At 65.1% G+C, this 84,868-nt stretch carries 84 protein-coding genes and 1 tRNA gene (1 of these 85 running past the window's edge); 21 read left to right on the forward strand and 64 right to left on the reverse strand.

The annotated features are described in order from the left end of the window. The 3 genes in view from FDN03_RS01115 to FDN03_RS01125 are tightly spaced (each overlapping or abutting the next) and all read left to right on the forward strand, a layout consistent with a single transcriptional unit that may run on beyond the window. Positions 1 to 677 carry the 3' portion of an ABC transporter permease gene (locus FDN03_RS01115; RefSeq protein ID WP_138173282.1) on the forward strand. Its footprint begins 232 nt before the window's first position, so the window shows 677 of its 909 coding nt (coding positions 233-909); the start codon falls outside the window, past its left edge; the stop codon is at positions 675 to 677. Continuing rightward, entirely contained in the window at positions 674 to 2,434 is a 1,761-nt protein-coding gene (locus FDN03_RS01120) for an ABC transporter ATP-binding protein (protein WP_171021083.1), read from the forward strand. Before FDN03_RS01115 ends, FDN03_RS01120 begins: the two co-directional genes overlap by 4 nt. Next, complete coding sequence (locus FDN03_RS01125) at positions 2,435 to 3,346, forward strand: ROK family protein (protein ID WP_212743848.1); 912 nt, start codon at positions 2,435 to 2,437, stop codon at positions 3,344 to 3,346. An 81-nt stretch (positions 3,347 to 3,427) separates the two neighbouring features. Here the strand turns inward: FDN03_RS01125 and FDN03_RS01130 are convergent, their stop codons facing one another. The 13 genes from FDN03_RS01130 to FDN03_RS01190 all read right to left on the reverse strand — a co-directional run bounded on the left by FDN03_RS01130 (position 3,428) and on the right by FDN03_RS01190 (position 11,992). Beyond that, complete coding sequence (locus FDN03_RS01130; RefSeq protein ID WP_138173284.1) at positions 3,428 to 4,216, reverse strand: VOC family protein; 789 nt, start codon at positions 4,214 to 4,216, stop codon at positions 3,428 to 3,430. 47 nt (positions 4,217 to 4,263) lie between these two features. Continuing rightward, positions 4,264 to 4,671, reverse strand: coding sequence for a VOC family protein (locus tag FDN03_RS01135; protein WP_138173286.1), 408 nt, complete (start codon positions 4,669 to 4,671; stop codon positions 4,264 to 4,266). A gap of 18 nt (positions 4,672 to 4,689) precedes the next feature. After that, a complete protein-coding gene (locus FDN03_RS01140; protein WP_138173288.1) occupies positions 4,690 to 5,124 on the reverse strand; it encodes a helix-turn-helix transcriptional regulator in 435 nt (144 codons plus the stop codon). 51 nt (positions 5,125 to 5,175) lie between these two features. Beyond that, entirely contained in the window at positions 5,176 to 5,472 is a 297-nt protein-coding gene (locus FDN03_RS01145; RefSeq protein WP_138173290.1) for a hypothetical protein, read from the reverse strand. A gap of 220 nt (positions 5,473 to 5,692) precedes the next feature. Beyond that, entirely contained in the window at positions 5,693 to 6,055 is a 363-nt protein-coding gene (locus tag FDN03_RS01150; RefSeq protein ID WP_249354162.1) for a hypothetical protein, read from the reverse strand. Between the two features lie 183 nt (positions 6,056 to 6,238). After that, positions 6,239 to 7,171 carry a restriction endonuclease gene (locus tag FDN03_RS01155; RefSeq protein ID WP_138173292.1) on the reverse strand — a complete coding sequence of 311 codons (933 nt, stop codon included), beginning with the start codon at positions 7,169 to 7,171 and terminating at the stop codon, positions 6,239 to 6,241. A 225-nt stretch (positions 7,172 to 7,396) separates the two neighbouring features. Next, the gene (gene rpsO / locus FDN03_RS01160) at positions 7,397 to 7,666 is read right to left on the reverse strand and encodes a 30S ribosomal protein S15 (protein ID WP_054820746.1); all 270 of its coding nucleotides are present in this window, start codon (positions 7,664 to 7,666) and stop codon (positions 7,397 to 7,399) included. A 108-nt stretch (positions 7,667 to 7,774) separates the two neighbouring features. Then, entirely contained in the window at positions 7,775 to 8,560 is a 786-nt protein-coding gene (locus FDN03_RS01165; protein WP_138173294.1) for a class I SAM-dependent methyltransferase, read from the reverse strand. A gap of 24 nt (positions 8,561 to 8,584) precedes the next feature. Further along, positions 8,585 to 9,535 (reverse strand): bifunctional riboflavin kinase/FAD synthetase, encoded by a 951-nt coding sequence (locus FDN03_RS01170; RefSeq protein ID WP_138173296.1) that lies wholly within the window; start codon positions 9,533 to 9,535, stop codon positions 8,585 to 8,587. A 59-nt stretch (positions 9,536 to 9,594) separates the two neighbouring features. Continuing rightward, complete coding sequence (locus FDN03_RS01175; RefSeq protein ID WP_171021084.1) at positions 9,595 to 10,068, reverse strand: hypothetical protein; 474 nt, start codon at positions 10,066 to 10,068, stop codon at positions 9,595 to 9,597. Then, a complete protein-coding gene (locus FDN03_RS01180; RefSeq protein ID WP_246049763.1) occupies positions 10,065 to 10,442 on the reverse strand; it encodes a hypothetical protein in 378 nt (125 codons plus the stop codon). Before FDN03_RS01180 ends, FDN03_RS01175 begins: the two co-directional genes overlap by 4 nt. A 76-nt stretch (positions 10,443 to 10,518) precedes the next feature. Beyond that, on the reverse strand, positions 10,519 to 11,442 hold the full coding sequence (gene truB / locus FDN03_RS01185; RefSeq protein WP_138173298.1) for a tRNA pseudouridine(55) synthase TruB: 924 nt from the start codon (positions 11,440 to 11,442) through the stop codon (positions 10,519 to 10,521). A 22-nt stretch (positions 11,443 to 11,464) separates the two neighbouring features. Next, positions 11,465 to 11,992: a GNAT family N-acetyltransferase gene (locus FDN03_RS01190; protein ID WP_138173300.1), complete on the reverse strand. Its 528-nt coding sequence runs from the start codon at positions 11,990 to 11,992 to the stop codon at positions 11,465 to 11,467. Positions 11,993 to 12,371: 379 nt separating this feature from the next. Between FDN03_RS01190 and FDN03_RS01195 the strand changes: the two genes are divergently transcribed. After that, a complete protein-coding gene (locus FDN03_RS01195; RefSeq protein WP_138173302.1) occupies positions 12,372 to 13,475 on the forward strand; it encodes a ScyD/ScyE family protein in 1,104 nt (367 codons plus the stop codon). Positions 13,476 to 13,613: 138 nt separating this feature from the next. Here the strand turns inward: FDN03_RS01195 and rbfA are convergent, their stop codons facing one another. The 5 genes from rbfA to rimP all read right to left on the reverse strand — a co-directional run bounded on the left by rbfA (position 13,614) and on the right by rimP (position 19,280). Beyond that, positions 13,614 to 14,048, reverse strand: a complete 435-nt coding sequence (rbfA, locus tag FDN03_RS01200; RefSeq protein WP_138173304.1) for a 30S ribosome-binding factor RbfA — start codon at positions 14,046 to 14,048, stop codon at positions 13,614 to 13,616. 236 nt (positions 14,049 to 14,284) lie between these two features. Further along, a complete protein-coding gene (infB, locus tag FDN03_RS01205) occupies positions 14,285 to 17,119 on the reverse strand; it encodes a translation initiation factor IF-2 (RefSeq protein WP_138173306.1) in 2,835 nt (944 codons plus the stop codon). 165 nt (positions 17,120 to 17,284) lie between these two features. Continuing rightward, positions 17,285 to 17,605: a YlxR family protein gene (locus tag FDN03_RS01210; RefSeq protein ID WP_138173308.1), complete on the reverse strand. Its 321-nt coding sequence runs from the start codon at positions 17,603 to 17,605 to the stop codon at positions 17,285 to 17,287. A gap of 122 nt (positions 17,606 to 17,727) precedes the next feature. Beyond that, positions 17,728 to 18,711, reverse strand: coding sequence for a transcription termination factor NusA (gene nusA / locus FDN03_RS01215; protein ID WP_138173310.1), 984 nt, complete (start codon positions 18,709 to 18,711; stop codon positions 17,728 to 17,730). A 2-nt stretch (positions 18,712 to 18,713) separates the two neighbouring features. Further along, on the reverse strand, positions 18,714 to 19,280 hold the full coding sequence (gene rimP / locus FDN03_RS01220) for a ribosome maturation factor RimP (RefSeq protein WP_138173312.1): 567 nt from the start codon (positions 19,278 to 19,280) through the stop codon (positions 18,714 to 18,716). A 164-nt stretch (positions 19,281 to 19,444) separates the two neighbouring features. On the opposite strand from rimP, the gene FDN03_RS01225 reads away from it, so the two are divergent. Next, entirely contained in the window at positions 19,445 to 20,512 is a 1,068-nt protein-coding gene (locus FDN03_RS01225; RefSeq protein WP_138173314.1) for a hypothetical protein, read from the forward strand. A 595-nt stretch (positions 20,513 to 21,107) separates the two neighbouring features. Beyond that, positions 21,108 to 21,608, forward strand: a complete 501-nt coding sequence (locus tag FDN03_RS01230; protein WP_138173317.1) for a hypothetical protein — start codon at positions 21,108 to 21,110, stop codon at positions 21,606 to 21,608. 324 nt (positions 21,609 to 21,932) lie between these two features. Here the strand turns inward: FDN03_RS01230 and FDN03_RS01235 are convergent, their stop codons facing one another. From FDN03_RS01235 to FDN03_RS01255, 5 genes are all read right to left on the reverse strand, one after another. Further along, a complete protein-coding gene (locus tag FDN03_RS01235; protein WP_138173319.1) occupies positions 21,933 to 22,517 on the reverse strand; it encodes a DUF3618 domain-containing protein in 585 nt (194 codons plus the stop codon). Continuing rightward, a complete protein-coding gene (locus FDN03_RS01240) occupies positions 22,514 to 22,975 on the reverse strand; it encodes a phage holin family protein (protein WP_138173321.1) in 462 nt (153 codons plus the stop codon). Before FDN03_RS01240 ends, FDN03_RS01235 begins: the two co-directional genes overlap by 4 nt. 9 nt (positions 22,976 to 22,984) lie before the next feature. Beyond that, entirely contained in the window at positions 22,985 to 23,920 is a 936-nt protein-coding gene (locus tag FDN03_RS01245; protein WP_138173323.1) for an ATP synthase F0 subunit B, read from the reverse strand. A 159-nt stretch (positions 23,921 to 24,079) separates the two neighbouring features. Continuing rightward, positions 24,080 to 25,213, reverse strand: coding sequence for a YihY/virulence factor BrkB family protein (locus FDN03_RS01250; protein WP_138173325.1), 1,134 nt, complete (start codon positions 25,211 to 25,213; stop codon positions 24,080 to 24,082). 349 nt (positions 25,214 to 25,562) lie between these two features. Beyond that, on the reverse strand, positions 25,563 to 26,702 hold the full coding sequence (locus FDN03_RS01255) for a YihY/virulence factor BrkB family protein (RefSeq protein WP_138173327.1): 1,140 nt from the start codon (positions 26,700 to 26,702) through the stop codon (positions 25,563 to 25,565). Positions 26,703 to 27,114: 412 nt separating this feature from the next. Between FDN03_RS01255 and FDN03_RS01260 the strand changes: the two genes are divergently transcribed. From FDN03_RS01260 to FDN03_RS01270, 3 genes are read left to right on the forward strand one after another with little or no spacing between them, the layout of a single operon-like run. After that, complete coding sequence (locus FDN03_RS01260; RefSeq protein WP_138173329.1) at positions 27,115 to 27,516, forward strand: hypothetical protein; 402 nt, start codon at positions 27,115 to 27,117, stop codon at positions 27,514 to 27,516. Then, on the forward strand, positions 27,510 to 28,751 hold the full coding sequence (locus FDN03_RS01265) for a histidine kinase (protein ID WP_138173330.1): 1,242 nt from the start codon (positions 27,510 to 27,512) through the stop codon (positions 28,749 to 28,751). The genes FDN03_RS01260 and FDN03_RS01265 overlap by 7 nt, the downstream gene beginning before the upstream one ends. Before the next feature lie 2 nt (positions 28,752 to 28,753). After that, positions 28,754 to 29,428: a response regulator transcription factor gene (locus tag FDN03_RS01270; RefSeq protein ID WP_138173332.1), complete on the forward strand. Its 675-nt coding sequence runs from the start codon at positions 28,754 to 28,756 to the stop codon at positions 29,426 to 29,428. Between the two features lie 423 nt (positions 29,429 to 29,851). Here FDN03_RS01270 and FDN03_RS01275 read toward each other — a convergent pair whose 3' ends face one another. The 8 genes from FDN03_RS01275 to FDN03_RS01310 form a co-directional block, all read right to left on the reverse strand. Continuing rightward, positions 29,852 to 30,640, reverse strand: a complete 789-nt coding sequence (locus tag FDN03_RS01275) for a TSUP family transporter (protein WP_138173434.1) — start codon at positions 30,638 to 30,640, stop codon at positions 29,852 to 29,854. A 90-nt stretch (positions 30,641 to 30,730) separates the two neighbouring features. Then, on the reverse strand, positions 30,731 to 32,518 hold the full coding sequence (locus FDN03_RS01280; protein ID WP_054820847.1) for a proline--tRNA ligase: 1,788 nt from the start codon (positions 32,516 to 32,518) through the stop codon (positions 30,731 to 30,733). A gap of 562 nt (positions 32,519 to 33,080) precedes the next feature. Beyond that, positions 33,081 to 33,839, reverse strand: coding sequence for a hypothetical protein (locus tag FDN03_RS01285; protein ID WP_138173334.1), 759 nt, complete (start codon positions 33,837 to 33,839; stop codon positions 33,081 to 33,083). Positions 33,840 to 33,958: 119 nt separating this feature from the next. Then, positions 33,959 to 34,699 (reverse strand): hypothetical protein, encoded by a 741-nt coding sequence (locus FDN03_RS01290; RefSeq protein ID WP_138173336.1) that lies wholly within the window; start codon positions 34,697 to 34,699, stop codon positions 33,959 to 33,961. 180 nt (positions 34,700 to 34,879) lie between these two features. Continuing rightward, positions 34,880 to 35,518, reverse strand: a complete 639-nt coding sequence (locus tag FDN03_RS01295; RefSeq protein WP_138173338.1) for a hypothetical protein — start codon at positions 35,516 to 35,518, stop codon at positions 34,880 to 34,882. A 136-nt stretch (positions 35,519 to 35,654) separates the two neighbouring features. Continuing rightward, the gene (locus FDN03_RS01300) at positions 35,655 to 36,470 is read right to left on the reverse strand and encodes a DUF4081 domain-containing GNAT family N-acetyltransferase (protein WP_249354165.1); all 816 of its coding nucleotides are present in this window, start codon (positions 36,468 to 36,470) and stop codon (positions 35,655 to 35,657) included. Positions 36,471 to 36,495: 25 nt separating this feature from the next. Continuing rightward, positions 36,496 to 37,662, reverse strand: coding sequence for a flavodoxin-dependent (E)-4-hydroxy-3-methylbut-2-enyl-diphosphate synthase (ispG, locus tag FDN03_RS01305; RefSeq protein WP_138173340.1), 1,167 nt, complete (start codon positions 37,660 to 37,662; stop codon positions 36,496 to 36,498). Positions 37,663 to 37,902: 240 nt separating this feature from the next. Next, positions 37,903 to 38,457: an NADPH-dependent FMN reductase gene (locus tag FDN03_RS01310; protein WP_138173342.1), complete on the reverse strand. Its 555-nt coding sequence runs from the start codon at positions 38,455 to 38,457 to the stop codon at positions 37,903 to 37,905. A 301-nt stretch (positions 38,458 to 38,758) separates the two neighbouring features. Here FDN03_RS01310 and FDN03_RS01315 point away from each other — a divergent pair, with 301 nt between their 5' ends. Beyond that, on the forward strand, positions 38,759 to 39,130 hold the full coding sequence (locus FDN03_RS01315) for a DUF1622 domain-containing protein (RefSeq protein ID WP_054820842.1): 372 nt from the start codon (positions 38,759 to 38,761) through the stop codon (positions 39,128 to 39,130). A 57-nt stretch (positions 39,131 to 39,187) separates the two neighbouring features. On the opposite strand, the gene FDN03_RS01320 is transcribed toward FDN03_RS01315, so the two are convergent. Further along, the gene (locus FDN03_RS01320) at positions 39,188 to 39,700 is read right to left on the reverse strand and encodes a YetF domain-containing protein (RefSeq protein ID WP_138173344.1); all 513 of its coding nucleotides are present in this window, start codon (positions 39,698 to 39,700) and stop codon (positions 39,188 to 39,190) included. A gap of 336 nt (positions 39,701 to 40,036) precedes the next feature. Here FDN03_RS01320 and FDN03_RS01325 point away from each other — a divergent pair, with 336 nt between their 5' ends. Beyond that, positions 40,037 to 40,549 (forward strand): DUF2243 domain-containing protein, encoded by a 513-nt coding sequence (locus FDN03_RS01325; RefSeq protein ID WP_138173346.1) that lies wholly within the window; start codon positions 40,037 to 40,039, stop codon positions 40,547 to 40,549. Between the two features lie 8 nt (positions 40,550 to 40,557). Continuing rightward, entirely contained in the window at positions 40,558 to 41,379 is an 822-nt protein-coding gene (locus tag FDN03_RS01330; RefSeq protein ID WP_138173348.1) for a cytochrome c oxidase assembly protein, read from the forward strand. A gap of 44 nt (positions 41,380 to 41,423) precedes the next feature. On the opposite strand, the gene FDN03_RS01335 is transcribed toward FDN03_RS01330, so the two are convergent. The 5 genes from FDN03_RS01335 to dxr form a co-directional block, all read right to left on the reverse strand. Continuing rightward, on the reverse strand, positions 41,424 to 42,851 hold the full coding sequence (locus tag FDN03_RS01335; RefSeq protein WP_138173350.1) for an NAD(P)/FAD-dependent oxidoreductase: 1,428 nt from the start codon (positions 42,849 to 42,851) through the stop codon (positions 41,424 to 41,426). Between the two features lie 72 nt (positions 42,852 to 42,923). After that, a complete protein-coding gene (locus FDN03_RS01340) occupies positions 42,924 to 43,430 on the reverse strand; it encodes a hypothetical protein (protein ID WP_249354167.1) in 507 nt (168 codons plus the stop codon). A 266-nt stretch (positions 43,431 to 43,696) separates the two neighbouring features. Next, positions 43,697 to 43,999, reverse strand: a complete 303-nt coding sequence (locus tag FDN03_RS01345) for a YciI family protein (protein ID WP_138173352.1) — start codon at positions 43,997 to 43,999, stop codon at positions 43,697 to 43,699. A 24-nt stretch (positions 44,000 to 44,023) separates the two neighbouring features. After that, entirely contained in the window at positions 44,024 to 45,364 is a 1,341-nt protein-coding gene (locus FDN03_RS01350) for a site-2 protease family protein (RefSeq protein ID WP_138173354.1), read from the reverse strand. Then, on the reverse strand, positions 45,361 to 46,575 hold the full coding sequence (dxr, locus tag FDN03_RS01355) for a 1-deoxy-D-xylulose-5-phosphate reductoisomerase (protein WP_138173356.1): 1,215 nt from the start codon (positions 46,573 to 46,575) through the stop codon (positions 45,361 to 45,363). Before dxr ends, FDN03_RS01350 begins: the two co-directional genes overlap by 4 nt. Before the next feature lie 192 nt (positions 46,576 to 46,767). Here dxr and FDN03_RS01360 point away from each other — a divergent pair, with 192 nt between their 5' ends. Then, the gene (locus tag FDN03_RS01360) at positions 46,768 to 47,289 is read left to right on the forward strand and encodes an SgcJ/EcaC family oxidoreductase (RefSeq protein ID WP_138173358.1); all 522 of its coding nucleotides are present in this window, start codon (positions 46,768 to 46,770) and stop codon (positions 47,287 to 47,289) included. Positions 47,290 to 47,367: 78 nt separating this feature from the next. On the opposite strand, the gene FDN03_RS01365 is transcribed toward FDN03_RS01360, so the two are convergent. Next, positions 47,368 to 47,859, reverse strand: coding sequence for a MaoC family dehydratase (locus tag FDN03_RS01365; RefSeq protein ID WP_138173360.1), 492 nt, complete (start codon positions 47,857 to 47,859; stop codon positions 47,368 to 47,370). 13 nt (positions 47,860 to 47,872) lie between these two features. After that, the gene (locus FDN03_RS01370; protein WP_138173362.1) at positions 47,873 to 49,027 is read right to left on the reverse strand and encodes an acyl-CoA dehydrogenase family protein; all 1,155 of its coding nucleotides are present in this window, start codon (positions 49,025 to 49,027) and stop codon (positions 47,873 to 47,875) included. A 208-nt stretch (positions 49,028 to 49,235) separates the two neighbouring features. On the opposite strand from FDN03_RS01370, the gene FDN03_RS01375 reads away from it, so the two are divergent. Both FDN03_RS01375 and FDN03_RS01380 read left to right on the forward strand, forming a co-directional pair. Further along, entirely contained in the window at positions 49,236 to 49,853 is a 618-nt protein-coding gene (locus FDN03_RS01375; protein ID WP_054821527.1) for a TetR family transcriptional regulator, read from the forward strand. A 68-nt stretch (positions 49,854 to 49,921) separates the two neighbouring features. Continuing rightward, complete coding sequence (locus FDN03_RS01380; protein ID WP_138173364.1) at positions 49,922 to 50,386, forward strand: GNAT family N-acetyltransferase; 465 nt, start codon at positions 49,922 to 49,924, stop codon at positions 50,384 to 50,386. A 238-nt stretch (positions 50,387 to 50,624) separates the two neighbouring features. Here the strand turns inward: FDN03_RS01380 and FDN03_RS01385 are convergent, their stop codons facing one another. From FDN03_RS01385 to pdhA, 11 genes are all read right to left on the reverse strand, one after another. Further along, positions 50,625 to 52,313: an ABC transporter ATP-binding protein gene (locus tag FDN03_RS01385; protein ID WP_138173366.1), complete on the reverse strand. Its 1,689-nt coding sequence runs from the start codon at positions 52,311 to 52,313 to the stop codon at positions 50,625 to 50,627. Beyond that, positions 52,310 to 53,449, reverse strand: coding sequence for an ABC transporter permease (locus FDN03_RS01390; protein ID WP_249354169.1), 1,140 nt, complete (start codon positions 53,447 to 53,449; stop codon positions 52,310 to 52,312). The genes FDN03_RS01385 and FDN03_RS01390 overlap by 4 nt, the downstream gene beginning before the upstream one ends. A 55-nt stretch (positions 53,450 to 53,504) precedes the next feature. Then, on the reverse strand, positions 53,505 to 55,022 hold the full coding sequence (locus FDN03_RS01395; RefSeq protein ID WP_138173368.1) for an ABC transporter permease: 1,518 nt from the start codon (positions 55,020 to 55,022) through the stop codon (positions 53,505 to 53,507). A gap of 141 nt (positions 55,023 to 55,163) precedes the next feature. Continuing rightward, on the reverse strand, positions 55,164 to 56,960 hold the full coding sequence (locus tag FDN03_RS01400) for an ABC transporter family substrate-binding protein (RefSeq protein ID WP_138173370.1): 1,797 nt from the start codon (positions 56,958 to 56,960) through the stop codon (positions 55,164 to 55,166). Between the two features lie 455 nt (positions 56,961 to 57,415). Continuing rightward, the gene (locus tag FDN03_RS01405) at positions 57,416 to 59,047 is read right to left on the reverse strand and encodes an ABC transporter ATP-binding protein (protein WP_138173372.1); all 1,632 of its coding nucleotides are present in this window, start codon (positions 59,045 to 59,047) and stop codon (positions 57,416 to 57,418) included. Positions 59,048 to 59,049: 2 nt separating this feature from the next. Next, positions 59,050 to 60,024, reverse strand: a complete 975-nt coding sequence (locus tag FDN03_RS01410) for an ABC transporter permease (protein ID WP_138173442.1) — start codon at positions 60,022 to 60,024, stop codon at positions 59,050 to 59,052. A 31-nt stretch (positions 60,025 to 60,055) separates the two neighbouring features. Continuing rightward, positions 60,056 to 60,982 carry an ABC transporter permease gene (locus tag FDN03_RS01415; RefSeq protein WP_138173374.1) on the reverse strand — a complete coding sequence of 309 codons (927 nt, stop codon included), beginning with the start codon at positions 60,980 to 60,982 and terminating at the stop codon, positions 60,056 to 60,058. Positions 60,983 to 61,166: 184 nt separating this feature from the next. Next, complete coding sequence (locus FDN03_RS01420) at positions 61,167 to 62,810, reverse strand: ABC transporter substrate-binding protein (protein WP_138173376.1); 1,644 nt, start codon at positions 62,808 to 62,810, stop codon at positions 61,167 to 61,169. 198 nt (positions 62,811 to 63,008) lie between these two features. After that, positions 63,009 to 64,406 carry a dihydrolipoamide acetyltransferase family protein gene (locus tag FDN03_RS01425; protein WP_138173378.1) on the reverse strand — a complete coding sequence of 466 codons (1,398 nt, stop codon included), beginning with the start codon at positions 64,404 to 64,406 and terminating at the stop codon, positions 63,009 to 63,011. After that, on the reverse strand, positions 64,403 to 65,407 hold the full coding sequence (locus FDN03_RS01430; RefSeq protein WP_138173380.1) for an alpha-ketoacid dehydrogenase subunit beta: 1,005 nt from the start codon (positions 65,405 to 65,407) through the stop codon (positions 64,403 to 64,405). The genes FDN03_RS01425 and FDN03_RS01430 overlap by 4 nt, the downstream gene beginning before the upstream one ends. Next, on the reverse strand, positions 65,404 to 66,525 hold the full coding sequence (gene pdhA / locus FDN03_RS01435; RefSeq protein WP_138173382.1) for a pyruvate dehydrogenase (acetyl-transferring) E1 component subunit alpha: 1,122 nt from the start codon (positions 66,523 to 66,525) through the stop codon (positions 65,404 to 65,406). The genes FDN03_RS01430 and pdhA overlap by 4 nt, the downstream gene beginning before the upstream one ends. A gap of 151 nt (positions 66,526 to 66,676) precedes the next feature. Between pdhA and FDN03_RS01440 the strand changes: the two genes are divergently transcribed. Continuing rightward, a complete protein-coding gene (locus tag FDN03_RS01440) occupies positions 66,677 to 67,201 on the forward strand; it encodes an Lrp/AsnC ligand binding domain-containing protein (protein WP_138173384.1) in 525 nt (174 codons plus the stop codon). Between the two features lie 193 nt (positions 67,202 to 67,394). Here FDN03_RS01440 and FDN03_RS01445 read toward each other — a convergent pair whose 3' ends face one another. Together FDN03_RS01445 and FDN03_RS01450 are read right to left on the reverse strand one after the other, a co-directional pair. Further along, positions 67,395 to 69,017, reverse strand: coding sequence for a sodium/solute symporter (locus FDN03_RS01445; protein WP_138173386.1), 1,623 nt, complete (start codon positions 69,015 to 69,017; stop codon positions 67,395 to 67,397). Next, positions 69,018 to 69,362, reverse strand: a complete 345-nt coding sequence (locus FDN03_RS01450) for a DUF485 domain-containing protein (RefSeq protein WP_054821422.1) — start codon at positions 69,360 to 69,362, stop codon at positions 69,018 to 69,020. It lies immediately after the preceding gene. A 198-nt stretch (positions 69,363 to 69,560) separates the two neighbouring features. Between FDN03_RS01450 and FDN03_RS01455 the strand changes: the two genes are divergently transcribed. The 4 genes from FDN03_RS01455 (at position 69,561) to FDN03_RS01470 (ending at position 73,378) form a co-directional block, all read left to right on the forward strand. Beyond that, positions 69,561 to 70,742 (forward strand): histidine kinase, encoded by a 1,182-nt coding sequence (locus tag FDN03_RS01455; protein WP_138173388.1) that lies wholly within the window; start codon positions 69,561 to 69,563, stop codon positions 70,740 to 70,742. A 76-nt stretch (positions 70,743 to 70,818) separates the two neighbouring features. Then, the gene (locus FDN03_RS01460; RefSeq protein ID WP_138173390.1) at positions 70,819 to 71,535 is read left to right on the forward strand and encodes a LytTR family DNA-binding domain-containing protein; all 717 of its coding nucleotides are present in this window, start codon (positions 70,819 to 70,821) and stop codon (positions 71,533 to 71,535) included. Next, positions 71,532 to 71,906, forward strand: a complete 375-nt coding sequence (locus FDN03_RS01465; RefSeq protein ID WP_138173392.1) for a hypothetical protein — start codon at positions 71,532 to 71,534, stop codon at positions 71,904 to 71,906. The genes FDN03_RS01460 and FDN03_RS01465 overlap by 4 nt, the downstream gene beginning before the upstream one ends. Then, a complete protein-coding gene (locus tag FDN03_RS01470; protein WP_138173394.1) occupies positions 71,903 to 73,378 on the forward strand; it encodes a cation acetate symporter in 1,476 nt (491 codons plus the stop codon). The genes FDN03_RS01465 and FDN03_RS01470 overlap by 4 nt, the downstream gene beginning before the upstream one ends. 65 nt (positions 73,379 to 73,443) lie before the next feature. Here FDN03_RS01470 and FDN03_RS01475 read toward each other — a convergent pair whose 3' ends face one another. The 6 genes from FDN03_RS01475 to rpsB all read right to left on the reverse strand — a co-directional run bounded on the left by FDN03_RS01475 (position 73,444) and on the right by rpsB (position 78,549). After that, the gene (locus FDN03_RS01475; RefSeq protein WP_138173396.1) at positions 73,444 to 74,016 is read right to left on the reverse strand and encodes a DivIVA domain-containing protein; all 573 of its coding nucleotides are present in this window, start codon (positions 74,014 to 74,016) and stop codon (positions 73,444 to 73,446) included. 121 nt (positions 74,017 to 74,137) lie between these two features. Next, positions 74,138 to 75,082, reverse strand: a complete 945-nt coding sequence (locus FDN03_RS01480) for a phosphatidate cytidylyltransferase (protein ID WP_138173398.1) — start codon at positions 75,080 to 75,082, stop codon at positions 74,138 to 74,140. Next, positions 75,082 to 75,639, reverse strand: a complete 558-nt coding sequence (gene frr, locus FDN03_RS01485) for a ribosome recycling factor (protein ID WP_138173400.1) — start codon at positions 75,637 to 75,639, stop codon at positions 75,082 to 75,084. Before frr ends, FDN03_RS01480 begins: the two co-directional genes overlap by 1 nt. A gap of 102 nt (positions 75,640 to 75,741) precedes the next feature. Further along, the gene (gene pyrH, locus FDN03_RS01490) at positions 75,742 to 76,464 is read right to left on the reverse strand and encodes a UMP kinase (RefSeq protein ID WP_138173402.1); all 723 of its coding nucleotides are present in this window, start codon (positions 76,462 to 76,464) and stop codon (positions 75,742 to 75,744) included. A gap of 253 nt (positions 76,465 to 76,717) precedes the next feature. Continuing rightward, the gene (gene tsf, locus FDN03_RS01495) at positions 76,718 to 77,554 is read right to left on the reverse strand and encodes a translation elongation factor Ts (RefSeq protein WP_138173404.1); all 837 of its coding nucleotides are present in this window, start codon (positions 77,552 to 77,554) and stop codon (positions 76,718 to 76,720) included. 146 nt (positions 77,555 to 77,700) lie between these two features. After that, positions 77,701 to 78,549 (reverse strand): 30S ribosomal protein S2, encoded by an 849-nt coding sequence (gene rpsB / locus FDN03_RS01500; RefSeq protein WP_138173406.1) that lies wholly within the window; start codon positions 78,547 to 78,549, stop codon positions 77,701 to 77,703. Between the two features lie 388 nt (positions 78,550 to 78,937). Here rpsB and FDN03_RS01505 point away from each other — a divergent pair, with 388 nt between their 5' ends. After that, a complete protein-coding gene (locus FDN03_RS01505; protein WP_138173408.1) occupies positions 78,938 to 79,459 on the forward strand; it encodes a M23 family metallopeptidase in 522 nt (173 codons plus the stop codon). Positions 79,460 to 79,505: 46 nt separating this feature from the next. On the opposite strand, the gene FDN03_RS01510 is transcribed toward FDN03_RS01505, so the two are convergent. The 6 genes from FDN03_RS01510 to FDN03_RS01535 form a co-directional block, all read right to left on the reverse strand. Further along, positions 79,506 to 80,357 (reverse strand): SGNH/GDSL hydrolase family protein, encoded by an 852-nt coding sequence (locus tag FDN03_RS01510; RefSeq protein ID WP_138173410.1) that lies wholly within the window; start codon positions 80,355 to 80,357, stop codon positions 79,506 to 79,508. A gap of 174 nt (positions 80,358 to 80,531) precedes the next feature. Further along, positions 80,532 to 80,605 (reverse strand) — tRNA-Ile (locus tag FDN03_RS01515). Positions 80,606 to 80,696: 91 nt separating this feature from the next. Then, positions 80,697 to 81,890 (reverse strand): glycosyltransferase, encoded by a 1,194-nt coding sequence (locus tag FDN03_RS01520; protein ID WP_138173412.1) that lies wholly within the window; start codon positions 81,888 to 81,890, stop codon positions 80,697 to 80,699. Positions 81,891 to 81,930: 40 nt separating this feature from the next. Then, complete coding sequence (locus FDN03_RS01525; RefSeq protein ID WP_138173414.1) at positions 81,931 to 82,854, reverse strand: DMT family transporter; 924 nt, start codon at positions 82,852 to 82,854, stop codon at positions 81,931 to 81,933. 151 nt (positions 82,855 to 83,005) lie between these two features. Then, positions 83,006 to 83,848 carry a phage holin family protein gene (locus FDN03_RS01530; RefSeq protein WP_138173416.1) on the reverse strand — a complete coding sequence of 281 codons (843 nt, stop codon included), beginning with the start codon at positions 83,846 to 83,848 and terminating at the stop codon, positions 83,006 to 83,008. A 321-nt stretch (positions 83,849 to 84,169) separates the two neighbouring features. After that, a complete protein-coding gene (locus tag FDN03_RS01535) occupies positions 84,170 to 84,670 on the reverse strand; it encodes a DinB family protein (RefSeq protein ID WP_138173418.1) in 501 nt (166 codons plus the stop codon). Positions 84,671 to 84,868 lie beyond the last annotated feature (198 nt).

The following is an 84,868-nucleotide window of genomic DNA, read 5'->3' on the forward strand; positions in this document are numbered from 1 at the left end:
AGGGGCACGTGCTGGGCACCGACGGGCTGGGCTATGACGTGCTCGGCCGGCTGATGGTCGCCGGGCAGACCTCCATCCTGGTGGGGCTTGCCGCCGGCGTGCTGGCCACCGTGATCGGCACCCTGTGGGGTTCAATCGCCGGCTACGCCGGGGGCTGGGTGGACGCGGTGATGATGCGCATCGTAGATGCGGGCATCGCGGTGCCCGGCATCTTCCTGCTGCTGGTGATCTCCGCGATCGTGCGCCCCAGTGAGTCCATGATGGTGCTGATCATCGGCCTGGTCTCCTGGCTGGTGCCCGCGCGCCTGACCCGTGCCGAGGCCCTGAGCCTGAAGACCCGGGACTACGTGCTGGCGGTGAAGGCCACCGGCGGCAGCAACACCCGCGCCGTGGTGCGCCACATCATCCCGAACACCATCGGCACCGTCGTGGTCAACGCGACCTTCCAGGTGGCTGACGCGATCCTGCTGATCGCCTACATCTCCTTCCTGGGCATGGGCCTGCAGCCGCCGGCCACCGACTGGGGCGCGATGCTCAGCGAGGGCATCTCCTCGGTCTACTCCGGGGCCTGGTGGCTGATCTTCCCGGCGGGCATCGCCATTGTTCTTGTAGTTTGTGCGTTCAACTTCATCGGTGATGGGTTGCGCGACATGTTTGATGTGCGAGGTCAGCAGTGAACCAGAACCCTACCCCCGAATCCACCCGGCGGGCGCGCCGCGCGGCCGAGCCGGCCGAGGTGGCGCTGCAGGTGTCGGACCTGGAAGTGGACTTCGTGACCAAGAACCGCACCGTCAACGCGGTGCGCGGGGTCAGCTTCGAGGTCAACCGCGGCGAGGTGCTGGCGGTGGTCGGTGAATCCGGCTCCGGCAAGACCATCACCTCCCTGGCGGCGCTGGGCCTGCTGCCCAGCACCGCCCGCACCCGCGGTTCCCTGCAGGTCGCCGGGCACCAGGTGCTGGGCAGCCCGGACTCGATGATGGACACGTTGCGCGGCAACGTGGTCTCCATGGTCTTCCAGGAGCCGATGACCGCCCTGAACCCGTCCATGAAAATCGGTGCGCAGATCGCCGAGGCGATCCTGAACCACACCGAGGCCAGCAAGGCCCAGGCCCACGAGCGGGCGGTGAGCCTGCTGGAGAAGGTCGGCATCCCCGACCCGGTCGGCAAGGCCCGCAACTATCCACACCAGCTCTCCGGCGGCCAGCGCCAACGCGTGGTCATCGCCATCGCCCTGGCCTGCAACCCGGCGGTGATCATCGCCGACGAACCGACCACGGCACTGGATGTGACGGTGCAGGCCGAGATCCTGGAGCTGTTGCGCCAGCTGGTGCGCGAAACCAACACCGCCCTGGTGCTGATCACCCACAACATGGGGGTCGTGGCCGACCTGGCCGACCGGGTGGTGGTGATGAAGTCCGGGCTCGTGGTGGAAAGCGGACCGGCGTTCGAGGTGCTGCGCACCCCCACCGATCCCTACACCCAGGCGCTGCTGGCCGCGGTGCCCAAGCTGCCGCAGATGCAGCTTGAGCAGCGGGAAGTCAGCGCCCAGACCGTGCCCGACGCCCAGGAGGCACCACGCCGCGCGGCCGGGGAGGAAATCCTGGTGATGGGTGAGGTCTGCGTGGACTTCACCTCCGGCACCCGCAAGATCCGGGCGGTGGACCACGCCGAGCTGGTGATCCACCAGAACCAGATCGTCGGGCTGGTGGGCGAGTCCGGTTCGGGCAAGTCCACCCTGGGCCGGGTCCCGCTCGGGCTGGTGCCGTTGAGCTCCGGCAGGGTGGAACTGTTCGGCCAGGACATCTCCGGCCTGTCCCGCCGGGCGCTGCGCCGGCTGCGCTCCCGGCTGGGCATCATCTTCCAGGACCCGGGCGGCTCCCTGGACCCGCGCATGACCCTGGGCGATTCGATTGCCGAGCCGATGATCATGCACCGCAAGGAGCTGGCCGACCCCGGCCGCGGCTTCCGCGAGCGCCGGGTCGCCGAACTGATTGACGCGGTCCGCCTGCCCAAGGACACGGCGCTGCGCTACCCGCATGAGCTCTCCGGTGGGCAGCGCCAGCGCATCGGCCTGGCCCGGGCGCTGGCCCTGGCCCCGAAGCTGCTGATCGCCGACGAGCCGACCAGCGCCCTGGACGTCTCGGTGCAGGACGAGGTGCTCACCCTGCTGCTGGAGCTGCAGCAGGAGCACGGCTTCGGCTGCCTGTTCATCAGCCACGACCTGGCGGTGGTGCATTCGGTGTGCGACTCGGTCAGCGTGATGCGTCAGGGCCAGGTCCTGGAGTCCGGTCCGGCGGCCCGGGTGCTCACCGACCCGCAGCAGGACTACACCCGGCAGCTGCTGGCCTCGGTCCCCTCCCCGGATCCAGAAGCCCAGGCGCTGCGCCGCCAGGCCCGCCGGGAACTGCTCGCACTTGGAAGTGAAGGGAAATAGTTGAAGGCACGACTAGGAATAGACATCGGCGGCACCGGGATCTCGGCGGTGATGCTGGATCCGGCCGGCCAGGTGCTGGCCAAGTGTGCCACCCCCTCCCCGGCCTCCGAGGGCGGGGACGCCATGGTGCAGGCCGTGCGCCGGGTCAGTGTCGAGGCAATCGCCCAGTCCGGGGCCACCCCGATCAGTGCCGGGGTCGGTGCCGCCGGGGTGATTGACGCGCACGGCGTGGTCAGGGTGGCCAGCGACTCGTTTAGCGGCTGGCAGGGCTACCATCTGGGGGCCAACCTGCAGCGGGCGCTGTCCATGCCGGTGAGCATCGGCAACGACGTGGCCGCATTCGTGCTGGCCGAACAGTTCTACGGGGCCGGGTACGGGCACCCCAACTTCTTCGGCATCACGCTGGGCACCGGGGTCGGCGGCGGACTGGTGCTCGGCGGGCGGCTGTTCACCGGGGAGCACGGCGCGGCCGCGGAAATCGGGCACATTCCCGGCTTCGGCGAGCGCCTGTGCACCTGTGGCCGGCTCGGCCACCTGGAAACCCTGGCCTCGGGCCGCTCGGTGGCGGCACGCTACTACGAGATGACCGGTTCTCCGCTGACCGCCCAGCAGGTGGCCCAGGCCGCCCGGCAGGGCGATGGCGCGGCGCAGCAAATTTTCCAGGAGGCCGGCGAGGGGCTGGCCCAGGCGGCCCTGGTGGTTTCCGGGCTGCTGGATCTGTCCGCCTTCGTGATCGGTGGCGGGCTGGCCCGTTCCTGGGATCTGCTGGAACCGGTTATCGGCGCCACACTGGAGGAGATCCCGCCCATTTCCGGGCATCCGGTGCAGATCCTGCCCAGCGAGCTGGGCAGTGAGGCGGTCGCCATCGGCGCGGCCCTGTTCCCGGCGCAGGCCGAGAGCGTGGCCGCCTAGCAAGCGGCAGCATGTCAGTGGCGGCGACTCCTCCCTCATCGGGACGCAGTCGCCGCCACTTTTGTGTTCCGGCGGGTTTGCCTACACCGGGCTGGTGAGCTTCCAGCCGTACCCGGCCGGGTCGGTAAAGCCGGCATGCCATTGGCCGTCCTGCTGGTGCGGTTCCAGAACGTTCCCGGCTCCCGCGGCTCGTGCCGTATCCAGCAGTGCCTGCAGTGCGTCCCGGGACGCCGCATGATGGCAGAGGGTCAGGGCACCGTTATGGCCCTTGCCCTCGTCGTTGACCCCGACGTCCTTGGCCAGCCCCTTGCGCGGCAGCAGCCCCAGCCGGAAACCGCCCTCGGTGAGCTGGAAGTCAATGAACTTGTCCCCGTAATCGTGGCGGGTAAGCATTCCCAGCTGCTGGTAGAAGGTGGCGGTCTGCTGGGGCTGCTCAACCCCCAACAGGACCAGCAGCTCATTCGGCTTGGGCGAGGCCTGCCCGGTGGCGGAGTTCTTCTTGGTGGCCGCGGAGACTTTCCAGATCGCTCCCTGCGGGGCGTGGAAGGAGGCGGAGTAGTCCCCGAAGAACTGTTTCTTGGCCGGTTTGATCATCCGCGCCCCCTGCTGGTGCGCCGCGCCCAGCAGCTGGTCCACATCAGTGGGCTGCTGGAGAATGACACCGAGGACATACCCGTCAAAGGCCGGGCTTGCCGGGGGTGTTCCCTCCCCCGGGACAATGTGCAGCTGACCCTTACCGTGGATATTCAGCGGTGTATCGGCGGCATCAGTGGCATTGGCGTCATTGAGCGCGAAGGCTTGGCGGTAAAAGGAGTGGCTGGCCACAGGGTCGGAGGATCTGAGCCGAACCATATCCAGGCGAAGCGGCATTTTGGTTCCTTGTCGAAGTTCGGCGGCTTTCGGTGACGCTGGGGCGCCTACGCCTGGTTGATGCGGATGAGGTTGCCTGCCGGATCACGGAAGGCGCAGTCCCGCACCCCATAATCCTGATCCATGGGCTCCTGAACCACGTCGGCGCCCGCGGCCTCGAGCCGTGAAAACAGCCCATCAAGGTCATCGCTGGAAAGGGTCAGCGCCGTATAGGCGCCCTTGGCGATCAGCTGAAGGATGGTGGCGCGTTCTTCCTCGTTGATACCCGGGTCCACTGCCGGCGGATGCAGCACGATGGAGGTTTCCGGCTGGCCCACCGGACCAACCGTAATCCAGCGCATGTCCTGGTATCCGACATCCTTGCGGACCTCGAATCCCAGGGCATCGCGGTAGAACCCCAGGGCGGCTTCGCCGTCGGTGTGCGGCAGGAATGCGTAGTTGATTTTGATGTCCATGCCTAAAAGCTACCAGCGCTATTTCGCGGCGGCTTCTTGATTCCTGACCGGTCTGGTGACCTGCCGTGACTGGCAGGGAGGGATCCCCGGGCTGCTGGGCGAATGCTCATGCCGGTACACGCTGGGCGCGACTCCTACCAGCTCGGTGAAGCGGGTGCTAAATGTCCCCAATGAGGAAAAGCCCACCATGAAGCAGGCGTCGGTGACGCTGACATCTCCGCGGCGCAGCAGGGTCATCGCACGTTCGATTCGCCGGGTCATCAAATACGAGTATGGGGACTCCCCATAGATGCGCCGGAACTCCCGGCTCAGGTGGCCGCTGGAGATATGCGCGTCGCGCGCCAACGCCTCAAGGTTCAGTGGCTGGGCATACTCCCGGTCGATCCGGTCGCGTACCCGGCGGATCAGCACGATGCTTTGGAGTTTGTGCCCTTCGGCTTTCGAGGCGCCCATGCCGCTATTCTTTCACGTCCTGTTGAAGGGGTTTCGGTGACAAGGCAGCGTCTAGAGCGTGAGGCGCTGAATGATGACCGGAAGCATCATCAGGAAGGAAATCAGCGATATCGCCGCAACCGTGTACCCGATAAAAAGTGCGGAGCGGGCCAGCAGCACTCCCCTGCCCGGGGTGGTCTTCAGCTGATGCAGGGCCACGTGGCCTGCACCGACGGCGAAGATCGCCACGGTTGCCAGGTCGAAGAACCAAAGGGCGAAAACGCTTAGAAGTGCGATGACGAATGCAAAAACAGAAATCTTGTTCAACGGCTGCGACCGGATGGATTCGGTGGTTAGTGCTGCGCTCATCGCATTGACCTCCACAGTCATCGTCAACTTTGAGCGTACCCCACCCAGGAGCAGCGCCAGATTGCCGTACGCAACATAAGGTAGGAAACAGTACCCCGCCGCAGTCCAAGAAACCGGGCAGGAATTCCAAAGCCGAAGGCTCATTCCGGTTCTGCATCGCCCTGTGCGCAGGGGCCGACCGGTTTGCGCGCTTCGAGCTGTCTGCTGACGGTTGCCAGGTTTATGCGGTGGCGGTGGCCCCAGGCCTGCCCATTGTCAGGCCAAGAGAAATCCATGCGAGAACCGGAACAGCGGCGATGACAGCGGTGGCGCCAAAGGGAAGTATCGAGTTCGAGGTCAGAACAAACGCGGTGCCCATGACGGAGAAAGTACTGGCCATAATCCCTAGGACAGGGACGACAAGTTGAGCATCCCGCCCGGATTCCGACGTGGCCGCAATCCCCACGGCCAGCATCGCCGCCGCTGCCAACAGGGGGACGATGGTCAGTCCGTTCGCTCCGGTAAAGATCGAACCGGTAGCCAAGCAGACCGCAACGAAGACCTTGAGACGAGAAGACATTCCGAACATTGCAGTTTCCGGCATGGATTCAACCCTTCGTTGCTGGCTGGAGCCTGGCGTGCAGGAAAACCACCGGTCCAGCCGTGGAAGTACGTGCAAACTACGATAACCAGCTTGGCTCGCTTTAGCGAACGCTGAGCGTCGGCCCGATGCTTTCCTCTGCTGTCCCCGCGGCAGGGTGGAAGTTAGCTCTGTGCCTCAGCCCTGCTAGTCGAAGAAATCCTCGTCCACTTCAACGACGTCGTATGTCTGCTTTACTTGAACACCGACCCGGTACTTGATCATCAAGGAAACCAGTCTCTTCCCGTCGATCAGGATGACCCGCGACTGGATCCCGGATGCGTAGTCACGAGCGTGCTGGGTAAATGTGCTGGTGGTGATGAAGACTCCGCGGCTCGCGCCAAATCCGTGCAGTGCACCAATGAATGCCTGGATTGTTTCGCGCCCGACGCTGTTGCCTTCCTTGTACCGCTTTGCCTGGACGTAGATTCGTTCCAGGCCCAAGGCGTCCTGGTCAATGACGCCATCGACTCCCCCGTCACCGGTACCGCCTATACGTCGCCCACGCTGCTCGGCCCCTCCATAGCTCATGGCCAGCAACAGCTTGACGACGGCCTCTTCAAAGAAATCGGGGTGGCTGTCGCGTAAGCGCGTCAGCAGGTGTTCCCCCACATCTTTGGTGATTCTGTTAATCCCGAATTCGATCTGTTCGATGGGATCATCCACTACCTGTACCAAGACGGCTTCATCCTTGGGCAGGGCCGTTTTCTTTCCCTGGGGCCAAAATGGTTCGAAGATCTTGTTGGCTTCCGAGAGTGAGTCCAATCCATTGGGATGCTCTGCTGCCCATCTGCGGCCGGCTTCGGTAATCCGGTAGTTGCCACGCGTTGGCCGTTCTATCCATCCGGCCTTGGTCAGGTGGCTGAAGGCCCAGCCCAGTCGCTGTTCGGCACGCAAACCACCGGAGTTGAGGGTCTCTTCTCGGGCAGATTTTGAGAGGCCAGCTGCTTCAATGGATCGGTGAATCAGATCCCGGCGGTGCACGATACTTCCATCTTCGAGTACCGTCAGCACAGGCAAAATGAACTTCGGCCAGACCGGCACCTCGGATTGTCCTTGTTCTGGGACTGGTTCGCTCATTGCTTGTCCTTGGGATCCGCAGGGGTGAGGTTCTACATTCTGGTCATATCAGAGGTGGGATCACAAGAAGGCGCAGCTAACAACATACATTCCAAAACACGGTTGCCTCTACCGTGGTTTGCCAAGTCATCAAGGATACAGAAATCCCCGACACCGCAATGAGCTCATCCGACTTTCGTCGACTTGCCCACGGCAGCGCCGGGGATTTCAAATTTGCGAGGGGGACTACTTACGCAGACCCAGACGCTCAATCAGCGAGCGGTAGCGCTCGATGTTGGTGTTCTTCAGGTAGCCGAGCATACGACGACGACGACCGACCAGAGCCATCAGGCCACGGCGGGTGTGGTGATCGTGCTTGTGCTGCTTCAGGTGCTCGGTCAGGTCCGAGATCCGGCGCGACATCACAGCGATCTGCACCTCGGGCGAACCGGTGTCGCCTTCGTGGGTGGCGTAAGCCTTGATGATTTCCTGCTTGACTGCGGCATCCAGTGCCATACAAACTCCTAGAGTTGGACCGCGCTTACAAGGTAGTGCTCCGGGGTTTGACTCCCAGTGCGAAGCCTACGCAACCGCGGACTGCAGCGTAGGCCAGCGTTAATGCTATCACCGACCCCGGCGTTTTCGCGCCCTCCAGGCATGGGTGAGATATGGCACGTCGATCCGTTCGGCGGCGTTATGGCCAAGGTGCTCGCACCAGTACCAACACAGGTTGGACTCCACCTTGTTTCTGGTTGCTTCGTTCGCGCGGCGGTAGTAGCTGCGCGAACGGGTCAGCTCAATGACCTCCTGGAGCGTTAGTGCCATGGACCAGTGCCAGATCCCTGATTCAGGGGCCGCGAACTGGGGCCCGAAGGGCGGAATGAGTTCCGGTCGGTGAACGTCCCCGGCATGCATGATCCGGGTCAGCCGGTGCACCCAAGGCACCGAGACATCCAGCTGGTTCCACAGCAACACCAGCCTGCCCTCTTCGCGCAGCAGCCGGGCCGCCTCGGCGCTGGCCTGCTCGGGATCAACCCAGTGCCAGGCTTGGGCGTAGCTGACCACGTCCACGCTGGACTCGGCAAGCCCGGTCTGCTCCCCCGGCGCGAGGACGGTATGCGCACAGGGCAAACGGGAATTGAGAACATCGAGCATGTCCTGGGAAGGATCAACGGCCCACACCTCGACACCCCGCGAGGCCAGCTGTTCGGTAAAGATCCCCGAGCCGCACCCGATGTCGGCCACCTGATCGACCGGCCCCTCCAGGGTGAAGTCCAGTGCGGCCTGCGGGTACGGTGGTCGGATCCGGTCATAGCTCTTGGCGCCATGCTGGTAGGCGGCGGCCATCGCGGCCCGCTTCTGCTCCGGCAGGATGAAGGCGCGCTGCGGCAGCGAGGGAATCTCAGCCATGATCCGTCAAAAGCCCGTGCCCGGCTACGCCTGCTGGGAGAGCACCGAGCGGGCCTGCTCGACGTCTTCGTTCATCTGCTCGATCAGGGCCTCGATGCCGCGGTAGGCGACCATCGGGCGCAGGTGCTTGACGAATTCCACCACGATTTGCTGGCCGTAGAGGTCAAAGTCCCCGAAGTCCTCGGAAGGTCGGTCAATGACGTGGGCCTCGACCACTCGCGAAACGCCGTCGAAGGTCGGGTTGGAGCCCACGGAAATCGCGGCCGGCCAACGCATGTCGGCCTCATCCACGAGCCATCCGGCATAGACGCCGTCGGCCGGGATGATGCCGCTGGCGTCGCTGGAAAGGTTGGCGGTCGGGAAACCCAGTTCGCGTCCGCGCTTGGCGCCGTGAACCACCTCCCCGCGCATCCGGTGGGGGCGGCCCAGGATCTCGGCGGCGCCCTCAACGTTGCCCGCGGAAAGTTCCTCACGCACCCAGGTGGATGACAGGCGGCGCTTGTCCCCCACGTCCTGCACGCCGATGACGTCGAAACCGTACTTTTCGCCCAGCTCGCACATGTACGCGAAGTCCCCGGCATTGTCCTTGCCGAAGCGCACGTCGTGGCCCACCACCACGGCAACGGCACCGAGCTTGTCCACGAACACCTCACGCACAAAGTCCTCGGCGGAGTTCTGCGCGAACTGCAGGGTGTAGTGGATCATCAGGACCGCGTCCAATCCCACGGCATCCAGGGTGTCGATGCGGTCGGCCAGGCCCATGATCAGTTCGGGCGCCGATTCGGGACGGTGCACCAGGGCCGGATGCGGGTCGAAGGTGATCGCGACCGACTTGGCGTCCCGCTGCTTGGCCTGCTGGACCACGCGGTCCAGCACCTGGCAGTGCCCGAGGTGAACCCCGTCAAAGTTGCCAATGGTCACCACCGTGGGACCGACAGCTGCCGGAACCGCTTCAAGACCCTTCCAATAGTGCACGTTGCTCCTTAGGTGTGGTGGAGGGCAGCAAACCTGCCCAAGCAATTCTTACATGTCTGTTAGGCGCGGCGCTCATCGCGGTTGCGGTACAGCCACCACAGGCCCACGAACGGCAGAACCAGCGGGACGTAGCCGTATCCCTTGCCGAAGAAGCTCCACACCGAATCGTGGCCGAAAAGCTCGGGGTGGGTGAAGGACAGGATGCCCACCACCAGCACGCCCACCAGTTCGAAGGACACCGCGTAGAGGGCGGTGAACCAGGCCTTCGGCTTGGAGGAGGCCAGGGTCACGGTGGCCAGGATGTACACCAGCCCGGAAATCAGTGACAGGGTGTAGGCCACCGGGGCCTCGGAGAAGTCCCGGAAGAACATTTGGTACAGCGCCCGGATCGTTGCCGAGAGTGCCAGCACGCCGTACACCGCGATGATGATTCGACCCAGGCCCGTGGATCGTGCCGGCTTGGGCGCGCGCTGCTCGCCCTTGCGTGCCGCTGCGGCGTCGACGATGCGCGAGTTGCGCGCCTTTTCACTCATACCAATGCTCCTGCATCCCAAATCTGTTCCATGCGGAACAACATGACGAAAACTATTAGCCCGTTGGCGGTCAGTACCGCGTTGGCCCAGCGGCTCTTGTCGCTGACGGCCCAGAAGAAGGCAATCGGCGGAATCAGCAGGGCGGTGATCAGATAGCCCCAGAATTCCCAGACTTCCCCGGTGATCGGCTGTCCGCCCAGCTGGCGGATCGCGGCGGAGATGCCATAAACAACCAGGAAGACTTCGGTCAGTGCCGTGGCGATCAACGCGTAGTCATCCGGGTAGGTGCGGATGATGGTGGCGACCAGGCCCAGCAGCACGGCCAGGCCACAAATGATGGCGCCGGCAATAAAGAAGCCGTCAACGATGATCACAGGCCTGTGCCCTTTCGATACTTGTGCAGGTGTCGTGCTTTTCTCCACCGGTGTTCCCCCCACCGGCCGCACAGCGCTATTTGGCGGTGAAGACCAGCTGGGTGCGCGCCTTGGCTCCCTGGTCCTTGAGCAACGCCACGAGGGTGCCGTTCGGGGCGAAGGCCGCCACGATCTCGTCCTTCGTAACGTCCATGACGCTGCTGGAGGCGGCGATCGTGCGCCCGAAGGACAACTCCACGGCCTCATCCACGCTCACGGTCCGGTTCGGGAAGAGTGCTGCGGCCGCCTCGTCCAGGGGCAGCATCTCGAATTCCTCTGCCAGTTCGGCCAGCCGCTTGGTCTGGGAAATATTGTAGGGGCCGACCTCGGTGCGGCGCAGGGCAGTGAGGTGTCCCCCAACGTTCAGGGCCTCCCCCACGTCGCGGGCCAGGGCGCGGATGTAGGTGCCGGAGGAGCAGGATACGATCACGTCCACATCGATGATCTTCCCGCCGTGTTCGCGGCGCACCTGGAGGATGTCGAAGCGGCTGATCGTAACGGGACGGGCCTTCAGCTCCACCTGCTGGCCTTCGCGCACGCGAGCGTAGGAACGCTTGCCGTCCACCTTGATGGCGGAAACCTGGCTGGGCACCTGTTCGATGTCCCCACGCAGCTTGGACACCTCGCGTTCAATGTCTTCCTCCGTGACCGCCGCGGCGATGCGCTCGGAGAGGATCTCGCCTTCGGCGTCATCGGTGACGGTGGACTGCCCCAGACGAATTGTCGCCGTGTAGGTCTTGTCATGGCCCACGATGTAGGTCAGCAGACGAGTCGCCTTGTTCACGCCGACCACCAGGACTCCGGTGGCCATGGGATCCAGGGTGCCGGCGTGGCCTACTTTTCGGGTGCCGGCCAACCGCCTCACACGGGCGACGACATCATGGGAGGTCATTGCTTGGTCCTTGTCGACCAGCACCAGACCTGATGCTTGCGTTTCCTGGGGCTGTCCGGCTTTACTCACGCCCTCCAGTATAGGCGTGGTATCAACTATTTAGCCTGTCCTTATCATCAAGGGTGAGCGGTGACACAGAGTTGGCCAACCGGTGCAGCGCAAAAAGCAGGAGCTTGGACCTGCCGTCAACTGCCGATACTGAATGGAGGCTTCCGGCGGCAAACAGCTGAAAACCGAAACTCTCATGCAGCTTAATCGAGGCCGTGTTGTTCTCGTTCGTGAAGTAGTAGACGACGTCGGCGCGAGGGGCGATCCAGGCAAGGCGTGCCGCTGTCAGCGCCCGGCCCACCCCGTGTCTGCGCCACCGCGGGTCGATGACAATCCCGCCCAGGTAATGCCCTGCCGGCGCGGCACGGTCCGGCTCAGCATGCCAATGGGTCTTGGCAACGCCAATGACAGTATCGTCCTGCGTGGCCACGAGACTGACCCGTGATGCGGTCTTCCGCAGTGCTTCGCGGCCCCAGCCGGCCTGTCCGCTGCGTTGGCACAGCCTCGCCACCCCCGCCTCGTCTTCGGGCCGCGCGCGGCGGATCCGGTACCCTGCAGATGGCTCGCTCATGGTGTCCAGCCTAGGCTCCAACCGTCTGCCGGTGCGGACAGCAGTCCATCCGCTACCCGCTTTCGGCCCATGAAGTACGTGCTTTCCACGGTTGCCATTGACCCGCGCGCACAGCAGTTCATAAAGTCGTGGCTACTCGTGACGGCACATGTCGCCACCGTTGAGCACGGTGTAGCTGGGCACCGAGCGCATCCCGTGTCCACGGTGTCACTCGCAAACGTTCCCCATCGCTCACTGCCTTCAGTTCTTGCTACGAAACGCTCCCTCTCCTCCGCGATCAGCCTGCCACCTTTTCCAGCGATGCCCCGGGAACCATGCGGACCAACTGCAGCTGCTGCGGTCCTTTTTGGAGCGCGGCACCCTTTGACGAGGAATCATCATGAAGCTTCGACACATAGCGGCCGGGGCCGCCGCGTCCGCATTGGCGGTCACGCTCAGCCTTGCCCCCGCCCAGGCCCATCAGCAAGACCACCACCGGCCGCCCACCGGGATCAGCAACGTCAAGACCGTCGCCACCAATCTCGTCGGCCCATTGCGGATCGCTTTTGGAGACCATGGCTCGATTCTTGTTGCGCAGTCCATGTCCGGGCAGCTGACCTCCATCAGCGCCCACGGCAAGAAGCGGACCCTGGTCAACGCTCCGGGCCGGGAAATCGCCGGGGTCTCCTACGCCCGGCACACCGCCTACTATTTCGACAATCCGGTCGGCAGTGACCAGGCACCGCCAAGCCCCAAGGACCCGGCGTTGCTCAAGTCCATTGATCACCGGGGCAAGGTGCGCACCATCGCGGACCTGGCTGCCTTCGAGCGCAAGCACGACCCGGACGGCAAGACCGTGTACGGGGTACGCAAGGTCTCCAAGGCCTGCCTGGCCCAGGCACCGGCACTGCGTTCCAAGGGCGAGGTCTACTCCCACCCCTACTCCAGCGCGCCGATGCGCAGCGGCGTGTACGTTGGGGACGCCGGGGCCAACGCGATCCTGCACGTGGACCGCCGCGGCAAGACCCGGCTGGTCAAGGCCCTGCCAGCCGAGCCCATCAAGATCACCGAGGCCGTGCGCCAGCTGGCCTCGGAGTCCGGAATCCAGATCCCGGACTGCATGCTGGGCCTGACCTACTGGGCCCAGCCGGTACCCACCGACATCACGGTGAAGGGCAACTGGATGTACTACACGGTGCTTCCCGGCGCCCCGGGTGAGTCCCTGGCCACCGGCAAGGTCTACAAGATGAACCTGCACACCAAGAAGACCTACACGGTGGCCAGCGGCCTGAACGCACCGACCGGCGTGGCCGTGGATCACCGTGGCGGGGTGTACGTCTCCGAACTGTTCGGCGGCGGGGTGGCCAAGGTGGTGCGGGGCAAGGCGGTGACCGTGCTGCCGGCGGCAATGTCCGCGGACGTGGAGGTCTCCGGGCACCAGCTGATCGCCAGCACCGATGCACTGGGCACGAAGGGGAAGGTGGTGCGCGCCCGGGTGCGGTAACCACTGCCCCTGCCGCAACCGTGAACAGCGGTTCGGCCACAACAAGGGATCCCCAGGGCGGCAGGCTCGCATTGAGCCCCCACCCTGGGGATCCTTGTGGCATCCGCCGCGGCGGATGAGCGGTTTGATGGTCGAGGACTACTCCTCGTCCTCCTCCGACTCCTTCTTGTACGGGTCCTCGCCGCCGGCGAAGGTCTTGCCTTCACGCAGCGCGGCCAGTTCGGCGTCCTTCTCGCGGGCCTTGGCCAGCAGCTCCTCCAGGTGCGAGGCGCTTTCCGGGATCTCATCGGGCACGAACTCGACGGTCGGGGTCAACCGGATGGTCAGGTTGCGGCCCAGTTCCTTGCGCAGCGCACCGGTCTTCTGCACCAACAGCTCCGCGACCTCGGCCTTCAGTTCGGCCTCCCCGAGCACCGTGTAGTACACGGTGGCGTGCTGCAGGTCGTTGGTGACCCGGGCGTCGGTGACGGTCACGTTGTCGATCCGCTCGTCCTTGATGACATTGCGCAGCGACTGCGCCATGAGCACCTTCACGCGCTGGGCCAGGCGGGCGGCACGGGCTGAGTCAGCCATCTTCTTACTCCTTCACGGTTCAAGCCCCAGCAGCGGTCCCAGGTTGCCCTGGCAGCCCTGCTGCGGCTTCAAGCTTCAGTTTCCCAAGCGGTGGTTCCCCCAGCTTAGGACCGGGCGGCCTGGTTTTGCCAAGCGCCACGGCCCGAGTTGGCTGCGGATTCCCAGCCTGAAAGGCGCGTGGGCGCACACCGGAACGCTGCTCCGGTGCGCGCCCACGCAGATTGCCTGACGCGGTCTTAGTCGCGCGGCTTCTCTCGCATCTCGAAGGTCTCGATGAGGTCGCCTTCCTTGATGTCGTTGAACGAGCCCAGGCCGATACCGCACTCGAAGCCCTCGCGGACCTCGGTGACATCGTCCTTCTCGCGACGCAGCGAATCGATCGACAGGTTCTCGGCGATGACGTTGCCATCACGCACCAGGCGCGCCTTGCTGTTGCGCTTGATGGTGCCCGAACGGATGATCGAACCGGCGATGTTGCCGAACTTCGAGGAGCGGAACACCTGGCGGACTTCCGCGGTGCCCAGTGCGACCTCTTCGTAGATCGGCTTGAGCATGCCCTTCAGGGCGGACTCGATGTCGTCGATCGCGGCGTAGATGACCGAGTAGAAGCGCATGTCCACGCCTTCCTTGTCGGCCATCTCGGTGACGCGCTCGGCCGGGCGGACGTTGAAGCCGATGATGATCGCGTTGTCCACGGTCGCCAGGTTCACGTCGTTCTGGGTGATGGCACCCACGCCACGGTGGATGACGCGCAGCTGCACCTCGTCGCCCACGTCGATCTTCATCAGCGAGTCTTCCAGGGCCTCCACGGCACCGGAGACGTCGCCCTTGAGGATCAGGTTCAGGGTGTCGATCTTGCCCTCGGCCACGGCCTGGTCGAAGTCCTCCAGGGTGATGCGCTTGCGACGCTTGGCCAGCTGGGCGTTGCGCTCGGCAGCCTCACGCTTGTCCGCGATCTGGCGGGCGGTGCGCTCATCCTCGGTGACCAGGAAGCTGTCGCCGGCGCGCGGGACGCTGGACAGGCCCAACACCTGGACCGGACGCGACGGCAGGGCCACGTCCAGGTTCTCACCGTTCTCGTTGAACATGGCACGCACACGTCCGTGCGCGGTGCCGGCCACGATGGTGTCGCCCACGCACAGGGTGCCGGACTGCACCAGGACGGTGGCCACGGCGCCGCGACCCTTGTCCAGGTTCGCTTCGATGGCCACACCGCGGGCGGACTTGTCCGGGTTCGCCTGCAGTTCCAGGCTGGCGTCGGCGCTGAGCAGCAGGGCGTCCAGCAGGTCGTCGATGCCCAGCTTCTGCAGCGCCGAGACCTTCACGAACATGGTCTCGCCGCCGTATTCCTCGGGCACCAGGCCGTACTCGGTGAGCTGGCCCATGACCTTGTCCGGGTTCGCCTCGGGCTTGTCAACCTTGTTGACCGCCACGATGATCGGCACCCCGGCCGACTGGGCGTGGTTCAGCGCCTCCACGGTCTGCGGCATGACGCCGTCGTCCGCGGCCACCACCAGCACGGCCAGGTCGGTGACCTTGGCACCACGGGCACGCATGGCGGTGAACGCCTCGTGGCCCGGGGTGTCGATGAAGGTCATCGGACGTTCGCGGCCCTCGTGCTCGTGCACGATCTGGTACGCACCGATGTGCTGGGTGATGCCGCCGTGCTCGCCCTCGATCACGTTGGACTTGCGGATGGCATCGAGCAAACGGGTCTTACCGTGGTCGACGTGGCCCATGATGGTCACCACCGGGGCACGCTCTTCGAGCATGTCCTCGGTTTCGGCTTCCAGCTCGGCATCCAGGTCCAGCCCGAAGCCTTCGAGCAGTTCGCGGTCCTCGTCCTCCGGGGAGACCACCAGCACCTTGTAGCCCAGCTCCTCGCCGAGCACCTCGAAGGTGGCCTCATCCAGCGACTGGGTCGCGGTGGCCATTTCGCCCAGGTGGAACAGCACGGTGACCAGGGCTGCCGGGTTCGCGCCGATCTTGTCGGCGAAATCGGTGATGGTCGCACCGCGGCGCAGCCGGATCTCGGTCGAACCGTTGCCGCGCGGCACATTCACGCCGCCCAGCGACGGTGCGCTCATCTGCTCCAATTCCTGGCGCTTGGCGCGCTTGGACTTGCGCTGCTTGCCGCGTCCGCCGCCACCGCGGCCGAACGCGCCGCCTACGCCGCCGCGGCCACGCGGGGCACCGGGACGGAAACCGCCGCCACCGCTGCCGCCACCGGGACGACCACGGCCCGGACCGCCGCCACCGGGGCGGCCGCCGCCGGCCGGAGCCGGACGCTCAGTGCGGTTGGGCATGATGCCCGGGGTGGCCTTGGCACCGGTTGGGGTGCGCGGGGCCGAGGGACGCGGGCCGCCCTGGCCAGCTGCCGGGCGCGGTCCGCCCTGGCCGGCCGCCGGACGGGGACCGCCCTGACCTGCCGGACGCTGCGGACGCGGACCACCCTGGCCGCCCTGACCGGGACGCGGGGCGCCACCCGGGCGCGGACCACGGCCGCCACCGGGACGCGGGCCGCCCTCACCGCGCATGCCCTGCTGGGAGGCAAACGGGTTGTTGCCCGGGCGCGGACCACCCGGACGCGGGCCACGACCGCCACCGGGGCGCGGTGCCGGGGCGTCGGTCGAGCGCATGCCCTGCTGGGAAGCGAACGGGTTGTTGCCCGGGCGCGGACCGGCCGGCTTCGGGGCCGGCTTGGGTCCTGGCTTCGGGCCACCGGGGGTCGGGGCAGCAGCAGCCGGCTTGGCCGGTTCGCTGCTGGCCTCCGGGGCCGGCTTCTGGGCCGGCTTCGGTGCGGCACCGGGCTTGGGGGCGCTGCCGCCAGGCTTGGGTGCGTTGGACTTCGGTGCTGCCGGGGCCTTCGGGGCTGCCGGACGGGCAGCGGCGGGCTTGTTGGCAGCGGGGGCCGAACCACCAAAGGCGGCGCGCAGCTTGCGCACGACCGGGGGCTCGACGGTGGAGGAAGCGGAGCGAACGAATTCGCCCATTTCCTGTAATTTATTCAATGCGTCTTTAGAGGTGATTCCGAGCTCTTTGGCGAGCTCGTGAACGCGGAGTTTAGCCACATCTCTCCTGTATCAGTGTGATCGGCCGTCACTCCACACCACAGGGGAAATGGGTTTCGGCAGATCAGTGGATTAGTTCGTCTTGGTCTTCCGCCGCACGGTGGAATACGCGAAACTGATTTGTCATCGTTTGGCGCTCATCGTTGCGGACTCATCGGGTAGCCATCAGATTTCTGACCCGCTTTCCTTATCTCTGCCAGTTCGCTGGCGGGGTGCCAGTCGAGCTTCGTATGCAGCAAAATCCTCCAGCACCGACCCGGCATCCACCTGCGCGCGAAAGGCACGGGCAAATCCCTTGCGGTGTACGGCTTGCTGCACACACTTTGGTGTCGGGTGCGTCCAGGCGCCACGTCCGGGCGCCGGGCTCAGCACGGCCAGCCGCGCCCGCGGTTGCGGGGTGCCAGGGTGCAGTACCCAACGGATGAGCTCATCCATGTTCGTGGTGGTGCGGCATCCCAGACAGGTGCGTTGCTGATGCAGCTTCATGCCCTTGGGACTTCCCACTTCCACTTATTCTTTAAATGAGCCAACTAATAGTCTAGCGCGTTTATGCCCCGGTGCGCGTGTGAGGTAACTATCACGTACCCGACCGGGGCTTCCCGTCGCAGCTAGTAGCGCGGTTCCTTCCCGCCGGAAGCGGCCAGGATGTCAATGCGCCAGCCGGTGAGCTTGGCGGCCAGGCGGGCGTTCTGCCCTTCCTTGCCGATCGCCAGGGACAGCTGCCCGTCCGGCACGATGACGCGGGCGCGGCGTTCGGCCTCGTCTAGGATTTCCACGGAGTTGACCTTCGAGGGCGACAGGGCCGCGGCAATGAACTTGGCCGGGTCCTCGTTGTAGTCCACGATGTCGATCTTCTCGTCGTTCAGCTCGTTCATCACCGCACGCACGCGGGTGCCCATTTCACCGATGCAGGCGCCCTTGGCGTTCACGCCGGCCTCGGTGGCGCGCACCGCAATCTTGGTGCGGTGCCCGGCTTCGCGGGCCAGCGCCTCGATGACCACGACGCCGTCGGCGATTTCCGGGACTTCCATTTCAAAGAGCTGGCGCACCAGGGACGGGTGCGAGCGGGACAGGGTGATGGCCGGTCCCTTGGTGCCGCGCTCCACGGACACCACGAAGGCGCGCAGCCGCTCGCCGTGCTTGTAGCGTTCACCGGGAACCTGCTCCGGCGGGGGCAGCACCGCTTCGACGTCTCCGACGTTGACCTGCACCATGTGGGCGCTGGTGCCCTGCTGGATGGTGCCAGAGATCAGTCCGCCCACGCGCGAGCGGTATTCGCCGACCACCTGGTCATCCTCCGCCTCACGCAGACGCTGCATGATCACCTGGCGGGCGGTGGAGGCGGCGATGCGGCCGAAGCCCAGTGGGGTGTCGTCGAACTCGCCCAGCAGCACACCGTGCTCGTCATAGTCCTCAACCATGATCGCCACGTGCCCGTTGCCGCGCTCGATGACGGCGCGGGCGTTGGGCATGGCGCCCTCGGTCTTGTTGTAGGCCAGCAGCAGGGCCGACTCGATGGTGGTGATCAAGACATCCATGGGGATGTCTCGGGTCTTTTCCAAGGTGCGCAGTGCATCCATATCGATGTCCATGCTCAGGCCTCCGGGTCTTCTACGTCGATGATGTCCAGGTGCTCGTCGGTGCGGTTGAATTCCACATCAACGACGGCTTTGCGAATCTCAGCCAGGGCGAAGGGACGCGGGTCATCCACCTTCTCCTTCATGCCCTTCTTGGCCGGGGCGTGGTGCACGGCAAGCTGCACCTCATCCTCGCCCACCTCACAGATCCGGCCGTGCAGCTTGCTGCCGTCAGTCAGGGTGATGTTGACCATTCGCCCCACGGCGCGCGCCCAATGGCGGGGAACGGTCAACGGACGGGACAGACCCGGGGAGCTGACCTCAAGCTCATAGGGAGCGGCATTGGCGTACACGGAATCGGCGTCCAGTGCCTTGGAGATGGTGTCGGTGACTTCGCCCAGCTGATCGAGGTTGACCGAGTCGGTGCCCTCGGGAAGGTCTACGGTAATCTGCATCAGCTGCTGCTTGCCCGCTGGCCGAAGGGTGATGTCTTCGAGAACCAGCCCGTGGGATTCAACTTCCTTTTGCAGCACGGTCATCAACCGCTTTGCTTCCTGTTCGGTATCGGCCGGCTTGCCGGTCATGGATATCCTCCCACGTTATTCGATGTTGTACATCCAAGCGTAGCGCGAAGGGGGCACGGCTGGATACGAGTTTAGCCCTGCAGGTGAAGGAACTCACGCGGAATTCCGCCGGACCGGCACCAGGGAACCGGCTCCGGAGGAGATCATGGGATGATCAAGGGGATATGAAAGACGCTGCTTCCTCATCTTCCCGCAAAGCCCCCAGCTGGCTGGCACCCCTGCTGGCCGTGGTTTTGGTCCTGGCCCTAATGTGGGCCCTGGGCGTCACCGTGTTCCGCGGGGCACTGGAAGACCGGGGGCTGCCCGAGGAAATTCGCGGATCGAGCAATGAACAGCTGCGCGAATGGGAGTACGGCGCACAGCTGAAGCAGCTGGGCCAGCGGAGCGAAACCCTGGCCGCCCTGGCCAAGGACGCAAAGCAGGAAACGGCGCCAACGCTGCAGGCCCTGCATGACTCACTGTCTCAGGCCAGTGCACTGCTTGGCGAACTGCACTACGAGGACGAGCAGCCGGCCGAGCTGGCGACCAGTTATTCCGCAGAGGCGGCTACGAGCCTGGCCAATGAAGTGCTGCAGGCAGGTCAGAGCGTGCCGGTGAATGAAGCCGAGGATGAGGCTGGCGGCGCGCTGCTGGCCCGCATTGCCTTCGAGGTGAGCCTGGATGCACGCAGCGTGCTGCATGCCGTGCAAGAAGATGACGCACGGCAAGTCCCGGCACCGCTGGGCAGCACAGAGGATGCGGGTGACGCTCCGGCGCAGTCCGAGACCGGGGCGGTGGCATGCCTTACCGACCGGCAATTGTTGGATCAGCAGACCGCACTCCCTGCGGACACCGACCTGGTCGCCCTGCATGCGGCCCGGGCATTGGATCGCGGTTACGCACTGGACTATGTACTGCAGGTGCAGGCCGCCCGTAATGGTGCCAAGCAGGCCGCGACCATCGAGCAGCACCGCCAGCAACTGGCCGAGCACCTACAGGACCTGCGAGCAACCGTTCCCGCAGACTGTCCCGACCTTCGCCTCACGGCCTACGATTTGCCGGACGGCGGCCTGGAGAAATTGCCCTCCCTGGCCAGCTCGCTGCAACAGGAATTCACCACCGAGCTGCTGCTAGCCGTGGGCGCTGCAGAGGACCAGACGCGCCAGGTTCTGGGTGACCTCGTCTGGAACGTCACCACCGAGCAGCAGGACGCTGGGAAGCCAGCTCAGCTCCTGGCACCTGACAAGCAATAGCCCCTCGGTCCATCCCGCGGGCGGGAACGGGTCGTGTCTTGCTCTTGCCCCTTTGCTTCTGCTCGTGCGCAAGGCATGTCGGCTGCCCTGGAACCTCGGCTGCACCCCACCCGGCGGGCAACGCCACGAGGATGCCGCATTAACCCGTTCGCGCGCACCGAGCGGTTGCCCTTCGCACCAGGAACGCGCCATTACATGCATTCAAATACATTAACTTCGTATTTATGCCCCATTTATGCGGCAGTAGAATCAAATAAACTTGCGCGCCAGATACCATTATCCCTAGCAGATAACCCACGGACTGTGGAGTTGGCACAAATACTTTCAGGTAGATTTCAGGATGACTCTATTGATCCTGAGAAACATCTCAGAGATCACCCTCCAAGCTCAGCTTGAACGGACTCCCCCAGAGCCGTTCATTCCATAAAATAGCTAGTCAAGTGGCAAATTACTGACGCAAGAAGCAAGTATGGCGGATTGTTTCACACACCCAGAAGGTGCTCGAGGTTTCCTCAGAAGCGGGTTAGTGTGGAATTGCAGTTCCAGACAGAACACAATTTCAATACCGGTTAATTCGGGTAATGAAAACACCACCATGCAGAACTATGGGGAACACTCGCTCGCTAAGTTGCTTGAAAATGGAGGTAGAAAAATGCCAGGCCGCTTCGTTCGCTCCAAGATCGCCGAGCTCGTCGCTGACGTCATTGGTTCCCGTCAGGGACGAGAACTCCTCGAACAGCATGGATGGGCACAAGGAATGCCCATCGTGATGGCTCAGCCGCACGAGAAACTCGCCGAAGTCATGGCGCTGGTCTCCGTGCACCAGCCACCAGTCTTGGTTGCGACCATGGATAACGAGTCCCGTTTGTGCTTCACCTACGTCGCCCTGGGCGGCGACGCGCTGGAAGTCGTGGACCCGCGGGGTTCAACCGACACCATCAGCGATTTGTACTCCGAGGCACTGGAGACTGATTCCTTCCTGATGTTCCGGATTAATCAGCTCTCCTGCAGTGCAGTGGCACATGCGCTGCCGCCCATGCACGCACCGGACAAGAGCTTCCGCTCATTCGGTCGGTTGGGAACCCCGATGCAGTAACGACAATCGGTAATGCCGCGGAATCAGCATCAACCCGCGCCGCGGCACCGGTAATACCAGTGGCTGTGCTGTTCGCAAGAACGGCGCAGCCACTGTTGTGTGCGGCGTGTTCCCCTCATCCCCGGGAATCCTCCCAGCACCCTCGACACTATTCAGTTTTCACCGTCCGGGTTTCTGGACGAACATCCGTCGCGGAACCATAACGCTTCTGCGCTCTGCCTGAAGCAGTAGCTGCCGGGCAAGGCAACGGTGGCCGATTCCGTACCCGGTTTCGGCCACCGTGCCTGTCGTGCCCCTCGGGCCGTGAGGCGTGAGCGTCAACCGTTAGCGGTTGTCGTTATCGGAAAGGCCTTGGGCCTTGTCCTTGGCCTGCGATTGCAGGTCATCGACTTCACCGCTGGCTTCTTCCTTGACGCTTTCCACTGAGGATTGCGCGGAGTCCTTCAACTCCTCAGCAGCATTCTTGACCGGTTCCTTCATGTCCTCGGCCACCTGCTTCGCGCTCTCGGTCAACTCATGAGTCAGCGGTTCGGCCTTCTCCTTGAGCTTCTGCGCCATTTCCCCTTCTCGGTCGGTGGCGGGCAGAAGCGAGGAGGCCAATAGGCCTGCGCCGAACGCAATCAGCCCGGCGGCCAACGGGTTGCCGCGGGTCTGCTCCACGACCCGTTGTGGGGCCCGGTTCATTCCCTCCTTGGCGCTTTCCATGGCATCGTGGGCCTGGTCGCTGGCTGATTCACCGCTTCCCATCACTGCATCCTTCGCTCGGTGGAACGTTCCCTTGATCTTCTCGCTCTGCCGGTGGGCGATCTGTGACGGGCTAACCCGGTCCACGATCGCGTCCACGTCATCGCTCAGCTCCTGTCGGGTCTGGGCAATGTCCTGCCTGAGTTCTTCGGAATCCCTGCTCATCGCGTTTCCTCCTGAGGTTTGAAAGCCGACGGAATCTTCTTCACGGTTGAGGAGGTCTTGGGCAGCCCCTTGACCTGCTCCATTTTCTTCTTGGCAACCATGGCCAGAATGGCGGCGATGATGGCCCAGACACCGGCCACAATCAGGGCCGACCAGCCGTAGCCGATGAGGGTGGCCAGGCCGAACACTGCGGCCAGGGACAGGAACATCAGCACGAAGTGTGCCGCGATGCCCGCACCGGCGTACATGCCGGCGCCCTTGCCTGCCGAGGCTGCTGACTCCTTCAGCTCGGTCTTGGCCAGTTCCACTTCCTGGCGAACCAGCACCGACACGTTCTGCGTCAGGTCGCTAAACAGTCCGCCCAGGGTGGTCTGCTCCTCCTCGGCCGCGTGTGACCCGCCACCGGCTGGGACCGCGCCGGGCCCCGGCGTTCCGTAGTCATTTGTGTGCTCGCTCATCGCAGCCTCCTACTCGAAGTCCGTCCGCCGTGGGGTCGGCGGGTAGGTGCTTCCCGGTTCCGGCTCCCCCGGAAGGACTCCCGGGGTTCCGGTTTCCGGCATTCCCACGGTCCGCGGCTGGGTGGTGGGCTGCGAGGTTACCTCGGGCGGCACCTGGCCGCGGGTCATGCCCGGCGGCACGTCATCGGTGGACACATCCCGGTACTGGTCCTGGGAGCCCTGGGTGGCGTGCAGCGGCGACGCATCGCGCCGCGAGTCCCGGTCCGAGTCCTTATCCGGACCGCTGGCGTTGCGGGTCAGGCGACCTGCCAGTAGGCCGGCACCCAGTGCCAGCCCCAGGAAGGCGCCTGGGCGGCGGCGGGCAAAGCCCTTGATTTCCTCGACCAGGTCCCCCGGCTCACGCTGCTCCAGCCAATCGGCGACCTTGCCGCTGTGATGCGCGGCCTGATCCACAAGGCTGGACGCGGTGCCCGAGGCCTGCGAGTTGTCCAGCATGTTGCGGAATTCCTCGCTGATGTCACGCAGGTTCGCGGAGATCTTCTGCTGCTGCGCCGAGGCCTGCTCACGAACATCCGAACCCAGCTCATCAAGCAGGTTGCTGGCCTTGTCGCGGGCCTGCTCGGCGACCATCGAGGCCTCCTGCTTGGCACTGTCCATGACATGGGCGGCGGACTGCTTGCCCTCTTGCGCCAGGTCCTTGGCCTCGGAGGCAGCCTCCTGCGCCTTGGACTGGTCGGTGTCGTCGGTGCCGGTTCCCACACCGGTTCCGGTGCCCAAGCCGGTCAGTTCGGTGTCCACCGGCTCGGCGGGTGGAACCGGCTCGCTGAGCGGGGCCCCTTCACCCGGCGGAACGATCGGGTCGTTCACGCCGGCCAGCGGATCTGGCACCTGCGTCGGTGGAATGTTGCGGTTGGGTTCCGGAGTGGTGTAATCGTTGCTGCTCATTGTTGCCCTCCTGTTACTCCATTGCTCGATAGTTCTGTTCTCGGGCACGTATTTCGTTGCCGGTGGCTCCGGCGAGCGCCTTCTTGGTGTCGGTCAGCTCCCTGCTTGGCTGGCAGGGGCCGCGCGAATCGATGCAGCGGGTTCAGGTGCCCGCAGAAGTCAGTCCTCCCTCCTCCGCTTGGTTTCACCTGCCGGGGAGTCATCCCCGGTGTGGTCTTGCGCCGCCAGTTCGCTGTCCTGGCGCAGCTGTTCACCCTGGCGGATGTCCTTTTCAGCCTTCGCCGCCAGCTTGTCGCTGGCCTTGGTTTCCCGCGGCGGCAGCTGGATGGATTCCTCGGCCTCAATTCCGGCCTGCAGTTCCCGTCCACGTTCCATCTCGGCGTCAAAGACTGCGCCGAAAAGCAGGGCGTTGTTGGCGATCCAGATCCACAGCAAGAGCACGATCACGCCACCGATGGCGCCGTAGGTCTTGTTGTAGTTGCTGAAGTTCGATACATAGAAGAAGAAGCCGACGGTGGCGATGGCCAGCACGATCAGCGCGATGGCCGAGCCCATGCTGATCCAGTGGAACTTGGGCTGCTTCACGTTGGGGGTGCCGTAGTACAGGATCGCCACCAGGATCACGGCGAAGATCACGATGACCGGCCACTTGGCGATGTTCCAGACCATGATGCCGGTTTCACCCAGCCCCAGGGCCTGTCCAATGCCCTGCACCAGTGGCCCGGAGACCACCAGCAGCACCGCCATCACTGCTGCGGCGACCAAAAGCACCAGGGTAATCAGCAGCAGGATCGGCTTGAGCTTGTAGAACGGGCGGCCTTCTTGCACGTCATAGATGTGGTTGATGGCCCGACCGAACGCCCCCACGTAGCCGGAGGCACTCCACAGCGCACCGAGCAAACCGGCGGCGAACGCGAATCCCGCCGACGGCGCGTTGGTCAGCTGCTGAATCGGCTGTTCCAGGGTTTGCACCACCTGGTCACTGGCCACCTCACCCAGCAGCTGCAGCATGTTCTGCGTGGTCTTCTCCGCCTGGCCAACCAGGCCCAGCAGCGAAACCATGGCCAGCAGTGCCGGGAACAGCGACAGCATGGTGAAGTAGGTCAGCGCCGCTGCCTGGTCGGTGCACTTCTTGCGTGTGAACTCGCCGATCGAGCGCTTGAACACATACTTCCAGGACCGCGACTTCAGATCGGTCGGCAGGTCCGGTTTCCTGTTGTCGTCAGGGGCCGGGGCGTGCTCGGCCTTATGGGCCGTCTGCGCACTTCTCCCTGCCCGATGGCTTTCCTGCATGCTGCCCACGTTCCACCTCCGCAAGCGTTCGGCGTAGGACCCTTGGTCCACTTGCCGATATTCAAACAGCGGGACCGGGGTGGGGCAACGACGTTGATGGAACCCTCAGATTTCTCCCATCAGTGCACCAACCTTGCTTGCAACCCCAGCCGAGGCGGGTATAGTCAGGCCATTTATTGCCTGATGGTCCGGCTTCCCCGTGGAACAAACTGAACGCGTATCGCCAAAAAGGCTGCCCAGCCCGTGGGACCATAAAAGGAACCGCGAGACCGGACAGTGTTTCTCAACAGCTCTCCGGACCTCGCGGTCCTGGTGGGTCGTAGACACCCATGGTGCCAGAGAAGTGGGTCTAGGTGTCGCGCGGCTTTTCTGCTTCCCGTGCGGCGGCTTCACGCTGTTCCTCAGCTGCCAGTTCGCTGGAGTAGCGCAGCTCCTCCCCCTGGCGGATCACCTTTTCTTCCTTCTCCTCCTTCTTCTGCGCCGCCGAGGTGTCTCGTGGCGGCAGCTGGATGGATTCCTCGGCCTCAATTCCGGCCTGCAGCTCGCGCCCGCGTTCCATCTCCGCGTCAAAGACCGCACCGAAGAGCAGGGCGTTGTTGGCGATCCAGATCCATAGCAGCAGCACGATCACGCCACCGATGGCGCCGTAGGTCTTGTTGTAGTTGCCGAAGTTCGATACGTAGAAGAAGAAGCCGACGGTGGCCAGGGCCAGCACCAATAGGGCGATGCCCGAGCCGACGCTGATCCAGCGGAACTTGGGCTGCTTCACGTTGGGGGTGCCGTAGTACAGGATGGCCACGAGCATCACCGCGAAGATCACGATGACCGGCCACTTGGCGATGTTCCAGACCTGGATGCCGCTTTCCCCCAGTCCCAGTGCCTGGCCAATACCCTGGGCGATGGGTCCGGAGACGACCAGCAGGATTGCCATGAGCGAGGCTGCCACCAGCAGCACCAGGGTAATCAGCAGCAGGATCGGCTTGAGCTTGTAGAACGGGCGGCCTTCTTGCACGTCATAAATCTTGTTCACCGCTCGACCGAAGGCACCCACGTAGCCCGAGGCGCTCCACAGCGCACCGAGCAGACCGGCAACCAACGCGAATCCCGCGGACGGGGCGTTCGTCAACTGCTCGATCGGCTGCTTCAGGGTTTGCACCACCTGGTCGCTGGCCACCTCACCCAGCAGCTGCAGCAGATTCTGCGTGGTCTTCTCCGCCTGGCCCACCACACCGAGCAACGAAACCATCGCCAGCAGCGCCGGGAAGATCGACAGCATCGTGAAGTAGGTCAGGGCTGCGGCCAGGTCCGTGCACTTCTTGCCCGCGAATTCGTTGATCGAGCGTTTGAAGATGTAACGCCAGGAACGCAGCTTCAGCTCCGTGGGAAGCTTGGGCTTTGAGGCGTGATCCGCCGGCGGCGCCTCAGCCGCCTTCTGTACCGTGTCACCCACGCTTCCGGCTTCATGGTTCACTTCCTGGTCTTTGGCCATGTTCCACCCCTGCACAGTCTCGATGAGGACACTTTCCTCGTTGGGGACAGCTGTCCACGTACCGTTATTCAATCAGGCGAAATAGGTTCATTCAACGCAACGGCGGACGAATCGCCAGGGTCAAGACTTCGCGCGCGTTCACCGGCCCCGTGCTTCCGTCCTGCACGGGCCGAAGCAGCGGTGGCGTGAGCAGCCCCGTAACATCGGGGGCCGGCGTCCTTGCCGCACCCGGCTGCCCGCACCGGCCGAAGCCGCTCCACATCCCGTGCCGGGGCGAACAGGCACCCGGGGCTGAACTGGGATGATCAACGCATGTACCGTTCACGGATGATGCCCGTGGGCCACTAAATGTGTCACGATACTGTCACTCGCACCGATCAGCATCACTTGCACCCTTCATGAGGAGAACACCATGTCCCATCAGTCCGGTCCGGAACCCGGTGACCGGCCGCCAAGCAGCGCTGCCCACGGCACGCCCGGATGGCCGCGCGCGGCAACGATCCCGGTGCACTGGGGCCGGCTGCTGCTGACCGGCTGGGCCATCCGGGATGACGCCGTGCTGGTACGCGCATCGGGGCTGGATGAATCGGCCACCGTCACGGTCAACGGCCGGGACCTTGGGGTGCTCAAGGTCCATGAGAGCACCACCGGAAAGGGGAACTGGGAGCCGCTCAGCGCCCTGCAGCTGCCCGCCGGCACCCTGGAGGTGAGCGGGGACGCCTTCCCGCCCGGGCTGGAACCGCCCCGCCCGCCGGGTGACCCGGTGCGCCAGCCGGGTTGGTGCCACTACTTCCCCTGGTTGCCGCGATGCTGAAACGACCCCGCCTGATGCGCACCGTCGCCACGCTCCTGGTCTTCGGCATTGACCTGGCGATCTGGAGCACGGCGCCGCCGATGATCGGCAGCTTCCAGGTGCCGTATTGGCTGCTGTTCAGCCTCTGCGTGATCGCCTACGCCTGGCTCCTGCTGGGCCGCTCCCCCTGGTACGGCTATATCGCGATGATGCTGATGGCCAGCGTGGCCTTGGGCGTGGAGACCTTCGAATACATGGGCGGCTACCTGATGGCGCTGTTCCTGGTGGCCCGCAACGTGCCAGGGCGCAAGTCGGTGTATGCGCTGGCTGGCTCGGTCTACCCGATTGGCGTCATTTCCTTTAACGCGCTGACGTATGACGGCCCGGTATCCCTGGTGACCACGTTCATCGTGGTGGGACTGTGGACGCTGCTGAGCCTGGCCGCCTGGAGTGCCGGGCGGGCCCTGCTGAACAATGACCACCAGCTGGTCACCGAGCGCCGGTGGGCCGAAGAGGCGCTGGATGAGGCCACCGCCACCGAGCGGCTGCGCATCAGCCGGGACCTGCATGACTCGGTCGCCCACTCGATGACCGCCATTGTGCTGCAGGTCGCCGGGGTGCGCACCGTGCTCAAGAGCGGGAAGGACGGGGTGGACGTGGACAAGGTGCTGGAGGACGTGCAATCCACCGCCGAGCAAAGCATGCGCGAACTGCACCGGTTGCTGGGCATGCTGCGCAGCGCCGAGCACAACGGCTCCTCCGACCGGCCGCACAGCATCGCGGATGTGGCCGAACTGGTCGCCTCGGCCCGCGCCTCCGGACTGGAGGTGGAGGAACACGTCACCGGCAGGGAACGGCCACTGGACCCCAGCATCAGCCACGCCGCCTACCGGGTGGTGCAGGAGGGCCTGTCCAACTCGATGAAGCACGCCGGCACCGGGGCGAAGGTGGAGTTGGGCATCGACTGGAGCAGCAGCGAGCTGGTGCTCACGGTGCGTTCGATCTCAGGGCTGATCAAGAAGCCCGGGGTCTCCGGCGGGTACGGGCTGCTGAGACTGCGCGAACGCATCAGCGTCTCGGGCGGCACGCTGGACCACGGAGCGACCAGCAACGGCTACCTGCTCAAGGCCGCCCTGCCGGTCACCGGGCAGGGCGAGCTGTCCGGCTCCGGAGCGCCGCAGCAGACGGGGCTTAACGGGCCGGGCATGGCGCCGGGGCTGCAGCCGGACGGGGTGTCGGGAAGCGAGGAGGAGTGAGCATGATCGATGTGTTGATTGTCGATGATCAGCCGCTGGTGCGCGCCGGAATCAGCATGCTGTTGATGGCCGAGGATGACATTCGGGTCATCGGGGAGGCTGGTTCCGGACAGCAGGCCCTGCAGCTGGCGCGCAGCTCGTGCCCGGATGTGGTGCTCATGGACGTGCGGATGCCGGGCATGGACGGGGTGGCCGCCACCCGGGAGCTGGTGCGCGAATCGAAGGGGAACCCGGACCGGTTGGTTCGGGTGCTGATCATGACCACCTTTGACGACGAGGACGTGGTGGTCCAGGCGCTGCAGGCCGGGGCCAGCGGCTACCTGCTCAAGCACGCCTCCCCCACCGAGATCGCCGACGCGATCCGGCGGGTGGCCGCCGGGGACACCTGGCTGGATGCCACCGCGGCCACGCGCCTGGTGCAGCGGCTGCGCGCCTCCTCGGCGGTGCCCACCGACATCACCGAGGTGCTCACCCCACGGGAACAGGAAGTACTGCGCCTGGTCGCGGCCGGGCTGTCCAACCAGGAAATCCGCGACACCCTGGTGCTCAGCGAGGCCACTGTAAAAACCCATGTGGCCCGGATCCTGTTCAAGACCGGGGCCCGGGACCGGGCCGCGGTGGTGGCGCAGGCCTACCGTTCGGGGTTCGTGCACCCCGACGACCCGGTGCCTGCCTAGCAGTGGCCCGTTGACCTGGCCTGTCCCCTGCCCGGTGGCCTCTGCAACCCAGGAGGGGAAAGATACCGTCCTGGTATGACGAAAAATGCTTGTGAATCAGTCAAGCTGAAAGGGAAATGATCAAACACCGGGATCGGTATGGGGCGTTCCCGGCACCATTTCGGCGGCCAGGTCAGATCCTTCGCCTGGTTGCCCAATGAGGATCGGGTTCACTTGGCAGGTCTTCACCGCTCAGACGGGCGCCCTTCACGGGTGCATCGCAGCAGTACGCCACGAACCGGATCGGGCTTCTTTGGGGGAGGAAGCCTTGGCCCATTGTCTTCCCGCCGCTTCATGCGGGAGGACAATGGGTCCACCTCTTTAAGCGGCTGCTGCCCCCATGCTGGGTTTGCCCGCGGCCGCATGGTCTGGTGACCCGGCGCCCTATTTTCCGAGGATGAGATCCGAGCCGAGCTTGATGATCAGCGCGGCCACCACGATCACGAAGATCACCCGGATGAACTTGCTGCCCTTGGAGATGGCCATCCGCGCGCCCAGGTAGCCGCCGAGCATGTTCATCACGCCCATGGCCAGGCCCAGGCCCACCAGCACGTGCCCGCCGGGCAGGAACAGCAGCAGCGCCCCCAGGTTGGTGGCCAGGTTCACAATCTTGGCCTTCGCCGAGGCCTCCAGGAAACTGTAGCCGAGCACGGTGACCATCGCGATGATCAAAAACGAACCGGTGCCCGGGCCGATCATCCCGTCATAGGCCCCGATCACCACCCCGATCAGCACCGCCCGCAGGTAGTGGGCGCTTCCGGTGTACTTCAGCTGGGACAGCTCCCCGGCCCGCGGCTTGGCGATGGTGAAGATCAGCACCGCCACCAGCGCGGCGATGATGATCGGTTCGATCAGTTCGGTGGGCAGGATCACCGCGATCCCGGCCCCGCCGAACGCGCCGATCAGCGCGCACAGGGCCATGGGGATGGCGGTCTTCAGATCCGGGCTGGTGCGCCGGTAGTAGGTGATGGCGCTGGTGGTGGTCCCGAAGATGGAGCCGAGCTTGTTGGTGGCCAGCGCCTGGACGGGGGTGATGCCCGGAAACAGCAGCAGCGCGGGCAGCTGGATCAGTCCCCCGCCGCCGACCACCGCGTCGACCCACCCGGCGGCGAACCCTGCCAGGAGCAGCAGGGCCAGCGGCCAGGCGGCGACCGGTTCGGAGTTGACCGACAGGAAATCAAGGAGCTCTTGCACGCGCTGCTTCCTTACCGAAGTTGCTATCGAATCAACCCCGGCGGGTGCTTTCCCGCCGGGGTGGCAACGCTACTTGCTCAGTTCGGCGACGACCTCATCAAGCTTCACGTCGCGCCGTTCGCCAGTGGCCCGGTCCTTGACCTCCACCAGCCCGTCGGCCAGGCCGCGACCGACCACCACGATGGTCGGCACGCCGATCAGCTCGGCGTCGGAGAACTTCACGCCGGCCGAGAGCTTGGGACGGTCATCGAAGATGACATCCAGCCCGGCCGCCTCAAATTCCTCGGCCAGCTTCGCGCCGGCCTGCATTAGTTCGGCTCCCTTGCCGGTGACCACCAAGTGGATGTCGGCCGGGGCGATCTGCCGGGGCCAGGTCAGCCCGTTCTCGTCGTGGTAGGACTCGGCCAGGGCGGCGACCGCGCGGGTGACGCCCACACCGTAGGAGCCCATGGTGACCACCTGCAGCTTGCCATTGGAGTCCAGCACCTTCAAGTCCAGGGACTCGGCGTACTTGCGGCCCAGCTGGAAGATGTGGCCCATCTCGATGCCGCGTTCGGTGCTCAGCGGCCCGGAGCCGTCCGGAGCCGGGTCACCGTCCAGCACGTTGACGGCCTCGATGGTGCCGTCCCAGGTGAAGTCGCGCTCAGCAACCAGGTTGAACACGTGCTTGCCGTGTTCGTTGGCCCCGGTGATCCAGGCGCTGCCGGGAACCACGCGCGGGTCAACCAGGTAGGTGATCTTCCCACTGGTTTCGGCGCCCAGCAGCTGCTGGTCGCGGCCCAGGCCGGGGCCCAGGTAGCCGGTGACGATTTCCGGGTGCTTCTTCAGGTCCTCGGCGCTGGCCTGTTCGACCTGCACCTCTCCATTGATGCCCAGCGCCGCGCCGATGGTGGCTTCCACGCGCTTTTCATCGACCTGCCGGTCCCCGGGCACGCCCAGGACGACCAGGTGGCGTTCGCCCTCGGGGTCCACGATCGCCAGCACCACGTTTTTCAGGGTGTCCTTGGCTTCCCATTCGCGTTCGGCACGCGGACGCAGCTGGTTTGCTGCGGCAACCAGGGTTTCGATGGTCGGGGTGTCCGGGGTGTCCAGCACCTCGAAGGGTTCGGCGTTCGCGTAGTCGATGGACTCGGGCACCACGGTGGTCACGGCCTCCACGTTGGCGGCGTAGCCACCCGGGGAGCGCACGAAGGTGTCCTCGCCGATCTCGGTGGGGTGTAGGAATTCCTCGGACTTCGACCCGCCCATTGCTCCGGCCTGGGCATATACCGGAACGACTTCCAGGCCCAGGCGCTCGAAGATCTTCAGGTAGGCGGCGCGGTGTGCGGCGTACGCCTCGTCCAGGCCCTCGTCGTCGATGTTGAAGGAATAGGAGTCCTTCATGATGAACTCGCGCCCACGCAGCAGGCCGGCCCGCGGGCGGGCCTCATCACGGTACTTGTGCTGGATCTGGTAGAGGTACACCGGCAGGTCCTTGTACGAGGAGTACAGGTCCTTGACCAGCAGGGTGAACATTTCCTCGTGGGTCGGGGCCAGCAGATAGTCCGCGTCCTTGCGGTCCTTGAGCCGGAAGAGCGCCTCCCCGTATTCGGTCCAGCGCCCGGTCTGCTCGTAGGGTTCGCGCGGCAGCAGCGCCGGGAAGTGCACTTCCTGGCCACCGATGGCGTTCATTTCCTCGCGGATGATGTTTTCGACCTTGCCCAGCACCTTCAGGCCCAGCGGCAGCCAGGTGTAGATTCCCGGGGCGGCACGGCGGATGTAACCGGCACGCACCAGCAGCTTGTGGCTGGCAACCTCGGCGTCAACCGGATCTTCGCGCAGGGTGCGCAGGAACATGGTGGAAAGCTTCAAAACCACGCGTCGTATCCTTTTCCGTAAGTTGCACACCTCGACCGGAGTGACCGGTGGGCCATGAACTTAGCAATGCAAATCTTGTGGGTTTGGCCGATTTGACGGCCACCAACAATCTTAGCCGGTCACACCGGCCCCAAACACATTGCCTTGTTGGGCATGACGGGCCCGGTACCGCGCTTTCGGCCGCTGTTCCGAGCTGTCGAACGACGTAGCGCATTGCCGCCGGGGTTCTTTCCCTAGTGCTGCTGCCACCGGGCAACGGCGAAGGGGGAATGGTTCCAGGGTCCGTTGCGAAAGATGATCTGCAGCTGTGCCGATTCCTGGGGCGTGGGGGTTATGGTCCGTTGTTGCGGCACACGGCCAAGCAGTTGGCCCCGCCGGGTGTACCGAATCCCGGCGCCGATGCAGACCGTGCCGGACGGGGTGGTAACGCCCAGCGAACTGCCCCAGGCTGTCTCGTATTCCATATGGTCAACCACCACGAACGGACGGGCGAAGAGACCGATGAACCACCCGTCGAGCCAGTGGGTCTTGACTTGGATGTGCGCCGGAGCCGCCGCGGGTCCTAGCGCATGGACTCAAGCGCCGCGAAAGCCTTGTTGGCGTTCTTGGCCAGTGAGGAAAGCACCTGTTGAACGTCGACTTCCTCACCACCATGGGTGCTCATGACGACATCGGTGACCGAAACGTACTCGTTGCCGTGCAGCCCCTGGACGGATACCGCCACGGCGGTGGTGTTGCTGCCCTGCGGACCGGTGGTGGTGAGCTGGAAGGCGGATGCCTGGTCGGCAGCGAGGTTGGTCTGCAGCGTTTTGATCTGCCGTTCGATGTCCTGACCCTTGACGTGTTCGGTGACCTGTTCACACCCGTCGAAGCTGTCGGGTTGCAGCAGCTGCCGCACGGCGTCCAGCTTGGTGTCATCCAGGGAGATCACTTGATAGGTGCGGCTGGAGGAAGCGGTTTGGGAGGTGCCAACGACTTGGGTGGAGGCACCCAGGTCGCTAAGCGAGGAGCCGGCCAGGACCTGACGGCACTTGGCCGGCTCAATCTGCACCCCGTCGAAATGCTGCTTCATGGCCTGGGACTGGGCCCTAAGTTCCTCGGTGGTCAGGATGTGGGCGCCTTCGGCGTCCCCGAGCAACTGTTCAACGACCTTCATGGCCTGCTCATCGCTCAGAATCGAATTTTCCGATGAGACGGGCGCCGGGGACTGGGTTGTGCTGGCCGTGGGCGCGGCACCGCTGCCGTATTCCACGGTACCGCTGCAGCCTGCCAGCACGAACGCTGTGGCCAGGGGCAGGATCATCATTGAGCGCTTCTGCACTGCGAACTCCTTGTGTGGTTGATTTTCCTGCCCGGGCCGGGCACGCCGCGAACAGCGTGAAGCCGGGTGGTCAGCCGGATTTCGTGTCGTTGAACGGCTCGAAATCCGGCTGCACTAGGTTACTTGACGTTTTTGGCCTCCGCCAATCCCTTGTTGACGTCCTTGATCAGGGAGTCGATCAGGTCCTGGCTGTCCTTCACGTCGCCCGAGGCGCTGGCCGAGATGGCGGTGCGCCCGTCCAGGGCCTGGACGCTGATGCTGTTCATCGGCACGTCCACTCCGTCCATGGCGACATTGGTCTTGGTCACCACGGTCAGCTCTGCGTCCGAGGTGCCGTCGAGGATTTCTGCTGACGCCGTCAGCTTCTGACCCTGGGCCTCCATGGTGAAGCTGTCGCAGCCGTTCAGGTCCTTGGATTCGGCGCCTTTGCGGGCGGCCTCCAGCTTGGCGTCATCTTCGTAGGAGGCCACGGAGTAGCTCTTGGCGTTGGTGCCGTCCACAACGGTGGCGACCGCCATGTTGATGCCTTCTACGTCCCAGGAACTCTGCTCGGCGATCACCTCGGCGCACTTGGCCGGCTCGATCTTCATTTCATCGATCATCTTCTTGGCCTGGGGCATGTTCGCGGCGATGGTGTCCCCGTCGAGCACCTGTGCCTTCTCCTCGCCCTCCACCATCGATTCGGCCACGGTCTTGACCTGCGCGCCATCCAGGGTTGGGGCCTCGTTGGCCGGCTGGCTCTGGGCCTGGCCGGCGTCGGCGGGCGCGGAGTCGTTCGATCCGCTGTTGTCGGATCCTCCACAACCGGACAGGGCAAATGCGGCTGCCAGCGGCAGAATCATCAGCGAACGCTTCTTCATGGCTACTCCCTCAAGTTAGATGATCGTTCTCGAGCAGTCTATTAGAATAATGATTGGAAATAAAACTCGTGACGCGAACTTTTTCGGGATTTTTCTGCCGCTCGGATCGATTCATTCCATGTATTTGAATTGAAGCGGCGCGCCACCACGCCCTGCCCGCCGCGGGTCTGCGGTTCTCGGCTACTGCTGGTCGCGCACCAGCTCCAGCACCCGATCGGCATCTTCGCTCGCCTGTTCCAGCTGCTGCGCCTGGTTTTTCCTATCCAGTGGCTGGCTGATGGTGACCATCAGGTTGCCGTGGGCCGCGCGCACCACCATCTGCTGCATGGCCGCCGAGCCATCGCTGCTGGTGAGCAGGTGGGCGCGGGAATACTCGGCACCGGAGGACACCGGCTGCTTGGCCAGGTGATAGGCCACGTGCTTGTCCCCGCGCAGCACCGTGTATCGGGTGCATTTGCTGGACAATTCATCGTCCTTGGCCAGCTGGTCGTTTAGCGTCTGGGTGTCCTTGAAGGCAGCCGCGGCCACGGTGCCCTCATCGGTTTCCAGCAGTGCCATGGTGGCGCCGGCCAGCTGCTCAGCCAGGGGGATGTCCATGATCGGGCCGCATTCAGCGGGGTTGACCTTAATGTCCTTTAGCCAGCTCTGGGCGGCAGGAATGGTGCGGCGCAGCTCTTCGTCGTCGATGAGGTGAGCGTCCTTGGCCCCCTGGGAAAATTCGTTCAGTGCATCGTGCATCTGGCTCGCGGAACGTTCAATGGCCGCCGCCTGGGAACCGCCTTCGGCGGCATCGGTCGGTTCCGCGCTGCAGCCAGCCATTGTCGCGGATAATGCCACCATCAGGGGTAGCACCGTGAAGCGACGTCCACTGCGCAGTATCATTGCCCAGCCTTTCGCCTCATGATTCACGGCTCTTGAAAATATCCTTGGGCGCGCCAATTCGCCTCAATAAAGGTTAGAACAGAATGGTCGCGAATGTGCCGATTTGGCGGAAACCCGCGCGCTCGTAGCTGCGGATCGCCGCAGTGTTGTAGTCATTGACATATAGGCTCGCGACCGGCGCGAAGCTCAGCGCGTGGTTGACCACGGCAGACATGTACCCGGCGGCCAGCCCTTGCCCGCGGTAGCGGGGGTTGATCCACACGCCCTGGATTTGGGTGGCCTTGGCGGTCACGGTGCCCAGGTCCGCCTTGAAGATCACCTCTCCGTACTGGTCCACATCGAAGAAGGTGTGGCCTTGGCGCAACATGTTGCGCACCCGGCTGCGGTAGTACCCTCCCCCGCTTTCCAGCGGCGAGTAGCCCAACTCCTCTTCGAACATGGCCGCACTGGCGGGCAGCACCAAATCGAAGTCCTGCAGGGTGGCGGTGCGCAGCGTGGTGGCCGGCGGAACCGGGGAAAGGTCTTCGATGGTCATCAGCGGCTGGTTGGCGCGCACATCGAAGATGCGCTGGGGTCCGGTGGCCAGCACCGGCTCCATGGCCATTACCGCCTCGCGCGGGCCGAAGACCGAGGCGAAACGCTGCCGGGTGGCCAAGGCCCGACGCGCATAGGCCTGGGCGTAGGTGTAGTGCATGGCGGTGGGCACGATATTGGCGCCCACCCAGCACGCATTGCTCAGTTCCCCGGGATTTTTGGGCGCGAAGATCTGGGCGAAGCTGTCAGGCGCAGCCGAACGGTGTTGGTCCAGCTGCGCCCGCAGGAAAATATTGGTGACCGGATCTTCATCCAGCATCGCGAGCAGGGCCGGGGTATCGCTCCGGCCCAGCACGCGCGTTACCTGGTCGGCTTCGTCCTTAGCTGACGGTAACCACGGGAGAACCCGCGGCAGGATTTTCGCCATCGTTCACGCCCATCTCACTGGCAATTCGCTGCGCCTCTTCGATCAGGGTCTCCACGATCTCATCCTCGGGCACGGTCTTGATGACCTCGCCCTTGACGAAGATCTGGCCCTTGCCGTTGCCGGAGGCCACCCCGAGGTCGGCGTCGCGGGCCTCGCCCGGCCCGTTGACGACGCAGCCCATGACGGCCACGCGCAGCGGCGCCTCCATGCCTTCCAGCCCGGCGGTGACCTTGTCGGCCAGCGTGTAGACATCCACCTGGGCGCGTCCGCAGGACGGGCAGGAGACGATGTCAAGCTTGCGCGGGCGCAGGTTCAGCGATTCCAGGATCTGGTTGCCAACCTTGACCTCTTCCACCGGAGGGGCGGAGAGCGAGACGCGGATGGTGTCGCCGATCCCCTGCGAGAGCAGGGCGCCGAAGGCGGTCGCGGACTTGATGGTGCCTTGGAATGCCGGGCCCGCCTCGGTGACGCCCAGATGCAGCGGCCAGTCCCCGGATTCTGCCAGCAGCTGGTAGGCGCGCACCATGATCACCGGGTCGCTGTGCTTGACCGAGATCTTGAAGTCGTGGAAACCGTGTTCCTCGAACAGGGAGGCTTCCCAGATCGCCGACTCAACGAGCGCCTCCGGGGTTGCCTTGCCGTACTTCTTCAGCAGCTTGGGGTGCAGGGATCCGCCGTTGACGCCGATGCGGATCGAGGTGCCGTGGTCCTTGGCGGCCTGGGCGATTTCCTTGACCTGGTCATCGAACTTGCGGATGTTGCCCGGGTTCACGCGCACCGCACCGCAGCCGGCCTCGATGGCGGCAAAAACGTACTTGGGCTGGAAGTGGATGTCCGCGATGACCGGGATCTGCGACTTCATCGCGATGATCTTCAGCGCCTCGGCGTCCTTGTCGGTGGGGCAGGCCACCCGGACAATGTCGCAGCCGGCAGCCGTGAGCTCCGCGATCTGCTGCAGGGTCGCATTGATGTCATGCGTCTTGGTGGTGGTCATCGTCTGGACGCTGATTGGCGAGTCCGACCCGATGCCCACGCTGCCGACTTTAAACTGACGGGTCTTGCGACGGGGGGCGATGACCGGCGGGGGTGCAGCCGGCATGCCGAGTTTGACCGAAGTCAATGGAGGCCTCCGAAGGATCTGTAGGTAGTTCTCAAGTCCAAGTATGTCACTGTCTGCGCCCGAAGGGGTACGGATGCGAGCTAAACCACCCGGGCACCGGTGCACGCATCGGCCCGGGGCCCGGGATAGCCGCCCGGGTACGAACGCGTCCCCCGCCTTCAACGGATTGGCGGGGGACGCAGGGGGTGGGCCCGAAGGGGTAGGTCGGGCCCGCGGGCCGGGCAACGGCCTGGAGGGAAACTAGTTGGCTTCGGCGATGCGGCGGATGTCGCTGAGCATGCCCGAGACCTGCTCGGCCACCTCGGCGTCATCCTTCGGGTGGGTCTCGGCGAAGCGGACCACGGAGTTCGGGATGGCGATCTTGATGTCCTCGATCACCTTGGCGCCGGCGATTCCCAGGGCCTTGCGGGCCTCATCCTGGGCCCACACTCCACCGTACTGCCCGAAGGCGGTGCCGATGACTGCGGTCGGCAGGCCGGTGGCCGCCGAGGCGCCGAAGGGGCGTGAGAGCCAGTCAATGGCATTCTTCAGCACGGCCGGCATGGTTCCGTTGTACTCCGGGGAAACCACCAGCAGGGCGTCGGCCTCGGCCACTGCGGCACGCAGGGCCGCGGCGGCGGCGGGAACCTGGCCCTCGACGTCCTTGTCCTCGTTGTAGAACGGCAGGTTCTCCAGGCCGGAATACACGCTGACTTCCACGCCTTCCGGGGCGTTTTCGACAGTGGCCTCGGCCAGCTGGCGGTTGGTGGAACCATTGCGCAGGGAACCGACAAGGGTCAGGACCTTGGTCGCCATAGGGCGTCTCCTTAGATAGTGAAGCTAGAACACCGCGTCATACTGATGACGCTTCAACTACCTAAACAGTACCCTTCCGTACTGCATTCCGTTTGAGGGCTGTGACGCTGGACACGGCCAGCGTTCTGGTTTCCGCCCCGCGCCGGCTTGCGGGTGGATTGCCAGGGGACAGAGCGTTCCGTGCTCCTGCCCCTGGGAATCGTTCTGCTCCCAACTTCGGAGAACCTTTGAACCCATTTCGCCGGCATAGCCGGAGTCCTACGGTAAGGAACAAGAACCGATCCGACACCAGGAGGAAAACATGGACAGCTTTCAACACTTCATCGATTCCGCTGGGCGGGCCGTGGATGCCGTCGGCGTTGCCGCCGTTATTATCGGTACGCTGCTGGCCGCGCTCTTCGCCGCCACCCGGTTGCTACGCCGCGAGGGCGAGGTCTACCGAAAGTTCCGCCAGTTTCTGGGGCGCTCCATCCTGCTGGGCCTTGAACTGCTGGTGGCGGCCGATATCATTCGCACCGTGGCGGTCACCCCGTCCATGGAAAGCGTTGCGGTGCTCGCCGCGATTGTGCTGATCCGAACCTTCCTCAGCTGGTCGCTGGAATTGGAGATTACCGGGCGTTGGCCCTGGCAGAAGCGGCCAGAAGGCGCAGAAGCCGAACCGGACGCCGCCTGAGGCGTGAAGCGCCACATCCAGTCCGCGACGGGGATCAGTGGACGGCAGGAGCCTTGATCAGAAGGGCGGGTCGGTGGGTTCGCTTTCCCCTCCGTCACGGCGGACGATGCTGATCATCCCGTTGGGTTCCACATAGGCCCGTTCAACCTGCCCAACTTCTTCAATCCCGTGCAGACGCAGTTGTGATTCCACTTCCGCCCGGGTCATGAATTCTCGGAGCATGACCTTCCGGTTTAGCCTGCCGTTCTTGATCAGCAGCTTCGGCTTGGCCTTGAGCAGTCGAGCGACGAAGGGGAAACGATAAGCCAGCGCATCAACAATGACACTCCACACCAGCATCGTGACGATCAGGATCAGTCCGTCCCCAATCGACTCCCCCTCGCCGTTCAGTCCCGGGGCTGCCGCCTGGGCCACCAGCAACACCAAGAGCACGTCGGTGATGCCCAGGCCCCCGGATTCCCGCTGACCGACCACACGCATCAGGATGAGCAAGGCAAGGAAGATGATGGTTCCGCGCACCACCACCTCCAGCAAGGGCAGGGTCGGGGCCAAGATTGAATTCCAGTCCATGGCCCATTCATGCCATGTCCGCTGAGGACCTGCCCGCCTCCGAGGAGGGTACGGAACGTTGCCTGAAGGTCCCCGAGGAAACAGGGCGGCCCCATTGCGGTTTCCGGTTGTGGGCGCGAGGATTCTTAGGGTCTTGGATGCCGCTGTGCACGGAGCCGTCCTGGAGCAAAGTGGCTGCGGCCGGGACTTAACAGCAGCGGTGGGAAATGGAAAGGGGTGCCCATCGGTTGCCAGTCGGCGCGACAGCGCTGGGCAGGCGGCACGCAGATTCGAGGGTGGGCAGGCTCCCATAGGGGACACAATGGCATGGTCTGACACCGAAGCGGAGGTTTTCTGATGTCCAGTGCTGAGGCAAATGACCGGCGGGGTGCGCCGGCACGCTCCGGGCCGGATCGAGGCGGCATCAACCCCGCCCGGCGCACCATCCTCTCCGGGTTCCTGTTCGGTTGCGGCATCGCCGCATCGATGATCGACCTGTTCATCTTTCACCTCGGGCTGCAGTGGCATCACTTCTATGACCTGTCCACCACCGAGGTCGCGTTGACCGCCGACGGGTTCTTCCATGCCTTTGGCTGGTTCATCACCATCTGGGGGTTGTTCCTGCTGGCCGATGTGCGGCGCCGGGGCGACGTGAATTGGAAACGCTGGAGCGGTGCGTTGATCGCCGGGGTGGGCTTCTTCCAGCTCTTTGACGGGATTGTGGACCACAAGATCCTGCGAATCCATCAGATCCGCTACGACGTGGATCTGCTGCCCTACGACGCGATCTGGATTGGGTCGGCCATGGTGCTGCTGCTGGTTGGGCTGCTGATCCTGTGGCCCGCCCGGCCGCACCGCACGGACACGTAGGCGGTTTCATGGGACATACCCACCATGCCGCCCTGTTGGCAGCCCATGGCCACCAGCCCCTGGGCTGGCAGGTGTTTGAGGTTGTGGCCGTGTTGCTGTTGGCGGCAGCTGCGTTCGGTTACGCGGCGGGACTGATCACCTCCCGGAACCGCGGCCGCTGGCCGGCGCCCCGCACGCTCGCCTGGTATGCGGGGCTATTGTGTGCCGCGGCCGGGCTGGCTGGACCGGTGGCGACGGCCGCCCACACCAGTTTTACCGCCCACATGTTCGGGCACCTGCTGCTGGGCATGCTCGCCCCGCTGCTGCTGGTGCTGGCCCGCCCGATCACGCTGGCCCTGCGCGCCCTGCCGGTGAGGCAGGCGCGGGCAGTGACCCGGCTGCTGCGCTCGGCCCCGATTCGGGTGCTCACCCATCCGTTCGTTGCCGGCATCCTGAACGCCGGCGGGCTGTGGCTGCTCTACACCACGGACCTGTATCACCTCATGCATTCCTCGGTGCTGCTCCATGCGGTGGTTCACGTGCACATCTTCCTGGCCGGGTACGTGTTCACCGCCTCCGTGGTTGGCGGAGATCCGGATCCGCACCGGGCCTCGTTCCGGATGCGGGCCACGGTGCTGGTCAGCTTCATCGCGGCCCACGCAATTCTGGCGAAGTGGTTGTACGCGCATCCGCCCGTCGGAGTGGAGGCCGCGGATGGGCGGGCTGGGGCCCAGCTGATGTACTACGGCGGGGATGCGGTGGACGTTGGCCTGATCGTGCTGCTGTTTATCGGCTGGTACGCCGCGACCCGTCCCAGGACCGGGGGCCGGCCGACCGCGGACACGGTCTGAAGGCCCCTCTGCCCCTGTCTCCTGTCCCGATCAGGCCTGCCGGTTCAGACCCGGATCCCGGAATCCTTCAGCGCCTGACGCGCCGCATGCCATCCGGCCATGCCGTGCACTCCCCCGCCCGGTGGGGTGGAGGAGGAGCACATGTACAGCCCGGGCACCCCAAGCCGGTACGGGGTCAGGGACGCGGTGGGCCGCAGGAACTGCTGCAGCCCGTTCAACGCACCGCCGCCGATGTCCCCGCCCACCAGGTTCGGGTTCCAGGCCTCCAGTGCGGTCGGGTCCGTTTCCACCCGGCGCAGGACTCGATCCCGGAAGCCGGGGGCGAAGCGTTCAATCTGCTCATCAATCTTCTCCCCGGCCGGGCCCTGGTAGCCCTGCGGCACGTGGGCATAGGCCCACACCACGTGCTTTCCGGCCGGGGCCCGCGAGGCGTCGGCGGAGGACGGCTGGACCACCATGACAAACGGGCGCTCGGGCAGCCGACCACGGGCGACCTCGCGTTCGGCCGCGACCAGTTCCTCGGCATTGCCCACCACGTGCACGGTGCCGGCATTGGCGGTGCGTGGATCCCGCCACGGTACCGGGCCGTCCAGCAGGTAATCGACCTTGTGGGCGGCGGTGCCGTAGCGCCAGCGCCCCAGCTGCGTGCGGTATCGGGCCGAAAGCCGGTCCCCGGCCAGCTGCAGGACCTGGCGCGGGGTGATGTCCAGCAGGTTTAGTTCGGCCGGAGGCAGCTCATCCAGGTCCTGGATGGGCACCTGGGTGTGGATCTGCACCCCGCGCTGGCGGACCACCCGTTCCAGGGCTGCGGCAATGGATCCGGTGCCGCCGCCTGCCACCGGCCAGCCCCAGGTCTGGCCCAGCGCACCGAACAGGACTCCGAACCCGGAGGTGAACGGGTGCTCCATGGGCAGCATGGAGTGGGCGCTGGCCCCGGCGAACAGGGCCCGGGCCTGGCGGCTGCGGAACATTGCCGGGCCGAGCAGCGCGGTGGGCACCAGTGCACGCATCCCGAATCCGGCCATCAGCACCGGGTGCGGCGGGATGCGGGTCAGTGGACTGGTGGCGTTGCGCAGGATCTCGGCAGGGCGGCGCACGAACGGGGAATGCAGTACCCGCCAGGCCCGCGCATCCTGGGGGAACTGCTCCACCGTGGCCTCCATGCCCCGGTGCAGGAGCACCGAGTCGGCCCCGTCCAGCGGGTGGGCCAGCGGGTAGTCGTGGAACGCCCACTCCAGCCCCGCCTCGGTCAGTCCCAGATGCGCGAATGCCGGGCTGCCGTAGGCGAAGGGGTGCGCCGCCGCGCCCAGGTCCACGGTGACATCATCACCCAGGGTGTGGCCCGAGGCGGCGGCACCGCCAACCACAGCGTTGCGCTCGAAAAGCTGCACCTGCACCCCGTGCTCGGCCAGCACCGCCGCAGCGGTCAGGCCATTGGGTCCAGAACCCACCACGTTCGCACGCAACACCATTGCTCGTTCTCCCCTGTTCCTGTTCTTTACCGTCCCTGGCCGGGACGGTCGGCTTCCTGCTCGGCTGTGCGCCTAGCCCTTGTCGATGAAGCGGTCCTTCCAAGAGTCGTTGCTGATATCGCACAGTTGACTGATCTGGTCCTCGGCCCGCCGGGCCAGGTCCGCCAGCAGTTCCGGATCCAGCCGCGGCTCCTCGGGGACCATCAGCTCCAGGGTTCGCCACATGCGCAGCTTGGCGTTCAGCAGGCCGGTCAGCACATCCAGCTGCACCTGGGCCAGCGAGAGCCGTCGCATGCGGGAGGGGTTGAACGGGTTAAAGCGCCCCACGATCCAGGCGAGAGGGGCAAAGAGTTTCAAGGCCTTGTGCTCTTCGAAACCCAGCTGGGCAATGATCCGCTTCAGGTCCTCCTGGTCGGCGTGCACCTGATTCTCCAGGGAGATCAGACGCTGTTCATTGGCCGTGCCCTGCCATGTTTCGACGGCTGCCTTGAAGTGTTCCAGCCCGGAGTGGGAGCCCAAGAGGTGCTCGCTGAGGTACTGATGCAGTTTGTCCTGATCGATGCGCATGTCAGTGGCCATGGCCGGTGGTCCTCCGCGGTCGGTCCGGGGCGCACCGGTGGTGCCGGTGCGTCCTTCTGTGCTCCGCACGCTACCGGGCAGCCCGGACCCGGCCAACCACCGGGAGGATTTCACGGTGTTTTCCCACCTAACCCGCATCGGCTGTTCCCCCTGGGGTGCGGGGGCGTTAAAACAGGACTCCCGGCCCACCATTGCTGATGGGCCGGGAATTTCCCGCACCTGTGCGCCAGGCACCGAGCGGTTCACCGGAAAGGCAGGATTGTGGCCTACGAGGAGTATTCCTTCAGCAGGCCGGTGACCGGATTCCACTGGGTGATCACGGTCTTGTCCAGGGCGCCGGTCTTGTTGAACGGATCCTCATCCAGCACCTTGCGCAGCGCCTCTTCCGACTCGGCCCGCATGATCAGCAGCGCCCCATCGGTGATCGGGCACGGCCCGGAGGCCAGCAGCTGCACCGGACCGTCGGATTCAAGGAATTCGGACAGGTACCCGCGGTGGGTCGGGCGGTGCTCATTGCGCAGTTCTTCGGAATCTTCGGCGTACACGTATTCAACGGCAAAAACTTTCATGGTTTCAGCGTAGCGGCACGGCGCCTAGAAGATCTGGATGGGTTTGAAGATGTCCGCGTATATTAAGAGCCCGCCCATGATCATCATGCCCACCACCACCACGTAGGTCAGCGGCAACAGCTTCAGCGTGTCCACCGGGGCCACGTCCTTCTGCCCGCGCAGCCGGGCGAAGAAGCGCTTGAGCCCTTCGAACAGCGCCCCGGCCACGTGCCCGCCATCCAGGGGCAGCAGCGGGATCAGGTTGAAGGCGAACAACGCCAGGTTCAGCCCGCCAATCAGCGAGATCAGTGAGGCGACCTTGTCCTGCAGCCCCAACTGGTCCGAGGCGTTGATTTCCCCGGCGATCCGGCCCACCCCGACCACGGACACCGGCCCGTTCGGGTCGCGTTCCTCGGTGCCAAAGGCCGCCTGCGCCACATCCACCAGGCGCTGGGGCAGGTGCAGGATGACGTTGCCGATCTGCGTCAGCTGGTTGCCCACCACTGCCGGCACCGCGCTGAGCGGCTGGGGCAGGTTCTGGACACTGGAGCTCATCCCCACGAACCCCACCTGCTCGGTGAGCACCTTGCCGTCATCCCCGCTCACCGGGTAGCCGTTGGGATCCAGCTGCGGACGCTCGGTCAGGTAGGGGGTCAGCGTGGTGCTGTGGCTGGTCCCGTCCCGCTCATACTCCAGGGCGATGCTCTGGCCCGGGTGCTCGCGGATCACCCCGGTCAACTCGTACCATTCATCGTGGGCCACCGGCTGGCCGTTGACCGAGGTGATGGTGTCCCCCGGACGCAGCCCGGCCGCGTAGGCCGGGGCGGACCGGTCGTTGGCACCGCACTGGGCCTCGTCGGCGTTCTGCGCGGTGGCCATGCACTGGTACACCTCGGACACCGTGGTGGTGGCGGTGGAGACTCCGAAACCCATCACCACGATCGCAATCATCACGAAGCCGATCACCAGGTTCACCAGCGGACCGCCGAGCATGATGATGATCCGCTTGTGGATCGGCAGCTGGTAGAACATCCGGCCCGCGTCGGTGTCCACCACCTGCTCGTTGGCCTGGGAGCGGGCATCATCGATCAGCTGCCCGAACGCGCGGGTCATCAGCCCGGGCTTCTTGCCCGCCACGGCCTGGGCGCGCGGCGGGTACATGCCCACCATGGACACGTAGCCGCCCAGCGGGATCGCCTTGAGACCATACTCGGTTTCCCCGCGCTTGAAGGAGAACAGGGTCTTGCCAAAGCCGATCATGTACTGCGGAACCCGCAGCCCGAACTTCTTGGCCGGCAGCAGGTGCCCCACCTCGTGCAGGGCGATCGAGGCGGCGATCGCCACCACCATGACCAGCACCCCGCCAATGAACATGAGTGTGTTCATGCCAGCTCCTTGATGAAGTTCCCGGCGAAGGACCGCGCCCAGCGGTCGGTGTCCAGCACCAGCTCGGCGCTGGGTGCCTGCTGCGGCGCCTGGTAGGCCTCCAGGGCCCGTTCGATGGTGTCCACGATGTCGGTGAAGCGGATGCGGCCGTCGTGGAAGGCGTCCACCGCTTCCTCGTTCACCGCGTTGTACACGGCCATGTGCGTGGCCGAGGCCTGCGCGGCCTGCTTGGCCAGGCGCACCGCGGTGAACACCTGCTCATCCAGCGGCTCGAACGTCCAGCTGGCGGCGGTGGAGAAATCACAGGCCTGCGCGGCCCCGGGAACCCGGTGCGGCCAGTTCATGCCCAGCGCGATCGGCAGGCGCATGTCCGGCGGGGAGGCCTGGGCGATCACCGAACCGTCAATGAACTGGACCATGGAATGCACGATCGACTGGCGGTGCACAACCGGTTCGATCCGATCCAGCGGTACGTCAAAGAGCAGGTGAGCCTCGATGACCTCCAGCGCCTTGTTGACCATGGTCGCCGAGTTCGTGGTGACCACCCGGCCCATGTCCCAGGTCGGGTGCGCCAGCGCCTGCTCGGGGCTGACCTCGCGCAGCTGTTCGCGGCTGTAGCCGACGAACGGTCCGCCGGAGGCGGTGACGATCAGCTTGGCCACCTCATCTGGGGTGCCCGAACGCAGGGCCTGGGCCAGGGCCGAGTGTTCGGAGTCCACCGGGGCGATCTGTCCTGGGGCGGCGGCGGCCTTGACGACCTGCCCGCCAATGATCAGGGATTCCTTGTTGGCCAGCGCCAGCAGGTGACCGGCCTGCAGTGCGGCCAGGGTGGGCTTCAGCCCGATGGCCCCGGTAATCCCGTTGAGCACCACATCGGCACGCTCATACCCGGCCACGGTGGTGGCCGCCTGCTCACCGGCGACCAGCTGCGGGTGGTAGCCGCTGACCCCGGCGGCCTCGGCGGCCTGGGCGACCGCCGAGGCCAGGGCGTCCACGTCGGGCAGCGCGCAGCCGATAAGTTCGGCGCGGAAGGCCACGGCCTGCTGGGCCAGGAGGGTGAGGTTGCGTCCTCCGGCGAGCGCGGCGACGCTAAAGCGTTCGGGGGCCTTGGCGATGACGTCCAAGCCCTGGGTGCCGATGGAGCCGGTGGATCCAAGCAGCGTGACGCGGCGCGGGTGCCCGGCGGGGGTAAATACAGATTCGGTGCTCACCCAACAATTATGGACGTGAACGCTGTGAGCGCCCAAAGAGCTGGCCGGGGTGTGATTCTGAGCCGGTTGGCTCGCCTGGGGCGCGGGCGCCGCACTACTCTGGGCTCGGGTCCACCGCCCCGCCGGCGCGCACCGGTATGGTGCTGGCGGACGGCGCGGATCCCAGCAACGTCAGCAGGAGGGCAGCAGCTCATGGAGAACCAGGCGAACAACGGCAACCAGGCGGACGAGGCAGTGGCGGTGAAGAATGCCAGCACCCCGCAGCAGATTCCCGAGCTCTTCGCCGAAGGCTGGAACAAGAAGGACGCCCAGGCCCTGGGCGCCGTCTTTGCCACGGACGCGGACTTCGTGAACGTGGTGGGCCTGTGGTGGAACGACCGCGAAACCATCATGGACCGGCACGCCTACGGGTTTGAACGGATCTTCGCCGACAGCTTCATGACGCTGATCGAGGTGCGCGTGCGCCCCCTGGGCCAGGACCATGCGGTGGTCCACGCCCTGTGGGAGGTGACCGGGCAGAACACCGAGCACGGTCAGAAGGCCGGGGCCCGCACCGGGATCTTCAGCTTCGTGGCCGAACGCGAGGGTCAGATCTGGCGGGCGGTCAGCGCCCAGAACACCGACCGCGCCCCCGGGATGCAAACCCACGTGGCCGAAGGCGGCACCCTGCGCACCGCGTCCTATAAGAACCTCTCCTTCAAGAGCGGGAGCTAGCCTGGGCTGCCGGCCCCGAACCACCCTGGGGTTCGGGGCCGGCGCAGCGCCGTGGTTTGCCCCGCGTGCAGCCGCGGGCTACTGCCCCGACCCGGCCGCGCTGTGCCCTTGCCGGGTGAACATCAGGCAGGTGCGCCGGGCGGTGCCCACCACCACGCCGTCCTGGTTCTTGCCCGTGTGCTCGAACGTGGCAATGCCCATCCCCGGTTTCGACTTGCTCTCCCGCAGGCTGATGACCTTCGACTCGGTGTACAGCGTGTCCCCCGGGTAGAGCGGGTGCGGGAAGTTGATCTCGGACAGTCCCAGCTGCCCCACGATGGTGCCCTGGGTCAGCTGCGGCACCGACTGGCCCACCATGGTGGCCAGGGTGAACATCGAATTCATGACCCGCCCGCCCAGGGGCTGGGCGCTGGCGAACACCTCATCCAGGTGCAGCGCCTGGGTGTTCATGGTCATGGTCGTGAACAGGACGTTGTCGGTCTCGGTCATGGTCCGTCCCGGGGAATGCACATAGAGCGCATCCTCCTGAAGCTCATCAAAATACAGGCCGCGCTGCTCTATCCGCTTCATCTGTGCCCCTGCCCTACAGTCCCAGGCTGCGGGCAATCAGCATCAGCTGCACCTCGGTGGTGCCCTCGCCGATTTCCAGGATCTTTGAATCCCGGTAGTGCCGGGCCACCAGCGACTCGTTGATGAAGCCGTAGCCGCCAAAGACCTGGGTGGCATCACGCGCATTGTCCATGGCCGCCTCGGAGGCGATCAGCTTCGCATGCGCCGCCTCGATCTTGAAGTCCTGTCCGGCCAGCATCTTCGCCGCCGCCGCATAATAGGCCAGGCGGGCCGAGTGCACCCGGGAGGCCATGCGCGCGATGGTGAAGGAGATCGCCTGGTTCTTGCCGATCGCCGTGCCGAAGGTGGTGCGGGTCTTGGCATACTCGACGGCCTCGTCCAGGCAGCCCTGGGCGGCGCCGGTGGCCAGGGCCGCGATCGCGATGCGCCCCTCATCCAGGATCTTCAGGAAATAGGCGTAGCCGCGTCCGCGCTCGCCGAGCAGGTTCTCCTCGGGAACCACCGCGTCGTTGAAGCTCAGCGGGTGGGTGTCGCTCGCCCGCCAGCCGACCTTGTCGTAGGCCGGCTCCACGGTGAAGCCGGGGGTGCCGCTGGGCACGATCAGCGCGGAGATTTCCTTGGCGCCGGTTTTCGCGTCCTGGCCGGTGACCGCGGTAATGCTCACGTGCGAGGTGATGTCGGTGCCGGAGTTGGTGATGAACTCCTTGGCCCCATTGATCTTCCACTGCCCGTCCTGCAGCACGGCCTTGGTCTTGGAGGCCGAGGCGTCGGATCCGGCGCCCGGCTCGGTCAGCCCAAAGCCGCCCAGCTTTGTGCCGGCGGCCAGTTCCGGCAGCCAGCGCTGCTTCTGCTCCTCGGAGCCAAAACGGTAGATCGGCATGGCGCCCAGGGACACCCCGGCTTCCAGGGTGATGGCCACCGACTGGTCCACCCGCCCCAGTTCCTCCAGCGCCAGGGCCAGGGCGAAGTAGTCCCCGCCCATGCCGCCGTAGTCCTCACTGATGGGCAGCCCGAACAGCCCCAGCTCCCCCATTTGCGCCACAACCTCATACGGGAAGGTGTGGGTGGCATCATGGTGGGCGCTGACCGGGGCAACAACCTCACGGGCAAATTCGCGGACTACCTGCACCAGGTCCTGGTAGCTCTCATCCAGTTCGTGTTCCAACATGCGAGTCTTCCTCCACAGCTTGGCCGCGCCGCACCTGGGTGCCGGTGGGTCCCGGGGACGGCGAGGGACTTGGCGGTGCCGGTGCGTAATGCGTTGAGTCGCCCCGGCACAGCACGTAAGGTTAATAATGATTAACTAATTCGAGACTAGTGGCGCAGTTCACACTTGTCTAGCGTTAGCCGAACCACGAGTGCAAGGGGGCGTTCACATGGCCAGGAGCTACCCGCATCTGAGCGAGCCGACCGAGCGTGAGCGGGCCAAGGCCGAGCGGCGCGAGTCCCTGTTGCGCGAGGCCACCCGGCTCTTTGCCCTGCACGGCTACGCCGGGGTGTCACTGGAGGATCTGGGGGCGGCCTGCGGGATTTCCGGGCCGGCGGTGTACCGGCATTTCTCCGGCAAGCAGGCCGTGCTGATCGCGCTGATGGTGGACATGTCCAAGGACATCCTCGACGGCGGGCAGAAGGCGGTGGGTTCCGGCGGTGAGCCGCTGGAGGTGCTGGGCCGACTGGTGGACTTCCACACCGACTTCTCGCTCTCGCGCCCGGACATCATCCAGGTGCAGGACCGCGACCTGAAGTCGCTGCCCAAGAATGAGCTGCAGCTGGTTCGCAAGCTGCAGAACTCCTACATCGGGTTGTGGACGGACCAGCTGGGCAAGCTGCACCCGAACGCGACCTCGCAAATCAATCGCTTCCGGGCCCATGCGGTCTTCGGGCTGCTGAACTCGACGTCACATTCGGTTCACAACCCGCGCACCAAGAAGTCCGGTTTGAAGGCGCTGCTGTCCCAGATGGCTCTCGCCGCCCTCACTTCCCCGGTAGGCTAGTGCCGACCACCCATTTTGATGCCGTATCGACCGATGCGGTCCCCGTTTCAAGACGAAAGGCTGTTCTCGTGCATCTACGTGAAGTGCGCCCTTCCGACCTCGACGACTTCTTCGCCCACCAGCAGGAGCCGGAGGCCAACCTGATGGCTGCCTATCAGGCGCGCAATCCCTCGGACCGCTCGGTGTTCAACCACCACTGGTCCTCCATCCTCAATGACCCCAAGGTCATTGTGCGCACCATCGAGCACGAGGGCGAGGTGGCCGGGTCCATCCTGGTCTTCGAGCATGAGAAGACCCCGGAGATCAACTTCTGGACCTCCAGCAAGTTCTGGGGCAAGGGCATCACCACCAGCGCCGTGGATGCCTTCCTCGCCGAATACACCAAGCGTCCGCTGCTCGCCCACGTGGTGCAGGACAACCTGGGATCGATCAAGGTCCTGGAACGCCGGGGCTTCAAGCTGGTGGGCACCGAGGATGTCTTTTCCAACTCCCGCGCCGAAGTGGTCACCGAAAACGTCATGCAGCTGGACTAGCTGCCCGCCGCGCGCCAACGACGCCGCGCCGGCCACCACCGGGTGAAACAGGACGTGCCGCCATCGCGGCTCCTGTTTCACCCGGTGCTGTTTAACCCCAGAACGGCCATTGCACGCCTGGGGCCCCCGCGACCCTCGCCGTCGCGGGGGCCTTTACCGTCGTTGGCATAAAAAGAGCCTGCGGCACCCGTCCCCCCAGGACCGGGCACCGCAGGCAGTTCGGTTCACCGCTGCGCGGCTATGACTTGTTCAGGATCCGCCACGCTGCACGGCGTTCGGCCTGCTGGTGCGGGTCGGGCACCGGGGCCGCGGCCAGCAGGCGGCGGGTGTAGTCATGCTGCGGGGCGTGCAGCACATCGGTGACCCGGCCCTGCTCCACCGCCTTGCCGTTTTGCATGACCACCACCGAATCGGCCAGCATGTCCACCACCGCCAGGTCGTGGCTGACGAACAGGCAGGCGAAGTTGAAGTCGCGCTGCAGATCCTGCAGCATCTCCAGCACCACGGCCTGTACCGAGACGTCCAGCGCACTGGTCGGCTCGTCCGCGATCAGCAGCTGCGGGCTGAGCGTCAGCGCCCGGGCAATGCAGATGCGCTGGCGCTGCCCGCCGGAGAGCTCGTGCGGGTAGCGGTTGATCACGTTGCGCGGCAGCTTCACCGCGTCCAGCAGCTCCTGGGCGCGCTTAATCCGCGAGGCCTTGTTCCCCACCTTGTGCACCACCATCGGCTCGGTGATGCACTCACCGATCGGGAAGCGCGGGTTCAGGGAGGCGGCCGGGTCCTGGAAGATCACCCCAATGGACTTGCGCACCTCCCGGGCCTGGCGCGGGGAGAGCTTGGGCAGGTTGTTGCCCTGCACCAGCAGGCTGCCCTCGGCGACCGGCAGCAGGCCGAGCACCGCCTTGGCCACCGTGGATTTGCCCGAACCGGACTCCCCCACGATGCCCAGCACCTCACCCTTGGCGATGTCGAAGGAAACTCCCTCCACCGCCCGGTACTTGGTGCCGCGCATGTCGTACTCCAGGACCAGGTCCTTGGCCTCCAGCACCAGTTCCCGCCCGGGTCGGGCACCCTGGCTGGCATGGGTTTCCGCCGCGTGCGAGCCGGTGCCGTTCAGCGAGAATTCGCGCAGCTTGGGCACGGCGGCCAGCAGCCGTTGCGTGTATTCGTGGCGGGGGCTGAGCAGCACCTGGTCCACGGTCCCGGTTTCCACCAGGTTTCCCTGGAACATCACCGCGACCCGGTCGGCCATGTCCGCGACCACGCCCATATTGTGGGTGATCAGCAGGATGCCGGTGTTCAGCCGGTCCTTCAGTTCGCGCAGCAAGTCCAGGATTTCGGCCTGCACTGTCACATCCAGCGCCGTGGTCGGCTCGTCGGCGATGATCACCTTCGGGTCGCAGGAAATCGCCATGGCGATGACGATGCGCTGGCGCTGGCCGCCGGAGAACTGGTGCGGGTACTGGCGGATACGGCGTTCGGGGTCCGGGATCCCCACCATGCTCAGCAGTTCCACCGCCCGGGCGGTCGCCTCCTTGCCGTAGGCGATTCCGTGCAGCTCCAGCGCCTCGGTCAGCTGGCGCTCAACGGTGAGCACCGGGTTCAGGGCCGTCATCGGCTCCTGGAAGACCATGGCGATGTCGGTGGCGCGCATCTTGCGGATCCGTCCCTGGTCCAGTCCCACCACGTTGACGTTGCCCACCCGGGCCGCTCCGCTCACGTTCGCGTTGCCCGGCAGCAGCCCCATGGCCGCGGTGGAGGTGACCGACTTGCCCGAACCGGACTCGCCGACCAGCGCCACCACTTCCCCGGGACGCACCTCAAGGCTCAGCCCCTTCACCGCATGCACGTCACGGCTCTCGGTTTCGAAGGTGACCTTCAAGTCCTTGAAGCTCAGTGCGTAGTTTTCGCTCATCTCGGTGCTCATGCCTGCTCCTTCCGGATCTTCAGCGACAGTCGGCGGCGGCGTGCCCTAAAGGTCTGGCGCGGGTCGAACGCGTCGCGCAGCCCGTCACCGAGGAAGTTCACGCTCAATGCGATGGCCACGATGATCATGCCCGGCCACCAGAACAGCCACGGGCGGGAGGTGAACGCGTTCTGGTATTGGCTGATCAACAGGCCCAGCGAGGACTCGGGCGCCTTGACCCCGAAGCCCAGGAAGGACAACGAGGACTCAAGCAGGATCGCCCCGGCAATCGCGAAGGTCGCGTTGACCACGATCACCCCGATGGTGTTGGGCAGCAGGTGCTTGAAGACCACCCGGCCGGTCTTGGAGCCCATGGCCTGGGCGGCGGCGACGTACTCGCGTTCCCGCAGGGAGAGCACCTCGCCGCGCACCAGGCGGGCCAGGCCCGTCCAGGTCACCAGGCCCAGCACCAGGGCCAGGGTGATGATCGAACCGGAGGAGGCGCCGGCCATTTGGCCGAGCACTGCGGCCAGCACCAGCAGCGGGATCACGATGAACAGATCGGTCAGGCGCATCAGCACCTCATCGACCCACCCACGGAAGTAGCCGGCGATCGCGCCGACGATCGAGCCGATGAAGGTGGAGACCAGGCCCACCACCACGCCAATGATGATGGACTTCTGGGTCCCGTTCATCACCAGCGCGAAGTAGTCCTTGCCAATTGAATCCTGCCCGAACGGGTGCTCCCCGATCTGGAAGCCGGAGCCACCCAGCCAGGTGGGCAGCAGGCTCATCGTCGGCTTGCCGCCGTTGACGACTTCTCCGGCATTCAGGTAGGACTGGCCCCACCAGCCGGGAATCGGTCCGTAGCCGATGGAGGTGAACGCCACGACGGTAATGAGGATCAGCACCGCGGAGGAGATCATGGCCGGACGGTGGCGCATGCAGCGTTCCAGGACAATGCGTCCCTGGCTCTTGGACTGCTCGTCGTTGCGGGAGAGCTTGGCGTCCTCCACCTCGGCGATCGAGGTGAGGTTTTGCTCCAGCGGATCCTCAATCGGCTCGCTGCCATGCAGCTGCTCGCCGGTGGTCACGTCATCCGGCATCGGTTCGCGCGGCAGGGAGCCCTGACGCTCGGTGTCATTGGTGTTGCTCATGGTGTGTCCTTCGGTGTCCCACCCTGAATTTCTATGCTTTGCCATCTGATCCGTCCTATACGCGAATGCGCGGGTCAAGCAGCGCGTAGACGATGTCGGCCAGCAGGTTGAACAGGATCGCGGCGGTGCCGGTCACCAGGAAGAAGGCCATCACCGGGTTCGGGTCCACGGCGCGCAGCCCGGTGGTGAACATTTCGCCCATGCCCTTCCAGCCGAACACGGTTTCGGTGATCACCGCGCCGCCGATCAGCCCGGCGAAGTCGAAGGCCGCGATGGTGGCGATCGGGATCAGCGCGTTGCGGAAGGCGTGACGGAAGATCACGGTGCGTTCGGCCAGGCCCTTGGAGCGCGCGGTGCGGATGTAATCCTGCTGCTGCACCTCAAGCATCGAGGAGCGGGTGTAGCGCGAGTAGCTGGCCAGGGAAATGATCGCCAGCAGGATGGTGGGCAGCAGCAGCTGGGTGCCATTGTCCAGGAAGTGGTCCCAGAACCCGCCCTCCAGGTTCGGGGTCGAGGAGCCGATCGTGGAAATGGGGCGGGACTTGATCTTCATGAATCCCGGCCAGGCGCGGAACAGGTGGTCGATCACGGTCAATGCGGCACCGGTGAAGCCCACCAGCATGCTGACGCTCATCGCCGCCTTGCGCAGCCGCCCGCCCATCATCCGGCCAATGACGGCCGGCAGGGCCAGGGCCAGGATCAGGCCCAGCAGCAGGACCCAGACGTTGGGTTCCAGCAGCAGGTTGAAGCTGGCGTAGTAGATCACCAGCACCAGTGCGGTGGTGATCAGTGCCGGGTACAGGACGCGGCGTTCCTTCAGGCCCACGCTCATGGCGGTGGCGCTGAGCGCCACCAGCCCGGTGAGCACCACGATGACCGCCGGCCCCATCTGCGGGTAGCGGTAGAAGTTCAGCCACAGGGAGTACTGCAGCATCAGCGGCACGAACACGGCGGTGACGACCAGGGTCAGTCCCCGGCGCTTGAGCGAGCCGCCCAGCAGCATTTGCAGGATCACACCGGCGATGATGCCGATCAGTATGGAGGTGCCCAGCGTGATGTGGGGCGCGGCGATCCAGTTGTTGAATTCGATGGCCATGTAGTTCTTCAGCAGCACCGCGGCCCAGAATACCGGCAGGGAGAAGAAGAGGAAGGTCAGGAAGGTGACCAGGTAGTCCAGGCCCGAGTACTGGCGGACCGCGGTCAGCACACCGATGGCGATGCCGACGATGGCCGCGATGATGGTGGCCAGCACCACCAGTCGCAGGGTCGAGGAGGCGGCGTTGGACAGCAGTCCGGAGACCTCGATGCCGTTGATGTTCCGGCCCAGGTCACATTGCCCGATCAGGCAGCGGGAGGCACCGGCTAGCCAGCCCAGGTACCGGCCGTACCAGGGTTGGTCCAGCTCCATGTACTCGATGCGCTGCTGCATGAGAAATTCGCGGTTGTCGGCGTTGGACTCCCGAAGATCGCCCAGGGGGTCACCGGAATTGATGACCAGGATGTACAGCAGCAGTGAGGCGCCCAGCAGCACGCCCAGGGCGGAGGCCAGTCGCTTGAGGATGTATTTCAGCACGGTGTGTTTACCTACTCTCTACGGCACCGTGAACGCTGTGGGCAGCCGGTGGGCTGGCCGCGGGCATGCTGTGGGGCCCGACCGATGGGTCGGGCCCCACAGGCGTTCAGCGGTTGGAGTCAGCTAGCGGTCCGGGGACTGCTACTCTGCTCGCACCCACTGTTCGGCGTTCCAAACAATGCCGCTCTGGGTGGCGGTGAAGCGGACGTTGTCGATGTCGGAGCTGGCTGCGTTCAGACCCGGGTGGGCGAACAGCGGGATGCCGTACAGCTCATCCCACAGCAGCTTTTCGATCTTCTTGGTCTGCTCCAGGTGCACGGCCGGGTCCAGCGATCCGGCCAGGGTCTCCCATGCCTGGTCAACTTCCTTGTTGGAGAACTTGCCGTAGTTCTGCGGCTTGCCGGTGGAGTAGATGTTCTGGCCCGAGGAGATCTGGCCGGAACCGGCCCAGGCGAACAGTGCTACCTCGTAGTCACCACGTTCCTGGGTACCGCCCGGGGCGAAGAACTGCGGATCACCGGCGTCCTCGACCTTGAAGCCCGCCTTGTCACAGGAGGACTTGATCGCTGCCACCTCGTTGGTGCGGCGTTCGTTCGGCGAGGAGTAGCCGATGCGCACCTTGGTGCCCACCGCGTCGTTGTCCTCCAGGATCTTCTTGGCCCCGTCAACGTCCACCTCGTCGTAGCGGCCGTCATAGGCTGCATCGACCACTTCCTGGTAGTTCTCCTGGAAGGGGAAGACCTCGCGCAGGTTCATCACCTTGGCGTCCGGGTTCAACGGCTTGATCAGGTTGTCCACGATTTCCTGGCGCGGAACGCACATGGCGAAGGCCTTGCGCAGTTCCGGATCGGTCATCGCGTTGCCATCACGGAAGTTGAAGTCCAGGTGCTCCCAGGTCAAGGTGTCACCCGTCAACACGGTTACCGAATCCCCCAAGGCCTCCAGCTGGGTCAGGGTGTCCACGGTGGGCTGCGGAGCAATGACGTTCAGGTCCTGGTTCTCCAGCGACTGCACCATGGTGTTGTCGGCGGAGAAGCGGAAGGTGATGTTCTTGGTCGCTGCCGGGGTGCCGTAGTAGTTCTCATTGGCCACCAGGGTCACCGACTCACCGGCCTGCCAGCTGTCCAGCTTGTAGGGGCCGGAGGACGGGATCAGCGCCTCGTCGGGCAGCTTGCCCGGGTCGGTGTTCCATCCGGTGTTCCAGAACTCGGCGGCCTTCTTCAGCGCCTTGCCGTCGCCGTTGCGCACGGCCTCCACCATTTCCTCGGTGGACATGCCGCCCTGCTTGGCGACCACGTGGGCCGGGCTGACCATCCAGGTCTGGATTTCCCAGTCCGGATCCGGGGCCTTGAAGGTCACGGTGAACTTCTTGCTGTCCGGTTCGCCTTCAGGGCCCTTGGGGACGGTGTCACCCAGGTCCTGGGAAACCGAGTCGAACAGGGCCTTGTCCCCGTCCTTCAGGTTCGGGTTCTGGATGGCCCAGGCCAGCACCGCGTCCGCGGTGGTGATCGGGGTGCCATCGGACCACTTGGCATCATCGGAGATGGTGTACTCGATGGTCAGCGGGTCGTCGCTGACCTTCTCGTAGGATCCCAGGTCCTCGTTGGCGTAGATCTTTCCATCGGTGCCGAAGTAGGAGAAGCCCGAGACCAGGCGGTCGGTGATGGCCGAGTTGTAGGTCGAGTAGGTCTGCGGAGTGAAGCCGTTGTAGCTAATGAACTCCGGTGCACCCACGCTGACGGTGATGGTGTCGTCCTTGGTGGTGATGTCACCCAGGTCGGCCAGGCCGGTGGTGCTGGCGTCGCCGCCGCCTCCGCCGTTCTGGGTCGCCGACCCGCTTTCCTGCGGTGCATCGGATCCACCCGGTGCACAGGCCGACATGGTAAAGGCCAAAGCAGCGCCCAGCGCTACGGCCTTCGAAACGCGTTGAAAGCGCATTTCGCCTCCTTGAGATGATCGAGCAAACGGTGAAGAACCCTCGGTTCCATGTGGAATACATCACACGATGGATTCCGTTGAGCAATAGACTAGCGGGTTTTTGGGTCCTTGGATATAAAAAGAGCGCTTCAGATTCCGCGTGAGCCAGCTCTCGTAACGCGGTGTTATGCGCCATAGTTACCCACCCGTATCGTGACGCGGCTCTCATATCCGCGAGAAATCAAGGAACTCTTTCACATTGGGAAAATTCAATGGGAACGCGTTAGGATGCGCCCAACCTCAAGGAATTGCTTTATAACATTTTTGCAACATCTGCTTCAGGAGGTAAGAATCCGAAGCATTTCCTGAATTTGCGTCTTGAACGACGAAAACAGGCGCCACCGATCCCAGATGGGATCGGTGGCGCCTGTTCGTGACGGAACCCGCGCACCGCGGGCCCGCGGCCCTGGCTGCGGCTAGATCAGGGTCGCCCCCGGGATCGCGCCGAGCAGGTTGCGGGTGTACTCGGTCTTGGCATCGTTGAAGATGTCATCGGCCGTGCCCTGTTCAACGATCTGCCCGCGCTCCATGACGCAGACGTGGTCGGCGATCTGGCGCACCACCGCCAGGTCGTGGGTAATGAACAGGTAGGTCAGCCCCAGCTCGCGCTGCAGCTCATCGAGCAGCTCCAGCACCTGGGCCTGGACCAGCACGTCCAGGGCCGAGACGGCCTCGTCGCACACGATCATCTCCGGCTGCAGGGCCAGGGCACGGGCGATGGCGATGCGCTGGCGCTGGCCACCGGAGAGCTCATTCGGGAAGCGGTGCATGGTCGAGGCCGGCATCGAGACCTGGTCCAGCAGTTCCTTCACCCGCTTCTGCCGGCTGGCCGAGTTGCCGATCCCGTGGATGCGCAACGGTTCCTCGATGGTGCGGTAGATCGAGAACATCGGGTCCAGGGACCCGTAGGGGTCCTGGAAGATGGGCTGGACCCGGCGACGGAACTTGAACAGTTCCTTCTCGCTGAGCTTGCCCATCTTCTCACCGTCGAATTCGATCTCCCCGCTGGTCGGCTCCAGCAGGTTCAGCACCATCTGGGCAATGGTGGACTTGCCCGACCCGGATTCGCCCACCACTGCGGTGGTGGTGCCGCGTGGGATCGAGAAGGAGACCTTGTCCACCGCGGTGAACTTGTCCTTGCGCCCAAAACCGCGGCGGATATCGAAGACCTTGGTCAGGTCCGTGATCTTCAGCAGCTCATCCTTCGCCTTGGCTCCCGCCCCCTCGGAGGGGTCCACCCGCTGGCTAGCCAGGGATGGGGCCTTGGCGATCAGGCGCTTGGTGTACGGGTGCTGCGGATTGCGCAGCAGCTCCAGGGCCGGGCCGGATTCAACCACCCGCCCCTTGTACATCACCACAACCTTCTCGGCGCGTTCGGCGGCCAGGCCCAGGTCGTGGGTGATCAGCAGCACCGCGGTGCCCAGTTCGCTGGTCATGGTGTCCAGGTGATCCAGGATCTGCTGCTGCACGGTCACGTCCAGCGCGCTGGTCGGTTCATCGGCGATCAGCAGCCGCGGACGGCAGGCCAGGCCAATGGCGATCAGCGCACGCTGGCGCATGCCGCCGGAGAACTCGTGCGGGTACTGCCCGGCACGGGTTTCCGGGTCCGGCAGCCCGGCGTCGGCCAGCACCTGGGAGACCCGTTCCTTCGGGTTCTTCCCGGCCAGGCCGTTGGCCTTGAGCGTCTCGCGCACCTGGAAGCCGATCTTCCACACCGGGTTCAGGTTGCTCATCGGGTCCTGCGGGACCATGCCGATCTGGTTGCCGCGCAGCTGCACGAAGCGCTTCTCGCTGGCCTGGGCAATGTCCTCCCCATCGAAGAGGATCTGCCCCGAGGAGACCTTGCCGTTGCCCGGCAGCAGGCCGATGGCCGACAGCGCGGTGGTGGACTTGCCCGAACCGGACTCGCCTACGATTGCCACGGTCTCCCCCGGCATGACGGTCAGGTTGGCATCGCGTACCGCGTGCACCGGCCCGTCCGGGGTGGAGAAGGTGATGGCCAGGTCCTTGATTTCCAGCAGCGGCTGCGGAGTTTGGGTCTCAGCCATGACTAGGCCCCCTTCCGGGACTTGGGATCCAGCGCATCACGCACGGCATCGCCGAGCATGATGAAGCTGAGCACGGTGGCGGAGAGGAACAGTGCGGGCCAGAACAGCACCCACGGGTTGTTGCGCAGCTGGGTCTGGGCTGCGGCGATATCGTTACCCCAGCTCATCACGTCCGGCGGCAGGCCAATGCCCAGGAAGGACAGCGTCGCCTCGGCCACGATGTAGATGCCCAGGTTCACGGTCGCGATCACGATGATCGGGGCCAGCGAGTTCGGGATCACGTGCTTGACCAGGGCGCTGAACTTGGACAGGCCCAGGGCCCGGGAGGCCTTCACGTAGTCGGCCGCCCGCGATTCGATGACCGCACCGCGGGCGATGCGGGCCACCTGCGGCCAGCCGAAGATCGTCAAGGTCACGATCACCGTCCACACGCTCTTGTTCTCGCGGAACGCCGGCAGCTGCATCACGATGATGGCGCCCAGGATCAGCGGCAGGGCGAAGAAAATGTCACCGATGCGGGCCAGCACCGCATCCAGCCAGCCGCCGTAGTAGCCGGCCAGGGCGCCAATGGAACCACCGATGATCACCACGAAGATCGTGGTCATCACGCCCACCAGCAGGGAGGCCCGGGTGCCGTAGATGACGCGGGAGTAGATGTCGCAGCCCTGGAAGTTGAAGCCCATGGGGTGGCCTTCGGTGGCCGGGGAGTTGGAGTTCATCAGATCGCACTGCAGCGGGTCGTTGCCGGTGAGCACCCCGGGCAGCGCGGCGACGAACAGCACCGCCAAAATCATGATGACCGAGATGATGAACAGCGGCTGCTTGCGCAGCGAACGCCAGGCCTCGGCCCACATGGACAGCGGCTTGCTGGTTTCCTCCACCGCGTCAACGGCCTTCAGCGGCGTTTCGTCCAGCGGGGCGACGTAGTGCGGGATGTGGTACTTGGAGACCTTCCCGGCCCGGCGGTTGGGTTCCATGCCGCCGGAGGCATTAGTTGGTGTGATGTTCTCAGGCATAACGGATCCTCGGGTCAAGCAGGGCGTAGAGCAGGTCAACGATCAGGTTGGCGAGCACGAACACGATCACCAGCACCCCGACCACGGCCACCACGGTGGGCGTTTCGCCCTTCTGGATCGCCTGGTAGAGCAGGTGGCCCACCCCGGGCACGTTGAAGATGCCCTCGGTGACGATCGCGCCGCCCATCAGGGCACCGAGGTCGGCGCCCAGGTAGGTGACCACTGGGATCAGCGAGTTGCGCAGGATGTGCACGGTGATCACGCGGTTGCGGCTCAGCCCCTTGGCGGTGGCGGTGCGCACGTAGTCGGCCTGCTTGTTCTCAATGATCGAGGTACGGGTCAGGCGCAGCACGTAGGCGAAGGACACCAGGCCCAGCACCACGGCCGGCAGGATCAGCTCATCCCAGCGCGCGCCCCCGGAAACGGTTGGCTTGGCCCACTGCAGTTGCACGCCCACCACGTACTGCAGCACGAAGCCCAGCACGAAGGTCGGCACGGCGATCACGATCAGCGAGGCGATCAGCACGGTGGAGTCGAAGATCTTGCCCTTGCGCATGCCGGCGATGACGCCGAAGATGATGCCGAAGACCGATTCGATGGCCAGGGCCATCACGGCCAGGCGCGCGGTGACCGGGAAGGCCCGGGCCAGCACGTCGCGCACTTCCTGGCCGGAGAAGGTGGTGCCCAAGTCGAAGGTCACCAGGCTCTTGAGGTACAGGGCATACTGCAGCCAGAACGGCTTGTCCAGGTTGTACTGGGCGCGCAGGGCGGACTCTACCGCCGGGGACATCGGCTTACCGCCGGACAGCGCCTGGATGGGGTCACCAGGGGTCGCGAAGACCAGGAAGTAGACCAGCAGGGTGGCACCGAGGAACACCGGTATCAGCTGCAGGAACCTTCGTAGCGTAAATGTAATCATGGCTGGGTCTCACTCCATGATGCGGTAGGGCACTGGGCCATTGTCTTTCCTCATTTCCGTCGGATATTGCCGGACGCGCAAGCTTGGTGAAGTGACACGTCAAAGGGAGACCCACACGCAGGAGGGTCTCCCTTCGCCGTGCACAAGCACCCGAACCGCTTCCACGGCTCAGGCCACTCGCGAATTACTTGCCGGTGATCTCGTAGTAGAGCGGCACGCCGTTCCACCCGAATTCGACGTTGGAGACGTTGTCGCTCCAGCCGCCCTGGACTGCCTGGTACCACAGCGGGATGGCCGGCAGGTCCTTGAACAGGATCTCCTGGGCTTCGTTGAAGATCTTCGCGCCGTCCTCGGGGGTCTTGGCGGCCAAGCCCTCCGAGAGCTTCTGGTCGAATTCCTTCGAGGAGTAGTCGCCGTCGTTCGAGCCGGCGCCGGTGCCGTACAGGGCTCCGAGGAAGTTGTACAGCGACGGGTAGTCGGCCTGCCAGCCGGTGCGGAAGCCGCCCTTCATGTCCTTGGCGGTGACCTTGTCACGCAGGGCCTTGAAGGAGGTGAACGGCTCCGGAGTGGCGTCGATGCCCAGGTTGTTCTTGATCTGGTTCACCACGGCCTCGACGTATTCCTTGTTGCCGGCACCGTCGACGTTGTAGCCGATGGACAGCGAAGCGCCAGACCATTCATTGATCTTGTTCGCTTCCTCCCACAGCTTCTTGGCTTCGTCCACGTTGAACTCCAGCACCTCGCTGCCCGGAATCGAGTCCGAGTAGCCTTCCAGGACCGGGGCGGTGAATTCCTTGGCGATGACCTTGTTGCCGAAGTAGATCTTGTCGATGATCTGCTGGCGGTCGATCGCGCGGGAAATCGCCTGGCGACGCAGGTTGCCTTCCTCGTCCTGGCCAAAGTGGTCGATGTAGTTCGGGATGGTGATGGTCGCGTTGCCGGCGTACGGCGAGTTGACCGAACGGTCCCCGAGGTCATCCTGGAACTGCGCCAATGCGCTTGGCGGCACCTGGTCCAGCACGTCGAGGTTGTTCGACAGCAGGTCCTGGTAGGCCGACTCGGTGGACTGGTAGACCTTGAAGTCGATGCCGGCGTTCTGCGCCTTGCGCGGACCGTCGTAGCTCTCGTTCGGCTCCAGCTTCAGGTTGACGTCGTGGTTCCACTCGGTCAGCTTGTACGGGCCGTTGCCCACCGGCTTCTCACCGAAGGCCTTGGGGTCGTCATACGCGGCCTCCGGCAGCGGGTAGAAGGCGGTGTAGCCCAGGCGCAGCGGGAAGTCGGACTCCGGCTGGCTCAGTTCCACGGTGAAGGTGTGGTCGTCCACAACCTTCAGCCCTTCCATCTCGTCGGTCTTCGCGTCCTTCTTGATGACCTCGTCGTAGCCCTTGATGGACTCGAAGAAGTAGGAGTTCAGCTGCGCGTTCTTCGCTGCGGCGCCAAAGTTCCAGGCGTCGACGAAGGATGCCGCGGTCACCGGGGAACCATCGGAGAAGGTCTGGCCTTCCTTGATCTTGATGGTGTAGTTCTGCGAGTCCTCGGTCTCGATCGACTCGGCGATCTCGTTGACGACCTTGCCGTCAGCGTCGTAGCTGACCAGGCCGGTGAAGATCATGTCCATGATGCGGCCGCCACCAACTTCGTTGGTGTTGGCCGGCAGCAGGCCGTTCTGCGGTTCGGTGGTATTAGCGCTAATGACCTTCGAGGTGTCGCCGCCGCCCTCAGCGGATCCGTTGCCACCTTCGTCGGACGAGCCACCACCGCAAGCGGTTAGGGTTAGCGCCAAGGCCGCGGACAGCGCCAGCGCCTTGGATGCCTGCGAGTATCGCATCCTATTTCTCCTCAACTTTGAGTTGCAGTTCGCTACAACGAACAGTCTGTGTCCCACGGCACTAGTGAGCCGCAGCACTAGTGAAAGACGTTACAGCAAACATTCCGAAACAACTAATGAACATTCACATATTTTGCGGATTGTTATCCGCCTGATATGCACACATGGGAAAATGGCGCCAGCGTCACGGTCCCGCGATTATCTGAAAAGGTTGATCAGCCCCGGATTTTCCAGCACCCCTCCGAGGTCCGCGAGGAACTGGCTGCCCTCCTTCCCGTCGATCAGCCGGTGGTCGAAGGACAGCGCCAGCGTGGTCGTGTGGCGCAGCGCCAGCTCGTCCCGGTACTCCCACGGACGGCGCTTGATCTGCCCCACGGCGAGGATTGCCGCTTGACCCGGCGGCAAAATGGGTGTACCGGCATCCACGCCGAAGACTCCCACGTTCGTGATTGAGAACGTACCGCCGCTGAGCTGCGCCGGGGACAGCGTCCCGGCCCGGCCCTGTTCGATGATGCCCGACAGCGCCTCGGCCAGCTCGCCCAGTGACAGGCGCTGCGCGGCCGGCACCACAGGAACCAGCAGTCCCCGGTCGGTGGACACCGCCATCCCCAGGTTCACCGAGCCGCGTTCGATGATCTGCCCGTTCTCCCCGTCCCAACTGGCGTTGATGGAGCGGTGGGTAGCCAGCAGCCGGGTGCTGACCAGGGCCAGCAGGGTCGTGAAGTTCACGTGCTTCCCCCGCAGGCTCGGGTGCTGCTTGAGCTGCTCGATCAGTTCCAGGCTCGCGGTGACATCCACGGTCAAGAACTCGGTGACGTGCGGGGCGCTGAAGGCGGAGTCGACCATCGCCTTGGCCGTCGCGCGGCGCACGGCACTGATCTTCACCACCCGGTCCTCGTCCTGTGCCCCGGCCGAGGGCGCGGGCGGCTGTCCCTGCGCGCCGGCGGGCTGCTGCCCGGCGGTGGCCTGTGTCCCGCGGGCGGCCAGCGCCGCCTCCACGTCGGCCCGCACGATCAGCCCGTCCCGGCCGCTGCCGGTCACCTCATTCAGGTCAATGCCGTGGTCCCGGGCGAACTTGCGCACCGGCGGGGTGCTGCGCGGCACCGTGGACCGCGCGTCCAGGTCCAGGACTTCACCCGCGCTCTCTGCCGGCGTATTCGGGGCCGCGGCGGCCGGGGACTCCGGTTCGGGTGCGCTCCGTCCCGGCGCCTGGGTGGTTCCCGGCCCGCGCCGGGCCTTGCGGGCCGGACGCTTGCCGGTGGAGGGTTCGGCGCCGTAGCCGACCAGGGTCGGGGTGCGCTTCGCCGTCCCGGACCCGTCCGCGCCGGAGGGAGCCTGGCCAGCGCCCCCGGCCCCGTCGCCGAAGGTCACCAGCGGGCTGCCCACCGGGACCACTTCCCCGGCCTCGGCGTGGATCTGCTCCACCACTCCCGAGTACGGGGAGGGCAGCTCAACCACGGCCTTGGCGGTTTCCACCTCGGCGATCACCTGGTTCAGCTCCACCTGCTCGCCGACCTGGATCTTCCAGTTCAGCACCTCGGATTCGGTCAGTCCTTCGCCCAGGTCGGGCAGCTTGAAAATCTGTGTGGCGTTCATAGGGCACTCACCTGGTGGGCGGATTCGTTGCGGCGCATGACGGTGTCCACGCCGGTCAGGATGCGATCCAGATCCGGCAGGTGGTGTTTCTCCAATCGTGAGGGCGGGTAGGGGATGTCGAAGCCGGTGACCCGCACCGGGGTGTGCTCCAGGTAGTCAAAGCAGCGTTCGGTGATCTGGGTGGCGATTTCCGCCCCCATACCGGCGGTCGGGCCGGCCTCGTGCACGATCACGACCTTGCCGGTGTGCTTCACCGACTGAACCACGGTGTCCATGTCCAGCGGGTCCACGCTGCGCAGGTCAATGACCTCCAGGCTGATCCCCTCATCCTCGGCGGCCTGCGCCGCCTCGGTGATGGTGTACACCGTCGGCCCGTAGCCGATCACCGTCGCGTCCTGTCCGGGACGAACGATCTTTGCCTTCAACGGACCGGGCTCGGCCGCCTCCCGCTCGATCTGGGCGCTTTCGTGGTAGCGGCGCTTGGGTTCAAAGAAGATCACCGGGTCATCACTGGCGATCGCGTGGCGCAGCATCGAGTACGCGTCCTGCACGCTGGAGGGGGCATAGACCCGCAGCCCGGCGGTGTGCGCGAAGTAGGCTTCCGGGGATTCGGAGTGGTGCTCCGGTGAACCGATGCCCCCGCCGTACGGGATGCGCACGGTGACCGGCATCTTCACCCGGCCCCGGGAACGGTAGTGCATCTTGGCCAACTGGGAAACCAGCTGGTCAAAAGCCGGGTAGGTGAACCCGTCGAACTGGATCTCCACCACCGGGCGGTACCCGCGGTAGGCCAGCCCGATCGCGGCGCCCACAATCCCGGATTCGGCCAACGGGGTGTCGATCACCCGCTCGGCCCCGAACTCGTCCTTCAGCCCGGCGGTCACCCGGAACACCCCGCCCAGGGTGCCGATGTCCTCACCCAGCAGCACCACCTTGTCGTCCTGGCTCATCGCATCGCGCAGTGAGCTGTTCAGCGCCTGGATCATTGAGCTGCGGCTCATCGGCCCTCCCCCGTCTCGAAGCCTTCAAGGTATTGCAGGTAGTCATGCTCCGCCTTGGCCAGCGGGGCGTGCTCTTCCGCGTACACGTGCGCGAACAGCGCGGCCGGGTGCGGGTCGGGCATCGAGGTGATCGCCGCGCGCAGCTGCGCGGCCAGCTCGTCCGCGGCCTGCTCCCCGCGGGCCACGTACCCGGCCACGTCGGCGCCGAGCACCTCCAGGTGCCGGGTCAGCCGGTCGATCGGATCCTTCTGGCGCCATTCGGCCAGGTCCTGCTCGGTGCGGTAGCGGGTGGGGTCATCGGCGGTGGTGTGCGGTCCCATCCGGTAGGTGACCGCCTCGATGAAGGCCGGGCCGCGTCCGGAGCGCACGTGTTCCAGCGCCGCGCGGGTCACCGCCAGCACCGCCAGCACGTCGTTGCCGTCCACCCGCCAGGCGGCCAGGCCGAACCCGGCGGCTCGGTCGGCCAACTGGGTGCGGGTCTGCAGGCCCACCGGTTCGGAGATGGCCCAGTGGTTGTTCTGGCAGAAGAACAGCGCCGGGGCCTGGTAGCTGGCGGAGAAGACCAGCGCCTCGTTCACATCGCCCTGGCTGGTGGCCCCGTCCCCGAAGTAGCCCAGGGCCACCTGGTTGCCGCCGTCGAACTTGATGCCCATCGCGTAGCCGGCGGCGTGCAGCGCCTGCGCGCCGATCACGATCTGCTGGCAGGCGATGTTCACCTCGTTCGGGTCCCAGCCGCTGGGGGTCACCCCGCGCCAGACGCTGAGCAGGTCCTCGGCCTTCACCCCGCGCGCCCAGGCGACCCCGTGCTCGCGGTAGGAGGGAAAAATGAAGTCGTCGTCGTTGGTGGCGCGCACCGAACCGATCTGCGCGGCCTCCTGGCCCAGCAGCGGGGCCCACAGCCCCAGTTCTCCCTGGCGCTGCAGGGCGGTGGCCTCTACGTCCATGCGGCGCAGCACCATCATGTCGCGCAGCAGTTCGCCCAGCTTCTTCTCGTCGACATCCGCCAGGTACTGATCCAGGTCGGCATCGGGTTCTCGTTCACCGTTGACCTTGAGCAGCTGGTGCGTGGGTAGGCTCCCAGCCACAAGATCCATGCGTTGTGTGGACACGATCGGCATCCTTAATCTCGCGTGGTCACTTGGGAAGTGCAGGGGGCATCTTCCCGCTTACTGTGATGCTACTCACAAGATGCAGGATGCACAATGGGTCACCGGCAGTTAGCGCACAATGCACTATTTTTGGGATCCGAACGGTGCTAACCTGCACCTTATGCAAGCCCTTGATTCAACCGACCGCCGGATTCTGCTGGCCCTGTCCTCCGTTGCCCGGCGCAGCGCCTCGGCGATCGCCGCCGCCCTGGGAATGGGACGCAATACGGTGCAGAGCCGGCTCAGCCGGCTGGAGGGCGAGGTGCTGGATCCGATGGACCGGCGCATCCCGCCGGCGGCACTGGGCTTCGGGCTGCTCTCCTTCGTGGAACTGCACGTGCAGCAGCGCCACCTGGGCACCATCACCGAACAGCTGCGCCAAATCCCGGAGGTCATCGAGGCCCACGGGCTGACCGGGTCGGCGGACATCCTGGTGCGGGTGGCCGCGGCAAATGCCGAGGAGCTGTTCCGGGTGCACGGCCGGCTGCTGAACATTGAAGGGGTGCAGCGCGCGGACTCGGCCCTGTCGATGGCCGAGCTGGTGCCCTACCGTACCACGAAGCTGATCGAGATGTCCCTGGGAGAACACCGCAGCGGCGCCGAAACGGCCGGGGACGGGCAGGGCCGCTGCGGGAAACCGGCCTGAGCACCATCACGGTGCGTCCCCTTCCCCCGCAGCTGCCCTGGAATCTTCCCGCTGCGCTCCAGCTTGTCCCACTTCAAATATTTGCGGGCCTTAGCGCAACGCAAAAATCCTCCGGAAGGAACCGCTAACTGGTTCTTCCGGAGGATTTCTGGTGTTTTTTGGACCGCGCCCCACGGGACGCCGCCGGTGTTCGCTAGTGGTCCACGGCCTTTTCGGCCCCGACCCCGGTGAGCGAACGGACTTCCATTTCGGCGGCCTTGACCGCGTCCTCGGTGCCCTTATCGGTAATCGAGCCGATCCAGCCCAGCAGGAACGCCAGCGGGATGGAGATGATGCCCGGGTTGGACAGCGGGAAGATCGCCATGTCGATGCTCGGGATCATCGAGGTCTCCGAACCGGAGAACACCGGGGAGATGATGATCAGGCCCAGGGCCGAGAACAGGCCACCGTACATGGACCACAGGGCCCCGCGGGTCTTGAAGCCCTTCCAGAACAGCGAGTACAGGATGGTCGGCAGGTTGGCGCTGGCCGCGACCGCGAAGGCCAGGGCCACCAGGAAGGCCACGTTCTGCCCCTGGGCACCGATGCCACCGGCGATGGACAGCACGCCGATCACCAACACGGTGCGGCGGGCCACCTTCATCTCCTTCTGCGGGGTGCTCTTGCCCTTGGCCAGCACCGAGGAGTAGATGTCGTGGGCGAAGGATGCCGCCGCGGTGATGGTCAGCCCGGCCACCACGGCCAGGATGGTTGCGAACGCGACCGCGGAGATCAGACCCAGCAGCAGGGTGCCGCCCAGTTCGTAGGCCAGCAGCGGGGCCGCGGAGTTCACGCCGCCCGGGGCCGCGAGGATCTTGTCCGGTCCGATCAGCGCACCGGCGCCGTAGCCCAGCACCAGGGTGAACAGGTAGAAGGCACCGATCAGCCAGATCGCCCAGACCACCGACTTGCGGGCTTCCTTCGCGGTGGGAACCGTGTAGAAGCGCATCAGCACGTGCGGCAGGCCGGCGGTGCCCAGCACCAGGGCCAGGCCCAGGGAGATGAAGTCCAGCTTGCTGGTCTCGCTGACCCCGTACTTCAGGCCCGGGTTCAGGATCTCGGGGTTGTTCGCCACCTCGGCGGCGGTGCCCAGCAGCTCGGAGAAGTTGAAGCCGAACAGCGCCAGGGTCCAGATGGTCATCACGAAGGTACCGGCAATCAGCAGGCAGGCCTTGATGATCTGCACCCAGGTGGTGCCCTTCATGCCGCCGACCAGTACGTAAAGGATCATCAGCGCGCCGACGACCACGATCACCAGGGACTGGCCCAGCTTCTCATCGATGCCCAGCAGCAGGGAGACCAGCGCACCGGCGCCGGCCATCTGCGCCAGCAGGTAGAACACGCACACCGCCAGGGTGGAGACCGCCGCGGCGATGCGCACCGGGCGCTGCTTCAGGCGGAAGGAGAGCACGTCGGCCATGGTGAACTTGCCGGTGTTGCGCAGCAGTTCGGCGACCAGCAGCAAAGCCACCAGCCAGGCGACCAGGAACCCGATGGAGTACAGGAACCCGTCGTAGCCGTTGATCGCGATTGCCCCGACAATGCCCAGGAACGAGGCGGCGGAGAGGTAGTCACCGGCGATGGCGGTGCCGTTCTGGGTTCCGGTGAAGGACCGGCCGCCGGCGTAGTAGTCGGCCGCGGTCTTGTTGTTCTTGCTCGCCTTGAGCACGATCACCAGGGTTACCCCGACGAAGCCGGCGAAGATCGCAATATTCACCCACGGGTTGCCCACCGTGGTCTCGCTGGCCGCCTGGGCCAGGATCATCGATGCGGACATCTACTTAACACCCTTCTTTTCCAGGCGTTCGCGGATCTTGGTCGCCTTGGGGTCCAGCTTGCTGTTGGAGAACCGCACGTAGGCGGCGGTGATGGCGAAGGTGGAAACGAACTGCAGCAACCCGAGCACGATGCCCATGTTGATGTTGCCGAGCACCTTGATGGACATGAAGTCGTGGAAGTAGTCCGCCAGGATGACATAGGCGAAGTACCACACGAGGAAAAAGATGGCCATGGGGAACACGAAGCTGCGATGTGTCTTGCGCAGCTCGCCGAACTCTTCAGAGTTCTGTTCCGCGACGAAGTCGACCTCGGTGGCGACGTCGTGTTGCGGGTTGGAGCTCATTGCTCTCCTCCTTGGATTCTGTACGCGGTGTGACCACTGCCACACACACGATGTGACTGACTTCACTATGCGTGATCCCCCGCGCGCCCGGTAGTAGCCGGCGCCCCATGCATGGCCAGCGGTCAAGATCATGCGCCCAACGGCACACCCGGGCGCGACGAACGGTCGGCCGGGCGGCGCAGTGATTAGGATTGAGGCATGTCAACAGCCTTGGAGATCACCCTGATCGTCACCGTGGCGTCCATCGGGATCGCCATCGTGGGGTTCCTCGGCTTCCGGATTTCGCGCTCCACCCGGGAGATGGGCACCGACGCCGAGCAGGCGACCTTCCAGGCGCTGCACCACATGTCAGTCGCCGTCCCGCACCTGGCCGAGGGGCTGAACGAGGTCAGTGCCGCCAAGGCGGCCCGGACGCTGCGCAAGCTGCTGGGCTGCCAGGGCCTGGTGATCTCCGATACCGCCACCGAGCTGGGCGTTGAAACCAGCCAGGCCCTGCCCGAGCCGGTGCTCGCCGAATTGCGCGGCACCGTCAAGGACGCGATCGCCACCTCCAAGACCCAGGTGAACAAGCTGCCGGGCACCACCCTGGTCAGTGCCCCGCTGCTGCGTTCGGGCACCCCAGTCGGTGCGGTCAGCGCCGTGCACGCTCACGCCGGTGCCGGGTTTGTGCGCGCCGTCTCCGAGGTCGCCACCTTCGTTTCGGCCCAGCTGTCCCTGGCCGAGCTGGACGCGTCCAAGGCGATGCTGCTCGAGGCCCAGGTCCGGGCGCTGCGCGCCCAGATCTCCCCGCACTTCATCTACAACTCGCTGAACGCGATCGCCTCGTTCATCAACACCGATCCGGCCCGCGCCCGGGAACTGGTGATCGAGTTCGCGGACTTCACCCGCTACTCCTTCCGCCGCCGCGGGGACTTCACCACCCTGGCCGAGGAGTTGGAGGCGATCGACCGCTACCTGCTGCTGGAAAAGGCCCGGTTCGGGGAGCGCATCCGGGTCTCCCTGCAGATCGCCCCCGAGGTGCTGCCCACCCAGATCCCGTTCCTCTCGCTGCAGCCGCTGGTGGAAAACGCGGTGCGCCACGGCCTGGAGGCCAAACCCGACGGCGGGCTGATCTCCATCACCGCCACCGACGAGGGACAGTACGCGATGATCCAGGTCGAGGACGACGGGGCCGGGATGGACCCGCAGAAGCTCTCCAGCGTGCTGGCCGGAACCACCACCAACCTGCACGTGGGGCTGCGCAACGTGGACGTGCGGCTGCGCCAGATCTACGGGTCGGGCCACGGACTGGTGATCGACACCGCCCCCGGAGCCGGCACCCTGATCACCTTGCGCATCCCCAAGTTCGTGCCGCTGCCCGACGCGGAGATCGGCGCGTAGCCACGGCGGTAGGCTCGGCCCCCAACCGGCCCCTGGCCCAACGGGGTGCGCGGCGGCGACTGGGTAGACTGGAACAATGATCAATGTCGTAGTAGCCGACGATGAGCTGCCGGCAGTCGAGGAACTGGCCTACCTGCTCAGCCAGGACTCCCGGGTCGGGCAGATCTTCCGGGCCACCTCCGGGGCGGCGGCGCTGAAGGCGCTGGAGGAAGAAGACGTCGATGCCCTGTTCCTGGACATCCACATGCCCGCGTTATCCGGGCTGGACATCGCCCGGGTCATTTCCCGCTTCACCAATCCCCCGCACATCGTCTTCGTCACCGCCGACGAGGACCAGGCGCTGGAGGCCTTCGAACTGGCCGCGGTGGACTACGTGCTCAAGCCCATCCGCCCGCAGCGGCTGGCCGAGTCGGTGCGGCGCATCTGTGAGCTGGTCGAGGACACCCAAACCAAACCGGAAATGGTCACCGTGGACCAGGGTGGGGTCACCAAGCTGATCGAACGCGACTCCATTGCCTATGTGCAGGCGGCCGGGGACTACGCGCGGCTGCACACGCCCAACGCCAGCTACCTGATCCGGGTGCCGCTCAACGACCTGGAAACCCAGTGGGGCCCGGCCGGCTACGTGCGCATCCACCGCTCCTACCTGGTGAACATGGAACACGTGCAGACCGTCAAGCTCGCCACCGGCAAGGCCTCGGTCCTGGTCAACGGCGTGGAACTGCCCATCTCCCGCCGGGCGCTGCCCTACCTGCGCGAGAAGCTCTCGGCCAACCGGGTGCGGCCACTGTGAGCCAGGATCCCGATGCGCACTTCGCCGCCCAGCGCCCGGCCCGGGTTCGGGTCCAGGCCCCGGCGGATGCCGCCGTGGACCTGCAGGTTCCCTCCGCCGAGCACAGTGCCGAGAACTTCTATGTGCGCCAGCTGATCCGTTCCCAGCTGCGCCTGGCGGTCTCGGTGGCCAGCGGCATCATCGTCCTGCTGGTGGGCATCACGGTGCTGCTCTCCTACTGGCCGCAGATTTCCCAGATCACCCTGGCGCGCATCCCGCTGCCCTGGTGGATCCTGGGGCTGGGGGTGTACCCGCTGATCCTGATCGCCGGGGTGCTGTACAACATCTCCGCGGTGCGCAACGAGAAACGCTACCGGAGCATCGCCCGATGATGGCGGTGCTCAGCCTGCTCACCCTGCTGGTGGTGTGCCTGGCCACCGTGCTGGTGGCGGTGCACGGGCTGCGCCTGTCCCGCACCACCTCCGACTTCTATGTCGCCAGCCGCACCGTGCGCCCCTGGTGGAACGCCTCGGCGATCGGCGGCGAATACCTTTCGGCCGCCTCCTTCCTGGGGGTGGCCGGGCTGATCGTGGTCTCCGGGCAGTCCGGGCTGTGGTTCCCGATCGGCTACACGGCCGGCTACCTGATGCTGCTGCTCTTTGTGGCCGCGCCGCTGCGCCGCTCCCAGGCGTACACGCTGCCGGACTTCGCGCAGATCCGCTTCGCCTCCCTGCCGCTGCGCAAGCTGACCACCTACCTGGTGGTGCTGATCTGCCTGCTGTACATCGTCCCGCAGATGCACGGGGCCGCGCTGACCCTCTCGATTGCCACCGGGCTGCCGGGCTGGGTGGGGCCGCTGATCGTGGCGGCGGTGGTGTGCCTGACCGTGGTCTCCGGCGGGATGCGCTCGGTGACGTTCGTGCAGGCCTTCCAGTACTGGCTGAAGCTGGCCGCGCTGGTGATCCCCACCGTGCTGTTGCTGGTGCGCATCATCCCGGGCAACGACCCGGGGATGCGGGTGCAGCAGCTGAGCGAACGCATGGGTGATGGCGGCAGCCTGGGGCTCTACGAAACCATTTCCATCATCATTGCCCTGCTCTTTGGCACCCTGGGCCTGCCGCACGTGCTGGTGCGCTTCTACACGAACCCCACCGGCCAGGCGGCCCGCTCCACCACGGTCATCGTGCTGGGGCTGCTGTCGGTCTTCTACATCTGGCCGGTGGCCCTGGGGGTGCTGGGACGGCTCTACACCCCCGAGCACCACGCCCCGGGCAACGCCGATGCCACGGTGCTGCTGCTGCCGCAGTGGATCTTTGACGGCTGGGCCGCGGACGTGCTGACCGCGGTGGTGGTCGGCGGCGCCTTCGCCGCGTTCCTGTCCACCACCTCCGGCCTGGTGGTCTCCCTGGCCGGGGCGGTGTCCCAGGAGTTCTTTGCCGGCACGGTGCGCGGGTTCAGGATCTCCACGGTCATCGCCACCGTGGCGCCGCTGCTGGTGGCGGCGTTGACCAGTTCCCTGGCGCTGGCCGGGGCGATCGGCAACGTGTTCGCCTTCACCGCCTCAACCATCTGCCCGCTGCTGCTGCTGGGCATCTGGTGGCGGCAGCTGACCAGTATTGGCGCGATGGCCGGGATGCTTACCGGCGCGGTGAGCTGCGCCCTCGCACTGCTGGTCAGCGGGCTGCTGGCCGAATCAGAGTCCGTGCTGGCGGCGCTGCTGCGCCAGCCGGCCGCGTGGAGCGTGCCGCTGGCGTTCGTGGTCACGGTCCTGGTTTCGCTGACCACCGCCAAACGGGTTCCGCGCAACGTGGACCGGATCCTGGAACGGCTGCACGTGCCCGAACGCAGCGCCCTGAGCGACTGACCCCACCCTCACCGGATCACCGGCGTTCAGTGCCGTGCCGCGCCGCGCTCTTGTTCGTTGCGGTGCTAGTCGATCGAGGCCATCAGTTCCACGACGCGGTCCAGGAACGCGTCTACCTGGGACTCCTCGTACCCCTCGGTGCCGATCGCGGTGCGGAACTCGACGCGGCGCACCGAGTCCACGCTCATCGGCACGTCCTTTTCGAAGTACTCGATGAGCTGGTCGCACAACCGGTCAACGTCCTCGACGTTGTAGCTGGCGGCGTTGGAGCGCGAGGGGCGGCGGAAGCGTTCCCCGTGGGAGCGGTGCAGGCGGCCACGCAGGATGGCGGCCAACCGGCCCACCTGCTGCAGCCAGACCTCCTCGCCCTGGTGGGCGATCAGGTCGTCGCGTTCCCGCTTGGCAAACACGTCCTCCAGGCGGTCCAGTGCCCCGTCGACCTCGCGGGCGTTGTAGCCGCCCTTCTGCGGGGCGAAGGTGGTGCGGCGCACCAGGTGGCTGGTCACCAGGGTCTCATCGGACCCCTCGCCGTTGAAGGTCTCCCGCGCCCGGTCCAGGAAAGCGTCTACCTGCTTCATGTTGTACCCGAACTCCTGCTCGGAGACCCGGGAAAACGGGGTATCTGCTTGCTGCGACACGTTTCATCCTTCGTCGTACTGGCTCGCGCCCTGGTTCGTGGCCTGGTCGTACCGCGCACGGTACCGGCAATATTCTATGCGTTCGAGATGCCCCGCGGGCCGGGGCACACCGTCGCGGGTCCTAGGAGTAGGTGGTCACCCAATCGATGAGGTGGGAGGCGAGATAGGTCAGCGGAACGGAGAAGAGCACCGAGTCCAGCCGGTCCATCACCCCGCCGTGGCCGGGCAGCAGGTTGCTCATGTCCTTGATGCCCAGTTCGCGCTTCACCATGGATTCGGACAGGTCCCCGGTGGTGGCGGCCACCACGATGAACACCGCCAGGATCAGCCCGGTCCACCACGGCATCTGCAGCAGGTACTGGGCGCACAGGGCACCGATCACCATGGCGCCGAGCATGGACCCGGCGAAGCCCTCCCAGGACTTCTTCGGCGAAACCTTCGGGGCCATCGGATGGCGGCCCAGCAGCACCCCGACAATGTAGCCGAACGTGTCATTGGCGACCACCAGCAGCAGCATCGAGGCGATCAGCCACCGGCCCTTCTCATCGGCCAGCAGCAGGACGGCGAAGCTCAAAAGCAGCGGCACCCAGCTGATGATGAAGACCGAGGCCATGATCGAGGCGCTGGCGCCCTTCAGGCCCTCCATGATCCTGAACAGCACCGCCAGCAGCAGTGAGCCCAGGTAGGCGAAGCCCAGGGCCTGCAGCCCCCCGAAGTAGGCGGCCGCCGGCAGCAGGGCGCAGGCCAGCAGCACCGGGGTCAGCGGGACGGCGGTGCGCACGTGGCTGGTGGCCCGGGCGACTTCCCAGCTGCCCAGCCCGGCCAGGACGACCACCATGGCCAGCAGCGCCAGCGGGAACCAGAACAGTCCCACCAGGACCGCGCCCAGCAGCACCAGGCCCACCGCGATGGCGGCGGGCAGGTCGCGTCCGGCCTTGGATTTGCTGGCTGCCGCCGCCTGTTCGGCGGCGCGCAGCTCACGCCGCGTGCGCGGCGCACGAGGGCCCGAGTCGGCTGGCGGCACCTGCGCTGCGGTGCCGCCGACCGGGTCTGGCTGGTCTGGCATTAGACGTCCAGCAGCTCTGCTTCTTTGCGCTTGAGCAAATCGTCGATGGCCTCGGTGTGCTTCTTGGTCAGCGCGTCGAGGTCCTTTTCACCGCGGTTGCCGTCGTCCTCACCGACTTCGCCGTCCTTGACCATCTTGTCGATGGCTTCCTTGGCCTTGCGACGGTGGTTGCGGATGCCGACCTTGGAGTCCTCACCCTTGGTGCGGGCCAGCTTCACGTATTCCTTGCGGCGTTCCTCGGTGAGCACCGGCAGCACCACGCGGATGGTCTTGCCGTCGTTGGACGGGTTGGCCCCGACCTCCGAGTCGCCCAGCGCCTTTTCAATCTCGCGCAGCGCGGAGACGTCGTAGGGGGTGATCATGATGGTACGCGCATCGGGCACCGCGAAGGATGCCAGCTGCTGCAGCGGGGTGGGCGAACCGTAGTAGTCGACCATCACCTTGGAATACATTCCGGGGTGGGCACGCCCGGTGCGGATGTTCGCGAAGTCTTCCTTGGCGGCCTCGATGGTGCGTTCCATTTTCTCGGCGGCTTCCGCCAGAGTTTCCTCAATCACCGGTACTCCTTCAGGGTCCTTTGGCTGGACCAAAACCCGGTTTCACATCGGTGCCACCGGGCTTTGGCAATTCAAACTAGTTCAATCCTATGCCACGATGGGCTACGGCGTGACCGTGGTGCCGATCCGTTCGCCGCGGATCGCGGCCGCGACGTTGCCTTCGCCTTCCATGCCGAAGACCAGCATGTTCAGGTTGTTGTCCTGGCACATGGTCATCGCGGTCTGGTCCATCACCCGGATGTTGCGCACCAGCGCGTCGTTGTAGGTCAGGGTCTGCAGCTTCTGGGCGGTCGGGTCCTTCTTCGGGTCCGCGGTGTACACCCCGTCAACGCCGCTCTTGGCCATCAGCACCTCGTCGGCGTCCACTTCCAGGGCGCGCTGGGCGGCGACGGTGTCGGTGGAGAAATAGGGCAGCCCGGCCCCGGCACCGAAGATCACCACACGGTCCTTCTGCATGTGGCGGATGGCGCGGCGCGGAATGTAGTTCTCCGCCACCTGGGCCATGGAGATGGCCGACTGCACGCGGGTTTCCACCCCGCACTGCTCCAGGAAGTCCTGCAGCGCCAGGCAGTTCATCACGGTGCCCAGCATTCCCATGTAGTCCGCGCGGGAGCGGTCCATGCCGGCGGCCGAGAGTTCGGCGCCGCGGAAGAAGTTGCCGCCGCCGACCACGATCGCGGTTTCAACCTCGCCCACGGTCTGGGCGATCTGCTCGGCCACGCCGCGCACGGTGGTCGGGTCCACGCCGACATTGCCGCCGCCGAACACCTCCCCGGACAGCTTGAGAAGGACGCGGCGACGCTTGGGGGTATCGGTAGGGACCATCAGTTTTGCTCCTGGAGGATGGTAGTGCTTGCGGCTGGTCGGTGTGTCCCCGCTACGAGGCGCGGGCCCGGGTGCCGGGTGGGCGTCCCGTGGTCGGGGCAGGGGGTCTGGGGTGGCCGGTGCGGCCGGTGTGGGTGGAGTCCGGGCGTGGGAAAGGGGAGGCGAGTCACCGAGTATGCTCGGTGCTCACCTCCCCTCCTGATTCCCGCCGCCCGTGCCGGGCGGCTATGCTAGCTGCGGATCGCTGCCCGTGTTAGGCGCCGACGCGGAAGCGTGCGAACGCGACCGGCTTGGTGCCGGCCTCTTCGAAGATCTGGCCGACGGACTTCTTGGCGTCCTTGGCGAAGGCCTGGTCCACCAGCACGATTTCCTTGAAGAAACCGGTCAGGCGGCCTTCCACGATCTTTTCCAGGGCCTTCTCCGGCTTGCCCTCGGCACGCGCGGTCTCATCGGCGATGCGGCGCTCGTCCTGGACGCGCTCGGCCGGAACCTCGTCGCGGCTCAGGTAGGTCGGGGCCATCGCTGCGGTGTGCACGGCCACGTCGTGGGCGGCGGTGGCGGCAGCCTCGGAGTCCGAGTCAACGGCCAGCAGCACGCCAACCTGGGCCGGCAGGTCCTTGCTGGTCTTGTGCAGGTAGGCGGCAACCTTGGTGCCCTCGACGCGGGCCACACGGCGCACGACGACCTTCTCGCCCAGCACGGCGCCCTCTTCAACGACAACGTCGCCCACGGTCTTGCCGTCCAGCTCGTAAGCCAGCAGGGCATCCACGTCGGCGGCGCCGGAAGCCACGGCGGCATCCAGAACCTTGTTGGCCAGCTCGATGAACTTGTCGTTCTTGGCCACGAAGTCGGTCTCGCAGTTGATCTCGATCATGACACCGGCGTTGCCCTCGACCTTGGCGGCCACCAGGCCCTCAGCGGTCGAGCGGCCTTCGCGCTTGGTGGCGCCCTTCAGGCCCTTGATGCGGATGATCTCGATGGCCTTCTCGGCGTCACCGTTGGCCTCGTCCAGGGCCTTCTTCACGTCCATCATGCCGGCGCCGGTGCGCTCGCGCAGTGCCTTGATATCAGCAGCGGTGTAGTTTGCCACGTGCGTTCCCCATTCACTAGGAGGTTTCAAGTTATTTCGCTCGTGGGACGGGTCGGTGTCCCGGCCCGTCCCACGAGAGGGTCTGGAGTTACGCCCTTGATCTCAACGTAGCATCAACGGACAAACTCCATGAGTCATTCAGGTGACTACTCGGCGGCTGGCTTTTCAGCAGCTTCCTCGGTAGCGGTCTCGGCCTTGGGGGCCTCTTCCTTCGAAGCCTCTTCCTTGGCACCGGCTTCGAGCAGCTCGCGCTCCCACTCGGCCATCGGCTCTGCGGCACCCTCGGCCTTGCCGGCAGCCTTGTTGTTGCGGGCGATCAGGCCATCGGCAACAGCGTCGGCGACAACGCGGGTGAGCAGGTTGACGGAGCGAATGGCGTCGTCGTTGCCCGGGATCGGGTAGGTGACTTCGTCCGGATCGCAGTTGGTGTCCAGGATGGCAACCACCGGGATGCCCAGCTTCTGGGCTTCGTCGATGGCCAGGTGTTCCTTCTTGGTGTCAACGATCCAGATTGCCGACGGAGTGCGGTTCAGGTTGCGGATACCACCAAGGTTGTTCTGCAGCTTGGTCAGCTCGCGCTTGAGCAGCAGCAGTTCCTTCTTGGTGTGGCCCGAACCGGCAACATCCTCAAAGTTGATCTCTTCCAGTTCCTTCATGCGCTGCACGCGCTTGGAAACGGTCGAGAAGTTGGTCAGCATGCCGCCCAGCCAGCGGTGGTTCACGTAAGGCTGGTTGACGCGGGTGGCCTGCTCGGCAATGGCTTCCTGAGCCTGCTTCTTGGTGCCGACAAACAGGATCGAGCCGCCGTGGGCGACGGTCTGCTTGACGAAGTCGTAGGCGCGGTCGATGAACGACAGCGACTGCTGCAGGTCGATGATGTAGATGCCGTTGCGCTCGGTCAGGATGAAACGCTTCATCTTCGGGTTCCAGCGACGGGTCTGGTGGCCGAAGTGGACGCCGCTGTTCAGCAGCTCTCGCATGGTTACGACTGGCATGTCGCAACTCCTTCCGGCAGTAGCGGACCGGCCGGTTTTCGACCGCGGTAACTGCCCTAGTTGTTTGGGTTTTCCGCGCAAGGCCCTGGTGGCCATACGCCCTAGTGCTACGTTCACGCCTGCACGCGGCAGGCGGGCTGACCCCACCGATTGCTCGGACCTCTGGGGCCTAGACACAAAATGAATCGTGAAACGTGGCACGCGAAGTCAATTCCGCATCCGCGACCGGTGTTTTGGGCACACCTGTCGCACGAAACTGCAGTTCCAAGTGTACTACACGGCTCCACGCGCTCCAGTGCCCAGGGGCCGGTGGATCCAGTGACACCGGTTACCCACATTGCGTCGCCGCCATCGCCCGTGCCGGGGTACGCGGCTCCACGGTGGAGGCATGAAAAAGTTTCGCAGGTTCCGGTCCCTGGCCATCCTTCCGCTCTTGGCGGTGTTGCTGGCCCTCTCCCCCACCCCGCCCACGGTGCCCTCCGGCACGGCGGGCGAATTCGATCAGCCCTGGCACTGGCCGCTGTCCGGGGATGTGCAGGTGCTGCGTGAATTTGATGGTCCGGTGCAGACCTGGTTGCCCGGCCACCGCGGGGTCGATCTAAAGGCGTCGGCCCGCATCAGCGTGCTTGTCCCGCAGGGCGGGGTGGTGTCCTATCGCGGGTTCATCGTGGACCGGCCGCTCATCGTCGTCGATCACGGGCAGGGTTTCAAATCCAGTTTTGAGCCGGTGACCTCATCCTTGCGAGTCGGAGATGCGGTGCGGGAACGGGAAGTCATCGGTGAGGTGGCCTCCGGCGCCCACTGCGATGGCCGGTGCCTGCATTGGGGTGTGCGGCTGAATGGCGAGTACATTGACCCGGCGTTGTTGATCGAAGACTTGCGCCCCTCGATCCTGCTTCCCCTGCACTGATGCAGCTGTTCCGGTGCCGCTGCAGCCAACGAACCCCCTGCCCGGCTCAGGATGAGTTCGGCTGCAACGGTTCGGCTCCGGGCAGTTGGATGCTTTGGCGCGCCAGCCGCTTCCGGTACTGCTTCTTCATGCCCCTGGCCGGATACATCGGTTCAGGCCAACGGGGCTGCAGGGTGTCGCCCAGGGTGATGCCGCGCATCCGCCGGCCGAACATGGGCAGCACCCATTGGCGCAGCCACTCAACATCGCGCTGCGTGGCCTGCAACAGACCCATCCGTTCGGGGGTGTCGAATGGCTCGAAGGAGAGCCGGTGGTTTTCACCCAGGATCTCCAGGATGCGAATCGCCATATAGCGGTGCCCGGCTCGGTTCATGTGCAACTTGTCGGTGTCCCACATCCGCCGATCCCGGTAGGCGTTCCACGTCCAGTAGTCCACGAGCGTCACGGTCGAAGGATACTGTTCGGCCAGTTCACGTACCCGCTCGTTGAACTTCCAGTTGCGTCGCTTCAACGGGGCCAGCAGCGGATGGACCGGGATGTCAAAACCGGTGAAGAGCAGAACCTGGGCGCCGGAGCCGGCAAGCCGGTGCACGGCCTGGGTGTAGCAGTGGAGCAGCTGCGCCATGTCCTTGCGCAGCTCCATGATGTCGTTGCCGCCGGCGTAGAAGCTGATGACGTCCGGCTTCATGGCCAGCGCCGGTTCAACCTGTTCGGAGACGATGCGTTCCAGCCGGCGGCTGCGGATCGCCAGATTGGCGTAACGCCATTGCGGATCCTGTTTGGACAGCTGCTTCGCGACCCGATCGGCCCAGCCTCGCACCCCATTGGGAAATCTCGGATCCCAGTCCCCCACGCCCTCGGTAAAGGAATCACCAATCGCAACAAAAAGCCGGCCCATGAAGATTCAGGCTAGGCAGGCAACGTGGCGGGCAGGCAACGAACGCTCGAACAATCGGTGGCGCGACGTGGGTGCGCCACGGCCTTGCCCTGTCGTTCAACCCTGCCAGGGGCAGCGTCTGAGAATGCGAAACACCGGATGACTGTCTTCACAGCGCATCCGGTGTTCTATGCGTAGGGCGTGCCGGACTTGAACCGGCGACCAAGGGATTATGAGTCCCCTGCTCTAACCAACTGAGCTAACGCCCCACATGAGCTGCAAACCATCCAGGGGGTTGAGCACACTCGAAATATTCTAGAGCATAACCATCCGGTTCCTGGAACTGGGTGTCACGGGATTTTAGTCCCACACCTGTTCCGAGCCGTCGAGCATGCGGCGGTAGATGCCCTCGAAGGCGTCCATCGTGTTCTTCTGGGCGTGGTTCATGACCTTGCGGTGCCCGGCCCTGCCCATCCGCTCGCGCTCCGTCTCATCCAGTGACAGGATGCGATCCAGCTTTTCGGCCAGGTCCTTGCGGTCACCGGGCTGGAACATGTAGCCGTTGATCCCTTCATCCACCAAATGCGGCAGTGCCAACGCGTTGGCCAGGACCACGGGCTTGGAGGCCGAAAGCGCCTCCAAGGTGACCAGGGACTGCAGTTCGGCGGTGCCCGGCTGGCAGAATAGGTCACAGCGCAGGTAGGCCTCGCGCAGTTCCTCGTCGCTGATGTGCCCGAAGAACTTGACCCGGTCCGCCACACCCTGTTCCTTGGCCACCTGTTCAAGCTTGCTGCGCTGTTCGCCGCCGCCAACGATCTCCAGTACGGCGTTGGGCACCTGTCTCATCAGCGGCAGTGCCTCGATCAGTTCGTTGACGTTCTTCTCCACGGCCAGGCGCCCGACGAACAGGATGGTGGGTTGTTCATTGCGCAGCACGCTCTCACCTTCGGTGAGCTCGTAGTTGCCCACCTCAATGCCGTTGGACAGCGGACGTACCCGGGTCAGGCCGGCGCGTTCGCGCATCGCCTTGGCCGCCAAGGGGGTGGGGGTGGTGATCACCTCGGCGCGGTTGAAGACCCTGCCCATGTCCCACCAGGAGTAGCGGAAGTACAGGTTGTTGAACCACTGCGGGAAGGGCAGGAACGGGTTCAGGTTCTCCGGCATCAGGTGATTGGTCGCCACGGTGCGGATATTCCTGCTGCGCCCGTAGGACAGCGCAGCCCGGCCGATCATGTAGTGGCTTTGGGCATGAATCGCATCGGGCCCGATCTCCCGCAGCAGCCGCTGGATCTGCTTGTTGACCTCCCACGGGTAGGTGATGCGGAAGTAGTCGTGGGTGGGCACGGCGTGGGATTCGAGCCGGTGCACGATCGCCTCGGGACGCACCTCGGTGTAGGTTTTTCCCTTGTTGCCCCGGCTGGCCAGCACATGGACCCGATGACCGCGCGAATGCATCGCGGTGGCCAGCCGGTAGCAGAACGTCGCCGCGCCATTGACATCCGGCGGGTAGGTGTCGGCGGCAATGACGATGGTCAGCGGTTTTTCCTCGGCCACGCAGTCTTCCTTGCTTGTAGGCGTGTGGTCAGTTATCAGTTCACTTGTCGGCGTCGTCACGCTTTTCCATTCCCCCGGCGGCAGCCTTCTTGGCGCGTTGTTCAATCACATCTGGATGGTGCTTTGACAGGGCCACCACCCCGACAATGGCCAGCAGGCCGGCGATGCCCATCACCACGCCGATGACTCCTGGCACGTCCGGGCGCAGTTCGTTCAGGATCGAGATGCCGATGGCGATGCCGATGATCGGGTCGATCACAGTCAACCCCGCAATCACCAAGTCCGGCGGGCCCTTGGAATAGGCGTTCTGCACGAAGTAGGAGCCCAGCAGCCCGGCGATCACCACGAATCCCAGGGCCAGCCAGGGCAGGTTCGCGAACTTGAACTCTTCCAGGTGCATCAGCGCGATGGCGATGGTGCGCACCAGCACCGCCACGAACCCGAAGAGCACCCCGGCCCCGGCGATGTAGAAGAACGGCCCAAACTTGTGGCGTCCCAGGAAACCGAAGACGGCGAAGAAGACCACCAGTATGGAGAGGATCATCTCGATCAGCAGGGTCTGCTGCGGGGAGGCGTCACTGTTGCGGGTGGTGACGTTGATGGCCAGCAGCACGAAGCCCACCGAACCGACCATGCAACTAACGATTGCCAGCACCGTGGGCCGGTTCATCTTCAGGTTGTTTTCCTTCGCGTTGACCACCGCGGTGATCACCAGCGCGATGGCGCCGATGGGCTGGACAACGGTCAGCGGGGCGCTGGCCAGGGCGTAGACGTTCAGCACGGTGCCGGCACCCAACAGCAGGGTACCCAATACCCAGCGTCGGTTGGCCAGCAGTGCCGGAATGTTGCCCCAGGAAAGGTTCAGCCCGCCGGTTTGCGTCCGCACCGCCCCGGATTGCCAGTGTGCGCCGAAGGCCAGGCATACAGCGCCACATAACGCGGCAGCTACAGCGGTCCAAACCATGGCCGTGCTATCTCCTCAGCTCGTGACCGGCAACGACGTCAACCCACTGGTGTCCGCCCGGTCTGGTCGCGAACATTCAGTTACTGGAGTGGACCTTGGTCGTCAGACCGGGCCGGCTGCCCCGCCCGGGGCAGCCGGCATCCGAAGCAGGCTAGGACTTACGCAGCAGCTTGCGCAGCACGCCGACGAGCGCCAGCGCACCGGCACCGATCAGCGCGAAGGGCTTGGCCTTCTCCATCCGCTCCTGGGTGGCGCGTTCCTGATCGGTCTGCACCCCCGTGGTGGAGGAGGGCAGTACGAAGCTGCGGGCCTTCGCCGCGGCGTCCGAGACAGTCGACCCCGCCTGGTCGGCCATGCGACGGGCGCGATCGACCTTAGCTTTTGGGCCGCGCATGCTCTCTTCGAGGTTGTCACGCAGCGCCTGGATCTGGCGGCGGCGGCGCTTGGTGCGCAGGATCAATTCGTCGGCGCTCGGTGCCGGAGGCTTCGGTTCCTTGTCCTTGCCGTCCTTGTCGTGCTCGTCGTCCTTGGACTTCTTCTTGCGCGGTTCATCCAGGCTCGACTCGTCGAACTCGCTGCCTTCCTTCAGCACGCCGATATCGTGGCGGATGCCTCGAATCGCAGCGTCCGGAGTCAGCGGCAGCGCCTTCTTGATCTTGCGGTAGCCCACCAAGCCCAGAATCAAAGCGACAAGCAGGAAGAACCCGGCAACAATCAGCGCGGCAGCCCATCCGGGCAGCCAAATTGCCAACACGTTGACCAGGGTGACCACTACAGCAATCACAAACAGCAACAGCACAACCAGCGCGCCGACGGCAAGGCCGACAGCGACGCCCATGCGGATGCCCTTGTCTTTCAGGAGGGTGGTCGCCAGCTTCGCCTCATCGGACAGCTGCTGTGGGACCAGCTCCTTGAGCCCCTCTACCTGCTCCTTGGCATTCTTGATGCTGGTTTTCAGATTTCCGCCTACTCGCGTCGATCCTTCTTCAGACATGGTTTCTCCAGTTTTCTCGATCGCCAAGCGACCGGTGGTTCAAAACTAACACCCCGGCCGCTGATTCGGACTCAGCCTCAAGAGGTAAACCCACGGTATGAGAACCCCCAACTTGCGCTGTACGTATCATCGATTCGCCAGTCTATCGTCTAATGAACCCGCATTTCCGGCATTTACCAGCAGATTGGAGGGTTTGATCAATTCCCCGAACAGAATTCGGGTGTGAATCGGCGCTCGGCCGGGGGGGCGGGCCACCAGTCCCCTGGGCGGCATCGCGCGAGGATTCATTGCCTCTTCGCGGCTTGTTCACCGCTTCGTTCCCTAGCGCTGGATCCCCAGGATGTATTGCGCCTGGGAAACGTGGGCGAAGGCATCCAATGAAATGCTGAGCAGCCTGGCCCCACGGCTGACCGGCGGCTCCCAGCGCCGGTCCACAATCTGCGCCAGCTCACCGTCGCTAAGAACATTGAGGTAGTCCAGCTGGGCGTTGATCACGGCTTCGAGGTGCTCCATCAACAGGCGCGGATCCTCGACGACGACGCTGCGCGCCTGTTCGGGGCTGTGCCCGAAACCCATGTCATCCTCGGCGAGAGACAGGTCGAAGCGCTCTTGGTAGCCCTGCGCCGTCCACACCGGCTCCTTGCCGCTGAGCTGGGAAAGCTGAACATCGATTTCCCGTGCTGAATGCCACAGAAGCCACGCGATGGAGTTGTCGTGGCCGGGGTGCCAGTTCAGGTTCTCGGCGGTGAGCTGGTCTTCAATGGATTTTGCGGCTTCGAGCGGACGGTAGGCCAAGTCCTTGAGGACTTCAACGGAGTTCATATCATCTCCCCTTTTCGTGGTGTATGCCCATCGTAGGAGCGATCCCCGCGCCGAAGATAGGCCTTTGAGCTCACGTTTTGCTGCGGCTTAGGATGATCCGCCTCCGGCCTGGGCCCCAAAAGCCGGCCTATAGGCAATAAAGTGTGTCTGAAAACCTGGTCCTGCCCCGGAAAGCCGGGACAGGATCAAGGTTCACAT

Origin of the sequence: Glutamicibacter sp. V16R2B1, assembly GCF_005774635.1 — a bacterium.
Taxonomy (GTDB): domain Bacteria; phylum Actinomycetota; class Actinomycetes; order Actinomycetales; family Micrococcaceae; genus Glutamicibacter; species Glutamicibacter creatinolyticus.

Coding starts and splice junctions, on each gene's coding strand:
- FDN03_RS01130 (WP_138173284.1), bottom strand. CDS start 4,216: ATGCCGCTTCGCCTGGATATGGTTCGGCTCAGATCCTCCGACCCTGTG.
- FDN03_RS01135 (WP_138173286.1), bottom strand. CDS start 4,671: ATGGACATCAAAATCAACTACGCATTCCTGCCGCACACCGACGGCGAA.
- FDN03_RS01140 (WP_138173288.1), bottom strand. CDS start 5,124: ATGGGCGCCTCGAAAGCCGAAGGGCACAAACTCCAAAGCATCGTGCTG.
- FDN03_RS01145 (WP_138173290.1), bottom strand. CDS start 5,472: ATGAGCGCAGCACTAACCACCGAATCCATCCGGTCGCAGCCGTTGAAC.
- FDN03_RS01150 (WP_249354162.1), bottom strand. CDS start 6,055: ATGCCGGAAACTGCAATGTTCGGAATGTCTTCTCGTCTCAAGGTCTTC.
- FDN03_RS01155 (WP_138173292.1), bottom strand. CDS start 7,171: ATGAGCGAACCAGTCCCAGAACAAGGACAATCCGAGGTGCCGGTCTGG.
- rpsO (WP_054820746.1), bottom strand. CDS start 7,666: ATGGCACTGGATGCCGCAGTCAAGCAGGAAATCATCAAGGCTTACGCC.
- FDN03_RS01165 (WP_138173294.1), bottom strand. CDS start 8,560: ATGGCTGAGATTCCCTCGCTGCCGCAGCGCGCCTTCATCCTGCCGGAG.
- FDN03_RS01175 (WP_171021084.1), bottom strand. CDS start 10,068: ATGAGTGAAAAGGCGCGCAACTCGCGCATCGTCGACGCCGCAGCGGCA.
- FDN03_RS01190 (WP_138173300.1), bottom strand. CDS start 11,992: ATGAGCGAGCCATCTGCAGGGTACCGGATCCGCCGCGCGCGGCCCGAA.
- FDN03_RS01195 (WP_138173302.1), top strand. CDS start 12,372: ATGAAGCTTCGACACATAGCGGCCGGGGCCGCCGCGTCCGCATTGGCG.
- rbfA (WP_138173304.1), bottom strand. CDS start 14,048: ATGGCTGACTCAGCCCGTGCCGCCCGCCTGGCCCAGCGCGTGAAGGTG.
- FDN03_RS01210 (WP_138173308.1), bottom strand. CDS start 17,605: ATGAAGCTGCATCAGCAACGCACCTGTCTGGGATGCCGCACCACCACG.
- nusA (WP_138173310.1), bottom strand. CDS start 18,711: ATGGACATCGATATGGATGCACTGCGCACCTTGGAAAAGACCCGAGAC.
- rimP (WP_138173312.1), bottom strand. CDS start 19,280: ATGACCGGCAAGCCGGCCGATACCGAACAGGAAGCAAAGCGGTTGATG.
- FDN03_RS01225 (WP_138173314.1), top strand. CDS start 19,445: ATGAAAGACGCTGCTTCCTCATCTTCCCGCAAAGCCCCCAGCTGGCTG.
- FDN03_RS01230 (WP_138173317.1), top strand. CDS start 21,108: ATGCAGAACTATGGGGAACACTCGCTCGCTAAGTTGCTTGAAAATGGA.
- FDN03_RS01235 (WP_138173319.1), bottom strand. CDS start 22,517: ATGAGCAGGGATTCCGAAGAACTCAGGCAGGACATTGCCCAGACCCGA.
- FDN03_RS01240 (WP_138173321.1), bottom strand. CDS start 22,975: ATGAGCGAGCACACAAATGACTACGGAACGCCGGGGCCCGGCGCGGTC.
- FDN03_RS01245 (WP_138173323.1), bottom strand. CDS start 23,920: ATGAGCAGCAACGATTACACCACTCCGGAACCCAACCGCAACATTCCA.
- FDN03_RS01250 (WP_138173325.1), bottom strand. CDS start 25,213: ATGCAGGAAAGCCATCGGGCAGGGAGAAGTGCGCAGACGGCCCATAAG.
- FDN03_RS01255 (WP_138173327.1), bottom strand. CDS start 26,702: ATGGCCAAAGACCAGGAAGTGAACCATGAAGCCGGAAGCGTGGGTGAC.
- FDN03_RS01260 (WP_138173329.1), top strand. CDS start 27,115: ATGTCCCATCAGTCCGGTCCGGAACCCGGTGACCGGCCGCCAAGCAGC.
- FDN03_RS01265 (WP_138173330.1), top strand. CDS start 27,510: ATGCTGAAACGACCCCGCCTGATGCGCACCGTCGCCACGCTCCTGGTC.
- FDN03_RS01270 (WP_138173332.1), top strand. CDS start 28,754: ATGATCGATGTGTTGATTGTCGATGATCAGCCGCTGGTGCGCGCCGGA.
- FDN03_RS01290 (WP_138173336.1), bottom strand. CDS start 34,699: ATGAAGAAGCGTTCGCTGATGATTCTGCCGCTGGCAGCCGCATTTGCC.
- FDN03_RS01295 (WP_138173338.1), bottom strand. CDS start 35,518: ATGGCTGGCTGCAGCGCGGAACCGACCGATGCCGCCGAAGGCGGTTCC.
- FDN03_RS01310 (WP_138173342.1), bottom strand. CDS start 38,457: ATGGCGACCAAGGTCCTGACCCTTGTCGGTTCCCTGCGCAATGGTTCC.
- FDN03_RS01315 (WP_054820842.1), top strand. CDS start 38,759: ATGGACAGCTTTCAACACTTCATCGATTCCGCTGGGCGGGCCGTGGAT.
- FDN03_RS01320 (WP_138173344.1), bottom strand. CDS start 39,700: ATGGACTGGAATTCAATCTTGGCCCCGACCCTGCCCTTGCTGGAGGTG.
- FDN03_RS01325 (WP_138173346.1), top strand. CDS start 40,037: ATGTCCAGTGCTGAGGCAAATGACCGGCGGGGTGCGCCGGCACGCTCC.
- FDN03_RS01330 (WP_138173348.1), top strand. CDS start 40,558: ATGGGACATACCCACCATGCCGCCCTGTTGGCAGCCCATGGCCACCAG.
- FDN03_RS01335 (WP_138173350.1), bottom strand. CDS start 42,851: ATGGTGTTGCGTGCGAACGTGGTGGGTTCTGGACCCAATGGCCTGACC.
- FDN03_RS01340 (WP_249354167.1), bottom strand. CDS start 43,430: ATGGCCACTGACATGCGCATCGATCAGGACAAACTGCATCAGTACCTC.
- FDN03_RS01345 (WP_138173352.1), bottom strand. CDS start 43,999: ATGAAAGTTTTTGCCGTTGAATACGTGTACGCCGAAGATTCCGAAGAA.
- FDN03_RS01350 (WP_138173354.1), bottom strand. CDS start 45,364: ATGAACACACTCATGTTCATTGGCGGGGTGCTGGTCATGGTGGTGGCG.
- FDN03_RS01360 (WP_138173358.1), top strand. CDS start 46,768: ATGGAGAACCAGGCGAACAACGGCAACCAGGCGGACGAGGCAGTGGCG.
- FDN03_RS01365 (WP_138173360.1), bottom strand. CDS start 47,859: ATGAAGCGGATAGAGCAGCGCGGCCTGTATTTTGATGAGCTTCAGGAG.
- FDN03_RS01370 (WP_138173362.1), bottom strand. CDS start 49,027: ATGTTGGAACACGAACTGGATGAGAGCTACCAGGACCTGGTGCAGGTA.
- FDN03_RS01375 (WP_054821527.1), top strand. CDS start 49,236: ATGGCCAGGAGCTACCCGCATCTGAGCGAGCCGACCGAGCGTGAGCGG.
- FDN03_RS01385 (WP_138173366.1), bottom strand. CDS start 52,313: ATGAGCACCGAGATGAGCGAAAACTACGCACTGAGCTTCAAGGACTTG.
- FDN03_RS01390 (WP_249354169.1), bottom strand. CDS start 53,449: ATGAGCAACACCAATGACACCGAGCGTCAGGGCTCCCTGCCGCGCGAA.
- FDN03_RS01400 (WP_138173370.1), bottom strand. CDS start 56,960: ATGCGCTTTCAACGCGTTTCGAAGGCCGTAGCGCTGGGCGCTGCTTTG.
- FDN03_RS01405 (WP_138173372.1), bottom strand. CDS start 59,047: ATGGCTGAGACCCAAACTCCGCAGCCGCTGCTGGAAATCAAGGACCTG.
- FDN03_RS01410 (WP_138173442.1), bottom strand. CDS start 60,024: ATGGAACCCAACCGCCGGGCCGGGAAGGTCTCCAAGTACCACATCCCG.
- FDN03_RS01415 (WP_138173374.1), bottom strand. CDS start 60,982: ATGATTACATTTACGCTACGAAGGTTCCTGCAGCTGATACCGGTGTTC.
- FDN03_RS01420 (WP_138173376.1), bottom strand. CDS start 62,810: ATGCGATACTCGCAGGCATCCAAGGCGCTGGCGCTGTCCGCGGCCTTG.
- FDN03_RS01425 (WP_138173378.1), bottom strand. CDS start 64,406: ATGAACGCCACACAGATTTTCAAGCTGCCCGACCTGGGCGAAGGACTG.
- FDN03_RS01430 (WP_138173380.1), bottom strand. CDS start 65,407: ATGAGCCGCAGCTCAATGATCCAGGCGCTGAACAGCTCACTGCGCGAT.
- pdhA (WP_138173382.1), bottom strand. CDS start 66,525: ATGCCGATCGTGTCCACACAACGCATGGATCTTGTGGCTGGGAGCCTA.
- FDN03_RS01440 (WP_138173384.1), top strand. CDS start 66,677: ATGCAAGCCCTTGATTCAACCGACCGCCGGATTCTGCTGGCCCTGTCC.
- FDN03_RS01445 (WP_138173386.1), bottom strand. CDS start 69,017: ATGTCCGCATCGATGATCCTGGCCCAGGCGGCCAGCGAGACCACGGTG.
- FDN03_RS01450 (WP_054821422.1), bottom strand. CDS start 69,362: ATGAGCTCCAACCCGCAACACGACGTCGCCACCGAGGTCGACTTCGTC.
- FDN03_RS01455 (WP_138173388.1), top strand. CDS start 69,561: ATGTCAACAGCCTTGGAGATCACCCTGATCGTCACCGTGGCGTCCATC.
- FDN03_RS01460 (WP_138173390.1), top strand. CDS start 70,819: ATGATCAATGTCGTAGTAGCCGACGATGAGCTGCCGGCAGTCGAGGAA.
- FDN03_RS01470 (WP_138173394.1), top strand. CDS start 71,903: ATGATGGCGGTGCTCAGCCTGCTCACCCTGCTGGTGGTGTGCCTGGCC.
- FDN03_RS01480 (WP_138173398.1), bottom strand. CDS start 75,082: ATGCCAGACCAGCCAGACCCGGTCGGCGGCACCGCAGCGCAGGTGCCG.
- pyrH (WP_138173402.1), bottom strand. CDS start 76,464: ATGGTCCCTACCGATACCCCCAAGCGTCGCCGCGTCCTTCTCAAGCTG.
- rpsB (WP_138173406.1), bottom strand. CDS start 78,549: ATGCCAGTCGTAACCATGCGAGAGCTGCTGAACAGCGGCGTCCACTTC.
- FDN03_RS01505 (WP_138173408.1), top strand. CDS start 78,938: ATGAAAAAGTTTCGCAGGTTCCGGTCCCTGGCCATCCTTCCGCTCTTG.
- FDN03_RS01510 (WP_138173410.1), bottom strand. CDS start 80,357: ATGGGCCGGCTTTTTGTTGCGATTGGTGATTCCTTTACCGAGGGCGTG.
- FDN03_RS01525 (WP_138173414.1), bottom strand. CDS start 82,854: ATGGTTTGGACCGCTGTAGCTGCCGCGTTATGTGGCGCTGTATGCCTG.
- FDN03_RS01530 (WP_138173416.1), bottom strand. CDS start 83,848: ATGTCTGAAGAAGGATCGACGCGAGTAGGCGGAAATCTGAAAACCAGC.
- FDN03_RS01535 (WP_138173418.1), bottom strand. CDS start 84,670: ATGAACTCCGTTGAAGTCCTCAAGGACTTGGCCTACCGTCCGCTCGAA.